Origin of the sequence: Kitasatospora sp. NBC_01250, from assembly GCF_036226465.1 — a bacterium.
Lineage (GTDB): Bacteria > Actinomycetota > Actinomycetes > Streptomycetales > Streptomycetaceae > Kitasatospora.
The window spans coordinates 4,627,748-4,742,549 of the sequence record NZ_CP108476.1 but is presented as its reverse complement, the minus strand read 5'-3'; the positions used below and the strand labels follow the sequence as shown (position 1 = coordinate 4,742,549).

Genomic DNA, 114,802 nt, shown 5'->3' with positions numbered 1-114,802 from the left:
GCGGAGGCCAAGGAGCTGATCGCGGGCTACTGGGTGATCCAGGTCAAGTCGCGCGAGGAGGCCGTGCAGTGGGCCAGCCGGGTGCCGTTCGGCGAGGGCGGGGTGCTGGAGCTGCGGCAGATCTTCGAGCCCACCGACTTCCCCGCCGAGGTGCTGCCGCCGGACGCGGTGGAGCGGGAGAAGGCGCTGCGCGAGGAGGTGGAGCGGCAGGCGGCCGAGCGGTAGCGGACCGGGCGGGGGCATCGCGGGCCGGGGCGTCGCGGGCCGGGTTTGCGGCGCCCCGGCCGCCGCTGCTCTGATGGGGAGCCGTGACGAGTACCCAGGTACGGCACCCCGAGGACGACCCGGCGCACCGCACGGTGGCCGCCGTGTGGCGGATGGAGTCGCCGCGGCTGATCGCGGGGCTCACCCGGATCGTCCGTGACCTGGACCTGGCCGAGGAGCTGGCCCAGGACGCGCTGGTGGCCGCGCTGGAGCAGTGGCCCGCCGAGGGCGTGCCGCGCAACCCCGGTGCCTGGCTGATGACCACCGCGCGGCGGCGGGCGATCGACCTGGTGCGCCGCGAGCAGCGGCTGGCCGGCAAACTCGACCGGTTCGGCCCCGAGCTGGCCGGCCGGCCGGCCCCGGGGCCCGAGCAGCTCGCCGAGCAGGCCGAGGAGATCGAGGACGACCTGCTGCGGCTGGTCTTCACCGCCTGCCACCCGGTGCTCGCCACCGAGGCGCGGGTGGCGCTGACCCTGCGGCTGCTGGGCGGCCTGACCACGGACGAGATCGCGCGGGCGTTCCTGGTCCCGGAGGCCACCCTCGCGCAGCGGATCGTGCGGGCCAAGCGGACACTGGCCCGGGCCGAGGTGCCGTTCGAGGTGCCGAGCGGTGCGGAGCTGGCCGGGCGGCTGGACTCGGTCCTGGAGGTCATCTACCTGATCTTCAACGAGGGGTATGCGGCGACGGCCGGGGACGACTGGATGCGGCCCGGTCTCTGCGAGGACGCGCTGCGGCTGGGCCGGGTGCTGGCCGCGCTGATGCCCGCCGAGCCCGAGGTGCACGGACTGGTCGCGCTGATGGAGATCCAGGCCTCCCGCTCGGCGGCGCGCAGCGGACCGGACGGTGCGCCGGTGCTGCTGCTCGACCAGGACCGGGGCCGCTGGGACCAGCTGCTGATCCACCGCGGTCTGACGGCGCTGGGGCGGGCCGAGGAGCTGGCCGCGGGCCGGCCGGGGCCGTACGCGCTGCAGGCCGCGATCGCCGCCTGCCACGCGCGGGCGGCCACCGCCGAGCAGACCGACTGGGTCCGGATCGCGGCGCTGTACGAGGCGCTGGCCCACCGGGCGCCGTCCCCGGTGGTGGAGCTGAACCGCGCGGTGGCGCTTGGCATGGCGTTCGGTCCGGCCACCGGCCTGGCGCTGCTCGACCAGCTGACCGATGAGCCGACGCTGCGCGGCTACCACCTGCTGCCCGCCGTCCGCGGCGACCTGCTGGCCAAGCTCGGCCGCCCGGCCGAGGCCCGCGCCGAGTTCGAGCGGGCGGCGGCGCTCACCCGCAACGAGCGCGAACGGGCGGTGCTGCTGGGCCGGGCGGCGGCCTGCGCGCAGGCCGCCGGCTGAAGCGGCAGGCGGCGCTCACCGGGTGCCGTGGACCAGGACCAGGCGCGGCCCGCTGCCGGACACCCGGCGGGGGATCCGGGCGTCGGCGACGGTGATCTCGAAGGCGGTCTGCCGGGTGCTCGGCGGGGTGCTCATGGGGGTGCCCTACCTTTCTTGGTGTTCGCGCTGGTGGGAAGAAGCCTGTCAGCGGCCGGGGCCGCTGAGGAGCGGAGTGCTGTGGCTAGGATCGGCAGTTCTTGGCTGCGGTCCGCAGCCCGGACGCAACGCCGGTGACGGGGGATCAGATGGGTGCGGGAATGGACCGTGAGCAACTTGAGCCCGTCGATGAACTCCCCGTCGAGCTGGTCATCTTCGACTGTGACGGCGTCCTGGTGGACAGCGAGCCGATCGCCGTCCGGGCGCAGGTCGCCGTCGGCGCCGAGCTGGGCTGGGCGCTGACCGAGGCGGAGGTGATCGACCGGTTCGTCGGCCGTTCCACCGCCTCGATCGGCGAACAGGTGGCCGAGCGCCTGGGCGAGCCGGTGGCCGCCGAGTGGCAGCGCCGCTTCGAGGAGCGGCACCGGATCGCGGTGGACGAGGGGCTGACCGCGGTCGACGGCATCGAGCAGGCGCTGGCCGCGCTGCGCCTGCCGACCTGTGTCGCCTCCAGCGGCGGCCACCAGAAGATGCGTCACACGCTGGGGCACACCGGCCTGTACGACTACTTCGACGGTCGGATCTTCAGCGCCACCGAGGTCGCCCAGGGCAAGCCGGCCCCGGACCTGTTCCTGCACGCGGCTGCCCGGATGGGCGTGCGCCCCCAGGCCTGCGTGGTGGTCGAGGACAGCACGGCCGGGGTGCGGGCGGCCCGCGCGGCCGGGATGCGGGTGCTCGGCTACGCCGGCGGGCTGACCCCGGCCGAGCGGCTGGCGGCGGAGGGCGCCCGGGACTTCCACGACATGCGCGAGCTGCCGGGGCTGCTGGCCGCCTGGGAGCCGGCCGGTGGGGCGGGTGCCGCGGGCACCGCCGGCTACACCGAGGCGGCTGCGGCGCTGGCCGACCAGTACGAGGAGGTCGGCTTCGAGCAGGTGCACCGCGGGATGCTGCACCTGCTGCCGGCCACGCCGTCCCGGGTGCTGGACGTGGGCGCCGGGACCGGCCGGGACGCCGCCGCGCTGGCCCGCCTGGGGCACACGGTCACCGCCGTGGAGCCGACCGCCGCGCTGCGCGCGCACGCCGGGCGGCAGCACGCCGGCAGCACGGTGCGCTGGGTGGACGACGCGCTGCCGGAGCTGCCCCGGCTCGGGGCGGCGGGCGAGCGCTACGACCTGATCATGCTCACCGCGGTCTGGATGCACCTCGCCCCGCGCGAGCGGGCCGCGGCGATGCGCACCGTGGCCGGGCTGCTCGCGCCCGGCGGCACGCTGCTGATGACGGTGCGGCAGGGGCCGGTGCCGGCCGGGCGGCGGATGTTCGCGGTGCCGACGGCGGAGGTCCTGGCCCAGGCGGCCGAACTCGGACTGCGCCCGGTGCACCAGGACGAGCGCGCGGACCTGCACGGGCGGGGCGGCGTGCGCTGGACCGAGCTGGGCTTCGTCCGGCAGCCGTGAAGGCCGTCCGCGGACGGCTCGTACTGTGGCAGGTCCGCGCCGTACTGCGTCGGGTTCAGCAGGGCGGCGGGGTCTCGGGCAGGTGGGTGGCGGCCCAGTTGCGCAGCTCGTCGAGGGCCGGGCGCAGCGCCCGGCCCGCCTCGGTGAGCTCGTAGCGCACCCGCAGCGGCGGGCCCTCGTCCACCTGCCGGAGCACCAGCTTGGCCTCGGCCAGCTCGGTCAGCCGGTCGGAGAGCATCCGTTCGCTGATCCCCGGGATCGCCCGGCGCAGCTCGGAGAAGTACGCGGGCTGGTAGCTGAGGACCGCGACCACCAGCCCTGACCAGCGCTTTCCCAGCAGCGTGAAGACCCGGGTGAGCGCCTCGTCGGCGCCGCTGCACGGGCCGGCCGCCGATACCGCCGCCGCGGCGCACAGCTCCACCGCGGACGGCACCTCGGTGTTCTGCTCCACCTGCGTCATGTCCGCCTCCGGCCGCGTCCTGGCTCACCCATGCCTCCAGACTACGACCATCCGATAGTGACTGCAGAAAAGTAAGCTGCTACGTTATTACCAGCTGCCGATGAAACGGCAGTGACTATCGCAAGGTATGGAGGGACTGCCATGTCCACGCTGCTGCACATCGACTCGTCGGCCATGACCCAGGGCTCGGTCTCGCGTGAGGTCGCGGCGACCTTCCGCCAGGAGTGGCAGGCGGCTCACCCGGACGGCACGGTGGTCCACCGCGACCTCGCCGTCAGCCAGGTGCCGCACCTGAGCGCCGCCGCCATCACCGCCCAGTACAGCGCTCCCGAGGGGTACACCGAGGAGCAGCGGGCCGCCGTGGCGCTGCGCGAGGAGCTGATCACCGAGCTGGAGCAGGCCGACGCCGTGCTGATCAGCGCGCCGATGTACAACTTCGGCATCCCGTCCTCGCTCAAGGCCTGGCTGGACCAGGTGGTGCAGTTCGGCCGCACCGGTGGCGAGGGCGGCACGGTCGCCGGCAAGCCGATCACCGTGGTCGTCTCGCGCGGCGGAGCGTACGGGCCCGGCACCCCGCGCGAGCCCTTCGAGTTCGCCACCAGCTACCTGGAGAAGGCGCTGACCGGGCTGCTCGGCGCGGAGGTCGACCTGGTGGTCGCCGAGCTGACGCTGGCCCGGGTCAACCCGGCGATGGCCGAGTTCATCGAGCTGGCGGACGCCTCCAAGACGCAGGCCCTCGAGCAGGCGGCGGCCAAGGGCCGGGCGCTGGCCGAGCGGCTGGCGCAGCCGGTCGCCGTCTGACGGCCCGTCGACCGCCGCCGCCCGGCGGGCGGCTGACGGCCCGTCGCGCGGGGGGCGACGGACCGTGCCGGCGCCGGGCGCGTGCTCACCCGCCCGGGCGCGCCTGCCGGGCGGTGCGGGGGGTCCGCTTCCATGCTGGTGCCGACAGCGCCCCCGCCCGGTGGGGCGCGGGGGCCGTCGGACCAGGGAGAGCCAGTGACGTCGTCGCCACCGCCGCAGGAGCACGCCGAGGGGAGCGGCAACGGCGTCGCCCCGGTGGGCGCCGAGGCGGCCGGGCGCCCCGGGCCACCGCTGGCGATCGAGGTCTTCACCGGCCCCGAGTCGGCCTTCTTCGCCACCTCCAGCCTGGTCATCGGGGCCCGGGACGCGATCCTGGTCGACGCCCAGCTGACCCGCAGCGCCGGTCGCGAACTGGCCGAGTGGATCGCCGGCAAGGGCCGCAACCTGCTGGCCGTGGTGATCACCCACCCGCACCCCGACCACTACTTCGGGGTCGAGGAGGTGCTGCGGCTCTTCCCGCAGGCGCACGTGCTGGCGGCCCCGCAGGTGGTGGCCGCCATCGCCGCCACGGCCGCCGCCAAGGTCCGGCAGTGGCGCCCGGTGTACGGGGACGACATCCCCGAGAACCCGGTGCTGCCCCGCCCGCTGCGTCCGCAGCCGCTGATGATCGACCGCCAGCTGATCCGGGTGCTCTACCTGGGCCAGGGCGACTGCGACACCTCGACCGTGGTGCACGTGCCCGGTTCGCGCACGGTGATCGCCGGCGACCTGGTCTTCAACGGCACCCACGTCTGGACCGCCGACACCAGCACCGAGCAGCGCACCGCCTGGATCCGCAACCTGGGCCGGCTCGCCGAGCTGGACGTGACCCGGGTGATCGCCGGCCACCGGGCGCCGGACCAGGACGACGACGCGGGCCGGGTGCTCGCCTTCACCGGGGAGTACCTGCAGGACTACGACCGGCTGCTGGCCGCGCACCCGGGGGACCCCGAGGGCCTGATCGCGGCGGTCGGCGAGCGGTACGGCGAGCTGACCCTGCCGCCGGTGCTGGCGGCGGCGGCGTCGGCGCACACCGCGCGGGTGGCGGCGGGCGAGGGCGATGCGGCGGGGGCGGCCAGCGGGGAGGACTCGGCCGGGGCCGTCGGGGAGGACGAGGCGGCGGCCGAGGGCTGAGCCGCCGCAAGGCCCGATACTGGCCCCATGACCAGTGGCCCCACGCCCACGCCCTTCGACGCGATCGTGCTGGCCGGCGGTGCCGCCCGCCGGCTCGGCGGCGTCGACAAGCCGCGGCTGACGGTCGGCGGGCGCAGCCTGCTGGACCGGGTGCTGGGTGCCTGCGCGGCGGCGGACACCACGGTGGTGGTCGGGCCCCGGGGCACGCACCCGGAGACGACCGGCGCACCGCGCTGGACCAGGGAGGACCCGCCCGGCGGCGGCCCGGTGGCCGCCGTCGCGGCCGCTCTGGCCGAGCCCGCGCTGGGTGCGCCGGTGGTGCTGCTGCTCGCCGCCGACCTGCCCTTCCTGGACGCGCGCACGGTGCGGGTGCTGGCCGCCGCGGTCGCCGCGGACGGCGCCGCGCACCCGCAGGCCGCGGTGCTGGTGGACGCCGAGGGCCGGGACCAGCCGCTGGCCGCCGCCTACCGGGCCGCGCCGCTGCGCGCGGCGCTGGCGGCGCTGGGCGACCCGGCAGGGCGGCCGCTGCGCCGGCTGGTCGGCGGCCTGCGCACGGTGCGGCTGGCCGATCCTGACGGGGTGTCGCAGGACTGCGACACCTGGGAGGACCTCGCGCGCGCCCGCCGCCGGGCCGAGGAGCGCGGGGCACAGCGGACGCCGGGGCGGGCGGTGGAGGGGTGAGTCCATCGCGCTCCGCACACCCCGGTGAGCGAAACATCTCCCCCGCGCAACACCACGGCGGGGCCTGGCGCCGCCGTGTGCGGCAGCATGGTTCACCATGGAACGCACGCTGAACGACTGGATGACCGAGGCGGCGGCCGAGCTGGGCATCGACCCGGAGGCCGACCTGCGGGAGCTGCTCGACCTCGCGAGGGTGGTCGCGCACGGGGTGGAGCGCCCGGCCGCACCGCTGACCACCTTCCTGGTCGGCTACGCCGCGGCCGCCCGCGGCGGTGGCCCCGGCGCGGTCACCGAGGCCGTGCGGCAGGTCACCGCGCTGGCCGAGCGGTGGGTGGCACGGTCGGCGGCCGACGCGACGGCGGCCGACCAGCCGTGAACGCCTCCGCCCCGCCGATCGGCGCCGCCGGGACGGCCACCCCCACCCCGGTCGCCCCGTGGCCGCAGGCCCGCGCGATCGCCCGGCGGGCCGCCGCCCGGCTGCCGCGGCCGGTCCTGGAGCTGGACCTCGCCGCGGCGCTCGGCCACACCCTGGCCGGGCCGCTCGCCGCGCTCACCGACCTGCCCGCCTTCGACACCTCGGCGATGGACGGCTGGGCGGTGGCCGGCCCCGGCCCGTGGCGGCTGGCCGGGCGCGTGCTGGCGGGCCGGACCCCGCCGCCGCTGGCCGACGGCTGGGCCACCGAGATCGCCACCGGCGCGCAACTGCCGCCCGGCGCCACCGCGGTGCTGCGCCGGGAGCACGGCCGGGTGGCGCACCCGACCCGGGGCGCCGGGACGCTGCACCCCACCGGCCCCGGCCCGCTGGCCCCCGGGCAGGACGTGCGGCCCCGGGCCCAGGAGTGCCGGCGCGGTGAGGACCTGCTGCCCGCCGGGACACCGGTCACCGCGGCCGTCCTCGGCCTGGCCGCCGCCTGCGGCTACGACCGGCTGACGGTGGGCCGCCCGCCGACCGTGGAGCTGCTGGTGCTCGGCGACGAGGTGGTGGCGGCCGGTCTGCCGGGCCCCGGCCTGGTCCGGGACGCGCTCGGACCGATGCTGCAGCCGTGGCTGCGGGCCTCGGGCGCCGAGCTGATCGGCCAGTGCGCGGTGCGCGACGACTTCGCGCTGCTGCGGGACGCGGTGCGCCGCTCGCCGGCCGAGCTGATCATCACCACCGGCGGCACGGCCGCGGGCCCGGCCGACTTCCTGCACACGGCGCTGGCCGAGGCCGGCGCCCGGCTGCTGGTGGACGGCGTCGCGGTCCGGCCCGGGCACCCGATGCTGCTCGCGGAGCTGCCGCCGGCCGGCCCGGACGGGCGGGTCCGCCACCTGGTCGGGCTGCCCGGCAACCCGCTGGCCGCCGTGGCGGGCACCGTCACGCTGGCGCTGCCGCTGCTGCACGCCGGCAGCGGGCGCGAGGTGCAGCCGGGCCGCTGGGTCAAGGCGGTGCGGGGGCTGGCGGGGCACCCCGGCGACACCCGGCTGCTGCCGGTGCGCCTGACCGAGGACGGTCCGGTGCCGCTGGCCTTCGACGGCCCGGCGATGCTGCGCGGGCTGGCGCTCGCCGAGGCGCTGGCGGTCGTCCCGCCGGGCGGGGTGGCGGCGGGGGAGCGGGTGGAGCTGCTGGGCGTACCGGGCTGACCGGCACGACACACGCCCGCGGCCTCCCGGGCGCCCGCCGCCGGGCCCCGCATGCTGGTCGGATGACCAACGGTGACCAGCGCCCGCGCGGGCCTCGTCGCGCTGCCGGGCGTGCCCAGGACACCGACGGCGAGACGGGCAGCCGGATCGAGCTGCCGGCCCGGGGCAGCGCGCCGCCGCTGCGGCAGGTCGCGCTGCGGGTCGCGATCGCGCTCGCGGTGCTGTTCGCCACCGCGTTGATCGTCCGGCTGGACCGGGACGGCTACCACGACAACGCCCACGCCAGGCTGAGCTTCCTGGACGCCGCCTACTACGCGACCGTCACCCTCTCCACCACCGGCTACGGCGACATCACCCCGGTCAGCGACGGCGCGCGGCTGGCCAACATCCTGGTGATCACCCCGCTGCGGGTGGTCTTCCTGATCATCTTGGTCGGCACCACCCTGGAGGTGCTGGCCGAACGGACCCGCCGGCAGTGGCGGATCGGACGCTGGAGGTCCCAGGTGCACGACCACGCCGTGATCGTCGGTTACGGGACCAAGGGGCGCAGCGCGGTCCAGACCCTGCTCGGCCAGGGGATGGCCAAGGAGGCGGTCGTGGTGGTGGACCCGCAGCGCCGGGTCATCGAACAGGCCACCCTGGACGGCCTGGTGGGCGTGGTGGGCGACGCCACCAGGACGGAGACGCTGCTGCGCGCCGAGGTGCCGAGGGCCGCCCAGGTGGTGGTGGCCACCGAGCGCGACGACACGGCGGTGCTGGTCACCCTGACGGCCCGCCAGTTGAACAAGTCGGCCACCGTGGTCGCCGCCGTCCGGGAGGACGAGAACGCCCCGCTGCTGCGGCAGAGCGGGGCCGACGTCGTGGTGACCAGCTCCAGTTCGGCCGGGCGGCTGCTGGGCATGTCGATGCTCAGCCCGAACGCGGGCGCGGTGATGGAGGACCTGCTGACCTACGGCCGGGGCCTGGACGTGGTCGAGCGCCCGGTCACCCGGGCCGAGGCCGGGCAGAGCCCGCGGGCCTGCCCGGACCTGGTGGTCGCGGTGGTGCGCGGCCGGCGGGTGCTCGACTTCGCCGACCCGGAGGCCGCCACGCTCCAGCTCACCGACCGGGTGATCACCATCGCGCGCTCGGCCTCGGCGTCCTGAGGGACGGCTCTCAGCCGGCCCGGTCGGCGGCCAGCACCGTGTGCCGCAGCAGCAGTGCGGTGGTCACCGGTCCCACCCCGCCGGGCACCGGGGTCAGCGCGCCCGCCCGCTCGGCCGCCCCGGGGGCCACGTCGCCGACCAGCCCGCCCTCGGGCGTGGGGTTGGTCCCGACGTCGATCACCACCGCGCCGGGGCGCACGTGGTCGGCCGTGATCAGTCCGGGCCGGCCCACCGCGGCCACCAGTACCTCGGCGGTGCCGGTCACCGCGGCCAGGTCGGCGGTGCGCGAGTGGCAGACCGTCACCGTGGCGTCGCGGTCCAGCAGCAGGTGCGCGGCGGGCTTGCCGACCACGGTGGAGCGGCCCACCACCACGGCCTGACGGCCGCTCAGCGGCACCTTGTAGTGGTCGAGCAGGGCGACCACGGCCTCGGCGGTGGCCGGGGCGAAGGCCGGCAGACCGCTGGCCAGGCGGCCCAGCGAGAGCGGGTTGGCGCCGTCGACGTCCTTCTCGAAGGCGATCGCCGAGGCCAGCTCCTCCAGGGTGGTGCCGGCCGGCAGCGGGGTCTGCAGCATCAGGCCGTGCACCAGCGGATCGGCGCTGAGCCCGGTCAACCGCTCGCGGATCGCCTGCGGTGCGGCGTCCGCACCCAGGTCGTGGACGGTGCACTCCAGGCCGGTCTTCAGCGCCGCGCGCTGGATCGAGCGCACGTACCAGGCGCTCGACCCGTCGTCGGTGGCGGTGACCACGGCGAGGTGCGGCCGGCGCCCCGCGGCGGCCAGCTCCCCGGCGCGGGCGGCGGCCTCGGCCCGGATCGAGGCGGCCAGTGCGGTGCCGGAGAGAACGGTGGCGCTCACTTGGCGAGCTCCGCCCGGACCGCAGCGGTGACCTGCTCGGCGCGGGCGGCGATCTCGTCCACCCGGGCGGTGTCGGCCAGCAGCGCCTCGCGGGTGCGCTCCTCGCGGATGCCGCCGAGGTTGACCTCCACGTTGACCCGGGCGGTGGTGGCCGCGGCGCGGGCCGCCTCGGCGGCGGCGGCGATGTCGGTGATCACATTGGGGTTGCCGATCGGCAGCAGCGTCTCGGCCAGCTCCACGGCGTCCAGCGCGGCGGTGATCACCTCGGCGGGCGGGCGGGCGGCGCCGACCAGCGCCCGGCCGATGGCGGCCGAGCGGGCGGCCCTGGCGGCCTCGTCGTCCTTGGGCAGCCGGTAGGCGTCGGTCACCGCGCCGAACGCGGCGGCGTCCTGCTCGGCCAGGGTGAGGGCGCGCTCGCGCAGTGCGTCGCTCTCCCGGATGATCCGCTCCACCACGGCCTCGTGCGCCGCGTACTTCTCGCCGGTGCTGTAGCGGGCCACCATGGCCAGCAGCGCCGCCGCCTGCGCGGCCTGCAGGGCGGCTGACGCGCCGCCTCCGGGTGCGGGGATCCGGTCGGCCAGTCGGCCCAGGAAATCGCTGATCGTCTCGTCGCGCACGGCGGCTCTTCCTCACAGTGGGTCGGTTCCGGCATTCTGGCATATCTGACTGTCCGTCAGATTGCGAGACGACCGCGTGCGCGGGCGGCTGCGGTGGGCGGCCGGTGAAGTGATCCGGAACCCTTGACTGCCTTATAGGTCTAGTCCATTGTCGGGACCGTACGCTTCGCAGCACCCCGCCGCCCCCCACCGGAGGACTCCGTGCGCAAGCCCAACTCCCTTGTCGCCATGCTTGGTTCGGCAGCACTCTTAGCGGGCGGCACGCTCGCGCTGAGCAGTCCGGCGCAGGCCGATGCCACCAATCTGGTCGTCAACTCCGGCTTCGAGAGCGGAGATCTGACCGGCTGGAGCTGTGACCCGGGCACCGCGAGCGTGGTCGGCTCGCCGGTGCACGCGGGCAGTCACGCCCTGGCCGGTGCGGCCAGTGCCAGTGACGACGCCCAGTGCACCCAGACCGTCGCCGTGCAGCCCGACTCGACCTACACGCTCTCCGCCTACGTCCAGGGCTCCTACGTCTACCTCGGGGCGAACGGCCAGAGTTCGACCTGGACGCCGGGCACCAACGGCTGGCAGCAGCTGACCACCAGCTTCACCACCGACGCCTCGACCACCTCGGTCACCCTCTACCTGCACGGCTGGTACGGCGAGGGCACCTACGACGCCGACGACGTCTCGCTGACCGGACCGGGCGGCGGCCCCGCCCAGTCGCCGGCCACCCCCACCGGCCTCGCGGTCTCGGCGACCACGCCCGCCAGCATCGCACTGACCTGGAGCGAGCCGGCCACCGGCTCGGCCGCCGTCTCCTACCGGGTCTACGAGGGCTCGGCGGTGGTGGCGACCAGCAGCACCACCGCGGCCACCGTCACCGGCCTGGCCGCGGGCAGCAGCCACAGCTACACGGTCACCGCGCTGGACGCGGCCGGCCACGAGTCCGCGCCCAGCGCTCCGGTCACCGCCAGTACGCCGAGCGGCGGCGGGCCGGTCGGCTCCTCCTGGCACCCGTCCTACCTGGCGATCGGCAGCGTCTACACGCCGGGCGGCAGCGTCGACAGCTTCTTCAACGGCCTGGCCTCGCACGGGAAGCTGCCGGACTACGGCTACGAGTACCTGGTCGGCAACGACTTCCCGAACTGGGCGGCGACCACCACCACGATGGTCCAGCACTCCGCCCGGCTGGGCATGACCCCGGTCATGGTCGAGTACGGGATGAACGGCAACATCGACGGCACCAGCGTCGACTACACCAACATGCAGAGCAGCAGCTGGCTGACCACGTACTTCCAGGCGCTGAAGAACGCGGCGAGCGCGGCGAACGCCGCGGCGCCCGGCAAGCCGGTGGGCTGGGTGGTCGAGCCGGACATGCTCGGCTACCTGCAGCAGAACTACGCCGCCCAGTACGGCGGGGACGCGAGCCGGATGCCCGCCGCCACCAGCGCCGCCTACGCGGCCGGGGTGCTGGCCGGCGGCTCGGACCCGGCCTTCGGCGACAACCTCAAGGGCCTGGTCGAGGCGATCGACTACACCATCAAGAAGTACGACCCGTCGGCCTTCGTCGGGTGGCAGGTCAACACCTGGGGCGTGCGCGACGCGTTGAAGGACACCGACACGATGGGCTGGAGCGCCGGCCGCCAGTCGGTGACCGCCACCGGCGACCAGGTCGCCGCGTTCCTGCAGAGCGCCGACATCGGCTACCGCGCGGACTTCGTCGCCTTCGACCAGTGGGGCCAGGACTTCGGGATCCTGCACGACCCGAACCCCGCCGCCGACGTGCGCTACCTCAACGCCGCGCACTGGAGCAACTACCTGCTCTACGTCCAGACGATCCGTCAGTCGCTGGGCCTGCCGGCGGTGCTGTGGCAGATCGCGGTCGGCCACCTCAACTCCACGCTCACGCCCAGCCCCACGTACTTCAACGCCTCCGGCCGCTTCCCCGACCTGGACAACACCACCGCGGAGGAGAACGAGGACTCGGCCTCGACCTTCTTCTACGGCGACTCCTTCACCAGCAGCGGCAACGACCTGGCCTTCTACGGCGCCAACCCGGGCGGTGACCCGAAGGTGTCGGTGAACGGATCCACCGTCAGCTGGGGCTCCCACCTGCCGGAGGCGGCCACGGCCGGGGTGGTGGCGGTGCTGTTCGGCGCGGGCACCGGGAGCAGCACCTACGGGGTGCCGGAGACCTCGGGCACCGACCAGAGCGGGCCGGGCGACTTCGGCTACTGGGTGACCCGGACCCAGTCCTACCTGGCGGCGCCCACCCCGCTCCCGTAGCGACCGCCCCAGGGCCCGCAGGAGGAACTCCGCCCCGGCGCGGGTGGCGAAGGCCCGCGCGCCGGGGCGGCCGGGTAGCGTCGGACGCATGTACGCAATCACGATTCCCGAGCCCGGCGGTCCCGAAGCGCTCGTCTGGGCCGAGGTGGAGGACCCGGTCCCCGGCGAGGGCGAGGTCCTGGTCGAGGTCGCCGCCACCGCCGTCAACCGCGCGGACACCCTCCAGCGCCAGGGCAGCTACAACCCGCCGCCCGGCGCCTCGCCCTATCCGGGCCTGGAGTGCTCGGGCAAGATCGCGGCGCTCGGCCCCGGGGTCTCCGGCTGGGCGGTCGGCGACGAGGTCTGCGCGCTGCTGGCCGGCGGCGGCTACGCCCAGAAGGTCGCTGTCCCGGTGGGCCAACTCCTGCCGGTGCCCCGGGGCCTGGGCCTGGTGGCCGCCGCCGCGCTGCCCGAGGTGGCCGCCACCGTCTGGTCCAACGTCTTCATGGTCGCCCACCTGCGCCCGGGCGAGACCGTGCTGCTGCACGGCGGCGCGAGCGGGATCGGGTCGCTGGCGATCCAGCTGGCGAAGGCGGTCGGCGCCAAGGTGATCGTGACCGCGGGCAGCGCCAAGAAGCTGGCGCGCTGCAAGGAGCTGGGCGCGGACGTGGGGATCAACTACCGCGAGCAGGACTTCGTGGCGGCGGTCGGCGAGGCCACCGGCGGCCACGGGGTGGACGTGATCCTGGACATCATGGGCGCCAAGTACCTGCAGCGGAACGTGGACGCGCTGGCGATGGCGGGGCGACTGGTGATCATCGGTCTGCAGGGCGGCCGCACCGGTGAGTTGGACCTGGGCAAGCTGCTGGCCAAGCGCGGCGCGGTGGTGGCCACCTCGCTGCGCCCGCGTCCGCTGGCGGAGAAGGCGGCGATCGTGGCGGCGGTGCGCGAGCACGTGTGGCCGCTGGTGGAGTCGGGCGTGGTGAAGCCGGTGATCGACCGGGTGCTGCCGCTGACCGATGCCGGCGAGGCGCACCGGGCGCTGGAGGCGGGGGAGCAGGTGGGGAAGATCGTCCTGCAGGTGTGACGGATCCACCCGTCCGCGATCGACGCTGTCCCGCACCCGCTCCGGGGTGCGGGACAGCTTCATGAGAGGACGGTGTTCGGCTGTGCATCACATGTAACCGGGTTCACTGGACGATGAGTTAGTGGAACCCGAGTTCGCCGTTCCGCCACGATCTTGCTCAGATCGCCTCTAAGCTCGCCCCCAGGCGGTTTTCCGCCAACTCTCATGCAATCCCATACGAGTTCGGGCATCGGCTCCCTTCTGAACGATGAGAGCAGGGGATGACAACTACGAACGAAGATTCGAACAGCAGTGCGCGCGGGCCGGGTCGGCGCCGCCCGGGGGCTCCCGGTCGCCGCACCGTGGGCAGTGTCGCGGCGCTGCTGCTGGGGATCGGCAGCTGCTCGCTGGCGGCGGCACCGACGGCGTCCTCGCAGACTGGGGACGGGTCGGTGACGGTCCGGGTGATCCGGGCCGTCGACACCAGCGGGGTGTGGACCCCCGCACTGGAGCCGGGTATCGCGGGCGTCAAGGTGACCCTCACCGACGACGCCGGGACGGACGTCGAAGGGGTCACCGCGGCCGACGGCACGGTCACGCTGGCCCCGGGCGCGAGCAAGGCCACCGGCGGCACGTACCGCGTGCAGGTGGTGAATCCGCAACCGGGCGTGCTCTTCCCGGCCTTCGCCTCGCGCCAGGGGCTGGACGGCGCGCCCACACAGCTGAGCAGCAACGAGGAGTTCGTCGACCTCTCCGGCGGCAAGAACGTCGCGTACACCACCGGGCTGTGGAACCCGGGCGACTACTGCCAGAAGAACGCTCCGCTGGTGGCGACCTGCCAGCCCGCCAACACCGAGGGCGGTGCCGAGCGCACGCTGGTCTCCTTCCCGTACAGCGCGCGCGGCCAGGAGGGCCCCGGCGGCGACGGCACCACCGCGACGACCCTGGCCACCAACGCCGACACCGGCACGGTGTACGGCCTGGCCTGGGACAAGGCCGACCAGCGGCTCTTCTCCTCGGCGGTGGCCAAGCGCGGCACCGCCTACGGCCCCGGCGGCGCGGGCGCGCTCTACGTCACCGACCCCGCGCGGAAGAGGACGACGCTCTTCGCCACCGTGCCGGACGCGGGCAGCACCGTGCACGGGCCGGGGACGGACGACGCCTTCCTCAACGTGCCCGGCAAGGAGAGCCTGGGCGGGATCAAGATCACCGATGACGGCAAGGACCTCTTCGTCGTCAACCTCAACGACCGCAAGCTGTACCGCTACGACGCCACCGGGGCGACGGCCTCGGCGCCGAAGGCCGTCTACCCGATCCCGGACCCGGGCTGCCCGGCGGACGGGGACTGGCGGCCGTTCGGTCTCGGTCTGCAGGACGGGACCGGCTACCTCGGCGGCGTCTGCTCCGGCCAGTCCACGGACAGGCTCACGGACGTGCGCGCCGTGGTCATGCCGTTCGACCTCACCACCGGGGCGTTCGGCAAGCCGGTGCTGGACCAGCCGCTGGACTACCCGCGCGCCTCGACGGTCGGTTCGGGTCCGTGCGACGGGGCGGGATGGTTCCCGTGGACCAGCACATACCCGACCACGCAGAACGGCAAGGCGTGCGGCACCGCCACCATGGCCAACCCCGAACCGGAGTTGGGCGAGATCCTCTTCGAGACCGACGGCTCGATGCTGCTCGCCTTCCGCGACCGCTTCGCCGACCGCGAGCCGGGAGCCCCCGCACCGGGCTCCGTCTTCAACGTCATGTCCGGCGGTGACCTGGACAAGGCCTGCCTGGCGAACGGCACGTACGTGATGGACACCGACAAGGGCTGCGGCGAGACCGTGCGCGGTGCCCGGTTCTTCGACACCGCCTGGGCCGCGGTGGGTCACCACAACACGGCGTTCGCCGGCATGGCGCTCTCCAAGGTCGAGAGCACCATCGCGGTCTCCTCCTTCGACCCCGACCACACCCCGGTCGGCTACGGCACCTCGTTCCTGGAGCGCGCGGACGGCTCGCAGGACCCGAAGTTCGGCCTGCGGCTGACCCCGAAGGGGACCAGCGCCCCGTTCGGCAAGGGCGCCTCGATGGGCGACCTCGAGGTGCTCTGCGACCAGGCGCCGCTGCAGATCGGCAACCGGGTCTGGTACGACCCCGAGCGCTCGGGCCTCCAGGAACCGGGCCAGCGCCCGGTGGTGGGCGTGACCGTCCACCTGTACGACGGGTCGGGGAAGCTGGTCGGGACCACGACGACGACCTCGCGCGGTGAGTACTACTTCGACGACTCGGACGTCACCGGCGGCCTCAAGCCGAGGACCGACTACACCATCCGCCTCGACAACCCGGCCGACTACGCCAAGGGCGGCCCGCTCTACCAGTGGGTGCCCACCGCCGCGGACGTCGGGGACAACCACTTCATCGACTCCAAGGGCATCGTGCCGGCCGGCGCGAAGTTCCCGCAGACCTCGCTGACCACCGGCGGGCCGGGCGAGAACAACCACACCTACGACTTCGGCTTCCGGCAGCAGGAGGGCGTGCTGCGGGTGCTCAAGCACGACCAGGACGGCAAGCCGCTGGCCGGGGCGCAGTTCCAGCTGTGGGAGGAGACGAACGGCTCCGGCGGCCTGCAGACCACCGGGGCGAAACCGGACACCAAGGTCGGCGGGAGCTGCACCACCGGGGCCGACGGCGTCTGCCAGGGCAGCGGGTTGCCGGGGACGTACTACTGGCAGGAGGTCGGTCCGCCGCCCGGGTACGCCGTGCCGGACGTGACGGTGTTCGGGCCGTTGGTGCTGACCTCCGACAACCTCGACGCCGGGGTCTCGGTGACGGCCGTCAACCAGCTGCTGCCCACCCCGACGCCGAGCCCGACGCCGACGCCGACGCCGACGCCGACGCCGACGCCGACGCCGACGCCGAGCCCGTCGCCGTCGCCGAGCCCGTCGCCCGCGCCGTCGAGCCCGTCGCCGACGCCGGCACCGGTGGTGCCGGTGCCGAGCACACCGGCCGCAGCACCGCCGGCGGGCTCCCCGCCCGGCTCGCGCCTGGCGTTCACCGGCATGAGCGGGCTGGTGCCGATGGCGCTGGCCGGCGGTGCCGTGCTCACCGTCGTCGGCGCGGCGATGCTCGTGCTGCTGCGCAGGCGAAGGACACAGCACCAGTAGGTCCGGGGCCGGTACAGCGCTGCCCCTGGGCGGGCCCGTGGACCACTGGTCCGCGGGCCCGCCCGACCGTTGGACCAACCGACCAGGGAGGGCGACCGCATGGCGCGCAAGACGAAGAGCGACGGGCGGACGGCTGCGCCGCGTCGTAGGCACTGGCTCAGAGCACTGATCGCGGTCGCGGTGTGCGGCACCGTGGCGGGCGGCCTGGTCGGCTACCGGGCCCTGTCCGGGGAGGCCACCGCGCGCCCGGTGACCATGGACGAGGCGTCCCAGCTGGCGCTGTCGCGGCTGAACCTCTACCAGGCCAGCCCGGTCGCGGTGACCCTCACCGCCGACGAGGGCGGCACGGTGGTGGTCCGCGTGAGCGGGGTGGTGGACTACCGCAGCCACCGGGCGGCTGGCAGCTACGAGACCACCGGGACCGGCGCAGCCTCCGCAGCCGGAGCCGGAGCGCTCGACCACGGCCTGATCGTCTGGGACGACGACGGCCTGGGGCTGGCTCCCGTCCCGCCGGGCGACCCCGGGCCGCCCTGGCAGCAGGCCGAGCACATCCCGCGCTCGGGCTGGTCCCCGCGCCCCTACACGGCCGATCCGCTGGACGCCGGGCTCCAGTTGCTGATGGGGCTGGGTGCGGACCGGCCCGACAACCCGCTGCTGCTCGCCCAGTCCGGAGCCCGCTGGCTGGGCCGCGACCGGATCGACGGCCGCAGCTACGACCGGTTCGCCGGGCCGCGCGCCCAGGGCAGCACGCCCGGGACGGGGTCCGACGGCGGCCGGTCGCCGCTCACCTACTGGGTCGACGCCAACGGCGGCCTGGGGCGGGTGACGATGCGGATGCCGGGCCTGGGGACCCCCACCACCGTGGAGTTCGCCGGACACGACGCCGGTGCGAAGCTCCCCGAGGCGCCCTGGGACACCGACTGACCGTCGAGGCGACCAGCCTGACGGTCCGTCAGTGCCCGCCGGGCACGGCGGTGGCGTCCGTCGGGAGCGGGTAGGCGTCCGGATCGACGGCCCCCGGCAGGCCGGTGGCCGGGGCCGCCGCGGCCGTCGGGTCGGGCATGGTCGGCTGGGCGGGCGGGGCCGGCACCTGGCTGAACGGAACGCCCGGCGGCGCCTGCACCGGCGTCGTCCGCCCGGCGGGCAGCGCGCCCCGCGCGCCGGCGCCGCAGCCGGCGAGGCCCTCCAGGCCGTCCGGGCTCTGGGTGGCGGGCTGGTTGCCGCTGAAGCAGTTGTCGGGGGCGGCCGCGGCCAGGGCGAGGTCCGTGCCGTTGCCGGTGACGTGGTTGTCCTCGATGCTGTTGCCGCTCGCCGGGTGCCCCGGCGGGTCGGTGACGACCACGCCGACCGCCTGGTTGCCCTGGACCAGGTTGCGCTGCACGCGGTTCCCGGTGCCGCCGCCGATGCCGATCCCGATGCCGAAGGCGCCGTCCGCCTGCTCGGGGGTGTCGGCGGCGTTGTTGTCGGCGACCACGTTGCCCGCGATCACCGCGCCGTGCTGCGGGGCCAGGGCCTCCAGGTCGTTGGAGTTGACGGTGACGCCGACCCGGTTGCCGGCGACCCGGTTGCCCAGCACCGACAAGCCCTCCGAGGCGTTGGTCAGTTCGATGCCGACCGCGTTGCGCTCCATGGTGTTGCCGCGCACCAGGGTGTCGCAGGGCCGGCACTGGCCGACGTAGATGCCGGAGTCGGCCTGCCCGGAGGCGTAGGAGTCCTCGATCACGCCGCCGTGTGCGTCGAAGGCGTAGATGCCGTAGAGGCCGTTGTCGTAGGCCGTCACCCGGGTCGCCCGGAAGCCCTGGACCGCCGGGAAGCGGGCGGTGTCCAGCGGGTTGTACGCCGAACCGCCGGCGCCGCGCTGCTGCAGCTGCTGGTCGGTGACGCCGGTGAAGAGCACGCCGTTGGCGAGGTAGCCGTGCACGGTGACGTTCTCCACCACCGAGCCGGCACCGGTCACGGTGATGCCGTTGACCAGGCGCACGCCGCCGTCGAACACCACCGTGTTGCGGTCCGTTCCGCGCAGCACCACGCGGGGCCTGGTGACGTGCACGCTCTCCCGGTACACACCGGGGCCGATCAGCACCGTGTCGCCCTCGCGAGCGACGTCCACCGCCTGCTGCACCGTGTGGAAGTCCTGCGGCACCCGCAGCACGGTGCCGGCCGGATGCCGCGGCCCCGCCGAGGAGCACCCGGTGGCCGTCAGCGCGACCGAGACGGCCAGCACCGGCAGCCACCGCAGCGCCGCCGCCCGCACCGTCGAACAGCTCAACGGACGCTTCGCAGACAGGGTTTGCATGACAGGAGTTCTATCGTCTCCAATAGCCGCATGCCCACCGAATCGGGAAATGCGCAGGATCCGGCCGCACCCGCCGCGACCGGGCCGGTACGACGCCGGGCGCTGCTCGCCGCCGGAGCCCTGCTCGCCGCCGGGCTCGGTGCGGCAGGCGACGAACTGGCCCGCGACGAACGGAGATCCGGGCGCCCCGGCGCCCTGCCGGCCGAGGCCGCGATCGCGTTCCACGGCGCCCGGCAGGCGGGGGTGACGGCTCCCGCGCAGCCGGCCACCCAGCTGCTCGCGCTCGACCTCCCGCAGACCTCCCCGGCCGCCGACCGGCAGACCCTGCGCGCCGTGCTCGGCGCGCTGACAAGCACCCTGTCCGACACGGCCGGTGACGCACCGTCGGACCCACGGCTGCAGGGCGGCGGCGCGAGCCGGCTCACCTCGCTGGTCGGCGTCGGTCCGGCTCTCGCCACCCGGCTCGGCCTCAACGTCCCTGCCGCACTGGCCGAGTTGCCGCCCTTCCCCGGTGATCGCCTCGACCCGGCCCGCGGCGGCGGCGACCTCCTCGTCCAGCTCTGCGCGGCCGACCGGTGGACCCTGACCGTCGTCGCCGAACTCGTGGGCACGGCCGCACACGCCGCCGGCGCCGTGCCCCGCTGGACGCAGTCCGGCTTCCTGCCGGTCACGGCCCCGGGCACCACTGCGCGCAACCTGTTCGGCTTCAAGGACGGCACCGCCAATCCGGACGCCGCGGCGGACGAGAGCTGGGTCTGGGGCCCGCCCGGGGTCCACCTGAACGGCACCGTCCTGGTCTACCGCAGGATCCGGATGGACGTCGCCGGCTTCGCGGCCCTGCCCGGGAACCAGCGCGACCTGGTGATCGGCCGCCGTGCCCGCGACGGCGTCCCGCTGACCGGCACCGCCGAGCACGACGACCCGGACATCTACGCCAAGAACCCCGACGGCTCCTACGTCATCCCCGCCACCGCCCACGTCCGCCTGACCAGCCCGCGGCTCGACGGCGGCGCCCGGATGCTCCGCCGCAGCTACAGCTACGACGACGGCCCGGCCGACCGCGGCCTGCTCTTCTGCGCCTTCATGCGCGACCCCGCCCAGTTCAGCCGGGTCCAGAACCGGCTGGCCGGCCGCGACGCCCTCACCCCCTTCCTGGAGCACCAGGCCTCGGCCGTCGCCTACGTCCTGCCCGGCGCCGCACCGGGCGGGAGCCTGGGCGACCAGCTCTGGACGTGAGGTCCGCGCGAGGGCGGAGCCGGCCCGCGCTCGGGGCCGGTCCGGGGGCGCTGCGGCGCTCCCGGGTCGCGGTACGAGGCGGTACGGTCACCCCGCGCCGACCGGCGAATAACGATTCCCTCGGAGCTGCGGCCGAGGTCTGTCTGGGACTGCGCGCGCGCCCTAGGCTGCGCCAATGTCGATCCTTCGAAGATTTCGGAGTTCCGGGCCGCGCATGCTGCCGGAACTCGATGACGTCAAGCTCGGCCAGGTGCGCCGACAGCTGGACTCGCCCCCGATGCCGGGCCAGAGCGAGATCCAGATCGACCAGGTGGAGCGGGTCCTCAAGGAGGCCGGAGCCGACTGGGACCGGCGGGCCCACCGGTGCGCCGTGCTCGCCGAGGCCGCCGCGCACTCCGGGCTGGCCCGCTCCTGGCGGCAGCGGCAGCCGCGCAGCGCGGACGCGCTGGTCTTCGACGCCTGGGTCGAGCTGGTGCGCGGCCGCCGCCGGGGCACGATGGAGGACGCCCGGGCCACCGCCGACCACTGCCACCGGGCGGCTGCCGCCAAGCCGAACGACCCGACCCCCTGGGTGGTCCTGCTCGCGATGCTGCGGCTGCTGCGCGCCGACTCGCGGGACGTCTTCGAGGTCTGGCACGAGGTGACCGCCCGCGACGCCTGGCACCGCGAGGCGCACCTGCAGATGCTGCACTACCTCTCGCCGGAGGAGTGCGGATCGCGCAGCCACCAGCTGGACTTCGTGGACGCGGTCCGCTCCGGGATCCCCGCGACGGCGCCGGCGGTGGGGGTGGAACTGACCTCGCTGGTCGAGGAGTACGAGCGCATCACCGCCAAGGGCGGGGTGGAGGCGCTGCTGGCCCGCCGCCAGTGGTCGCACGCCCGCGCGAACGCGGCCCTGGAGCGCGCCCTGACCGACTGGACCGGCCCCGACCGGCTGCAGCACGCGGGCGCCCTGGCCGATCTCAACCTGCTGGCCTACGCCCTGGTCCAGGCCGGCCGGGTCCGCGAGGCGACCCGGACCTTCGAGCTGATCGGCGAGACGGTGACGCCCTGGCCGTGGCAGCTGGACGGCGAACCGCTGGACCAGTTCGGCTACTGGCGTTCGAAGGCGATGCGCTGACGCCGTGCCCGGCGGCCGCACGGAATCGACGCAGGGTCAGGAGCCTTGCGACAGGCGAAAGGTGTTGATGGGTCAGGGGAGTGGGGCAAGGTTCTCGTCCAGGGGGAGAGTCGTCATGCGGATCAGGCTGCACCGGCCGGCGGTGGCCGTGTCCACGCTGTTCCTCGCTGTCCCGGCCATCGCGGGCTGCAACAACGTCGACAACGCGCGCGACTGCGGCAAGACGGCCATCAGCGTCACCGGCGACGTCCAGGACCTGAAGGACTCCGCCCTCAACGTCGGGCAGTTGACCGAAGCGAGCCGCCGCCGGCACACCGCCGACGCGCTGCACAAGCTGCAGGACGACGTGAAGAAGATCGGCGGCAAGGGTGCCCACGCCGACCTGAACAGCGCGGTCGACAAGCTGACCGAGGCGATCCGCAACGCCCAGGACGGTCTCGCCCACGACCGGCAGCCCGACCTGTCGCCGGTCACGGACGCGGCGGGGGAGCTGGGCAAGGCCTGCGTGTCCGGCTGAGCCGGCCTGCGGCCGGAAAACCCCTGGGGCCCGGCCCCGCGCGCGGGTACTGTCCGGCGCTATGACCTGGCTGCCCGCGGAGTTCGTCCACCCTGTCCACGTGCCCGTCCTCGACGGCTACCACCTGCGCCCGATCAAGGCGGCCGACACCGAGATCGACTACCCGGCGGTGATGGGTTCGCGCGAGCGCCTCTGGTCCGTCTACGGGCCGGCCTGGGGCTGGCCGGCGGCCACCATGACCTACGAGGCGGACCGGGCCGACCTGGCCCGGCACGAGGCCGAGATCGCGGCCCACCAGTCCTTCAACTACGCGCTGCTGGACACCGCGGAGACCGCGCTGCTGGGCTGCGTCTACATCGATCCGCCCGAGAAGCCGGGCTCCGACGCCGAGATCTCCTGGTGGGTGGTGGACGAGCTGGTCGGCGGCGAGATCGAGGCGGCGCTGGACGCCCTCGTCCCGTCCTGGATCGGCGCCGACTGGCCGTTCGCGCAGCCGCGCTGCCTGGGGCGCGACATCTCCTGGGCGGACTGGCTGGCGCTGCCCGGCCACGACTGAGGCTGCCGCCGGCCCGCGGGAGCGGTGCCACGGACGGCCGACATGCCCGGCTCGGCGGTCTGTGTGACGCTGGTCCGGAGCTGTCCCGCCGCCGGAGCCCCCGGGCACCGGCCGTCGGAAGGACCGTCGTCCGTGGCCAAGCCCTCGCTCTCGTCGTCCCCGCTCTCGCGTTACGCCGCCGCACGCACCCGCCGGGTCTGCCGCGCGACCCGCTCCGGTCTCCTCTCCCGTACCGTCCGCTGCCGATCGGCCCTCTGCCGAAGCCGCGGGGCCGTGCGGCGCACCGCCAGGCTCGCCGCAGGCGCGGGGCTGACGGCGCCGGTGCTGCTCTCCCTCGTGCTGCCGTCGGCCACCGCGCAGGCGGCGGCCAGCGGCGCGGTCGCGCAGCCGGCCGCCGTCACCGCCGGCCTGGCGTCCGAGCAGCCGCGACCGGCACCCGAGTCGGCACCGGCCGCGGCTGGGACGGCCGCGGCGCCCGACCCGGACGGCGACCGGAGCCCGGCCGCGAGCCCGACCCGCGGCGATCCGGACGGCGCGACGGGCGAGGCCCGGCCGGTCGGCGCGCAGCCGCCGACCGCGACCCGGCCGGCCACCTCGGCGCCGCCCCCGTCGCCGAGCAGGGCGCAGTCCTGGGGGCCGGCCGCGAGCCCGCCCCGGACCGCCACGCCCACCGCTGCGGCGAGCACCGGCGCCCGGCCGACGCCGCGGCCCACCGCGTCCCCGTCCCCGGGCGGGCCCACCACCGGTACCGGGACGACGTCCCCCACCGCCGATGCGGCGACCTGCCGCCCCACCGGCGCCGCGGTGCTCCCCGCGGCCGCGCCGCCCGCCGACCCGCCGACGGGCGCTGCCCAGGACGACCCGGGCGACGTCCGGGCCGACGACCCGGGTGCCGCTCCCAGCGAGGCCGGGGCCGGTTCCGCCACCGGCACCCCCGCCGATCTCCCCGCCGACGCCCCTGCCGATGCCTCCGCCGATGCCCCTGCCGATGTCCCCGCCGACCTGCCGGGCGCCCCGGACGCGCCCGCCCTGGTGCCGGCGACGCCGCCCGGCACCGTGACGGACCCGCTGGCGCCCGCGGACACCCCGGCTCCCGTCGCCGCCACCACGCCAGCCCAGCAGGCCGCCACGGTCGCCACCGTCATGGTGACCCTGCGGGACCCGGCCACGCTGGTGCTCGTCCTCGGTACCGGGCTGGTGCTGATCGGCCTCGGGCTGGGGATGGTGGGGCTGCGGCTGCGCCGCGGCTGACCGGCGGCGGCCGGGGCCCGGGGGCGGGGCCACGGCCGCCGGGACCAAGGTCGGTTGACCCCCTCACCGGCCGGAGCATATGAAAGAGCTATGACGAAGCCGAACGAACGGCCCGAGCACGAGCCGTACCAGGGATCGACGGGACCGACCGGGCCGTCGGACGACCACCTGCAGCAGGTACTGATCGTGGGCCCGGACGGCATGGCGATCGGCGGCGCGCCCGGCGCCCAGGGCCGGGTCTTCGGCCGCACCGGCGAGGACGGGGAGCACCGCGAGCTGCCGGTGACCGAGATGGTCGAGCAGCCCGCCAAGGTGATGCGGATCGGCAGCATGATCAAGCAGCTGCTGGAGGAGGTCCGCGCGGCTCCCCTCGACGAGGCCAGCCGGGCCCGCTTGAAGGACATCCACGCCAGCTCGATCAAGGAGCTGGAACTCGGGCTGGCGCCGGAGCTGGTGGAGGAGCTGGAGCGGCTCTCGCTGCCGTTCACCGAGGACACCATCCCCACCGAGGCCGAGCTGCGGATCGCCCAGGCCCAGCTCGTCGGCTGGCTGGAGGGGCTCTTCCACGGGATCCAGACCGCGCTCTTCGCCCAGCAGATGGCCGCCCGGGCCCAGCTGGAGCAGATGCGCCGCGCGCTGCCGCCGGGCAGCGTGCCGCCGGACCAGGAGTTCGAGGACCCGGGCGAGGGGCGCGGCATGCGCTCGGGCCCCTACCTGTAGCCGCCGGCCCCGTGACCGTGCGGGTTCCCGGGCGCGGCGACCGGCCGTGCCCGGGCCGTTCGGACACCGTCGGCGCACCCCGGTGGTGCACCTGGGCGCGGTGACGGTGCGCGACGGCGCAGCCGATACCCTGACCCCTGTCGCAGGCCCGCCGAGGGGGAAGCAGAGGACCATGAGCGAGGACGGCAGCACCGGAGTGGACCAGTCGCAGGGGCAGCTCACCTCGCTGGGCCACGGGCGGTATGTCCTGCAGCGGCTGCTGGGCGAGGGCGGTATGGCCTCGGTCCACCTGGCCTACGACAACGTGCTCGGCCGCAACGTCGCAGTGAAGACGCTGCACACCGAGCTGGGCCGGGAGCAGTCCTTCCGCGAGCGCTTCCGGCGCGAGGCGCAGGCCGTCGCCCGCCTCCAGCACCCCAACATCGTCGCGGTCCACGACACCGGCGAGGAGGTGGCACCGGACGGTGCCACCACCCCCTACATCGTCATGGAGTACGTCGAGGGCCACTCGCTGCGCGACGTGCTCAACCAGGCGATCGCCGAGCACGGCGCGATGCCCGCCGACCAGGCGCTGAAGATCACCAGCGCGGTGCTGGCCGCCCTGGACACCTCGCACGACCAGGGCCTGGTGCACCGCGACATCAAGCCCGGCAACGTCATGGTGAACACCAAGGGCGAGGTCAAGGTGATGGACTTCGGCATCGCCCGGGCCATGCAGTCGGGGGTGACCTCGATGACCCAGACCGGCATGGTGGTCGGCACCCCGCAGTACCTCTCGCCCGAGCAGGCGCTGGGCAAGAGCGTGGACGCCCGCTCCGACCTCTACTCGGTCGGCTGCATGCTCTTCGAACTGCTCACCGGCCAGCTCCCGTTCGACGGGGACTCGCCGTTCTCCATCGCCTACAAGCACGTGCAGGAGCAGCCGCCGGCCCCCTCCAGCCTGAACCGCGCGGTGACCCCGGCGGTGGACGCGCTGGTGGCCCGTTCGCTGCGCAAGGACCCCGCGCACCGCTTCCCCACCGCGCAGACCATGCGCGACGAGGTGGAGCGGGTGGCGAGCGGGGAGAAGAGCGGCGGCGCCTCGCTGGCCGCCTCCCCGCTGGTGATCAGCGAGGGGCCGCGGGCCACCCACGCCTCCAGCTCGCTGACCAACTTCCCGCCGGTCGGCGGGGACATCAACACCCCCGGCCCGCAGGTGCACCAGCCCTACCAGCCGCAGCCGGTGGCCGGCCCGTACGGGCCGCAGACCCCGCCGCCGGCCTATGGGCCCGGGCCGAGCACCCCGGCCCCGCAGCCCTACCAGCAGCCGTACCAGACCCCGGCGCCGCAGGCCTACCGGACGCCGCCGGCCTTCCCGCAGCAGGCGCCCACGCCCGCGCCGATGCCGCAGGCCGTCCCGTACGCGCCGCCGCAGCCGGTGCGGGCCAACAACAACGGCTGCTCGACGGCGCTGGTGGTGATCGGCGTGATCATCGGCGTGATCGTTCTGATGGTCATCATCATCGCGATCGTGGCCAAGAGCAGCACCGACACCAGTGGCCAGCCGGCGGTGCCCGCCCAGGTCAGCCACCTCGACCGGGCCGCCGGGCCGTCGCAGGACCTGGCGTAACGGCGCGGACACGCACCGGGCTGCCCGCTCTCCGGCAGCCGGACGCATTCGGGGTGCGGGCGCCATTGGCGGTAGCGTTCTCGGGGAGCGAATCGAAAGGGCGACCGCGACCAGAGCGTCGGCCCGGGGCGAGGGAGTAATGGCACAGACGCACGAGCCGGGCGACGGCGAGGGTGAGTTCACCCCTGCCCCCGGCGCCGGTCCCGGTCCCGAGCACGAGCGCGACTACCCCTACGAGCGGGGCGCGTCGGACGAGAAGCCGTCCGACTACGACCCCGAGCAGACCACGGTCGGCCGCCCCCAGAGCCAGCCGTACGGCGGTCCGAGCACCCCGGGCCGCGGCATCGCCGCCGCGCTCGGCACCCTCGGCGACGGCCGCTACCGGCTGACCCACCGGCTGGGCCGCGGCGGCATGGCCGAGGTGCTGGCCGCCCAGGACGTGCGGCTGGGCCGCCAGGTCGCGGTCAAGCTGCTCCGTCCCGAGCTGGCCCAGGACGAGGTGTCCCGGCTGCGGTTCACCCGTGAGGCGCACTCGGTGGCCTCGCTCAACCACCACTCGATCGTCGCGGTCTACGACACCGGCGAGGAGCTGGTGGGCGGGGAGTCCACCCCGTACATCGTGATGGAGCTGGTGGAGGGCAAGACCGTCCGCGAGCTGCTGGTGGACGAGGAGGCGCCGCCGGTCGACCAGGCGCTGATCATCATCGCCGGGGTGCTGGAGGCGCTGGACTACAGCCACCGCCACGGCATCGTGCACCGGGACATCAAGCCCGCGAACGTGATCATCACGACCGCCGGCGCGGTCAAGGTGATGGACTTCGGCATCGCCCGCGCGCTCGACGGCGCGGCCAGCACCATGACCCAGACCGGCATGGTGATGGGCACCCCGCAGTACCTCTCGCCCGAGCAGGCGCTGGGCAAGCCGGTGGACCACCGCTCCGACCTGTACGCGGCCGGCTGCATGCTCTACGAGCTGCTGACGCTGCGCCCGCCGTTCACCGGCGACACCCCGCTCTCGGTGGTCTACCAGCACGTCCAGGACGCGCCGGTGCCGCCCTCGCAGGCCAACAACCGGGTGCCGTGGCAGCTGGACGAGCTGGTGCTGCGCTCGCTGGCGAAGAACCCGGACGAGCGGTTCCAGAGCGCGGACGAGTTCCGCGCCCACGTCCAGCACGCGCTGCGCGAGATGCACGGCGCGGGCGGCTACCCCACCGCGCAGCTCGGCGGCTTCGGGCAGTCGGGCTACGACGGCACGCCGGGCCAGGGGACCGCCGTCACGGCGGTCTTCGGGGCCGCCGGCGCCGGCCGGCCCGCCGACCAGACCGCCGTGCTGCCCTACGGCGCCACGGCGGGCGGCTACCAGACCCCGGCCACGCCGTACGGCGGCGCGGGCGGTGGCGGCAACGGCGGCAGTGGTGACGGCTACGGCGGCGGCTACGAGGAGCAGCCGCGTCCCGGCGGCCGGCGCAAGGCGCTGGCCTGGGTGGCCGGTGTGGTGCTGGTGCTGGCGGCCGGGGTCGGCATCGCGGTGGCGTCCACCGGCGGCGGTGGCGGTGGCGGCGGGGGCAGCGTCGTGAACCCGGTGGCGCCCAGCAACGCGGCCTCGCCGTCCGACTCGCCGTCCGACTCGCCGAGCACGCTCAGCCCGAGCCCCACGCCGAGCCTGAGCCCGAGCCGCTCCCGCACGCCGTACCAGCCGCCCACCGAGCCGTCGCAGCCGAGCTACCAGCCGAGCTACCGGCCGCCGCGCTCGAGCGCGCCGGTCACCGGGCAGCCGTCCGGGGGCAGCACGGTCACCGGGCAGCCGTCCGGGGGCAGCACGGTCACCGGGCAGCCGTCCGGCGGGAGCACGGTCACCGGTCAGCCGTCCGGCGGGAGCACGGGCACCGGGCAGCCGACCGGCAGCACCGGTGGTGGCACGGGTGGGGGTACCGGCGGTGGCACGGGCGGCGGCACCGGCGGTGGTACCGGTGGCAGTGGCAGCACGCCGGTCTCGCCGCCGGCGGGTGTCATCGGCGGCAGCACCGGCGGGCACGCGAGCGCGCCGGCCTCCCCGAACTGACGCCCGTCAGTTCACGAACGCGTCGAGGACCTGCTCGTACTCCTGGCACCACCAGACCGTCTGTCCGGCGGCTGCCGGGAAGAGCGGGTCGGCGCGCGGGTCGGCGCGCTGGTAGCGCCACTGGAGCATCCAGAAGTCGTTGAGCCGCTCCCACCAGACCCGGTGCACGGCCAGCGCCAGCTCCGCGCGGTCGGCGCCGCAGGCGGCCCGGTAGCCGCGCGCGTACTGGCGCACCCGGGCCAGGTCCAGCTCGCCGGTGACCGGGTCGTTGAAGATCAGCGTGGCGGCCCGCACCGCCTCCTCGGCGCGCGGGCGCACCCGCAGCCGGTCCCAGTCGAGCACGCCCGCGACCCGGCCGCCGCGGTACAGCAGGTTGAGGCCGTGGAAGTCGCCGTGCACCCAGCCGCAGCGGCCGAACTCCGCTGGTGCGGGCCGACGGTGGCGGTGGGCGGCCAGCAACTCGGCGCGCTCGGCCAGCCGTTCTTCGGCGAGGTGCTCGAACGGGCCGTACGGGCGGTGCCCGGCGGCCAGCGTGCGCAGCTGCCCGATCAGTTCGGCGGTCTCCTCGGGCTCGGCGCTGGGCAGTTCGGCCGGCTGGGTGACCAGGGCGCAGATCTCCTCGAGTGCGCCGTGCAGTTCGGCGAGGAGCGTGCCGAGTGCGGCGGACTGCGACAGGTCCAGCTCGGCCCCGGTGCGGTGCCGCCCCGCCACCCAGGGGTAGAGCGCGAAGTGGCGGCCCTCGTGGTCGGTGACGGTGTGGCCGTCCCGGTCGGCCAGCGGGGCCGGCACCGGCAGGCCGCGCTCGGCCAGTGCGGTGGTGGCCAGGTGCTGGGCCGCGATCGCGGCGCGGGTGGCGGTGGCCTGGTCCACGTAGCACTTGAGGAAGTAGCACCCGCGGTGGGTGGTGACCCGGTAGCCGCGGTTGAGCAGGCCCTCGGCCACCGGCTCGGCCGCGAGCAGCCGGCCGGCGGCGTAGCCGCGCAGCACCCGGGCCAGCACCTCGTGCGGGACCGGCGGGCTGAGGGTGCCCACCGGCGGCGCGGCGGCGTCCGGACCGTCCGGAGCGTGGACGAGGATGTCCGGATCATGGTCAACCGGCTTGCCGGTAAGGATGGTTGGCGCGGAGAGGAGTTGACGGTCAATCACGCTCCGTCATCGTAGCCGGGCGGGCCGGGCGAGGCGCCGATGGCGGAAATTGCCCGGTTGTGAGCACCGTGCCGATGGTCATGATCGCTGACGGTGCGTTAACCAACCGCTGGTGGGACGGTTAGTGATGCTGCTGGTCCGCGCCGAGCCGGGCCACGTAGGCGGCGGCCTGGGTGCGTCGGGCCATACCCATTTTGGCCAGCAGGCTGGAGACGTAGTTCTTGACCGTCTTCTCCGCCAGGTGCAGCTCGCCGCCGATCTGACGGTTCGTCATGCCCTCGCCGATCAGCTCCAGGATCCGCCGCTCCTGCCTGGTCAGTTGGGCGAGCTTCTCGTCCTCCTTCTCGCCGCCCTCGCGCAGCCGCTGCAGCACCCGGCTGGTGGCCACCGGGTCGAGCAGCGACTTGCCGGCGGCCACGTCGCGCACGGCCGAGAGCAGGTCGGTGCCGCGGATCGCCTTGAGCACGTAGCCCGAGGCCCCGGCCATGATCGAGTCGAACAGGGCCTCGTCGTCGGAGAACGAGGTGAGCATCAGGCAGCGGATCGCGGGCTGCTGCGAGCGGACCTCGCGGCAGACCTCCACGCCGTTGCCGTCCGGCAGGCGGACGTCGAGGACGGCGACGTCGGGGGCGACGGCGGGGATCCGGGCCAGCGCCTCGGCCGCGGTGCCGGCCTCGCCGACCACCTCGATGTCCGTCTCACCGGACAGCAGCTCGTGCACCCCACGGCGGACCACCTCGTGGTCGTCGAGCAGGAAAACCCTGATTCGCCCGTTTTCGTTCATCGCCAAATACTCCCATAACGCCACAGAGAAGACCTATCGCCCGCACCAGCCGCCACACAAATCTGTCCGATCAACCCCCTTACGCGAAACGCGCTGCCCGGATAGCGTGCGCAGGTGTCCTGACGGCACCCGCCGGCGCGAGCTGTGAGCCCGGTCCGATCCCACCCAGGTCGGAACAAGTAGGACGTCCTAGCGCAGGCGCGCCAAGAGCGCCCGCTGGGTAACGTTCTCGTGAGGACGCCGTCGGAAAAGGATCACCACCTGCCGCGTATTCGGTGCGCCCACCCCGCGCACTGTGCGAGGAGGTGACCGGACCGGTCACCGGCGACCCCGGGCGGCCGGACAGACCGAGGAGTGAACGTGACCGTCAAAAGCACGGCGAGGGCGCGCAAGAAGGCCGCCCCCGGCGTCCCCGAGAACGTCCCCGCGGGGAAGGACGCCCCGGCCGAGCTCATCCAGCTGCTGACCCCGGAAGGCGAGCGGGTCGAGCACCCGGACTACCCGCTGACCGTCACCCCCGAGGAGCTGCGCTCCCTCTACCGCGACCTGGTGCTGGTGCGGCGCTTCGACGCCGAGGCCACCGCGCTGCAGCGCCAGGGCGAGCTGGGCCTGTGGGCCTCGCTGCTCGGCCAGGAGGCGGCGCAGGTCGGCAGCGGCCGTGCGATGCGCGAGCACGACTACGCCTTCCCCACCTACCGTGAGCACGGCGTCGCCTGGTGTCGCGGGGTGGACCCGCTCAACCTGCTCGGGATGTTCCGCGGTGTGAACCACGGCGGCTGGGACCCGAACGAGAAGAACTTCCACCTGTACACGATCGTGATCGGCTCGCAGACGCTGCACGCGACCGGCTACGCGATGGGCATCACCAAGGACGGCGCGGACGACGCGGTGATCGCCTACTTCGGCGACGGCGCCTCCAGCCAGGGAGACGTCAACGAGGCCTTCACCTTCGCCTCGGTCTACAACTCCCCGGTGGTCTTCTTCTGCCAGAACAACCAGTGGGCGATCTCCGAGCCGACCACCACCCAGACCCGGATCCCGCTCTACCGCCGCGCCTCCGGCTTCGGCTTCCCCGGCGTGCGGGTGGACGGCAACGACGTGCTGGCCTGCCTGGCGGTCACCCGCTGGGCGCTGGACCACGCCCGCAGCGGCAGCGGTCCGGTGCTGGTCGAGGCGTTCACCTACCGGATGGGTGCGCACACCACCTCCGACGACCCGACCCGCTACCGGGCCACCGAGGAGACCGAGGCCTGGAAGGCCAAGGACCCGATCTCCCGGCTGAAGGCGCACCTGGAGCACGAGAAGCTGGCCGACGAGGAGTTCTTCGCGTCGGTGGAGGCGGAGAGCGAGGCGCTGGGCCTGCGGGTGCGCGAGGGCGTGCGCTCGATGCCCGACCCCGACCCGACGCTGATCTTCGACCATGTCTACGCCGAGCCGCACGCCCTGGTGGCCGAGGAGCGGGCCGAGTATGTCGCGTATGCGGAGTCGTTCGAGGGCGGGGAGTAATCGATCATGTCCAAGCTCAGCATGTCGAAGGCCATCAACGAGGGCCTTCGCCTCTGCCTGGAGAACGACCCGAAGACCCTGGTGATGGGTGAGGACGTCGGCAAGCTCGGCGGCGTCTTCCGGGTCACCGACGGCCTGCAGAAGGACTTCGGCGAGGACCGGGTGATCGACACCCCGCTCGCCGAGTCCGGCATCGTCGGCACCGCGATCGGCCTGGCGCTGCGCGGCTACCGCCCGATCGTGGAGATCCAGTTCGACGGCTTCGTCTACCCGGCCTTCGACCAGATCGTCACCCAGCTGGCCAAGATGCACGCCCGCGCGCTCGGGCACGTCAAGATGCCGGTCACCATCCGGATCCCGTACGCCGGCGGCATCGGCGCGGTCGAGCACCACAGCGAGTCGCACGAGGCGTACTTCGCGCATACGGCGGGCCTGCGGGTGGTCACCCCGTCCAACCCGGACGACGCGTACTGGATGCTGCGGCAGTCGGTGGAGTCCGACGACCCGGTGATCTTCCTGGAGCCCAAGGCCCGCTACTGGGACAAGGCCGAGATCAGCTCCGCGCCCGTGCTGGACCTGCACGCCGCCAAGGTCGTGCGCCCCGGCACCGACCTGACGCTGCTGGCCTACGGCCCGATGGTGAAGGTCTGCCTGGAGGCGGCGGCAGCCGCCGAGCAGGACGGGCGCAACCTGGAGGTGGTCGACCTGCGCTCGCTCTCGCCGGTCGACTTCGCCACCCTGCAGGCCTCGGTGCAGCGCACCGGCCGGGCCGTGGTGGTGCACGAGGCACCGGTCTTCCTCGGCATGGGCGCCGAGCTGGCCGCCCGGCTCACCGAGAAGTGCTTCTACCACCTGGAGGCGCCGATCCTGCGGGTCGGCGGCTACTACGCGCCGTACCCGCCGTCCCGGGTCGAGGAGCAGTTCCTGCCCGACCTGGACCGGGTGCTGGACGCCGTCGACCGCGCCCTGGCGTTCTGAGAACGGAGTGACAACGATGACCACAGATGTCGGCTCACTCCGTGAGTTCAAGATGCCCGACGTGGGCGAGGGCCTGACCGAGGCCGAGATCCTCAAGTGGTACGTGCAGCCCGGCGACACCGTCACCGACGGCCAGATCGTCTGCGAGGTGGAGACCGCCAAGGCCGCGGTGGAGCTGCCGATCCCGTTCAACGGGACGGTGCAGGCGCTGCACTTCCCCGAGGGCGCCACGGTCGACGTCGGCACCTCGATCATCGCGGTCGCGGTGGCCGGTGCGGCGCCCGCCGCCGCCCCTGCCCCGGCGGCCGCGCCCGCCCCGGCGCCGGCCGAGGCCGAGCCCGCCGAGCCGGCCCGCCGTGAGGTGCTGGTCGGCTACGGCCCGCGCACCGGCGGCACCCAGCGCCGGGCCCGGCGCACGACCGTGACGGTCACCGCCACGGCGGTGGCCGCCCCGGCGCCGGTGCCCGCTGCCGCCCCGGCGGCCGCGCCGGTCGTCCCGGCGCAGCAGTCGGTCTCCGGCGAGCGGCCGTTGGCCAAGCCGCCGGTCCGCAAGCTCGCCAAGGACCTCGGGATCGACCTGCGCACCGTGGTGCCGACCGGCCGGGACGGGATCATCACCCGCGAGGACGTGCACGCCGCCGCGGCGCCCGCGCCGGTCGCCGAGCCCGCGGCGCCGGTCGCGGTCGAGGCCGCCCCGGCGGCCCCGGTGGCTGCCGCCGGCACCGATGTGCGACTGCCGATCAAGGGTGTCCGCAAGGCCACCGCGGCGGCGATGGTCGCCTCCGCCTTCACCGCGCCGCACGTCACCGAGTTCGTCCAGGTCGACGTCACCCGCACGATGAAGCTGGTGCGCACGCTCAAGGAGAGCGGCGAGCTTGGCCAGGGGGTGCGGGTCAGCCCGCTGCTGCTGGTGGCCAAGGCGCTGCTCACCGCGATCAGGCGCAACCCCGAGGTCAACGCCAGCTGGGACGAGGCCGCCCAGGAGATCGTGCTGCGCGGCCAGGTCAACCTCGGCATCGCCGCCGCCACGCCGCGCGGTCTGATCGTGCCGAACATCAAGAACGCCGGTGCGCTCACCCTGTCCGGTCTGGCGACCGAGCTGGGCTCGCTGATCGACACCGCCCGCCAGGGCAGGACGTCGCCGGCGGACATGGCCGGCGGCACCGTCACCATCACCAACGTCGGCGTCTTCGGCGTCGACACCGGCACCCCGATCCTCAACCCCGGCGAGGCCGCCATCCTGGCCTTCGGCGCGGTCCGGGAGCTGCCGTGGGTCCACAAGGGCAAGGTGGTGCCCCGCCAGGTCACCACGCTGGCGCTCTCCTTCGACCACCGGATGGTCGACGGTGAGCTGGGCTCCAAGGTGCTGGCCGACGTCGCCGCCATCCTTGAGCGCCCCAAGCGGCTGATCACCTGGGCCTGACGGTCCGTCAACACAGCTGAGGGCCCCGCACCGTCGACCGGTGCGGGGCCCGACTGCGTTCGGATCAGCGGTGGTCGGCCCGGCGGCGCCGGGTGACGACGAGCGCACCCGCGCCCAGCAGCACCAGCGCGCCGCCCGCGCCGGCCAGCGGGAGCGCGGAGCTGCCGCCGCCGGTGTAGGCCAGGCGCGGGGTGGCCGTGGCGGAGCTGCTGCCGGTCGGCTCGGCGCTGGGGGCGGTGGTGGCCGGTGCCGCGGCGGCCGGCTGCGTCGGCGCGGTGCCGGTGGTGGCGCTCGGCGCGGCGCTGGTGGCGGCGGCCGGGGCGGCCGGCGCGGGGTTCTGCCGGGCCGGGGCCGCGGACGGCTTGGCGGAGGCCGACGGCGCGGTGACGGCGGGCAGCACGGTGAGGTCGCGGACGTCACTGTCCGAGGCCGTGCCGTCGTCCGCCACGGCAAAGACCCGGGCCTGCAGCTTCGTGGTGCTCCGCACGGCGCCCGGCTTCAGGGCCAGCCGGTAGGTGAAGTGCACCGCACGGCCGTTGACCATGGGGCTGCCCTTGATCCCGGACAGGTCGGCGATCAGGGTGGAGGGGCCGGTCGAGTGGACCGGCACCGGCTGCCAGCCGTCCGTGACGTGCACCTGGAGGACCACGTCGCGCTGGGTCACGAAGCGCTGCGGGTCGTCCGTGGACAGCACCAGCTCCGGTCGGACGTCCTGGTAGGGCGTGCCGCTCTCCTTGAGGGACTCGACGCCGATCTCCAGCGGCTCACCGCCCGGGGTGATCGTCAGGGGCCCGTTGGCCATCATGAAGAAGCCGGTCTGGAAGCCGTTCCCCTTGGCCGGGTTGGCCGGCGCCGGGCTGTCGGAGGCCGCGGGGGCCGGGGCGGGCTCGGGCGCGCCGTTGCGCACCACCTTGAGGACGTGGGAGGAGGTCTCGCCCTGGGCGTCCGGCCCCGTGTACAGCGTGATGTTCTGCTGGTCGGCCGGGGCGTCGGCCGACAGGCTGATCCGGAAGAGGAGGCGGGCGGCGTGACCGTCGTCCAGCCGCTGCGCGAGGGAGGAGGTGTCGACGTTGAGGGTCGGGTCGCAGCTGTGCCGCACCGGCAGCGTCCGCCACGCGCCGTTGACCATCACCTCGACCGTGAAGTCCTGCGGGCGCAGGAGGTGCCCGCCGCCCTGGTGGCTGCTGGCCGCGGTGTTGTCGAAGGACAGGACGGGGGCGACGGAGGCGGCGGCGCCGGTGGAGTTGCCGATCTCCACGCCGACCTCGGCCGCGGGGCCGCCGGCGGTGATGCTGTCGGGCAGCTCCGGGATGAAGCTGCCCGACCAGTGCACCGGAGCCGCGGCGGGAGCGCTCGCCGTGGCCGCGCCGGTCGGCTCGTCACCGCAGGCCCAGGCCGGGGCCGCGCCGCCGAGCAGCGGCAGCGCGGCGCCCAGGGCGAGGGTGGCGACGCCGGTGGCGAGGGTGCGACGCGAGACGACAATGGCGGCAATACGGGAGAAAGCGGGCATGCGCATGGCGCGCTCCTTCAAGGACCTGGTTCTGACGGTGTGTGGGTGAAGGAGTCCGGCGTCGCGTCCCCCCGGCTGCGCCGGTCCCGCTCTCCGTGCCTTCATCCGTATAGACGCACATCCCCGCCGGGGGTTGCAGGTGACGTCGAAGAATTTTTCCGCCTGTCCCGGGCCGCTCCTGAATACTGCTCGGATGGCCGAACAACGCACCCTGGACGCCCCCGTCGACCCGCTCGCCGGACCGTCACCAGCCGCCGCCTCGCTGCGCCGCGACGTCTCCTTCTCGGCCCTGCTGGCCGGTCTGGTCGCCGTGGTGGTCTGCTACTCCGGGCCGCTGGTGGTGGTGCTGGCGGCGGCGCGGGCCGGGCACCTGGACCAGGCGCACACCGCCTCGTGGATCTGGGCGATATCGATCGGCAGCGGGGTGACCTCGCTGCTGCTCAGCTGGCGGACCAGGCTGCCGGTGATCACCGCCTGGTCGACGCCGGGGACCGCGCTGCTGGTCAGCAGCCTGGGCGCGTACTCCTACCGGGAGGCGATCGGCGCCTACCTGGTCAGCGGGGTGGCGGTGACGGTGCTCGGGGTCACCGGGCTGTTCGGGCGGCTGGTGCGGGCGATCCCCGGCAGCGTGGTGAACGCGATGCTGGCGGGCATCCTGTTCAGCTTCGGAACGGAGATCTTCAGCTCGCTGCACACCGCGCCCGCCGTGGTGCTCGGCGCACTCGCGGCCTATCTGACGGCCAAGCGGCTGCTGCCCAGGTACGCGGTGCCGGCCGCGCTGCTGGTCGGGGCGGTGGTGGCCGCGTGCACCGTGGGCCTGCCGCTCGAACCGGGCCACGGCGGTCTGACCCGGCCGGTGCTGACCGTGCCCGCGTTCGGCGGGGCGGCGCTGGTGGGTCTGGCGCTGCCGCTCACCCTGGTCGCGCTGACCTCGCAGAACGCGCCGGGGCTCGGTGTGCTGCGCGGCTTCGGCTACCGGCCCGACGACCGGCTGCTGGTCGGCGCGACCGGGGTGGTCTCGGTCCTGCTGGCGCCGTTCGGCGGCCCCGGGGTCAACATCGCCGCCATCACCGCTGCGATCTGCGCCGGCCCCGAGAGCCACCCCGAGCCGCGCCGCCGCTACCCGGCCGGCATGTCGATCGGGGTGCTCTACCTGCTGGTGGGCTGCTTCGGCGGGGTGCTGGTCAGCCTCTTCTCGGCGCTGCCCGCGGCGCTGGTCGCGGTGGTCGGCGGCGTGGCGCTGCTGGGCGCCTTCCAGGGCAGTCTGGCGGGTGCGCTGGCCGAGGAGAACGGCAGGGAGGCCGCGGCGGTGACCTTCCTCGCCACCACCTCGGGGATGACGCTGTTCGGCGTCGGCGCGGCCTTCTGGGGCCTGCTGTTCGGGGTCGGCACCCAGCTGATCCTCGGCGCCCGCACCGACCGGCAGCGGCCGGCGGACGGTCACCGGGCCGCAGCCGAGGGGACGCGCAAGCCGGGCTGAGCCTACGGGTGGCAGTGGTGGGCCTGGCGGGTGAGAAGCGCGTGTCGGGGGCGGTGGCTCCGGACCGGACGGGTACGGCTGTGCGACCCCCACCCGCGCGCCCGCCGGGTGACCGGAGCACCGAGGACCGTCGGTATGGCGCCTGGCAACCCTGGCCGTCTCATCCGGAGTCTGGCCGCACTCGTTCTGCTCGCGGCGGCTGTGCTGCCCGCCGCCCTGGAGCTCGCCGGTCCGGCGCCGTTCGCGCCGGCCTGGTCGACCGGAGCCGTCGGCGGCTCGGCCACCGACCGGGCTGCGCCGCCCAGAGGCGGGGCGGGCGTCGCGCCCGCCCGGCTGCGGGCCGGCGCGCCGACCGTGGACATACGCCGCACCGGTGATCCGGCGAACCGGATCACCCTGGTGCTGCTCGGCGACGGCTACACGGCCGGCCAGCAGGACGTCTTCCGCCAGCAGGCCGACAACGCCTGGCGGGCGCTGATGGACATCGAGCCGTTCCGCACCTACCAGGGCTTCTTCAACATACGGCGGGTCGAGGTGATCTCCCCGACCACCGGGATCGTCGAGGGGCAGGTCAAGGGGCGCCGGCCCAGCACCCCGCTGGGGATGCACTTCTGGTGCGAGGGCACCGCGCGGCTGCTGTGCGCCGACGAGAACGCCACCGCCCAGTACGCCGGCCAGGGGCCCGGACCGCAGTACCTGATCGCGCTGGCCAACTCCACCGAGTACGGCGGGGCCGGCGGCACCGGGGTGACCACGCTGTCGGGCGGCAGCCCGGACGCGGGGCGGATCATCCAGCACGAGATAGGGCACACCGTCGGCGACCTCGGCGACGAGTACGACAGCGCCCCGAAGGACGCCGGCTACCCCAACCTCTCCACCCAGGGCGCCGATGCCATGCGCCGCGACCACCTCAAGTGGTGGCGCTGGCTGGGGACCGACTCGCCGGACGGCGGCGGCCCGGTGGGCGCCTACCGCAGCGCCAACGGCGTCTACCGCCCCACCGCCGACTCGGTGATGCGCACCCTGGGCGGCAGCTACAACCTCCCCTCGCGGGAGGCGATCATCGAGCAGCTCTACCGCCGGGTCAGCCCGCTGGACGGCGTCTCGCCGGCGGCGGGCCGGGTGGCGGGGCGGCCCCGGCTGACGGTGCGGCCACTGGCCCTGACGGGCGGTCGGCAGCTCCAGGTGGAGTGGAAGGTGGACGGCAAGGTGGTCCCGTCCCCGGCCCCCGACCACACCTGGTTCGACCCCGCGGCGCTGGCGCTCTCCCCCGGCCAGCGGGTGACGGTGACCGCGACGGTGCGCGACACCACCGACTGGGTCCGCGACGAGGCGTTCCGCGACCAGCACATGACGCGCAGTGCCAACTGGGTCCTGACGGGGTGAGAGGGATCACCGTCCGGCCGGACGCCATCCAATGATGGGATGACTAATCTGGGTCCACTATGACCGTGGACCCAGCCGTCACCCGCCCTTCCGCCGTCCCTGGTCCCCGGCTCCGCACCGACCCGCCGCCCGCCGAACCGCCGCCCGCCGCACCGGCGCTCGATCCGCCGGGCGGGCGGGCCGCCTGGCTGGCCTGGGGCATCGGGGTCAGCTGTTACGTGCTCGCGGTGATCCACCGCACCAGCCTCGGGGTCGCCGGTCTGGACGCCGCGCACCGGTTCGGGGTGGACGCCTCCACCCTCGCCACCTTCTCCATCCTGCAGGTGCTGGTCTATGCCGCGATGCAGGTCCCGGTCGGCCTGCTGATCGACCGCTTCGGGCCGCGCCGGGTGCTGCTGCTGGGCACCGTGCTGCTCAGCGCGGGCCAGCTGGCCTTCGCGCTCAGCAGCGCGTTCGGGCCCGCGCTGGTCTCCCGGGCGGTGATCGGCTGCGGGGACGCGATGACCTTCATCAGCGTGCTGCGGGTCGCCGCCCGCTGGTTCCCGGCGGCGAAGAACCCGCTGGTCGTGCAGCTCACCGGGCTGGCCGGGATGGGCGGCAACCTGGTCAGCACGGTGGTGCTCGCGCAGACGCTGCACACCGAGGGCTGGACGGTGAGCTTCACCGCGGTCTCGCTGCTGGGGGTGCTGGTCTTCGCGCTGGTGGCGCTGCTGCTCAAGGAGGCACCGCCGGGCGCCGTGAACGCGTCCGCGCCGCCGGGCGTCGCCGTGGCGGCCGACCCGCCGCCGGGCGTCGCCGTGGCGGCCGACCCGCCGGCCGTTCCGCTCGGGCGGGCGCCGATCCGTGCGCAGATCCGCGACTCCTGGCGGCAGCCCGGCACCCGGCTGGGCCTGTGGGTGCACTTCACCACCCAGTTCCCCTCCAACGTCTTCGCGCTGCTCTGGGGGATGCCGTACCTGGTCGAGGGTCAGGGGATGAGCCGGGGCCAGGCCGGCGGGCTGCTGACCCTGCTGGTCCTGTCGAACATGTTCTTCGGCCTGCTCTTCGGGCGGCTGCTCTCCCGCGGCCCCGGGCTGCGGATGCCGCTGGTCTTCACCGTGCTCGCCGCCACCGCCGGGTGCTGGACCCTGGTGCTGGCCTGGCCCGGCGGCCGCCCGCCGCTCTGGTTGCTGGTGCTGCTGCTCCTGGTGATGGGCAGCAACGGCTCCGCCTCGCTGGTCGGCCTCGACTACGCCCGCGCGCACAACCCGGCGCACCGCCTGGGGACGGCTTCGGGCATCGTGAACATGGGGGGCTTCATCGCCACCATGATCAGCCTGCTGGGGATCGGGGTCCTGCTGGACCTGCTCTCCCCGGCCGGGGCCGGCGCCTACTCGGCCCAGGCGTACCGGGGGGCGTTCTGCTGGCTGGCCGTGCCGCTGGTGCTCGGCACGGTGATGATCGTGCGGCTGCGGGCGAAGGCCGAGGCCGAGGCCGAGGGGCGCGGCGCGGGCGACTGAGCCGCCGCTGCCCGCTGCCGCCCGCGCGGGCGGCAGCGGACGGGGCGTCAGTGCGTCTGGGCGAAGTGCTCCAGGATCCGGGCCGCCAGCTCGTCGTCCCCGTCGATGCGCAGCGCGTCGGCCGGCAGGGCCTCGGGGCGCACCCGGCCGCAGGCCAGCCGCAGGAAGGTCTCCCAGCCGAGGGTGAACTGGACGTCGGGGCCCAGGCTGATCTGCCCGTCGATCGTGCCGCGGCCGCTCTCGTCGACCCGCACGGTGCGCAGGAACTCCAGCGGACCGGTGACGTCGAAGACGACCACCGCGCCGGCGGGGGCGCCGGCCTGCTTGGCGATGGTCTTCGGCAGGCCCAGGAGCAGCAGGTCGCGGGTGACCTGGGCGGCCGCGGAGTCCAGGTTGCCGGGCAGCTGCAGGGCCCGGCGCAGGTCCTGCTCGTGCACCCAGACGTCGAGCACCCGCATCTGGAGCAGCCGCTGGTAGGGCAGCTCGAAGGAGTACGGTCCGGCCGGGAAGCGCACCACGTCCGCGGCGCCCGTGGTGGCACCCCGCAGCGCGCGGGCGCGGCGGATGATCACGTACTCCAGCTCCGAGGTCATCTCGGGCGCGGTGTGGCAGCGGCGCTTGTCCACCGGCAGTTCGAGGTAGCGGGAGACCTCGTCCTTGATGTGCCGCAGGTCGCTGGGGAGCGAGTGGATCGGCCGCGGGTCGCCGAGCAGCTCGGACTCGACGGCGATCACGTGCGAGACCACGTCGCGCACCGACCAGCCGGGGCATTCGGTGGGCCGGTTCCAGGAGTCGCCGGGCAGGGCGGCCAGGAGCTCCGCTATGGACTCGATGGTCTGGGTCCAGGCGTCCGCGAGGGACTGTACGGCCTGATTGTCGGTCACAGCTGTTCTTCTCCGGCCATCCGTCGGCTTTACGCGCTAACCGCACGTTACGCTGCCGGGAGAGAGCAGGCAGCGCTTTCGGGTGACGATCGTAGGTCTCTTGTCGTGGACGGTGGTAGTGTGCGCGCCTCATTGATCCAACTCTCCGTGTCCGACGCCGAACCGGCGGCCGAACGGCGGGCCCGTGCCGCGGCCCTCGTACGGGCGCAGCAGGGCGCCGACCTGGTGGTCCTGCCGGAGCTCTGGCCGCTCGGCGGGTTCGCCTATGACGCCTGGTCAGACGGGGCGGAGCCGCTGGACGGCCCGACGGCCGAGGCGATGTCGGCGGCGGCGAAGGCCAGCGGAGCCTGGCTGCACGCCGGTTCGATCGTCGAGCGCGATCCGGACGGCCCGGTCTACAACACCTCGCTGCTCTTCTCGCCCGGCGGCGACCTGGTGCACACCTACCGCAAGATCCACCGCTTCGGCTTCGACAGCGGCGAGGCGGTGGTGATGGGAGCCGGGCAGGAGATCGTCACGGCGGGCACCGACTTCGGCACGCTGGGCCTGGCCACCTGCTACGACCTGCGCTTCCCCGAGCTGTTCCGGGCGCTGCTGGACGCCGGGGCGCAGTTGCTGGTGGTCCCGGCCGCCTGGCCCGAGCGGCGGCGCGAGCACTGGACCCTGCTGGCCCGGGCCCGTGCGGTGGAGGAGCAGGCGTACGTGCTGGCCTGCAACACGGCGGGCACCCACGGCGGGGTCGAGCAGGCCGGGCACAGCCTGGTGGTGGACCCGTGGGGCAAGGTGCTGGCCGAGGCGGGGGCGGGCGAGGAGGTGCTGACCGTCGAGTTCGACCCGGCGGAGGTGGCCCGGGCGCGCGCCGACTTCCCGGTGCTGCGGGACCGCTTGCTGGGGATCCCGGCACCGGTGCAGCGCTGAGCCGCGCCGGTGCAGCGCTGGGCCGCGCCGACCGGCGCGGCCGCGGCGCCGGTGGGGCTGTGGAGCAGCGGTGTGGCCGTTGCGCGGCTTTTGAGAGGATGACCCCCGGCAACGGGCCCGCCGGGGGCGCCGGCCATGGATCGAAGGAGGTGCGCTCGTGGTCGTCAGCGGTCTGGGGCGTCTCCCGATCCAGCGCAACAGCCTGCGGGAGCAGATCTCCGGGGCGCTGCGCGAGGAGCTGATGGCCGGCCGGCTGGCGGCGGGCAGCAACTTCACCGTCAAGGAGATCGCCGAGCTCTACGGCGTCTCCGCCACCCCGGCCCGGGAGGCGCTGGTCGACCTGGCGGCGCAGGGGCTGCTGCGGACCGAGCACCATCGCGGCTTCACCGTGCCCGAGCTCACCTGGGCCGACTTCCTGGAGATCTTCGAGGCCAGGGTGATGCTCACCGAGAGCGTGCTGCGCCGGCTGAGCGTGGCGGACAGCGCGTACGACTGGTCGCGGCTGGGGTCGCTGCGGCGCCGGGCGGAGGCGGCGGCGCGGGCGGCCCGGGCCGGGCAGCTGGACGTCATGGTGGGCTGCGACCGGCGGTTCTGGCAGGAGATGTCCGGGTTCCTGGAGAACCGGCGGCTGGCCGACTACCTGGACTGGCTGCGGGTGCAGTCCTGGATGTTCGCGGCCCGGTTCCTGCGGGCCCGCACCGAGCTGGCCGGGGTCTGCTGGGACAAGCACGGCGACCTGGTCGAGCTGATCGCGGCCCGGGACCTGCCCGGCGCCCACCGGATGATCAACGACTACAACCTGTTCACCATCCGGCTGCTGGCCCAGCTGGCGGGGGAGTCGCCGGCCAGCACCTCGGTGCTCGCGCTGCTCACCGCCGAACCGGTGTTCCCGGCTCCCGGCCCCGTGCCCGGCGCTGGCCCGGTAGGGTAGTTCGGGCGTCGAGGAGTTCGACCGGCGCTCCGTGGGCCTCCCCGGGACCAGTGTCCGAGGAGCCGAAAGCCCGTGGACCCAAGCCGGCGAGAGGAAGAGCGGCCGTGGCCTGTGACCTCTGGCTCGTACCGCTCGTGGACGTACTGAGTCACAACCCCGAGAACCCGTTCCGCGACGACCTCGCGGTCTACAACGCGGCGCTGACCGCCCGTGGACTGCCCGAGGTGCCGGTCTACGCGTTCGCCCCCGGGGTCACCGGCGGCGTCGAGCCGATAGCGGCCTTCGACTACGACTCGCTGCACTTCCTGCGCCGCGCCTACCTGCTGCAGCGCACCGGCTTCCAGCTCACCCCGGTGGACGCGCTCGGCGGCGACTACGAGCAGCTGCTGGAGATGTTCGAGGCGACGGCCGAGCAGTCCCACCTGGTCTGGCACTTCGACCACGCCGGTGCGTACGTCCCGATCGAGTTCGAGGTCCCGCTGGTGGACCAGGAGCTGCTGGCCTCCGGCGGGCCGCTGGGCTCCTCCTACGGGCTGCTGCGCGAGCTGCAGGCGATCGCCCCCGCGCTCGGCATCGACCCGCTGAACCCGCCGGTCCCCACCCGGCCGCTGGGGCCCACCGGGCTGGAGCAGCCGTTCGCCCCGCCGCTGGACGACGTGCACCCCTACGCGCGCGAGCGGCACGCCTGGGCGGGGCTCTACGCGGCGGCGACCCGCAGCCTGACCCAGGGCTCGATGGTGGTCTTCGCCTGAGCCGGCCGGCGGCACCGGCCCGCGCCGGTGCGACCTGGTGCGTGCCGCCGCGGCGTTCCCCGGGGCCGGACAGAACACCTAGCGCAGCGGGCCCTCCGGCGGGCGCTGGCGCGGCATCGTGGGCCTGGTCCCGGGCGGCGGCAGCACCCGCACCGGTGCCGGGGTGCCGCTCTCGGTCCGCCCGCCCCAGCTGCCGGGCGCCTGGGTGGGGAGCTGGGTCATCCGGGCCCGGAACTCCAGCATCCACTCGGAGGTCTCGCCGCGGACCAGCTCCGAGACGTCCTCGCAGAACCGCCGCAGCACGCCCAGGCAGCGCTCGGCCGCCTCGCCCGCGGTGCCCTCGGTGGGGCCGAGCACCTCGCGCACGCACTCCGAGGCCCAGTCGAACTGGAACGCCTCCAGCCGCCGCTGCAGCGCCTGCGCCGTGGAGACGTCGCGCATCCAGCCGGAGCTCAGCCCGAAGGCCCGGTCGGCGGCCAGGCAGCCGCCGGCCAGCGCGAGGCACACGTACCCCCAGGCACTGGCGTGCGCGAAGCGCCCGGTCAGCTGCACCAGCGGCAGGGTCACCCCCGCGATCCCGAGCACGGCCGCGCACAGCCGCAGCAGCCGGGCCCAGCGGCGCTTCCAGAGCCGGTCGCGGCGGTACCAGTCGATCGCCTCCACCGCGCGCTCCTCGGACCAGCGGTAGAGCTCCTCCAGCCGTTCGGCCGGCTCGCCCCAGTCTCCGAGCGGGAACTGGCGGGCGCTCAGATCGGCGCGGCGGCGGGTGGCGGCGCGGTCCCGGCCGGCCCCGGCCGTCGTGCTGGGCTGGTCCTCCTCGCCGACGTCCTTGCCCCAGGGACTCTCCTCGGGCTGCATTTCGGGCTGGCTCACCTGTGGGGCTCCCTTGACGGGCCGACTGCTCTGACAGACCTGACTGCGGCGTGCCATGGCACTGCTGGGTATCCAACAGCACTTCTTACCGCCAAATGGCTGACCATGCGGCCCCTCTCCTGTGATCGTTACCCGAAAAGGCGTCAGGAACCCGTGGTGACGGGGTTGCGGAAGTCGGCACGATTTCACTCTTCCGAGCGAGTGCGGCGGGTGCCGTGAACCTGACCTGGTCCACCGCTTGGCGGAACCCACAAGCGCGGCCCCCGCTCGGCGCATGATCGCTGGAGCTTCCGACAGCCCCGTCGTGAGGGGCGAACCCGCCAGCGACTACCCTTGCCAAGCGTGAAGGTCCTCGTCATCGGCGGCGGCGCCCGCGAACACGCCCTGTGCCGCTCTCTGTCCCAAGATCCCGCTGTCACCGAGCTGCACTGCGCCCCGGGCAACGCCGGGATCGCGCAGGTGGCGACGGTCCACCCGGTCGACCAGCTGGACGGCGCCGCGGTGCTGGCGCTGGCCCGCGAGCTGGCCGCCGAGCTCGTGGTGGTCGGCCCGGAGGCCCCGCTGGTGGCCGGCGTCGCCGATCCGCTGCGCGCGGCCGGCATCCCGGTCTTCGGCCCGTCCGCCGAAGCCGCCCAGCTCGAGGGCTCCAAGGCCTTCGCCAAGGACGTGATGGCCGGCGCCGCCGTGCCCACCGCCCGCTCCTACCTGTGCACCACGGCCGAGGAGGCCGCCGAGGCGCTGGACGCCTTCGGCGCCCCGTACGTGGTCAAGGACGACGGCCTGGCGGCCGGCAAGGGCGTGGTGGTCACCGCCGACCGCACCGCCGCGCTGGCCCACGCCGCGGCCTGCATGACGGTCACCGCGGAGCGCCCCGGCGGCGGCAGCGTGGTGATCGAGGAGTACCTGGACGGCCCCGAGGTCTCGCTCTTCGCGATCACCGACGGCACCACCGTGCTGCCGCTGCAGCCCGCCCAGGACTTCAAGCGGGCGCTGGACGGCGACGCCGGCCCGAACACCGGCGGCATGGGCGCCTACTCGCCGCTGCCCTGGGCCCCCGAGGGCCTGGTCGACGAGGTGCTCGACACCGTGCTCCAGCCGACCGTGGACGAGCTGCGCCGCCGCGGCACCCCGTTCTCCGGGCTGCTCTACGCGGGCCTGGCGCTCACCTCGCGCGGCACCCGGGTGATCGAGTTCAACGCGCGCTTCGGCGACCCGGAGACCCAGGTGGTGCTGGCCCGGCTGCGCACCCCGCTGGCCGGGCTGCTGCTGGCCGCCGCGAACGGCACGCTGGCCGCCCTGGAGCCGCTGCGCTGGGACGAGGGCGCCGCGGTGACCGTGGTGGTCGCGGCCCAGGGCTACCCGGCCGCGCCCCGCTCGGGCGACGTGATCGAGGGCCTGGAGAAGGCCGAGACCGCGGACGGCACGGTGTACGTGCTGCACGCCGGTACCCGGGAGCAGGACGGGCTGGTGCTGAGCGCCGGTGGCCGGGTGCTCTCGGTCACCGCGACCGGCGCCGACCTGGCGCAGGCCAGGGAGCGGGCCTACGCGGGCGTGGCCGAGATCCGGCTGGAGGGTTCGCAGCACCGCACCGACATCGCGCTGCGGGCGGCCCAGGAGGCTGCCGCCTCCTGAGTCTCTCCCGGTGCCCGACCGGCAGCCGCCGACGGCGGCCGGTCCGCACACGTCGCAGGCCTGCCAGGGGCGCTGCGCCCGGTCATCCCACCGGGCGCAGCGCCCCTGGCGTTCGCCCGGGCGAACGCCAGGGGCGCCAACGGTTGCGAACGGTGGGGCGATTCCAGCCCTTCGAGTGAATGACGCGTCATCGGGCTGACGTACGGTCGCCAGGGGCCGTATGGTGCGCTGGACCGCGGTGCCGCCGGGGGTGCGTCGGTGCCCGTCACCGGGTGCGCGAGCCTGCGCGGGGGGAAGCTGCAAGGACCGGGCCGCCGTCACTGGGACGAGTGGAAACCGGGGCGAACCGGAACGCCCGCCAGGTCGTGTGCGTCAGAACTGGCAGCGGGACCGGGCCCAGCGGTACGTCCCCGGGGCGTTGAACCACCTGACCCGAGCCGTGCGGTGCACCGGTGGCCGCACCACGGCGGGACGACACGAACACGCGGGACAGAGCAACGGGACCCAACCAGTCCCGAACGTCCGACTCCGAAGGGGGTGCAGCACCGGATGGCCGTTCTCGACGCCGCACGCGCACGGGCGCAGGCCGTGCTGCGGATCCGCGCGCTGGCCCGGGCCGCGGCCGTGCTGCCGGCCGCCATCGAGGTGGTCCTGCTGGCCGGCCGGTGGACCGGCCGGATCGGCGCGCCCGGGGCGCCCGACGCCACCGGCTGGGACGCGGCGCGCTGGGTGGTCGGCGCGCTGGCCGTGCTGACCGTCGCGCTGGCGCTGGCCGCCGTGCACCGGCACGCGAGCGCGGTGCCGCCGAGCACCCCGGCCGTCGCCGTGCTGCCCGAGCAGGCGCCCGAGCTGTACCGGACGATCCAGGAGCTGGCCGACCGGCTCGGCGTGCCGGTGCCCGCCGCGATCGCGCTGACCCCGGACTGCGACAGCTGGTTGGAGGACGAGCCGGCCCCGCCGCCGTCGTTCGCCCGCACCCTGCGCACCCTGGGCAGTTCACCGCTGACCCCGCACCCGCCGGCGGCGCAGCTGCTGGTGATCGGCTCGCCGTTCCTGTGGTGGATGCGGGCCGACGAGCTGCGCGCCCTGCTGGCCCCCGTGGTGGCCGGCACGGCGGCCGCCGCCGACCCCGAGATCGCCGCCGCCCGCAGGTTCGTGCGCGGTCTGGACGCCGCGCTGGGCCAGGGCCGGCGCACCCCGCAGGCCCGGCTGCTGGACCGGATCACCCGCCTGCTGCTCAAGGCCTGCCGCGAGCACGTCGCCGAGCTGGAGCGGGCGGCTGCCGCGGCGGCCTCCGAGCGGGCGAAGGCGGTCGACTACGGGCTGCGGATCGCGGCCCAGGGCCAGGTGGGCCTGGCGTACGCGGGCTGGGACCGGCTGCTCACCCGGGTGGCGCTGCCGGCCTGGCGGCTGGGCCGCTGCCCGGCCCAGCTGAACGCCGGTGTGGTCGCCGCGCTGACCGAGCTGTCCCGCCGCGACCGGCTGGCCGAGGGCTACGAGAGCCGGCTCGGCGACCGGCCCGCCTGCGACCTGCTGGAGGAGCCGGGCGACATGGACACGGCGGTCTCGCTGCTGGCCGCCGAGCTGTTCCACGGCCCGGTCCCGGGCGGGCAGGCCGACCTGCCCTGGGACGACTACCCCGAGCAGGTGGTGGACCGGGGCTGGCGGCTGCGGGCGATCGCCTTGCAGGAGGCGCTGGACACCGTCGCCCCGCCCGGCAGCGGGCCGGTGCCGGGCCGGGCGCCGGGGCGGGCCGGGGCGCCGACGCTGGACCGGCTGCTGGAGCGGCTGGCGGCCGGCGGCGGGGAGGAGCTGGCCCGGGCGCTGGCGGCCCAGGACGGGGCAGCCGCGCTGCTCTGCGGGGGCGGCGAGCGCGGCGGCCGGGAGCTGCTGGCCGACTGCGTGACGGCGATGGTCTGCTGCGCCGCGGTGGACAGCGCCGGTGCGCACCCCGGCCTGGACTGGCTGGACGGTCCGGTGCTGCTGCTCGGCGGGGTGCGCCGCGGCGACCTGGCCGACCCGGTGGTCGAGGCGGTCGAGCAGGGGCGCACGGCCCCGCTGCGCAACTGGCTGCAGACGGCCGGGGTGCACCTGGAGAAGCCCGTACGCCTGGGGTGACGGACAGTCAACAGCCGCTCGAACGAGGGTCGTTGCGGATGAGATGCTGACTTGGGGTGACGCATCACCAGCACTCTGTGGTCTGCTGGACCACACGCACATTTCCGCGGCACATGCCACGGAGCAGCGCATCGTGGGAGGGGCGACGTGGACAAGGAGTCGTCAGGTCGCAGATGGGAGTCCGGGACGCTCGCGCACGGCGTCTCGGATCCGTTCGGGCAGGGCCCGTTGCCCTGGCTGCGCAGCCCTGACCAGTACCTGGCGGGCACCGAGGGCGCCGTCCCCTGGTACGTGAGCACCGACGCCCCGGGCCAGCAGCCGGTGCCCGCGGCCCAGGGCGGCTCCCGGGCGCCCGGCCGGGCGATGGTCGGCATCCCGCGCAACTCCGACGACGTGGTCCAGCAGATCAAGGGCTTCGCCTCGGCCGGCGCGGTCTACCCGGGCGGTTCGGTGGACCTGCGGGTCACCGTGAACCCGCCGCGCGAGTTCATCGTCGAGGTCTACCGGATCGGCCACTACGCGGGGGCCGGCGCCCAGCACATGACCGCCAGCCCGCTGATCGCCGGGCTCCAGCAGCCCGCGCCGCTGGTGGTCGGACGCACCGTCAGCTGCCACCACTGGTGGCACTCCTGGCGCCAGCAGATCCCGGCGCACTGGCGCCCCGGCGCCTATGTCGCGGTGCTCACCACCGCCGACCAGCGCCACCGCAGCCACATCCCGTTCACCGTGCGCGCCCCGCAGGCCGGCGGCCCGGTCGGCAGCGGACCGTCCGGCGCCGGACCGGCCGCGGACCTGCTGCTGGTGCTGCCGGACATCACCTGGCAGGCGTACAACCTGTTCCCGGAGGACGGGCACACCGGCGCCAGCCTCTACCACGCCTGGGACGAGAAGGGGCGGCTGCTGGGCGAGGGGGCGGCGGCCGTCACCGTCTCCTTCGACCGCCCGCACGCCGGCGCCGGGCTGCCGCTGCACGTCGGGCACGCCTACGACTTCATCCGCTGGGCCGAGCGGTACGGCTACGACCTGGCCTACGCCACCGCCTCCGATCTGCACGCGGGCCTGGTCGACCCGGCCCGGCACCGGGCGCTGATCTTCCCCGGCCACGACGAGTACTGGTCGGAGTCGATGCGCCGCACCGTGGAGCGGGCCAGGGACGGCGGCACCTCGCTGGTCTTCCTGTCCGCCAACACGATGTACTGGCGGGTCGACCTGACCGCGGGCGCCTCCGGCGAGCCGGGCCGGCTGCTCAACTGCCGCAAGCGCCAGCGGGTGCACCCCGAGGCGCCGGCGGCCGGCCCCGGCGGCGCGGCCAGCGCGCTGTGGCGGGACGCGGGCGAGCCCGAACAGCACCTGCTGGGCGTGCAGTACGCGGGACGGGTGGCCCAGCCGGTGCCGCTGCGGGCCGGCAACACCTGGCACTGGCTCTGGGCGGGCACCGGCCTGCGGGAGGGCGAGGAGGTGGCCAACCTGGTGGCGGGCGAGGCCGACCGGTACTTCCCCAAGGTGGCGCTGCCCGCGCACACCGAGCGGACCCTGCTCGCCCACTCGCCCTACCAGGACGAGCTGGGCCGGGCCCGCTACCAGGAGACCTCGCTCTACCGGGCGCCCAGCGGTGCCTACGTCTTCGCCGCCGGGACCTTCGCCTGGTCACCGGCCCTGGACCGCCCCGGGCACACCGACGAGCGGATCCAGCGGGCCACCGCCAACCTGCTGGACCGGGTCTGCAAGGACGGCTGAGCGTGGCGCCGGGCCGGGCCGGTGGGGCCGCATGCGGGCGTACGGCCGCATGAAAGACTTCAACGGTCCGAGCTGCGACCCCCACTCCTGAGGACTGAACGACCTTGAGCGGATTTGTCACCAAGCCCGAGCCGGTCCAGGTACCCGGCCTGGTCCACCTGCACACCGGCAAGGTGCGCGACCTCTACCGCGATCAGGCCGGCCGGCTGGTCATGGTGGCCAGCGACCGCACCTCGGCCTTCGACTGGGTGCTGCCCAACGACATCCCCGACAAGGGCCGGATCCTCACGCAGCTGTCGCTCTGGTGGTTCGGGCAGATCAGCGACCTGGTGCCGAACCACGTGATCTCCACCGAGCTGCCCGAGGGCGCGCCCGCCGAGTGGGCCGGGCGCACGATGGTCTGCGACAGCCTGGAGATGTTCCCGGTGGAGTGCGTGGCCCGCGGCTACCTGACCGGTTCGGGCCTGCTGGAGTACCAGGAGAGCCGCACGGTCTGCGGGATCGCGCTGCCGGACGGCCTGGTGGACGGCTCCGAGCTGCCCGCGCCGATCTACACCCCGGCGCTCAAGGCCGAGGTCGGCGAGCACGACGAGAACGTGCCCTACGAGGAGACGGCCCGCCGGATCGGCGCCGACTGGGCCGCCACGCTGCGCCAGACCACGCTGGCCGTCTACACCCGGGCCGGCGAGATCGCCCGCAAGCGTGGTCTGATCCTGGCCGACACCAAGTTCGAGTTCGGCCTGCGCGGCGGCGAGCTGGTGATCGGCGACGAGGTGCTGACCCCGGACTCCTCGCGGTTCTGGCCGGCCGACGAGTGGCAGCCGGGCCGGGCGCAGCAGAGCTACGACAAGCAGATCATCCGCAACTGGCTCGCCTCGCCGGCCTCCGGCTGGGACCGCAACGGCGAGCAGCCGCCGCCGCCGCTGCCCGAGGAGGTCGCCGAGCGGACCCGGGCCCGGTACGTCGAGGCGTACGAGCGGCTGACCGAGAGCACCTGGGTCTGAGGGACTCCCGGCCCGGCGTCAGATCCAGCCGTGCTCGCGGGCCAGCCGGACCGCGGCGTGCCGGTTCTCGGCGCCCAGCTTGCCGGCCGCCGAGGAGAGGTAGTTGCGCACCGTGCCGGGCGAGAGCCCGGCCCGGGCGGCGATCTCGGTGACCGTGGTGCCGTCGGCGGCCAGCTCCAGCACGTCGGTCTCGCGCGGGGTCAGCGGGCTGTCGCCGGCGCTGATCGCCTCGGCCGCCAGCTCCGGGTCCACGTACCGGCCGCCGGCCCGCACCGTGCGGATGATCCCGGCCAGGTCGGCGGCCGAGACGGTCTTGGGCAGGAAGCCGCGCACCCCCACCTCCAGTGCCCGCTTGAGGTAGCCGGGGCGGCCGTGCCCGGTGACGATCATGGTGCGGCACTCCGGCAGCAGCAGGCGCAGCTGGGCGGCCACCTCCAGGCCGTCCATGCCGGGCATCTGCAGGTCGAGCACCGCCACCTCGGGCCGGTGGGCCTTGGCCATCGCGAGCGCCTCGGGCCCGGAGGCGGCCTGGGCCACCACGGTCAGGTCCTCCTCCAGCGCGAGCAGCGCGGCCAGCGCGCCGCGGATCAGGTGTTCGTCGTCGGCGAGCAGCAGGCGGACGGGTGCGGTCATGCGGCCAACTCCTGGTCGGGGGCGGTGCTGGGCAGGGGCAGGGTGGCGCGCAGCGTGAAGCGCTCCGGGGAGCGGGTGCAGGTCAGCTCGCCGCCGTGGGCCGCGAGCCGCTCGCGCAGGCCCGCCAGGCCGCTGCCGCCCTCGGAGGCGACCGGTGGGCGCACCCCGTCGTTGGACAGTTCGAGCACGGCCTGCTCCTGGTGCGTCCAGAGCCGGACGGTGACCTGCTCGGCCTCGCTGTGCCGCAGCACGTTGGTGGCGGCCTCGCGGACCACCCAGCCGAGCACCGACTGGGCCAGCGCGGGCAGGGCCGAGGGGTCGGGCCCCAGGTCGATCCGGCACTCGATGCCGGCGGCCCGCAGCACCGAACGGGCGCCGGTCACCTCGGCGGCCAGGTCGGCGGTCCGGTAGCCGCGCACCACCTCGCGCACCTCGCGCTGCGACTCCTGGGCGATCCGCTGCACCTCGACCATCTGGTCGGCCGCCTCCGGGCGCCCGCGCCGGGCCAGCTGCACGGCCAGCTCGGCCTTGAGCGCCATGGTGGTCAGGTTGCGGCCCAGCACGTCGTGCAGGTCACGGGAGAACCGCAGCCGCTCCTCGGCCACCGCGAGGCGGGCCTGGGTCTCGCGGGCGCTGTCCAGGTCCCAGGCCACCTTGACCATCCAGGCCGAGCAGCGGCAGCTCGCCGCGCAGACCGCCAGGCCGAAGGTCAGGCCGACCAACTGGCCGACGGCGAACCCGAGGTCGCGGCAGGCGATCCAGATCGGTGGCAGCGCCAGCACCAGCATCGCCAGCGCCCAGGGCGCCAGGACCCGGGGCCGCAGCACGATCGCGGGGGCGACCACCCACAGGTTCAGCAGGACCCCGCCGGTCAGCAGCAGGGCGGTGGGCTGGACGGCGCGGTGCACCGCGGCCAGCAGCGGCAGCCAGACGGCGGCCTGGATGACGGCGGCGTGCGCCAGCAGCAGGCGCAGCGGGAGCGCGCCGCCGCGCACGTGGTAGTTGAGCGCGGCCCGGGTCAGCGGCACGGAGAGCCCGCTGCTCAGCAGTACCAGGCCGCAGAGCAGCGCGACCGCGGGGGTGGCGGACTGCCGGACCACGTTCTGGCCCGCGAAGGGCAGCAGCGTCAGCGGCAGGAGGACCGTCATCGCGTAGAAGGTCCAGCGGATGTAGATCTCGATCCGCTTCGGTTTGCCGTACTCGCGCCAAGCCCCGATGCCCATGGCCGTCCCCTCTTCCGTGCCAGCGCCCTTCCTACCAGATCCCCTGCTCAGCGCCTGCTTCTAGCGGCGCGGCTCCCAGCGGAACCAGCGGTGGGCGGCCCAGCAGCCGATCGCGATCCAGACCAGCGCGCTCAGCAGGTAGGGCAGCGCGGGCTGCCAGGTGCCGGCCAGTGAGGTGGCGGGGGCGGAGCCGTCGCCGCCGAGCCAGCCGATCCGCAGCAGCTCCAGCGCCGGGGTGGCGGGCAGCCGGCGGCCGAGGTCGGCGAGCCAGCCCGGGAAGACGCTGAACGGTACGAGCAGCCCGGAGCCGGCCATGGTGATCAGCACCACCGGCAGGGTGGTGAACCCGCTGGTCTCCACGGTCCGGGTGACGGCGCTGGTCAGCGCGGCGAGCGGGACCAGCACGCCGAGCGCCAGCAGCAGGCCGAGCAGCACGAGCACCGGGTTGACCGGGGCGGGCAGGCCGGCCAGCGCCGCGATGCCGACCGCCATCAGCACGATCTGCAGCCCGGACAGCAGCACCGAGGGCACCGCCGTGCCGCCCAGGATCTCGGCGTCGGTCAGCTCGCCGGTGCGCAGCCGCTTGAGCACCAGCTCGCCGCGGCGGGCCACGTAGGCGGCGGTCAGGTTGTAGTAGACGCCGAAGACCAGCGAGACCACGGTGAGGTTGAGCAGCAGGGCGGCGCTCATGCTGACCCCGGCCAGGTGCCCGCGCTGGGCCGTGAGGATCGAGTGCAGGGCGCCGACCAGCGCGATCGGCATGAACACCGCCGTCAGGAGCGCGGTGCGGTTGCGGCGCAGCAGCAGGAGTTCGGTGCGGGCCAGGGCCAGCAGCAGCCGCCCGGACACGCGCGGTACGGCGAACGAAGGTGCGAGGTTCATCGGTTGGCTCCGATCAGGCTGCGGCGGCGGGCGGGGGCGGTGGGCTCGTCGGCCGGCTGCGGCGGACCCGCCTCGGCGGCGATGGCCAGGAAGGCCTCCTCCAGCGTGGCGCTGCGGGCGTCCAGCCCGTGCAGCGTGACGCCCTCGGCGGCGGCCCAGCCGAGCAGTTCGGTGAGGGTGCGCTGGAGTTCGGTGGTGCGCACGCTGACCTTGCGGCCGGTGAAGCCGACCTCGGCGCCGGGCAGCGGCAGCAGGGAGGGGGAGGGCTGCTCGGGCAGCTCGAAGCTGATCCGGGCGGGCCGGTCGGCGATCACCTCGGCGACCGTGCCGGTGGTCACCACCCGGCCCTGGTGCATGATCGCCAGGCGGTCGGCCAGCTGCTCGGCCTCCTCCAGGTAGTGCGTGGTCAGCAGGATCGTGGTGCCCTCGGCGCGCAGCTCGCGCACCAGTTCCCAGACGGCCGCCCGGGCCTGCGGGTCCAGTCCGGTGCTCGGCTCGTCCAGGAAGAGCACCTCGGGGCGCCCGATCAGGGCCACCGCGAGGTCGAGCCGGCGCTTCTCGCCGCCGGACAGCTGCTTGACCCGGACCGCGGCCCGCCCGCCCAGGCCCACCAGGTCCAGCGCCTGCGCCACCGGGCGCGGGGTACTGGAGAGCGCCGCCCAGCCGGTGACCGTCTCGGCCACGGTCAGGTCGCCGGGGAAGCCGCCCTCCTGGAGCATGATCCCGATCCGCGGCCGCAGCGCGGCCCGCTCCTGGAACGGGTCGTGGCCCAGCACCGTGACGGTGCCGGCCGTGGGCCTGGCCAGCCCCTCGATCAGTTCCATGGTGGAGGTCTTGCCGGCCCCGTTGGTGCCGAGCAGGGCGAACAGCTCGCCGCGCCGCACCGTGAGGTCCAGCCCGCGCACGGCCGTGAAGCCGCTCGCCTGGGCGCTGCCGTAGCGCCGCCGCAGGCCCTTGGCCTCGACGGCGGGAGAAGTGCTGGTCATGGCTGCAACGATGCCGCCGCCCGGGCGGCGCGGGCAGTGCCGTCGCGCACCGGTTCGGCGTGCGAATCCACGGGTGGGCGGTGACAAATGTCATCGCCCGGCGGCGGAGCCTTGCCGGGGTGTTAAGGGGCCCATCGGCGGGGAAACGCGAAATGGGCCCCCCGAAGGGGACCCATTTCCACTGAGCGGACGACGAGATTCGAACTCGCGACCCTCACCTTGGCAAGGTGATGCTCTACCAACTGAGCCACGTCCGCACGATCTTCACTTGTACTGCAGTACCACTGGTTCTGCGAGCGGACGACGAGATTCGAACTCGCGACCCTCACCTTGGCAAGGTGATGCTCTACCAACTGAGCCACGTCCGCACGGTGCTTGGAGGCACCGGCCGCTGCTCCCGGCCCTTGTTGGCTCCGGTTGCGGCGACGAGAAATACTCTACCCCATCGTCGGGACTGGTCACGCACCCCTTCCGCCGCGACCCGGGTGGGCGGGCGGCGGAAGGGCGCCGACAGGGCGGCGGGCAGGCTCAGTTGGCCTCGGCGAACGCTTCGTAAACGTGCTTCGGGATGCGGCCACGGGCCGGCAGCTCCATCCCCCGGGACTGGGCCCAGGCGCGCACGGCGGCCGGGTCCGGGGCGAGCGCGGTGCGGCGGAACGACTTTCCGGTGCGGCTCTGGCGGCGGCCGGCCGCGACGAAGGGCGCGAGTGCCTCCCGCAGCTTTTCCGCGTTGTCCAGGGACAGGTCGATCTCGTACGACTTCCCGTCGACACCGAAGTGGACGGTTTCGGCGGCAGCCCCGCCGTCCAGGTCGTCGGAGAGCGTGACGACTACACGCTGAGCCATGGGTGTCAATCCTCTCGGCAATTCGGCCGACCGGGCGCGGTGTGCCGCGGCGGCCCTGTGCTACGGCGTTCCAGGGGCACAAGGGTGGACCGGAAGGTCGCACCGCCCGCGCAGCTCCTGCCACCGCCGGTGGCCCTATTCTGCACCCCGCACCCGGGGAAATCGATGGGCCTTGCATTCTTTTTCCGGATATTCACCTCGCTTCGCCTCCGTACCGTTACTTCGGCCCGGATACCGCCGCTCACCCGAGGCCGATCTGTCCGGTGTGCCGGTATTTGACGGGCGCCGCGAGCGGGCTTGGCCGAACCTGGGAAGTTCTTTAAAGGGGGAGGAAACGGGCGCTGGGGAAGGGCGGAACCCTTGCGGCGTAAGGGGTGCGGGTCTACGCGCGTCGCCTATCCCGACGTGCATCCGGGCCGTCGAACGCCCGCTGAACCCCGGTAGTCTGAAGGTCCCCCGCCTTCACGCACCACACCTTTGGGAGTGCCAGTGGCACGCGTCGTAGTCGACGTCATGCTCAAGCCGGAGATCCTCGACCCCCAGGGACAGGCGGTGCAGCGCGCACTGCCCCGTCTCGGATTCGCCGGGATCGCCGATGTCCGCCAGGGCAAGCGTTTCGAGCTGGAACTGGAGGGCCCGGTGGACGACGCCGCGCTCGCCCGGATCCGCGAAGCCGCCGAGACCTTTCTGGCCAACACCGTGATCGAGGACTTCACCGTCCGCGTCGAGGAGACTTCGTGACCTCCCGGATCGGCGTCGTCACGTTCCCCGGTTCGCTCGACGACCGGGACGCGCAGCGGGCGATCCGGCTGGCCGGCGCCGAGCCGGTGGCGCTGTGGCACCGTGACAAGGATCTCCACCAGGTCGACGCCGTGGTCCTGCCCGGTGGATTCAGCTACGGCGACTATCTGCGGGCCGGCGCGATCTCGCGCTTCTCGCCGGTGATGGACAGCATCGTCGAGCAGGCCAGGCTCGGAATGCCGGTGCTCGGTATCTGCAACGGCTTCCAGGTGCTCACCGAGTCGCACCTGCTGCCCGGTGCGATGCTGCGCAACAACCACCTCCACTTCATCTGCCGCGACCAGAAGCTGCGGGTGGAGAATGCGGGCACGGCCTGGACCACGGATTACCAGGCGGGCCAGGAGATTTCCGTCCCGCTGAAGAACATGGACGGCCGCTACACCGCCGACGCGCGCACGATCGACGAGCTGGAGTCCGAGGGGCGGGTGGTATTCCGTTACCTCGCCGGTCATCCGAACGAGGTGGCTAACCCCAACGGCTCGATCAACGATATTGCCGGGATCACCAACGCGGCCGGCAACGTGGTGGGTCTGATGCCGCACCCGGAGCACGCCGTCGAACCGCTGATCGGCACGGGTAAGACCGACGGTCTGGGCTTCTTCACGTCCGTCCTCAAGCAGTTGGTGAGTTCCTGAGATGACTCTCGACACCGTAAAGAACGCCGAGCAGACTCCGGACGCCGCCCAGCCCTGGGCCGAACTCGGCCTGAAGCAGGACGAGTACGCGCGGATCCGGGAGATCCTGGACCGCCGCCCCACCGGCGCCGAGCTCGCGATGTACTCGGTGATGTGGTCGGAGCACTGCTCGTACAAGAGCTCCAAGGTGCACCTGAAGCAGTTCGGTGAGAAGGCCCCGCAGTCGGACGCGATGCTGGTCGGCATCGGCGAGAACGCCGGCGTGGTCGACGTCGGCCAGGGTTACGCGGTCACCTTCAAGGTGGAGTCGCACAACCACCCGTCCTACATCGAGCCCTACCAGGGCGCGGCCACCGGCATCGGCGGCATCGTGCGCGACATCCTGGCGATGGGCGCCCGCCCGGTGGCCGTGATGGACCCGCTGCGCTTCGGTGCGGCCGACCACCCGGACACCCGCCGGGTGCTGCCCGGGATCGTCGCGGGCATCGGCGGCTACGGCAACTGCCTGGGCCTGCCGAACATCGGTGGCGAGGTCGTCTTCGACCCCTGCTACCAGGGCAACCCGCTGGTCAACGCGCTCTGCGTGGGCGTGATGAAGCACGAGGACATCCACCTGGCCCAGGCCAGCGGCGCCGGCAACAAGGTCATCCTGTACGGGGCCCGGACCGGTGGCGACGGCATCGGCGGCGTCTCGGTGCTGGCCTCGGAGACCTTCGACGACTCCAAGCCGGCCAAGCGCCCGGCCGTCCAGGTCGGCGACCCGTTCCAGGAGAAGCTGCTCATCGAGTGCACCCTGGAGGTGTTCCGGGAGAAGCTGGTGCTCGGCATCCAGGACCTCGGCGGCGCCGGACTCTCCTGCGCCACCTCGGAGTTGGCCTCGGCCGGCTCCGGCGGCATGCGGATCGAGCTGGACACCGTGCCGCTGCGCGACGCCACGCTCTCGCCGGAGGAGATCCTCATGAGCGAGTCGCAGGAGCGCATGTGCGCCATCGTCGAGCCCGACAAGGTGGCGCGGTTCCTGGAGATCTGCGAGAAGTGGGACGTCATCGCCACCGTGATCGGTGAGGTGACCGACGGCGAGCGGCTGGAGATCTTCTGGCACGGCGAGCAGGTGGTGGACGTGCCGCCGCGCACCGTGGCGCACGACGGCCCGGTCTACCAGCGCCCGTTCGCCCGCCCCGCCTGGCAGGACGCGCTGCAGGCCGACGCGCCGACCGCCGAGCGGCTCCAGCGCCCGGGGACCGGCGAGGAGTTGAAGGCCGCGCTGCTCACGGTCGCGGGCTCGCCGAACCAGGCGTCGAAGTCCTGGATCACCGACCAGTACGACCGGTTCGTGATCGGCAACACCGTGCTGGCCACGCCCGAGGACTCCGGCATGATCCGGATCGACGAGGAGACCAACCTCGGCGTCTCGGTGGCCACCGACGGCAACGGCCGGTTCGCCAAGCTGGACCCGTACACCGGTGCCCAGCTGGCGCTGGCCGAGGCCTACCGCAACGTGGCGGCCGGCGGCGCCAAGCCGCTCGCGGTCTCCGACTGCCTCAACTTCGGCTCCCCCGAGGACCCGGACGTGATGTGGCAGTTCGCCGAGGCCACCCGCGGCCTGGCCGACGCGTGCCAGATCCTGGGCACCCCGGTGACCGGCGGCAACGTCTCGCTCTACAACCAGACCGGCGAGGTCGCCATCCACCCGACCCCGGTGGTCGCGGTGCTCGGCGTGATCGACGACGTCACCCGCCGCACCCCGATCGGCTTCGCCGAGGAGGGCCAGCACCTCTACCTGCTCGGCGACACCGCCGACGAGCTGGGCGGCTCCGCCTGGTCGCAGGTGGCCCACAACCACCTCGGCGGCCTGCCGCCCAAGGTGGACCTGGAGCGCGAGCGGCTGCTCGGCGAGATCCTGATCGCCGCCTCGCGCGACGGCATGATCGACGCGGCGCACGACCTCTCGGACGGCGGGCTGGCCCAGGCGCTGGTGGAGAGCTGCCTGCGCGGCGGCCACGGCGCCCGGGTGATCGTGCCCGCCGAGCTGGACCCGTTCGTCTTCCTGTTCTCCGAGTCCGCGGGTCGCGCGGTGGTCGCCGTGCCGCGCAGCGAGGAGCTGCGGTTCACCGACATGTGCGGTGCGCGGGGCCTGCCGGCCACCCGGATCGGCGTGGTGGACGGGGAGGTGCTGGAGGTCCAGGGCCAGTTCAGCGTTTCGCTGGCGGAGCTGACCGAGGCGCACACCGGTGTGATCGAGGCGCTGCTCGGCTGAGCGGACCCGCTGAGTCCGAGCGCGTCAGGACGGCTCGCCCCGCTGGTCGGGGCGGGCCGTTCGTCGTTGCCGGCCGGTAGGTTGGCGCCATGGCGAGGACGGTGACCAGGAAGACCCGCGGCTACGACCCGGCGAAGGTGCGGGCCGCGCTCGGCGCGCAGACCGAGGCGCTGCGGACGGCGGTGCACCGGCTCTGCGCCGACCCCGAGGCCGAGCGGCTGCTGGCGGCGCCGACCCGGCTCGGCGAGTGGCGGGTCCGGGAGCTGCTTGCGCACCTCGCGGTGCAGCTGGCCTGGCTGCCCGGCCGGCTGGCGGCGCCGCAGCAGGGCCTGGCACCGCTCGGGCTGACCGACTGGGTGGCCCAGGTGGGCACCCTGGCCGAGCAGGTGGACGCCCAGGCGCGGGAGCGGTCGGCGGCCGGGTTCGCGGGGGCGCCGGCCGAGCTGGCCGCGGCCTTCGACGAGGCCGCCGACGCGCTGCTCGGGATGCTGGGCGGGCCCGAAGTCCTGGATCCGGCCCGCCGGTTGGAGATCCGGCTGGGCTCGATGGCGCTGGCCGACCTGCTGGTCACCCGGTTGGTGGAGACGGTGGTGCACGCCGACGACCTGGCGGCGGCGCTGGGCGGGGCGCCGTTCCCGCACGACCGGTTCGCGCTGGCCTCGGTCTGCCGGCTGCTGGCGGATGCGCTGGCCGATCAAGTGCCGGGCGGGGCGGTCGAGTTGCGGGTGCCGCCGGTGGCGGTGGTGCAGGCCGTCCCGGGGCCGAGGCACACCCGGGGGACGCCGCCGAACGTGGTGGAGATGGACCAGCTCACCTGGCTGCGGCTGGCCACCGGGCGCCAGGAGTGGGCCGAAGCGGTCGAGGCCGCCCAGGTCGGCGCGAGCGGTGAGCGCAGCGACCTGAGCGGCTTCCTGCCCGTCCTTCGGTGAGGGACCGTCACCGGAAGCCGCTCTGAGCCGGTTGCCCGTGCTGGGGCTGCTGACGGCGCCGGCAGCGCTGCTGTGGCGGTACCGGGGCGGTGGCTGCCCTGATACGGCCGAGGGCGGTGGCTGCCTTGATACGGCCGAGGGCGGTGCCCGGCCCGACGGATCGTCGGTCGGACACCGCCCACAGGGGTGGGCCGCCGTGCTGGCGGCCGCTTCGGCTACTGCTTCAGCGCGGTGTAGGCCTCGGGGCTGCTGTCCCGCAGGAACTCCCAGCAGCGACCGGCCTCTTCGGTCTCCTTGATGGAATCGGCGGCCCGGGCGAGTGCGGCCAGGCAGCGCAGGAATCCGCGGTTGGCCCGGTGCTCCCACGGGATCGGACCGTGGCCCTTCCAGCCCGCCCGGCGCAGCGCGTCCAGGCCGCGGTGGTAGCCGGTGCGGGCGTAGGCGTAGGACTCGACGACCCGGCCCTCGGTGAAGGCGTCGTCGGCCAGCATCGCCCAGGCCAGGGAGAACCACGGGTAGTCCGCCGCGAGCTGGGTGGGCGACGCGGACTCCTCGGCGAGCCGGCGGTAGGGCTCGGGCTCCTCGGACAGCAGCGTCGGGCCCGGGCCCGAGAGCAAGTTCTTCCGTTCAGTCATGGTTCCCAGTCTGCCAGCTGGCCCCGAGCGAACGGGAGCGCCCGTGGGCGGTGACCCACGGGCGCTCGTGCCGTGCGGTGACGGCCTGGTCGGTCAGCGGCTGCAGAGGTACAGCAGCTGGGCGCCGGCGTTGCTCACCGATTGACCGTAGTCACCGGGAGCCACCGGGGCGCAGGTGCTGCGGACCCAGGTGGTGATGGCCGTGGTCGGACCGGAGCTGCCGCCCCGGCCGCCGAAGCCGCCGGTCGAGCCGAGCAGGACGTACCGCAGCTGACCGCTGCTGACCAGCTGCTGGAACTGGGCCAGGGACGGCGAGGGCACCTGTCCGGTGAAGCCGCCCATCGGCATCACCTCCTTGCCGGTGGCCAGGATGTACGGCGAGGAGGCGCTCCAGCTGGTGGTGGCGAACAGGTAGCGGGCACCGTCGGCGTGGGCCTCGGTGTAGTCGAGGATCTGCTGCTGAGCCTTGGTCAGGCTGGTGCCGCCACCGCCGAACTGGCCCATGCCGCCGCCCATGCCGCCGCCCGCCATGCCGGGGAACTGGCCCGCGGCGCCGCCCGCCTGGGTGCCACGCCCGCCGCCGGACCGCCCGGTGGCCGCGCCGCCGCCCCAGGCGCCGGCCGTGCCGCCGCCGCCCCAGGCGCCCGCCGTGCCCGCGCCGCCGCCCTGGCCGCCGCGGCCCGGGGTGCGGCCCTTGGCGCCGCCCGCCGCGCCGCCGCCGAAGCCGCCGTGGGCCGCCTGCGGCCCGACCGTGCCCATGCCGGAGTTGCCGTACTTGGAGTCCAGTACCGAGGCCGCCCAGGCACCCGGCGCGAGCAGCATCGCGAAGAGCGAGGCGATCAGGCCCACCGTGGCGATCCGCAGCCGGCCCAGCCGGCGCTCGCCGAACCGGGTGCTGCGGGCCAGGCCCAGCAGCGCCAGCGCGAGCACGCCGAGCGCGAGGGTCGCGGGGGTCAGCCAGGGCAGGAAGGTGGGGTAGAGGTGCGCCAGGTAGGCGGCCCAGCCCGCGGTGGCCGCGACCGCGACCGGCAGCGCCCAGGCCCTGCGCCCGCCGGCCTTGAAGGCCTGCCAGAGCAGCACGATGCCGGCGCCGCTGAGCGCGGCCAGCGGGGTGGCGATCACGCCCATGTAGTAGCTGTGGCCGCCGACGCTGCCCGCGCTGAAGACCAGGAAGAAGGTCGCCAGCCAGGTGCCCCACATCACGTAGCCGGCCCGCAGCGTGTCACCGCGGGGTTCGCGGCGGCGCCAGGCGAGTGCGCAGAGCAGGGCGATCGCGGCCAGCGGGTAGAGCCAGCCGGTCTGCGGGGCGAACTGGGAGCCGAACATCTTGGTCCAGCCGCCGTCGCTGCCGCCCGGACCGCCGCCGCCCTTGTGGCCGCCGCCACCGGGACCCTGCTGGCCCGCGGCAGGAGCCTGTCCGGCCGCTGCGTTCTGTCCGGCCGCGGTGCCCTGTCCGGCCGCGGCGTTCTGCGCGGTCGAGGCGCCCTGGGCGGCCGTTGCGCCCTGGCCGGTACCGGCGTTCTGCTGGCCGGCGCCGGAGGCCGCACCGGCGCCCGTCGCCGCGCCGCCCGAGCGGGTGGAGCCCGCCTTGTGGGTGCCGCCGGCGGCCGGATCCGTCGTGTCGGCGGTCGTGTTGCCGCCCCACATGATGCCGCCCTGCCCGGAGGTCACGCTGCCGGTCTCGCCCGCGTTGAGGCCCACCGAGGTGAACCGGTTCAGGAAGTTGTAGCCGACCACCATGCTGAACGCCGAGTTGTTGGTGGTCCCGTCGATGTAGGGCCGGTCCTGCGCCGGCGTCACGGTGGCCAGCAGCACCCAGGAGGCCGAGACCACCAGCGTGACCAGGCCGGCCAGTCCGATGTGGGCCAGCCGGCGGCGCAGCCTGGTCGGCGCGGCGATCAGGTAGACGGCGGCCAGCGCGGGCAGCACCGCCCACGACTCCAGCATCTTGGCCTGGAAGGAGAGCCCGACCCAGACCCCGGCCAGCAGCAGGGTGCGCAACCGCGCGGTGGCCGCGGCGCGCTGCGCGGCGTCGGCCGCCAGCAGCAGCAACAGGGTGAACAGCGGGTCCTCGACGGCGGTGCGGAACAGGCCGGCCAGCACCGGGGTCAGGGCGAAGGCCGCCGCCGCGAGCAGCGCGGCGTTGGCGCCGGCCCAGCGCCGCACGGCGCGGTACAGGACCAGGACCGACAGCACCCCCTCGATGGCCTGCGGCAGGGTCAGCGCCCACGGGTGGAAGCCGAAGATCCGGGCGGAGACCGCCTGCGGCCACAGGAAGCCGGGCAGCTTGTCGAGGGTGATCGTGTTGGCGGGGTCGTAGGAGCCGAAGACGAAGGCCTTCCAGCTCTCGGTCATGCTCCGCACGGCGTCGGCGTAGAAGGAGTGGTAGGTGCTCTGCCCGATTCCCCAGAAGTAGAGGAGTCCGGCCACGGCCGCGATGCCGAGCAGGGCGGGTCTGGCGTAGGCCGGCTGTCCCTCGGGCGAACGCCACGGGGCTCTGCGGATCGGCCAGTTGCTGGAGGTGTTCAGCTCGGGGGCGATCGGTAGCACGCTGGTAGCCATGCGTGACAGCCTTCGGCGCATCTATGAGAAGAACCTGACAGACCACGCATTTCGGCGAAATCCTGACCGGGAGCTGAGCAAGATTTTGCCGTCCGGCCTCTTGGCTTTCAGGAACGAGGGCGCTTCTCCCAGCGAAGTCTCATCATGCGTGAGCCCCGGTCGGCGGGTGCCGGACCGGGGCTCACGGGGTGCCGGTGCGGGCCGTCGGTCCCTCAGGACGGGCGGACGGCCGCGGGCGGGGTCACTTCAGGCGGGTGCCGGCCGAGCGCAGCGCCTTGGTGGCCTCGACCACGCGGGCGGCCATGCCGGCCTCGGCCAGCTTGCCCCAGGTGCGCGGGTCGTAGGTGTTCTTCTTGCCGACCTCGCCGTCGACCTTCAGGACGCCGTCGTAGTTGCGGAACATGTGGTCCACGACCGGGCGGGTGAAGGCGTACTGGGTGTCGGTGTCCAGGTTCATCTTGACCACGCCGTTCTCCAGCGCGGTGGCGATCTCCTCGTCCGAGGAGCCCGAGCCGCCGTGGAAGACGAAGTCGAACGGGTCCTTCTTGCCGTACTGCGCGCCGATCGCGTCCTGCAGCTCGCGCAGCAGCTCGGGGCGGAGCACGACGTTGCCCGGCTTGTACACGCCGTGCACGTTGCCGAAGGAGGCGGCCAGCAGGTAGCGGCCCTTCTCGCCCAGGCCGAGCGCCTCGGCGGTGCGCACCACGTCGTTGACCGAGGTGTAGAGGTTGTCGTTGATCTCGTGCGAGACGCCGTCCTCCTCGCCACCGGTCGGGGTGATCTCGACCTCGAGGATGATCTTGGCGGCGCGGGCCTGGGCCAGCAGCTCCTCGGCGATGGCCAGGTTGTCGGCCAGGGTTTCGGCCGAGCCGTCCCACATGTGCGACTGGAAGAGCGGGTTCAGGCCCTTGGCGACGCGCTCGGCGGAGACCGCCAGCAGCGGGCGGACGTAGCCGTCCAGCTTGTCCTTGGGGCAGTGGTCGGTGTGCAGCGCGATGGTGACGTCGTACTTCGCGGCCACGATGTGGGCGAACTCGGCCAGCGCGACGGCGCCGGTCACCATGTCCTTGCTGTGCTGGCCACCGAGGAACTCGGCACCGCCGGTGGAGATCTGGATGATGCCGTCACTCTCCGCCTCGGCGAAACCGCGCAGCGCCGCGTGCAGGGTCTGCGACGAGGTGACGTTGATGGCCGGGTAGGCGAACTTGCCCGCCTTGGCCCGGTCGAGCATCTCGTTGTAGGCCTCGGGAGTTGCGATAGGCATGCGAATCCGCTCCTGTCGGGGGGTGTTTTGTGCGCCACGGCCCGGACGCGCCCGGACGCCTGTGCCATCCTCCCAGACTCGTCGGGCGGCTTCATCTCCGTGCTCGCCAGTCGGGACAGAAGCCGTGGCGTTTGCGGACGAAAGGTATGGTCCGGGCAGGTCACGGGCGGTATCCGGGGATTTCGACGGCCTCCCGGGCGCCCCGCCGCGCCCGCTCGGGCCCGGTCGCCGGGGCCGGGCATTCAAGCTTGTGGCCACCCGGCCGCGCTATCCTGCGCCGGTGACTACCACCACCGACCTAGCGGTCAATCTCCTTGATGCCAAGTCGCTGATCAGCTCGGTCGGGACGGTTGGCCTGCTGGCGATCATCTTCGCCGAGACCGGTCTGCTGATCGGCTTCTTCCTGCCGGGCGACTCGCTGCTGATCCTGGCCGGCGTGGCCGCCTCCTCGGCCGCCGCCAAGGCCTTCGGGCCGGGCGTGCAGATGCCGATCGCCGTGCTGCTGATCGGCGCGCCGCTCTGTGCGATCGCGGGGGCGCAGCTGGGCCACCTGATCGGCGCGCGGGTGGGCGGCAGGCTCTTCGACCGGCCGGATTCCAAGATCTTCAAGCGCGAGTACGTGCAGAAGGCCGAGGAGTACTTCACCAAGTTCGGGCCGGAGAAGGCCGTGGTGATGGCCCGCTTCATCCCGATCGTGCGGACCTTCCTCAACCCGGTGGCCGGCACGCTGGAGATGCCCGCGCGCACGTTCTTCATCTGGAACGCGGTCGGCGGCGTGCTGTGGACCGAGGCGATGCTCAGCATCGGCTACTTCTTCGGGGACTCGATGGCCCCGGTGATCGACAAGTACCTGATCCCGGCGATGGCGCTGATCATCCTGCTGTCGATCTCGCCGATCCTGCTCGAGGTGGTGCGCGACCGGAAGAAGCGCAAGGCGGGCGGCGCGGCCTACGCGGCCGAGTCCGAGTCCGAGGCTGAGGCCGAGGCGCTGCAGAGCGGCGGCCGGCACCGGCGCGGCTGAGCACCCGACGCCCGTCCGTACGACGGCGCCCCCGGCCCTGGCGAAGGGACGGGGGCGCCGTCGTGTGCCGGGGATGTTTCACGTGAAACATCCCCGGGGCCGGCTCAGGCCAGGTCGAGGTCCTGGGCGGTGAAGACGGTGTAGTACGGCAGGCCGGCGGCCTCGATCGCGGGGGCGGCGCCGCGCTCGACGATCACCGCGACGCCCACCACCTCGGCGCCGGCCTCGCGCAGCGCCTCGACGGCGGTCAGCACCGAGCCGCCGGTGGTGGAGGTGTCCTCCACGGCCAGCACTCGGCGGCCCTTGACGTCCGGGCCCTCGATCCGGCGCTGCAGGCCGTGCGCCTTGCCGGCCTTGCGGACCACGAAGGCGTCCAGCTCACGGCCGCGCGCGGCGGCGGCGTGCAGCATGGCGGCGGCCACCGGGTCGGCGCCCAGGGTCAGGCCGCCGACCGCCTCGTAGTCCAGCTCCGCGGTGGCGTCCAGCAGGACCCGGCCGACCAGCGGTGCGGCCTGCGCGTCCAGGGTGATCCGTCGCAGGTCCACGTAGTAGTCGGCCTCGCGGCCGGAGGAGAGGATGACCTTGCCGTGCACCACGGCCTTGGTCTTGATCTGCGCCAGCAGGGCGTCGCGGTCGTTGCTCGGGGCGGTGGTCGGCTCGTTGCTCATGGACAGCCAGTCTAGGGCCCGCCCCGGGTGTCAGCCGGTCAGCGCCCTGGGGGTGGCAGCCGGTCAGCGCCTGCGCAGGGCGCGGGCCACGATGACCGCGCCGCCGAGCAGGGCGACCCCGCCGCCGATCATCCACGGCGTGCTGAGCCGGCCGGCGGCGCGGGCCGCCACCGGGGCGGCGGCGTGCTGGTCGCCGTACCAGCGGCTGGCGGCGCGGGCCCGGGCGCTGCGGGCGGGCAGCGTCGGGGCGTAGCGGCCGCGCGGCGGGGCGTGGTCCACCTCCTCGGCCGAGCGGCCGACGATGCTGCGGCGGACCGGGCCGGCCAGCAGGTCGTCCGAGCCGAGCGGGTCCTCGACCGCGCGCGGGTAGCCGTAGGGGACCTCCAGCCGGGCGGCCGGATCGAGCGGCTCGGCGGCGGTGTCGGGGTCGGCCGGCTCGCCTTCGGCGGGCTCGGAGGCCTCCTCGGAGCCCGCGGCACCGGCCTCCAGGGGCTCGTCCGCGTCGGGGGAGCTGAAGGCGATCAGGCCGGAGAGGTCGTCGGCGAAGAGGTCGTCGGGCAGCTCGTCCGGGATGTCGTGCGACCCGGAGCCGGGGGTGGCGGCCGGGGGCTCGTCCGAGGCGGCGCCGCTGTCCGCGTCGTCGGCCGCGGCGGGCGCCTGGTCCGATTCGTCGCCCTCCTCGTCGGGCACGACGGTGAGGATGGGGGCGTGGGCGCCGCCCAGCTCGACGGCGAGCGCGGCGGCGAAACGGTCGAGCAGGCGCTGCCCGGTGGTCGCGAGGGTCTCGTCGTCGATCTCGGCGAGCCGCCCGCCCGGAGTGAGGTCGCCGCTGAAGCGCAGCAGCGCGCCGTCGGCGCCGTCCGGCTCGACCCGCAGCCGCACGGTGGCCAGCACCTCGCCGTCACCGCGCGCCTCCTGGCCCTCCAGGAAGGCGGTGAGCAGGCCCGAGCCGCCGCTGCGGATCAGCGAGACGACGCCGCGGTAGGTGATGGTGGAGCCGCCGATCCGCAGCCGCAGCCGGCCGTTGATCTCCTCGGGGCCGCCGGTGGCGGAGCGCTTGGCGCCGGTGCGCCGCTCGGGCGCGTCGGAGGCATCGGTGCTCAGGCCGGGGACGCACCGCGCGAGCAGCGCGGGGTCGGCCAGGGCGGGCTGGACGAGTTCGGCCGGCAGCTGGATGACAACCTCATGCTCCATGCCTGTGAGCCTACTGTCGTCGCGCACCCGTGGGGGCTCCGGCCCGGTGCCGACACCGAGCGGGTCCGCCGGGAGGGGGCCGATGCCCTCCCGGCGGCCCCGACCGGCGCAACGTCCCCGCAGGCCCGCCGACCGGATCGTCGACCGGATCGCCGACCGTCCCCGCGGCCGGGCAGTGGTCAGCGGTGGTCAGCGCGGGTGCAGCAGGGTGCTCGGCGGGGGCAGCGGCCGGGGCCGGTCGGCGGTGAGCGCGGCGGCGGCTGCGGTGAGCTGCCCGACGGTCAGCGAGCGCGGTGGCGGTGCGTCCGGGGCCAGCGCGAGGACCGGCCGCTGCTCGTGCGCGGCCAGCAGCACCGCCGCGAGGTCGCCGCTGCCGGCCGGGTCGCAGGCCGGTCCGCGGCCCGGCACCGGGAACGGCACGCTCCACAGTCCCGCCGCCCGCAGCCCGGCCGCCACCGTCCACAGGCCGGGGCCGGCGGGGGCCGGCACCGCCAGGCGACCGCCGGGGGCCAGCCGGGCGGCGGCCAGCTGGTAGAACTCGCTGGCGTGGTACTCGCTGCGGGCCGCCCGTTCGGGCGCCGGCAGGTCGGCGAGCACGGCGTCGAAGCGCGTGGCGCCGCCGTCCTGGCGCAGCCAGGCCAGCGGATCGGCGGTCACCACCCGCACCCGGGGGTCGGCGAACGCGTGCCCGCTGAGCGCGGCGAGCGCCGGATCGGTGCGGGCCAGGGCGGGCAGCGCCGGATCGGCGGTGACCACCAGGACGGTGCGCACCCCGCGGTGCCGCAGCACCTCGCGCAGCGCCAGCCCGTCGCCGCCGCCCAGCAGCAGCACCCGGCCGTCCCCGGCGCCCGCCAGCGCGGGGTGCACCAGGGCCTCGTGGTAGCGGTACTCGTCCTGGCCGCAGGCCGCGAGCCGGCCCGCGAGGTAGAGCCGCAGCGGTGGCGCCCCGGCCTGCGCGGTCTGGGTGGCCTGCTCGGTCGGTGCGGTCGGTGCGGTCGGTGCGGTCTGCGGGTTGCGCGGGGCCGCCGGCGTCAGGGCGGTCGCCGGGTCGAGGCGCGGCGGGCCGCCGGTCAGCACCAGCTCCCCGTAGCGGCTCTGCACGGCCTGCCGCAGCGGGCCGCCGTAGAGCGCGTGCCGGGCGGCGCGCTCGATCGCGCCGCTGCACGCCGCGGCCAGCGCCAGGGCGGCCAGCACGGCCCCGCAGCCGGTCCAGAGCAGCCCCTTGGAGCGGGGGCCCGGCTCCTCGCGGAAGAGCCAGAGCACCACCGCCGCGCCCGCCAGCGCGTTGACCGCCCCGGTCAGCAGGGCCCCGGCGGCCTGCCCGAGCAGCGGCAGCAGCACGAACGGGAAGGCGAGCCCGCCGACCAGGGCGCCCACGTAGTCGGCGGCGAACAGGTCGGCGGCGGCCCGCCCGGCCTCCTCCCGGCGGATCCGCTGCAGCAGGGTCATCAGCAGCGGGATCTCGGCGCCGATCAGCATCCCGATCAGGCAGGTCAGCACGACCAGGGCGAGCTGGTCGCGGCCGAGCCAGGCCCAGCAGCTGTAGAGGGCGAGCACCGAGAGCCCGCCGAACAGTGCCAGCGCGCACTCCACCAGCGCGAACGAGGTGGCGGGGCGGTGGGTGAGGCGCTTGGCGGCCAGCGAGCCGAGGCCCATCGCGAAGACCATCACGGAGAGCACCACGGAGGTCTGGGTGACCGGGTCGCCGAGCAGGTAGCCGCCGAGCGCGACCAGTTCCAGCTCGTACACCAGCCCGCAGGCGGCGCAGACGAAGGCGGCCAGCAGGACCAGCAGCCGGGTCAGCCGGGCCCGGCGGGCGCACAGCGGACCGGGGGCCCGGGGCCCGGGGGAGCCCCAGGCGTGATCGTCCGTTCGGCCGCGTGCGGACGGGGGGCCGGCGGTGGGGCGGCCGGCGGCCTCCCGGGGGCCGCGGTCGCCGCGCGGGCGCAGGTGGACCCGGGGGCCGGGGTGCCGCGCCGGGCCCGGCTGGGTCTCGGACCGGCGGTCGGCGCCGGTCCCGCGGTCGGGTCGGTCCCGGCGCGCGGGCAGGGACCGGCGCGCGGGCAGGGACCGGCGTGCGGGTTCGGGCTGGGCGCGGAGCTCGGTCGGGTCGCGGCCTTCGGACCGGGTGCGGGCCCGGGCGAAGCGGCCGTTGACGGGGCCGCGGGCGCGGGACCTGACCCGGACGGTGCGTGGCCGGACCCAGCCTCTGGCCGTGGCGCCCCCGAGGACCGGGGGAGGCCCGTCGACCGGGGAAGGTCCGTCACGGTCGAGGCCGCGCTGGGAGGGCGGGTCCGCCGGCTGGTTGATCACGAAGAAACGCTAGGCGACGCATGCCGCGCATAGGTGTACTCGTCCGAGGGATAGCGCTCCGGTTTAAGTTGACGGATCGTCACGGTGTTCGGGGATTTCGAGGGGCTTTGGTGCCGCTTCGATGCTTCGCTCGGTCACGGAACGGTGGGACGGGCCATGGCGCAGCGCCCGCCGGCGCGCGGGGCGGTGGCCGTCAGCTGGCCGCGCACCACCAGCGAGGATCGGGTGCAGACCAGTCGGCCCTCCTGCGGATAGGCGTGCCAGGTGCGCCAGAGCACCCGCTCGGCGCTGCCCTGGGCGACCAGGGCGGTGAACGCGCTCGGGTCGCCCGGGAAGACCCCGGCCAGGCCGCGCGGGTGCTCGTCCACCAGGGCGAGGATCTCCTGCGCCCGGGCGGCGAACACGTGCGGCGGCAGCGACTCGATCCGGGCCGCGAACTCGTACTCCCAGCCAGCGACTTGCTCGGCCACCCGGGCCGGCAGCGGGGTCCGCCGGCCCGGCATGCAGGCCACCGTCTCCAGGCACTCGCCGGGGCCGGCCGTGATCACCACCTGGTGCGAGGCGCCCAGCAGGCGCAACTGCAGGGTGCCCGCGGCGTTGCCGCCCGCGCTCGTGGTCCGGGTGCTGCCGCCGTTGCCGGCGGAGCCGATCGCGGTGGCCGCGCTGCCGAGGGTGCCGCGGGCGGCCGTGCCGTAGCGGCTCGTGCCGTCGGTCAGGCCGTCCGGCCCCGGCAGCGTCAGGTCGCGCACCGCCAGGGCGGGCAGCGGTGCGCCGCCGAGACACCAGGCCAGGTCACCGGCGCGGGTGTCGGTATAGGAGGTCTGCAGTGTGGTGAGCATGCTGGCTCCGCATTTCAGCTCCGTACGCGCCCTGCGCCGTGCAGCGTCCGACTCGGCCGAAGGCGAGGAGGTTCGTGGCTGTGCGGTCCGAGACGCGGCCGACCGTGGAAGGAAGGATTCCGGCTGGAGATTCAGCAGCAGAGAAGCACGAATTCTCCGGGTCCGTCAGGGATTTACCCATTCTTGTTGCACATTCACCGTTCTGGGCGTAGTGCCTGGTCAGGTCTGACCGGACCGGTGAACGAGATTGCTCGCCACGCGCCGTCCGGGTCGGGGCGCGCGCCCCTCGGGCCGGTTGCGCGCCGGTGCCTCGGCCGGCGGCTCTGCGATGGTGCGAGGACGGGGGAGGGAGGGGCCCGTGCGCCTCTGTACGAGGGTACGTGCGTCTGTACGAGCCCGCGCGCGTCAGTGCGACCGGTGCCAGGAACCAGGTGTCCGGGACCGGTCCTGTCGTCCCGGCGCGCCACGCAGGAATCGCTTGGATAAATCGGTTTGGCGAATTGGCGGACCGTGGTTCCATGAGGACGCATGACAGAGCCATCTCGTCCTTGGGACGTGCCGCAGCAGCCCTCGCTCACAGGGCTCGAAGAAAAGTGGGCGCGACGCTGGGACGAGGCGGGGGTATTCCGTTTCGACCGGACCAGGACCCGCGCCGAGGTCTTCTCGATCGACACCCCGCCGCCCACCGCCAGCGGTGAGCTGCACGTCGGCCACGTCTTCTCGTACACCCACACCGATGTCATAGCGCGCTACCAGCGGATGCGCAGGCGTGAGGTCTTCTACCCGATGGGCTGGGACGACAACGGCCTGCCGACCGAGCGCCGGGTCCAGAACCACTACGGCGTGGCCTGTGACCCGACCCTGCCGTACGATCCGGACCTCACCCTGCCCGAGCACCCCGGAAAGCGCCAACTCCCCATCTCCCGGCAGAACTTCATCGAGCTATGCGAGCGTCTGACGCAGCTCGACGAGCGGGCGTTCGAGGAGGTGTGGCAGCGACTGGGCCTCTCGGTCGACTGGACGATGACCTACCGGACGATCGGCGAGGCGGCCCGGGCCGCCTCGCAGCGGGCGTTCCTGCGCGACCTGGCCCGCGGTGAGGCCTACCTCGCCCAGGCGCCGACCCTGTGGGACGTGAGCTTCCGCACCGCGGTCGCCCAGGCCGAGCTGGTCGACCGTGAACGCCCGGGCGCTTTCCACCAGTTGCGCTTCACCGGGCCGGACGGGCGGCCGATCGAGGTCGCCACCACCCGGCCCGAGCTGCTGCCCGCCTGCGTGGCGCTGGTCGCCCACCCGGACGACCCCCGGTACCGGGAGTTGTTCGGCAGCGTCGCCACGACCCCGCTCTTCGGGGTCGAAGTCCCGGTGCTGGCGCACCGGTTGGCCGATCCCGAGAAGGGCGCCGGGATCGCCATGGTGTGCACCTTCGGTGACACCACCGACGTCATCTGGTGGCGCGAACTGCGGCTGGACACCCGGCCGGTGATCGGCCGCGACGGACGGTTCGCCGCCGAGCCGCCGGCCGGCCTGGAGTCGCCGCGGGCCGGTGCGGCGTACGCGCAGCTGGCCGGCGCCACCGTGCACACCGGGCGCGAGCGGATCGTCGCCGCGCTGCGGGAGAGCGGCGAACTGGTGGGCGAACCGCGGCAGATCAACCACAGCGTCAAGTTCTTCGAGCGCGGGGACAAGCCGCTGGAGATCGTCACCACCCGGCAGTGGTACCTGCGCAACGGTGGCCGCGACGACCGCCTGCGCGAGGAACTGCTCGCCCGGGGAGCCGAGTTGACCTGGCACCCGGCCCACATGCGGGTCCGCTACGAGGCCTGGGTGAGCGGTCTGAACGGCGACTGGCTGATCAGCCGGCAGCGGTTCTTCGGCGTCCCGTTCCCCGTCTGGTACCCGCTCGACGCCGACGGCGAGCCCTGCTACGACCGTCCGATCACCCCACCGGAGTCCGCGCTGCCGGTCGACCCGAGCAGCCGGACGCCGGACGGCTACCGGCCCGAACAGCGCGACCAGCCGGGCGGGTTCACCGCTGACCCGGACGTGATGGACACCTGGGCCACCTCCTCGCTCACCCCGCAGATCGCGGCCGGGGAGCGCGATCCCGACCTGTTCGCCCGGGTCTTCCCGATGGACCTGCGCCCGCAGGCCCACGAGATCATCCGGACCTGGCTCTTCTCCTCGGTGGTGCGCGCCCACGGCGAGCAGCACGAGCTGCCCTGGCGGCACGCCGCCATCTCCGGCTGGATCCTGGACCCGGACCGCAAGAAGATGTCCAAGTCGGTGGGCAACGTCGTCACGCCGGCCGGACTGCTGATCGAGCACGGCTCGGACGCCGTCCGCTACTGGGCCGCCAGCGGCCGTCCCGGCACCGACACCGCCTTCGACACCGGTCAGATGAAGGTCGGGCGCCGACTGGCCGTCAAGCTGCTCAACGCGGGCCGCTTCGCGCTCGGCTTCGGCACGCCCGGCGCCACCGCCCGGATCACCGAGCCGCTCGACGCGGCGCTGCTGGCCGAGCTCGCCGCGCTGGTCGAGCGGGCCACCGCGGCGCTCGACGCCTTCGACTACACCCAGGCGCTGGAGCAGACCGAGCGCTTCTTCTGGACCTTCTGCGACGACTACCTGGAGCTGGTCAAGGCCCGCGCCTACGGGGACGCCTACGGGGACGGGGACGGGGGCGAGGCCGGTGCGGCGGGCGCCGAGTCGGCCAGGGTCGCGCTCACCACCGCGCTCTCGGTGCTGCTGCGGCTCTTCGCGCCGTTCCTGCCGTTCGCCACCGAGGAGGTCTGGTCCTGGTGGCAGCCCGGCTCGGTGCACCGCGCCGCCTGGCCGACCGCGGCCGAACTGCGCACCGCGGCCGGCCCCGGCGACCTCGATGCGCCGCCCGGTGAGCTGCTGGCCGTGGCGGGCCAGGTGATCGCCGGCGTCCGCAGGGCCAAGTCCGAGGCCCACCGCTCGATGCGCACCGAGGTGTCCCACGCCGTCGTCCACGGGCCGGCCGAGGCACTGGCGGTGCTGACGCTGGTCGTGGACGACCTCCGCTCGGCGGGCCGGATCGCCCGCCTGGAGACTGTGGAGGCCGTCGATGCCGGCGAGTTGGCGGTGACGGTGACCTTCTGAGCCCGGCCGGGCCAGGGAGCCTGTTGCCGACGGGGCGCATCGAATAGCGGGAAGGCGACCGGCCCCGCACCCCGCCCGGGGTGCGGGGCCGACTGCTACCAGGTGGACCAGGCCATGCTCCAGCCGCTCAGGCCGTTGTCCGGCTTGACCTGCTGGCCCACCGAGTGCTTGACGATCACCACGTCGCCGATCATCGAGTCCGCGAAGAACTTGCCGGCCACCGAGTTGTCGTCGCCCTGATCGGTGTCCGGCAGCCCGATGCAGCCGTGGCTGATGTTGGAGTTGCCCGCGGCGGCGACGGCGGCGGGGTTGCCGTGCACGTAGGAGCCGCTGTCGGTGATCTTCAGGCCGTGCGGCTCGTAGACGTCGTAGGCCGCGCCCTTGATGTTCGTGGTGCTGGAGTCCATGTGGACCATCCGGTCCTTCTCGAAGACCACCATGGTGCCGTTCCACGAGGGGTTCTCGTCCGAGCCGGCGGTCACCTTGATGGTCTGCGTCGGCACGCCGTCCTCCTGGACGGTCATCGTGTGCGCGGCGGCGTCCGCCGTGCTGATCTTCGAGCGGCCGATGGTGAAGGACTCGTCGCGGTCACCGGCGCCGTAGACGCCGGGGGCCAGCTCCACGTTCGAGGTGCGGTAGTGCACCGTCACCTTGGTGCCGGTCTTCCAGAAGGTCTGCGGGCGCAGGTCCAGCCGGTTGTTGCCGAACCAGTGCCCCTTGACCTCGCTGCCGTCGGAGGCCTCCACGGTGATCGCCTTCTCGGCGGCGGCCGTGTTGGTGACGGCCTTCGGGAAGGTGACGCTGATGATCATGCCGACGCCGTACGTGGGGTTGTTGTCGGCGAGGTTGTCGGTCGGACGGTCCGTCTTGCTCGGGGTGAGCGTGCTGAAGGAACTGGTCGTGGTGGTCGGCACGCCGTTCGCGTCGACCGCCTTGGCGCTCACCTGGTACGCCGTGCCCACCGCAAGGGCGGCCGAGGGGATCCAGCTCGTACCGTCGGTGGCGAGCGTGCCGTCCACCGGCTTGCCGTTCGGGCCGGTCACCGCCACGTCGGTCAGCTTGCCGCTGGCGACCGAGACCTTCAGCGCGCCGTTCGGCGCCGCGTCCTTGGTGCCGTCCTTGGGCTCCACGTCCACCACCGCCGCCGAGGGCTTGGCGGTGGGGCTGCTCTGCGCCGCCGCGGTGCCGCCGCCGTTCGGCGCGGCGTTCGACTTGCCGCCGCCCGAGCTGTCGGGCCCGCAGGCCGCTGTGAGCACCAGGACGCCGCCCAGCAGCAGCGCCGCTCCGGCCCGCCGGCCCGCCCGGCCGGTGCGCCGCCAGGACGCCTCGCCGGTCGTCCGCCCACCCCTGGACCCCGCCCACATCGACCGCATCGCTCTTCTCCCCTGTCCGTCCGGTGACTGTCCGGCTCGGTCTATCTGACGCTCTGCAGGGGTGAAAGTGTTGTGCAGGAAATAGGACTGTCACAGAATCAGGACATTAACCGGGCAACGGAGGAGCAGCCCGGTGGGTGCGCGGCGCGGCGGCGGTGGCGAACCGGTCCTGCCAGAGGCGCCCGAGTCGGCCTCGGCGAGGCCGGTGGCGAGCGGCATGCGTACCGCACGGTTAACGCTGCGGTGTACGAACACTGCACAGCGTATTATCCACCGAGATAGGCCCGGGGGGGCTGGGCCCAGGACGGTGCGGACGGGACCCGGCCAACCAGAACTTCGGCGGCCACGAGATCCCGACAGACTCGGGCGTCGGCCACTCCGACTACTGGAACAAGGGGCAGTCCCTGGACGCCATGGGTCAAATCATCTCCGGGCGGTGGTGAGCATGAGCAGGATGCGGATTGTTGCTTCCGCAGCCGTGGTGATGGCGGCGCTGACCTCGTGCTCGCTCAGTGACCAGCAGTTGAAGCCGACCATCACCAAGGACCAGGCGGCCCAGCAGGTCAGGTCGTACGACGCACAGGTCCGGACCGCCCTGCTGGGCAAGCCTCAGACATCGACCCGGGAGCCGTTCAGCAGCGAATGCGAGACGGACGACGTCACGGGACCGAAGGGACGGGTCCAGCTCAGCCTGGACACGGTGGTTGCGGCGAACCATCCCGAAGGCAACCCTGCGAGGAGAGCGGAGACGCCAGCCGGACGCTCACGCTCTCCGTCGCCTCGCCGTGCGTCTGGCCCCACGGCACCTCGGGGCCCGAGATGCCGCCGTCGTAAGCGGGCCACGGCTGCGTGCCGCTGGTCAGAGGCGCCCGAGCCGGTTCACCGCCTCCTGGAGCACTTCGTCCTTCTTGCAGAAGGTGAAGCGGACCAGGGGGCGGCCGGCGTCGGCGTTGTCGTAGAAGACCACGTTGGGGATGGCGACGACGCCGCAGCGCTCGGGCAGGGTGCGGCAGAACTCGATGCCGTCCTTCTCGCCGAGCGGGGTGATGTCGGTGGTGATGAAGTAGGTGCCGGCCGGCTCGAAGACGCGGAAGCCGGCCGCGGACAGGCCCTCGGCGAGCAGGTCGCGCTTGCGGCGCAGGTCGGCACGGAGCTCGGTGAAGTAGCTGTCGGGCAGGCGCAGCGCCTCGGCGACGGCGTACTGGAAGGGGCCCGCGCTGACGTACGTCAGGTACTGCTTGGCGGTGCGGACGGCGGCGACCAGGGCCGGGGCTGCGGTGACCCAGCCGACCTTCCAGCCGGTGAAGGAGAAGGTCTTGCCGGCCGAGGAGATGGTGACGGTGCGCTCGCGCATGCCGGGCAGGGCGGAGATGGGGTGGTGGGCGCCGGTCAGCACCAGGTGCTCGTAGACCTCGTCGGTGATGACCAACAGGTCGTGCTCGACGGCGAGTTCGGCGATGGCGGCGAGTTCGGCGGGGTCGAGGACGAGCCCGGTGGGGTTGTGCGGGGTGTTGATCAGGAGCAGCCGGGTGCGCGGGGTGATCAGCGCGCGCAGCTCGTCCAGGTCGGGGCGGAAGTCGGGCTGGCGCAGCGTCAGCGGCACGCGCACCGCGCCGGCCATCGCGATGCAGGCGGCGTAGGAGTCGTAGAACGGCTCGAAGGCGATCACCTCGTCGCCGGGTTCGAGCAGGGCCAGCAGCGCGGCGGCGATGGCCTCGGTGGCGCCGGCGGTGACCAACACCTCGGTGTCGGGGTCGTGGGTCAGGCCGTAGAAGCGCTGCTGGTGCTCGGCGATCGCGGTGCGCAGCTCGGGGATGCCGGGGCCGGGCGGGTACTGGTTGCCGCGCCCGTTCAGCACCGCGTCGGCGGCGGCCCGGGCGATGGCGGCGGGCCCGTCGGTGTCGGGGAACCCCTGGCCGAGGTTGATCGACCCGGTCGCGGTGGCCAGCGCGGACATCTCCGCGAAGATCGTCGTGCCCATGCCCGCCAGTCGGCGGTTCAGCAGCGGCCTCGTGCCCATTGCGGCTCCTCACAGCTCGTCGTCGGACCCATCCTCTGCCGGAGGTCGGGCACCGGACAAGCACCGGCGGAGCCGGGAACGGGCGCAGCCGGCCCGCCACGGGGGCGGACCGGCTGCGTCGGGTGAGGCTCTGGGCTCAGTCCTCGGTGTCGGGGGCGTCCTCGCCCTCCTCGCCGTCGATCTCCTGCTGCAGGCCGAGGCGCTCGACCATCCACTGCTCGAAGCCCACGGCGGCCTGGGTCCAGTTGGCGGTGGTGGTGACGAAGTAGTCCAGGTTGACCCCGGTGCCCACGATCATCTGGGACTCGCCGATCAGGCGGACCACGCCGTCCTCGTGCGTGTGGGTGTAGACCTTGGGCCAGAGGGTCTCACGGTTCCACTCGTCGATCAGGTCCTGGATCTCGCCCTTGCGCTCCAGCGGGTAGGAGCGGTCGTAGAAGGAGCGGACCGCGAAGAGCTCCTTCTGCTCGCCACGGAACATGTAGTAGACCCGGAAGCCGTCCCAGGGGGCGGTCAGGTCGCCCTCCTCGTCCACGACGTGCTTGAGCTGCATCCGGTCGAGCAGCTGGGTCACCAGGGCCTGGTCCGGAACCACGATCGGCGGCGGCCCGGCCGGCTGGTCGCCACCGGGCTGGGGCTGCGGCGCGCCGAAGAACGGGATCGACGACGGGTCAACGCTCACGGGAGGTCCCTTCACAGTGCACGAGGGTGGCTGGTGATCTGGGGCCGCCCTTCCATGTCTCCATCCTGCCTCATCCGGCGCCGCGGGCACAGGCCGTCCAGGGCCCGGAAGGGGCCGCGGTGGCACCCGGTGCCCTTCGGGGCACGGGTGGTGCCCGGCCCGGCCGCCGGGCGCCCGGTTCCGGCTGCCCGGCGGCCCTCCGGGGTCAGCCGGCGGCGACGGTGAGCCGGTCGTTGGCCTCGTCGCGGTCGACCACCACGGTGTCCCCGTCGCGCACCTGGCCGGAGAGAATCGCCCTGGCCAGCTGGTCGCCGATCGCCGACTGCACCAGGCGGCGCAGCGGCCGGGCGCCGTAGGCCGGGTCGTAGCCGGTGAGCGAGAGCCAGTCGCGGGCGGCGGGGGTGACGTCCAGGGTGAGCCGGCGCTCGTGCAGCCGTCCGGCCAGCCTGGCCACCTGGAGGTCGACGATCCGGCTCAGCTCGGCGGAGCCCAGCGGGTCGAAGACCACGATGTCGTCCAGCCGGTTGAGGAACTCCGGCTTGAAGGCGGAGCGGACGCTGTCCAGCACCAGCTCCTTCTTCGCGGCCTCCGGCACGGTGGGGTCCACCAGGTACTGGGAGCCGAGGTTGGAGGTGAGGATCAGGATCACGTTGCGGAAGTCGACGGTGCGCCCCTGGCCGTCGGTGAGCCGGCCGTCGTCCAGCACCTGGAGCAGCACGTCGAAGACCTCGGGATGGGCCTTCTCCACCTCGTCCAGCAGCACCACGCTGTACGGGCGCCGCCGCACCGCCTCGGTGAGCTGGCCGCCCTCCTCGTAGCCGACGTACCCGGGCGGGGCGCCGACCAGTCGGGAGACCGAGTGCTTCTCGCCGTACTCGCTCATGTCGATCCGCACCATCGCGTGCTCGTCGTCGAAGAGGAAGTCGGCGAGCGCCTTGGCGAGTTCGGTCTTGCCGACGCCGGTGGGGCCGAGGAAGAGGAACGAGCCGGTGGGGCGGTCCGGGTCGGCGATGCCCGCGCGGGTGCGGCGCACCGCGTCGGAGACGGCCTGCACGGCGGTCTGCTGGCCGATCAGGCGCCGGCCCAGCTCCTCCTCCATCCGCAGCAGCTTGGCGCTCTCGCCCTCGAGCAGCCGGCCGGCCGGAATGCCCGTCCAGGAGCCGACCACGTCGGCGACGTCGTCGGGGCCGACCTCCTCCTTGACCATCGTGGCGCTGGCGTGCTCGTCCTCGGCGCGCTCCTGGGCCTCGGCCAGCTCGGCCTCGGCGGCCGGGATCTCGGCGTACTTCAGCTTGGAGGCCTGCTCGAAGTCGCCGTCGCGCTGGGCGCGTTCGAGGCTGCCCTGCAGACCGTCGAGGCGCTCCTTGAGCTCGCCGACCCGGTTGAGGCTCTTCTTCTCCTGCTCCCAGCGGACCGTGAGACCGGCCAACTGCTCCTGCTTGTCGGCCAGATCGCGGCGCAGCCGGGCCAGGCGCTCCACCGAGGCGGGGTCGGTGGCCTTGTCCAGGGCCAGCTCCTCCATCCGCAACCGGTCCACCGCGCGCTGGAGTTCGTCGATCTCGACGGGGGAGGAGTCGATCTCCATCCGCAGCCGGGAGGCCGCCTCGTCGATCAGGTCGATCGCCTTGTCGGGCAGGAAGCGGGCGGTGATGTAGCGGTCGGAGAGGGTGGCGGCGGCCACCAGCGCGGCGTCCGAGATCTGCACCTTGTGGTGCGCCTCGTAGCGGCCCTTGAGGCCGCGCAGGATCGCGATGGTGTCCTCCACCGTGGGCTCGCCGACCAGCACCTGCTGGAAGCGGCGCTCCAGGGCCGGGTCCTTCTCGATCCGCTCGCGGTACTCGTCCAGCGTGGTGGCGCCGACCATCCGCAGCTCGCCGCGGGCCAGCATCGGCTTGAGCATGTTGCCCGCGTCCATCGCCGAGTCGCCGCCGGCGCCCGCGCCGACCATGGTGTGCAGCTCGTCGATGAAGGTGACGACCTGGCCGTCGCTCTGCTTGATGTCGTTCAGGACGGCCTTCAGCCGCTCCTCGAACTCGCCGCGGAACTTGGCGCCGGCCACCATCGCGCTCAGGTCGAGCGAGACCAGCCGCTTGCCGCGCAGCGACTCGGGGACGTCGCCGGCCACGATCCGCTGGGCCAGGCCCTCGACCACGGCCGTCTTGCCGACGCCGGGCTCGCCGATCAGCACCGGGTTGTTCTTGGTGCGCCGGGAGAGCACCTGGACCACCCGGCGGATCTCCTGGTCGCGGCCGATCACCGGGTCGAGCTTGCCGTCCCGGGCGGCCTGGGTGAGGTCGGTGCCGTACTTCTCCAGCGCCTTGTAGGTGCCCTCGGGGTCCGGCGAGGTGACCCGGGCGCTGCCGCGCACCTCGGTGAAGGCGTCCAGTAGCGCCTTGGGCGTGGCGCCCTGGCGGCCGAGCAGCTCGGCGACCTGGCCGCCCTCGGCGGCCAGGCCCACCAGCAGGTGCTCGGTGGAGACGTAGGCGTCGTCCAGCGCCTCGGCCCGGCGCCCGGCGTCCTCCAGGACGGCGAGCGTGTCGCGGCCCAGCTGCGGGGCGGCGACGGTGGAGCCCTGGGCGCTGGGCAGCGCCCGGAACTGCTGGCGGGCGCCGGCCATCAGCTGGGCGGCGTCCGCGCCGACCGCGTCGAGCAGCGGACGGGCGATGCCCTCGGGCTGCTCCAGCAGGGCGAGCAGGATGTGCACCGGCCTGACGTCCGGGTTTCCCGCGCCGCCGGCCTGCCGGATCGCGGCGGACAGGGCTTCCTGCGTCTTGGTGGTGAACTTGCTCGCGTCCATGGCCACTGGTCCTTGCTCCTCCTGCTGTGCAGCTGCTCGGTCGGTTCCAGGCTGCTAGCCATCACGGCTGTCAGCTAAGTTGAGTCTAACGCGCTCAGGTTTTCTTGGTAAAGCCCAACAGGTCGCGCGCCGGCCCGGCGGGACGCCGTCCGGTGGGCCAGACGGCACGCAGCGGGCGGCGCAGGTCCAGGCCGCTCAACGGCACCTCGACCAGCCGGCGGGTGGCCAGCTCGTCGGCCACCGCCAGCTCGCTCAGGCAGACCGGTCCGGCGCCGGTCATCGCGGCGGCCTTCAGCGCCGTGCTGGAGTCCAGTTCGAGCAGCGCGCTCGCCCGCGCCCCGCACCCGGCCAGCGCCCGGTCCAGCACCTCGCGGGTGCCGGAGCCCGGCTCGCGCAGCACCAGCGGGGTGGCGGCCAGCTCGGCGCCGGTGACCGGGGTGCGGCGCCGGGCCCAGGGGTGGCCGGGGGAGACGACCACCACAAGCCGGTCGGTGGCCACCACCGTGCCGGTCAGCCCGGCCGGCGTGCGCGGACCCTCGACGAAGCCGAGGTCCGCCTCGCCCGCCAGCAGCCGCTCGGCCACCGCGGCGGAGTTGGCGGTGCGCAGGGTGACCACGGTCTGCGGACGGGCGGCGGCCAGCGCGAGCAGCCAGCCGGGCATCAGGTACTCGGCCACGGTGAGGCTGGCCACCACCCGCAGCCGGGCGTCGCGGTCCTCGCGCAGCGCCGAGATCCCGGCGTCCAGCGCCTCGGCGGCCTCCACCACCTGGCGCGCCCACCCGATCACCAGCTGCCCGGCGGGGGTGGGCCGCGAGCCGCGCGGCGAACGCTCCAGCAGCGGGACGCCGAGCTGACGCTCGACGCCCTGGATCCGCGCGCTGGCGGCGGGCTGGCTGATGCCCAGCTCGGCCGCCGCCCGGCCCAGGCTGCCGTGCCGGGCCACCGCGAGCAGCAGCTCCAGCGCGCCGAGCTCGGGGACCCGGCTCGAGAGAGTCATAGGTCCAGGTTATGTCCACATAGGGCGCGGGCGGCTACCGGCCCGCGGCGGGGCGGCACAGGGTGGGGGCATGGCTACCGTCACCGTCGCACCCGACCAGACCGAGACCGCCGCCGACCGGGCCACCACCGGCCGACCGCGCTGGGATCTGGGCCAGCTCGGCCCCAACTGGTACGCCGCGGTGATGGGCACCGCGATCGTGGCCAACGGCGCCGTGGCGCTGCCCTACCGGCTGCCGGGCCGGCTCGTCCTCGCCGAGGCCGTCTGGGCGCTGGCCGTGCTGGCGCTGCTCGCCCTGGTCGCGGCCCGGCTGGTGCACCTGACCCGGCACCGGGCGGCGGCCCGCGAGCAGCTGGTGGTGAACCCGGCCACCGCCGTCTTCTACGGCTGCCCGCCGATGGCGCTGCTCGCGGTCGGCTACGGGACCCTGGCGGTCGGCGGCCACCTGATCGGCACCGGCCCGGCGGCGGCGCTCGACCTGGTGCTGTGGAGCCTCGGCACCCTCTACGCGGTGCTGGTGGCGGCCGGCATCCCCTACCTGATGGTCACCCGGCACGAGCTCTCCGCACTGCGCGCCAACCCGACCTGGCTGCTGCCGGTGGTCGCCCCGATGGTGTCGGCCGCGCTCGGCCCGGCGCTGCTGCCGCACCTGCCCACCGTGCTGCGCCCCGGGCTCTTCTACGGGTGCTACGCGCTCTTCGGGGCGAGCCTGCTGGCCATCCTGGTGCTGCTGCCGGTGGTCTTCGCCGGCCTGGTGCACAGCAAGCTGCCGCTGCTGCTGACCCCCTCGCTCTTCCTGGTGCTGGGCCCGCTGGGCCAGTCCACCACCGCCGCCGGCAACCTGGCCGATGCCGCCCACGCGGTGGCGCCGCGCCTGGCCGGGGCCGCCTTCGGCCTCGCGGTGCTCTACGGGGTAGCGGTGACCGGCTTCGCGCTGCTCTGGCTGCTGATCGCCGGCGGTGCCAACCTGCGGGCGCTGCGCGGTGCGCGGATGCCGTTCGCGATGACCTGGTGGGCCTTCACCTTCCCGGTCGGGACCTGCGTGACCGGCGCCGCGGGCCTGGCCCGGCACACCGGCCTGGCCGGCTTCGGCTGGCTGAGCGCGGCGCTGTACGGGCTGCTGCTGGTGCTGTGGGCGGTGGTCGGCGTGCGCACGGTGCTGGCGCTGGTGGGCGGCCGGCTGCTGCGCGCGGCGTGAGCCGTCAGCGGCCCGGAGCCGGCCGGAGCGGCCGCTCGGCGCAGCAGCCCGGCCACCCTCGCGCCCGCCGGAGGCGACTGGCAGTATGGCAGCGGACAGTCAAAGGCCGGTGACGCGCTGGCACCGTGACGGGTGGTGGCGGCAGGGGGAGTGGTGCGGATGTCGCGGGCGGAGGCAGGTGTCCTGCCGGCGGATCTCGAACTCGACCCCACTGCCCGGGCCCTCTACCTGGAGGTGGTCGCCCAGGGCGGCTGGGTGAAGTCCGCCGAGGTGCGCCCGGTCGACCGGCCCGCGCTGGTCCGGTTGCTGGAACTCGGCCTGGTGCGCGGCCTGCCCGGCGGCACCTTCTACTCCGCGGTCAGCCCGCGCGCCTACCTGGGCCGGGCGACCTGGACGCTGCGCCACCGGGCGGCCGGGCTGCTCGAGCGGGCCGAGGAGCTGCCGGCGGTGCTGGACGAGCTGGCCCAGGCCTACGACGCCGCGCCGCGCTGGATCGACCGCACCGGCACGGTGGAGACGGTCCAGGACCGGGACAGCATCCGGCACCGGATCGCCCAGCTGGTCGCCGACGCCGAGACCGAGATCCTCACCGCGCAGCCCGGCGGCGACCGTCCGCCGGACCACCTGGCCTGGGCGATGGCCCAGGACGTCCCGTTCCTGCGGGCCGGTGGCGCGATGCGCACGCTGTACCAGCCGGTGGCCCGCACCGATCCCGCGACCAGTGCCTACGCCGCCGCCGTCACCCCGTACGGGGCGCGGATCCGGGTGCTGGACGAGGACTTCCAGCGGATGCTGATCTTCGACCGGCTGGTGGCGGTGATCCCCGCTTCCGCGGACATGGGCAGTGCGGCCTTCGTCTGCGACCCCACCGCCGTCGAGCTGCTGGTGGAGCTCTTCGAGCGGGACTGGCAGCGGGCCGAGCGGGTGGCCTGGGGCGCGCCGCACGCCGTCCCGGACAGCAGCACGGTCACCCACCGGATCGCCCGGCTGCTCGCGGGCGGGCTGAGCCGGCGCGGCATCGCCGGCCGGCTGGGCCTGAGCGAGCGCACCGTGGCCGGGCACCTGGCCCGGCTGCGCGAGGAGTACGACGCGGAGACGCTGTTCCAGCTGGGCTGGCTGATGCGCGGCGCCGGCGAGCGCGGCGGGCCGGGCGGCGGGCGGGACGACGTCGAGGCGGGGTGACCCCGGGGCGGGGTGACATCGGGGCGTGTATCCGGGCGCGCGGGCGGTCCGCACGCTGCACGATCACGCAGCTGCTGGAATGCGCACTGCCGGGCGCCTTGCCGTGTGCTCGTCCAGGAGCCAGCCTGATAGTCGGACCATAGTCGGTGGCGTGAGCCGTCGATGCGTCTGATGGGCAGTCAGACAGTCTGCCGGGGAGGCACATCGGGGGCTTCGCGCGCACGCGCGGTGCTGGCCTCCCCGCAGGCAGGACGGGGAGGAGTACGCGATGGGCAGACGCTCGCATGTGCTGGTGGAGAGTCAGGCGGTCTTCGGCAAACCGGGGGCGGACCGCTTCCTGCGCGAGGCCGTGACGCTGGCCGAGACCGGCGACCGGGTGATCCTCTACCTGGTCGAGGACGGCGTCTTCGCCGCCGTCTCGGACGGTGTGCCCGAATTGGCCCGGCTGGTCGAGCTCGGCTCGGAGGTCTGGGCGGACGACCACTCGCTCACCCACCGTGCACTGGCGGCCACCCGACTGTCACCGTACGTGCGGGTGAAGGGGGTCGAGGCGCTGGACGGCGCGGTGCGCGGCTCGGACGGGCGGGTCACGCTGCACTGAAGCCAACGCTGAGTCGGCAGTGGGCCGGATGTGCTCCGAACTGCATCGAACCGACCGGAAACGAACAGCTGGGCGCGTCGCGGAACATCCGTGGCGCGCCCTGCGGCGTCCTTCCGGTCGACGCCCGTAGACCGAACGTTCTCTCATTCTCCCAGCTCATGTGGTGTGCGAAGGGATCCGTGCGGGCCGATTCTGCAAGTTCGTGCAGTTGCGGGAACTTGAAGCTGAAACAACCTTGTCCCGGAGCCCACGCACTGTGAGGCTGTGGGTACGCCAAGCCGCCCGGGCAACCGCAGCCCGTCGGTGGTGACTCGTCCGTCCTCCTCGCGCAGGGGCAGAGGTATCTGTGCGAAGAACCGACGGGCGCCGGGTGGTCCGCCATTTGTGGTGATGGTGACCGGGCCCGGTACCAGCGAGGCGTTGCTGCTCCGCCTCGCTGGAAGCACCTCGGATTTGGCGTCGATGAGGTGGATCCGCCCGGAGCGCAGGAGACCGCGAGTCCCTGGCTCCGGGACGGATCTGCTGCCGCGAAGCGCCGGACTGCCCCGTACGGGGGCGGGCAGTCCGGATTCGCGGCCTTTCCCGTGCCCGGCGTCGAGACCGCCGTCGCGTCCGGCCCGGTGCCCGGCACCGTCCCCTGTCGTTCGACCCGGGCGGGCTGTCGCCCGACTCCTGATGAGATGATGCGACGCGTGCGGTCGATCGACCGCTGCCGTGCGGCACGCAGGGGGGACGGGGTGGCCGAGGCAGTCGGCTCAGCGGCGGACACCGGAGCGGGAGCCGGCCGGGGGGCGGCCCCGGAGGGTCTGCCGGCGGCTCCAGGACCCCTCGCACTGCCCGGCGAGGCCGTGCGTGCGCTGTACCTCGCGATCCTGGCCGAGGGCGGGCGGCTGCCGATGAGCGAGGTGGGTACCGCCGAGCAGGCCCACGTGGCGGAGCTGCTCGATCTCGGCCTGCTGACCGCCGTCCCCGAACTCGCCTGCTACACCGCGGTCAACCCGCGCGCGGTCGGCAGCCGGCTCAGCGAGGACCTGCGGGCGGCCGGCACCCGGCTGCTGGTCCAGGCCCAGGAGATGCCCGCGCTGCTGGAGGACCTCACCCGGGCCTACGACCTGACGCCCCGCAAGGTCGACCGCTCCGGCGAAGTGCGCCACCTGCACGGCGCCGAGGAGATCGCGCGGCTGCTCGACCGGCTCAGCGCCGGGTCGCACGACGAGATCCTCTCGGCCCAGCCGGGCGGCCCGCTCTCCGTCCGGGTGACCGAGGGCGCCTATGCCCGGGTCAGCTGGTGCCTCGCGAACGGCGGCGCGGTCCGCTCGCTCTTCGACCCCGCCGCCCGCTCCGACCCGCCGACCGCCGCCTACGTGCTGTCCGCCACCGAACTCGGCGTCCGGTTCCGGGTGCTGGGCGAACCGTTCAAGCGGATGCTGATCTTCGACCGCAGCACCGTGGTGATCCCCGACGGCCCCGACTACCGCGGCGCCGCCCTGGTCGAGGACCCGGCCGTGGTGGCCTTCCTGGTCGGGATGTTCGAACGCGACTGGCAGCGCGCCGAGCCGGCCCAGTGGAACGGGGCCGCGCCCGACACCATCGGCCTGCCGATCCACGCCCAGGTCGGCCGCCTGCTCGCGCAGGGACTGACGCAGCGCATGATCGCCGGCCGGCTGGGCCTGAGCGAGCGCACCGTGGCCGGCCACATCTCACGGCTGCGCGAGCTCTACGACGCCCAGACGCTCTACCAGCTGGGCTGGCTGATGCGGGCCGCAGCAGGCGACGCGAAGGGCGAGCCGGGACGGTGACGGCGGTGCCCGGGGACGCGGGGGACGCAGGCGGCGCGGGGGACGCCGTGGTGTCCGTACCGGATGCCGAGGCGCGGGAGCTGTACCTGGCGCTGCTCGCGAAGGGCGGGCTGTTTCCGATCGGCGAGGTCGCGCAGGACCTGCTCCCGGCGTTCGAGCGGTTGGTGTCCGCCGGCCTCGCGGCCATGAAGCCCGGCGGCGTGTGCTGGCTGGTGAACCCCCGAGCGGCCGCCGTCCGGCTCAGCAGTGAGCTGCGCACCGCCGGTGTCGCTCTGCTGGCCCAGGCGGACGAGGCGCCGAGCGTGCTCGCCGATCTGGCGAGGGCCTACGACGAGGCGCTGCGGTCCGCAACTGACAGCAAGGTCATCCGACACGTGAGCGATCATGCGCGCATCCAACAGTGGCTGGAGGATCTCGCCGCGGAGTGCGAACGGGAGATGCTGATGATGCAGCCCGGTGGTGCGCGGCCGGCGGAGATCCTGCCGTACGCCCATACCTCGGCCCGCGAGTGGCGCGAGCGCGGCATCGAGATGCGGACGATCTACCAGCCGGGTGCGCGCACCGATCCGGGTACCGCCGCCTACGCGGCCTATGCCACGGGGCTGGGCGCTCGGATCCGGGTGCTGGACGAACCGTTCCTGCGGACGCTGATCCTCGACCGGACCGTTGCGGTGATCGACGGCGCCGGGGACTTCCGCTCGGCCTCGTTCATCGAGGACCCGGTGCTGGTGGACCTGATGGTGTCCGGCTTCGAGCGGGACTGGGCCCGCGCCGAGCGGGTCCGGTGGGAGCCGCCCACCGGCACCGAGGGACCCTTGGCCGCTTTGCTCGCACAGGGCCTGACGCAGGGCGCGATCGCGAAGCGGCTGGGCCTGAGCGAGCGCACGGTGGCGGCGCAGATCGCCGCGCTGCGCGAGGAGTACGACGCCGGGACCCTCTTCCAGCTGGGCTGGCTGATGGGAGCCGCGGCGGGCGGCGCGACGGGTGAGCCGGGGAGGTGACGCCGGTGTTCGAGGGTGCGGAGGAGGGCGCCCGGCTGCCGGACGGCCCGGCACGGGCGCTGTACCTGCGGCTGCTGGAGGGCGGTGGGCTCTTCCAACTCGCCGACGTGCCACCGAACGACCTCGCGGCGCTGGTCCGGCTGCGGGAAGCCGGCTTGGTGAAGGAGCAGCCGGGCCGGTTGGGCTCCGCCTTCTGGACCGTGGTCAGCCCCCGTACGGCGGGGAGCCAGCTGAGCATCGAGCTGCGGGGCGCCGGGATCGAGTTGCTGGCCCGTGCGGACGAACTGTTGAGGAGGCTCGACGAACTGACGTGGGCCTATGACCGGGCCACCCGGCCTGCGGCTGCCCGCAGCGTGACACGGCACCTGGACGTGAACGAGCAGATCCAGCAGCGACTGGAGCAGTTGGCGTTGGAGTGCACCTGGGAAATGCTGATGATGCAGCCCGGCGGTGCTCGGCCCGCTCACGTGCTGCCCGCCGCGCTCGCCGCGGCGCGTGACCTGTCGCAGCGCGGCATCGCCCAGCGCGTCATCTACCAGCCCGGCAGTCGTCGGGACCGGGCCACGGCGAACTACGCGGCAAGGGTCACCGAGCTGGGCGGCCGGGTCCGGGTGCTGGACGAGCCGTTCCGACGGGTGGTGGTCTTCGACCGCGAGGTGGCCGTGATCGCCGGTTACCAGGGGGACCAGGAGGCCTCGTTCATCGAGGATCCGGTGCTGGTGGACGTGGTGGTGTCCGGCTTCGAGCGGGACTGGGCCCGCGCCGAGCGGGTCCGCTGGGAGGCGCCCACCGAGGAGGCCGAGGAGCCGCTGGCGGCGCTGCTGGCGCGGGGCCTGACGCAGGGCGCGATCGCCAAGCGGGTGGGGTTGAGCGAGCGCACGGTGGCGGCGCAGATCGCCGCGTTGCGCGAGAAGTACGACGCCGGGACCCTATTCCAGCTGGGCTGGGTGATGCGGGCCGACGCGCAGTCGGACAACCAGGGCTGACCGCAGTCCGCCGCCGCCGTCGGCGGACCGTGTGGACCCTGGGCGGTCAGCCGGTGGCCGCGCCGCTGCTCGGCCAGGCGCCGTACTGGTCGGCGTGCGACAGGCGCGGCGCGGTGGTCGGCTTGAACTGCTCGCCGGGTGCGGTCCAGAAGCCCTCGCGCAGCGAGAGCGCCATGCCGGCCCAGTCGAGGGCGGTCTCCACGATGTGCCGCAGGCTCTCCTGCGACCAGGTGTCGTCGAAGACCAGCGGAAGGACCGGGGCGACCTGCTCGATGGTGGCGATCAGCGGGTTGTGCGTGATCGCCTCGTCCACCAGCAGCACGATCGGCTTGCGCAGCGCGGAGCCCCAGCCGAGCTCCAGCGAGACCCCGGCCGACAGCGGCGAGCCGACGTAGGCGAAGACCAGGTCGGCGGTCTGCATGGCGCGGAAGTCCGAGGGCACGCGGGGCTCCGGTGACCGGCCTTCCACTGTCCAGGCGTCACTGTGGTGCGCGCTGAAGACAGCGGCACCGCTGTGCAGCAGGGAGCTGCGCAGTGCGGTCAGCCGGGTCCGGCTGGCCAGCGTCACGACGCTGTCGGCCGGCCCGGTCAGCCGCATGAGCGGCGCGGCGAGGAAGACACGGGCCCGACGGCCTTCGGGGGCCTGGGCTGCGTGCTGGCGCATGTAGGGCTCACTCATGGCGATGGCTCCGGGGGAGGTTGGACGATCCGGCTGAGTGTGGTGTCTCAGTACCGATGCGGTGCGCGGGTGCAGCGTGCCGACGACGGACGGTGCTCGCCGGTCGGCCGAGCAGGTCGGCCGCCCGGACTGATTTCGCTGAACCGGGTGAGAACCGTGATCCGTTGGTGGATGCTGCGTATTGATCGTCTCTGCCGAAGCGGTGCATCGTCCACAGCATTGGTATGTCATCTAGCTGTCTGGCGTTTGGATGACACCCGCCGGAGCGCTACCGGGAGGGGGGACGACACGCCTGCCGGGAGCTGTCATCTTTCTGCCAGGCAGCACGATGCCAGGCGCTGTGTGGCGCCTGGCCTTGCGCCGGCTACGGCGTATGGCTTTGATAAAGCATTGTCCGCGCCTACAGATGAAATGACTGGGCGGCGCAGGCAAACGATGCCCGTTATATATATCAGGTCCATGACAAGGAGGCCCGCATGCGCCGTGCGCCCCGATCCATGATTCGCGCGTTTGTGGTTGCTGCGGTGGCAGGCGTGGGCCTTGCAGCTACGGGGATCGCCAGCGCCGCCGTGTTCGGTGGGCCTGTCGCGCACGTTGTTGCCGGTCCGGGGGATCTGTGGTGGAACAAGGCTGGTGCCGCTGTGGCCAGCCCGGCCGACCTTGGATGGACCCACAACCCCTTGGCCCTCTCGGTCAAGCCGGCCGACCGGGCCTGGACGACCGCGGTGCCGAACTGCACCGGCTCTGTGAGCCCGGCCGATCTTGGGTGGACCCACAACGCGTTGGGCCTCTCCACCAAGCCGGCCGATCTAGGCTGGACGACGGCCGCCCGGAGCGCTGGGAGGGTGGTCCCGGTCGACCTGGGCTGGACCCACGCGGCGCGGATTTCCACGGTCGCTCCGGCCGACCTGGGATGGACGACGGCTCGACCGGTGTCGCAGCCGGCTGGTTCGTGCTCGAGCCAGGGGGACCAGGTGGCTGAAGCATCGAGCCTGATGGTCTGAGAGGGGAGCCGGGTGCGGCTGGCTACTGCGGCGGTGCGGCAGGTGCTCCGTCATCGCCTGTGAAGAGGGCTTCCGGCGCGTTGAGCGCCATGCGCCAGCCGAGCTGGAAGAGCGTCTCCGAACGGTACTCCTCCCGGAAGTCGGCGATGTACCTGGCCAGGGTCCGTTCGCTGATGCCGAGGTTGCGCGCGATGACCCGGTGGCCGATGCCCTGGGTCATCATCCGCAGGATGTTGCTCCGCATCCGGGAGATCACTTCCGGAGGTACCTCAGTGGCACCCAGGAACGGGCTCGACCGCTCCCACATCCGCTCGTACGTGTCCAACAGGTAGGCGACGATCGCCTCGTCACGGATGAAGGCGGCCTTGGCCGTGTCTCCCTGGACGGGTATCAGCGCTATGCGCCGGTCGAAGATGAAGAGCCGGGTGAACGGCTCCTCCAGGGTGCGTACTTCGGCACCCGCCCCGGTGATCTGCTCCACGTACTCGCGGGCGGGTGCGGAGTAGCGCGTGCTGGGGTGGTAGATGATCCGCCGCGCGACTCCCCGCCCCAGCAGTGCCAGGTCCTGTTCGAGGATGGGGCCGGCCTGTGCCTTGGCCAGGGTCTGGCGCGCGCTGCCGCCCGGCTGGGCGGTCAGCACCTCGTATTCGGCACCGTCGGCCTGCATCTGGATCCGCTGCCGGATCTCGACGACCCCGTGCACGTGCTCCACCGGCCCACCTGGGTGGAAGCGGCGATCCAGGGATTGGTAGGCGTGCCCGAGTTCTTGCATCGCGGCAGGAACCGCCACCGCCTGGGTCAGCAATGCGAGCGCCTGCTTCTGCCAGGCGGAAGTCAGCCGGCCGGCCAGCCGATCAGGGTCGGTGACGGTTACGGTCCGTGGATTTCCTTGACCGGGAACCAGTAGACCGAGTTCGACCAGCTCGCTTTCGGCTCCGGCCAGGAGCGGGTCGTCGATCTCCATGGTTCCGCCGGCTTCCACCACACGGAGATAGAGGGACTTGGCCGCAGCGGAGATGAGATCAGGGTGTTCTTTGTCCGTCTCGGACCTGGCCCCGCCATGCGAACTCATCCCCATCTTCCCCCTTCCGGGAATACGAACGCTCATCTATCGGGCAGCAACTCTACGCATCCCGCTGATGAGTTGGCACCCCACCGGATGGTGGGGCGCCAACGCCTCCCGGTCCGACCGTCTGCGGCCCTACCGCCGGGGCCGCCAGACCACCAGCGCGCTGGACTGCTGCGCCGGCTGGTAGGGCACCAGGTCCCGCCGGTACGAGGCGTGCACCGCGGCCTCGCGGGCCTGGAGGGCAGCACCGGCACCCTCCACGGCGGTGGCCAGTTCGGCGACCCGCGACTGCAGGGCGGCGACCTGGTTCTCCAGTTCGATGATCCGCTTGATCCCGGCCAGGTTGATGCCCTCGTCCTGGGAGAGCCGCTGCACCTCGCGCAGCTGCTGGATGTCCCGGGCCGAGTAGCGCCGGCCGCCGCCGCCGGTCCGGTCGGGGCAGACCAGGCCGAGCCGGTCGTACTGCCGCAGGGTCTGCGGGTGCAGGCCGGACAGCTCCGCGGCCACCGAGATCACGTAGACCGGGGTCTCCTCGGTGAGCACGTACTGCGCACCGGGCGGGGCGGCCCGGCGCGGGCGGGGGCCGGGGCCGCCGGGGAGGCCCTCGCCCAGGCCCACGCCGATGGCATCGGCTCTCTTGTCGGAATCACGCATGTCAGGTCACGCTCCCTCCGCCGCCTTGAAGAGGGCGGCACGCGGGTCCTCGGATGCGGTGGCGTCGCGGTACTGCTCCAGAGCGTTCAGGGCCTCGCCGCTGGTTTCCTGAGGAACGGTCACCTCGACGGTGACCAGCAGGTCGCCCCGGGTGCCGTCCTTGCGGGTGGCACCCTTGCCGCGGGCCCGCAGGGTCAGGCCGTTGGCACTGCCGGCCGGCAGCCGCAGCTTCACGGCCGGGCCGTTCAGGGTCGGTACGTCGATGGTGCCGCCGAGCGCGGCCTCGGGGAAGGAGACGGGCACCGTCACGGTCAGGTTGTCGGCCTTGCGCCCGAACACCGGGTGGGAGCTGACGTGCACGGTGACGAAGAGGTCGCCGGGCTGGCCGCCGCGCTCGCCCTGGGCGCCCTTGCCCTTGAGCCGGATCTTCTGGGCGTCCTGCACCCCGGCGGGGATGCGCACCTGCATGGTGCGGGCCGAGCTGGCCCGGCCGCTGCCGTGGCACTCCGTGCAGGGGTCGTCGACGATCATGCCGCGGCCCTTGCAGTCGCGGCACGGGTCGGAGAGCGCGAAGGCGCCCTGGCCACGGCTGACGGTGCCGGCGCCGACACAGGTCGGGCAGACCCGGGGGGTGGTGCCGGCCTTGGCGCCGGTGCCGGAGCAGCCCCGGCAGGCGGCCTGGCTGGTCATCCGCAGCGGAACGGTGGCGCCGTCCACCGCCTCCTCGAAGCTGAGCGTGACCTCGGTCTCGACGTCCGCGCCGCGGCGCGGCTGGGCCTGGCGGCCGCCGCGGTTGAACAGGCCGCCGAAGACGTCGCCGATGCCGCCGCTGCCGCCGGACTGCGCGCCGGTGAACAGGTCGCCGAAGTCGAAGCTGTAGCCGTTGCCGCCGGGGCCGCCCGAGCGCATCCCGCCGGCGCCGAAGAGGCTGCGGGCCTCGTCGTACTCCTTGCGGCGCTTCTCGTCGGAGAGCACGTCGTAGGCCTCGGAGATGTCCTTGAAGCGGTCCTCGGCCTTGGCGTCGCCCTTGTTGGCGTCCGGGTGGAACTCGCGGGCGAGCTTGCGGTAGGTCTTCTTGATCTCCGCGGTGGTGGCGTCCTTGGGCACACCGAGGACCTTGTAGTAGTCCTTCTCCACGTAGTCCTTCGTGCTCATGGCTGCTGCCACCTCCCGGGGTGGGTCGATACGGTGCCGGTCGCTATGGCGCTGCCGGCCGGAGCGGTGCCGTGGGCCGGAACGGCGCTGCGGGTCGATACGGCGCTGCGGAGCCGCCCGTCACCAGAGGTGACGGGAGACCCCGCAGCGCACAGCGTGTCAGTTGTCGCCCGCACCGTCAGCCTCGGGGGCTGTGTCCGAGCCGGTGGCGGAGCTGCCGCCACCGGACGGAGCGCCCGGCTGCGGCTCGGCGACGGCCACCATCGCCGGGCGGATGATCCGCTCGCCGATCCGGTAGCCGGGCTGCAGGACCTGGACACAGGTGTCCTCGGTGACGTCCGAGGAGTAGCTGTGCATCAGTGCCTCGTGCAGGTTCGGGTCGAAGGGCTCGCCCTCCTTGCCGAACTGCTGCAGGCCCAGCTTGGCGACGACGGTCTCCAGGTTGTCGGAGACCGACTTGAAGCCACCGGTCACCTCACCGTGCTCACGGGCCCGGCCGATGTCGTCCAGCACCGGGATCAGGGTCTCCAGGATGTTGGAGACCGCGATCTCGCGGACCGTCAGCCGGTCGCGCTCGACCCGCTTGCGGTAGTTCTGGTACTCGGCCTGCAGCCGCTGGAGGTCAGCGGTGCGCTCGGCCAGCTCGCGCTTGGCGGTGGCCAGCCCGTCCGAGGCCTCGGCGTCGGCCGGCGCCTCCTCGGTGGTCGGCAGGTCGGCCTGGTCGGCGCTGGAGTCGTCGCCGGGCTCCACGCCCTGCGCCTTCTCCGTCATGCGGCACCACCCTTGGGCTTCTCGTCGTCGATGATCTCGGCGTCGACCACGTCGTCCTCGGGCTTGGCACCGGCGTCGGCGCCGCCCGCGGCACCGGCCGCACCGGCAGCGTCGGCGTTGGCGTAGAGCGCCTGGCCGAGCTTCTGGGCGGTGGTGGAGACCTTCTCGGTGGCCTCGCGGATGGCCGCGATGTCCTCGCCCTTCAGGGCCTCCTTGAGCTCGCCGATCGCCGTCTCGACCTCGGTCTTGACGTCGGCCGGGAGCTTGTCGGTGTTGTCCGCGATGAACTTCTCGGTCGAGTAGACGAGCTGCTCGCCCTGGTTGCGGGTCTCCACCGACTCGCGGCGCTTGTGGTCCTCCTCCGCGTACTGCTCGGCCTCGCGCATCATGCGCTCGATGTCGTCCTTCGGCAGCGCCGAGCCGCCGGTGACGGTCATCCGCTGCTCCTTGCCGGTGCCGAGGTCCTTGGCACCGACGTGCATGATGCCGTTGGCGTCGATGTCGAAGGTGACCTCGATCTGCGGCAGGCCGCGCGGGGCCGGCGGCAGGCCGGTCAGCTCGAACATGCCGAGCTTCTTGTTGTACGCCGCGATCTCGCGCTCGCCCTGGTAGACCTGGATCTGCACGGAGGGCTGGTTGTCCTCGGCGGTGGTGAAGATCTCCGAGCGCTTGGTCGGGATCGTGGTGTTGCGCTCGATCAGCTTGGTCATGATGCCGCCCTTGGTCTCGATACCAAGCGACAGCGGGGTGACGTCGAGCAGCAGGACGTCCTTGACCTCGCCCTTCAGCACACCGGCCTGCAGCGCGGCACCGATGGCCACGACCTCGTCCGGGTTGACGCCCTTGTTGGCGTCCTTGCCGCCGGTCAGCTCCTTGACCAGCTCGGCGACGGCCGGCATACGGGTCGAGCCACCGACCAGGACGACGTGGTCGATCTCGGACAGGTTGATGCCCGCGTCCTTGATCACGTTGTGGAACGGGACCTTGCAGCGCTCCAGCAGGTCCGCGGTCAGCTGCTGGAACTGGGCCCGGGTGAGCTTCTCGTCCAGGTGCAGCGGACCCTCGGCGGAGGCCGTGATGTAGGGGAGGTTGATCGAGGTCTCGGAGGACGAGGACAGCTCGATCTTGGCCTTCTCGGCCGCCTCGCGCAGGCGCTGCAGCGCCATCTTGTCCTTGGAGAGGTCCACGCCGTGGCCGGCCTGGAAGGTCTTCACCAGGTGGTCGACGACCTTCTGGTCCCAGTCGTCACCACCGAGGTGGTTGTCACCGTTGGTGGCCTTGACCTCGACGACGCCGTCGCCGATCTCCAGCAGCGAGACGTCGAAGGTGCCGCCACCGAGGTCGAAGACGAGGATGGTCTGGTCGTCCTTGTCCAGGCCGTAGGCCAGGGCGGCCGCGGTGGGCTCGTTGACGATGCGCAGGACGTTCAGACCCGCGATCTCACCGGCCTCCTTGGTGGCCTGGCGCTCCGAGTCGGAGAAGTAGGCCGGGACGGTGATGACGGCGTCGGTGACCGTCTCGCCCAGGTACGCCTCGGCGTCCCGCTTCAGCTTCTGCAGGATGAAGGCGCTGATCTGCTGGGGGTTGAAGTCCTTGCCGTCCAGGTTGATCTTCCACCCGGTGCCCATGTGGCGCTTGACCGAGCGGATGGTGCGGTCGACGTTGGTGACCGCCTGGCGCTTGGCGACCTCGCCGACCAGCACCTCGCCGTTCTTGGCGAAGGCGACGACGGACGGCGTGGTCCGGGCGCCCTCGGCGTTGGTGATGACGGTGGGCTCACCGCCTTCGAGAACACTGACGACCGAGTTCGTCGTGCCGAGGTCGATACCGACCGCGCGTGCCATCGTAGATACCTCCAGGAAGAAGTTGAGCTGTACGCACTCAAGCATGCCCGACGGTTTCGGGGGCGTCAACAGCCATGAGCTGACCTGACTCAACTTTATTGCGCGCTTATCTCCCGCTCGCGGTGAGCAGGGGCCGCGCCGTCGCCCGGAGGGGTGAGCATCGCCCGGCGTGATCGCCGCCATACCTTGCGCATCTTCTGAACCAGCGTTAACGCGCGGTAGTGTCCGCCCCGATCCCTGGATTAAGTTACCGGCGAGTACACTGCCGGGTGGGGAGAGCCGTACCCCCTTGCCCCTTTTCGACATCGCCCCTCGCACCCGCAGGAGACGGAGAGCCGATGCAGCTAGCAGCGATCGTCATCTCGCTGATCACCACTGTGATCGGCATCGCGCTCGCCACCCGTGCGGGCATGCAGATCTACCACGTCGTCAAGACCGGCCAGCCGGACGACACCCGCACCGGGCAGCCGGTCCAGCGGGCCAAGACGGTGGGCGTGGAGTTCCTCGGCCACACCCGGATGAACCGCTGGGGCGTGGTCGGCGTCGCGCACTGGTTCGTCGCGGTCGGCTTCCTGACCCTGGGCCTGACCCTGCTCACCGCGCTCTGCCAGGTCTTCGACGCCGAGTTCGTGCTGCCGGTGCTCGGCGGCTGGCTGCCGTACGAGCTCTTCACCGAGCTGGTCGGCACCTTCACCACGCTCGGGATCCTGGTCCTGATCGTGATCCGGTTGCTGAGCCTGCCCTCGCGGGCCGGGCGCAAGTCGCGGTTCGCCGGCTCGATCGCCTGGCAGGCGTTCTTCGTCGAGTACGTGATCCTCGGCATCGGCATCTGCATCCTGACGCTGCGCGGCCTCGAGGGCGCGATGGCGGGCGTCGGCTCGTACGAGGTGCGCTACCTGGTCTCGTACCCGCTGGTCGCCGCCTTCCACGGCCTGTCGCACGGCACCCTGGTCAACCTGATCTACCTCTTCGCCACGCTGAAGATCTGCATCTCCTTCGGCTGGGCGGCCACCATCGGCCTCAACCCCTCGATGGGTGTGGCCTGGCACCGCTTCCTGGCGTTCTTCAACATCTTCTTCAAGCGCGAGGCGGACGGCGGGGTCGCGCTCGGCGCGCTGCGCCCGATGACCAGCGGCGGCGCCCCGATCGACTTCGAGGACCCGGCCGAGGACGCCGTCTTCGGCGTCTCGCAGGTCGAGCACTTCTCCTGGAAGGGCATCCTCGACTTCTCCACCTGCACCGAGTGCGGCCGCTGCCAGTCGCAGTGCCCGGCCTGGAACACCGGCAAGCCGCTGTCGCCGAAGCTGCTGATCATGAGCCTGCGCGAGCACACCTACGCCAAGGCGCCGTACCTGCTGGCCGGCGGCGGCAAGGATGCCGAGGGCAACGAGAAGGCGACCGCGGAGCAGTTGAAGGACGTGCCGGCGGCGGCGCTGGCCGAGGCGGAGCGTCCGCTGATCGGCACCGCCGAGGAGAACGGGGTGATCGACCCCGACGTGCTGTGGTCCTGCACCACCTGCGGTGCCTGTGTCGAGCAGTGCCCGGTGGACATCGAGCACATCGACCACATCGTCGACATGCGCCGCTACCAGGTGATGATCGAGTCCTCGTTCCCGACCGAGGCCGGGACGATGCTCAAGAACCTGGAGAACAAGGGCAACCCGTGGGGCATGGCCACCAAGGCGCGCCTGGACTGGGTCAAGGAGCTGAAGAAGGAGACCGGCATCGAGGTGCCGGTGATCGGCCAGGACATCGAGCCGGCCGAGGTGGAGTACCTCTACTGGGTCGGTTGCGCCGGTGCGTTGGAGGACCGGGCGAAGAAGACCACCAAGGCCTTCGCCGAACTGCTGCACACCGCCGGGGTCCGGTTCGCCATCCTGGGCAAGGAGGAGTCCTGCACCGGCGACTCGGCCCGCCGCCTGGGCAACGAGTTCCTGTTCCAGATGCTCGGCGCGCAGAACGTCGAGACGCTCAACGCCGCGCTGGAGGACGCCCCGAAGAAGCGGATCGTGGCCACCTGCCCGCACTGCTTCAACACCATCGCGAACGAATACCCGCAGCTCGGCGGCCACTTCGAGGTCATCCACCACACCCAGCTGCTGCAGCACCTGATCGACGAGGGCAAGCTGGTCCCGGTCAACCCGGTGGAGGGCCTGATCACGTATCACGACCCCTGCTACCTGGGTCGGCACAACAAGGTCTACAGCCCGCCGCGCGAGATCATGGACAAGGTCCCGGGGCTGCGCCAGCAGGAGATGCACCGTCACAAGGAACGCGGCTTCTGCTGCGGCGCCGGTGGCGCGCGGATGTGGATGGAGGAGCGGATCGGCAAGCGGATCAACACCGAGCGGGTGGACGAGGCGCTGTCGCTCAACCCCGACATCGTCTCCACCGCCTGCCCGTTCTGCCTGGTGATGCTCTCCGACTCGGTGAACGGCAAGAAGAACGAAGGCGCGGCCAAGGAGCACCTGAAGGTGGTCGACGTCGCGCAGCTGCTGCTGGACTCCGTGAAGGCGGCCCCGCCGGTCGTGGAGGAGCCCGCCCAGGTCTAGCGGGCCGGGGCAGCCGCCCAGGTCAACGGCGTGTGAAGGGGATCGGCGTCCGGAACTCCGGGCGCCGATTCGCCGGTTCTCCGGCCATTTCACGGCGACCGGATTCGGTGGATCCGGTCGTACGGAGGCCGTTTTGATCGTGTGCGAGTTCGACCGCTGCGCGAATGTGCTTGTGGCGCACCGCCTCACATATGATGCCTGCCCCGGGTGGTATCCACCCGGGGCAAGCTGCTACTCACACACAGGGCTTATTCTCAACGGAACCGGGGACGTGGCGCGGGGGTCGCGACCGTCTGGTTCGGCCGCCGCCACCTGGATGTCGGCCCGATGAGCACCAAGCACCCAAGCGACGGTCCTGGCACCATCACCGCCAGGTCGCTGACCGGAACCAAGGGGAGAAACGCACAGATGACCCAGGCGATCATGCTGGTCGGCGGCCAGGGGACCCGGCTGCGCCCGCTCACCACGCACACCCCGAAGCCGATGCTTCCGGTCGCGGGCGTGCCGTTCATCGCGCACCAGCTCGCCCGCGCCGCGGCTGCCGGTGTCACCCGTGTCGTGCTGGCCACCTCGTACCTGGCCGAGGTGTTCGAGGAGCACTTCGCCGACGGCTCCCCGTACGGGCTGGAGCTGGTCTACCTGACGGAGCGTGAGCCGCTCGGGACCGGCGGCGCGATCCGCAACGCCGCCGAGGGCCTGACCTGCGGCGCCGACGAGCCGGTGCTCATCTTCAACGGCGACATCCTCTCCGGCCTGGACATCGCCGCGCTGCGGGACGGCCACGTGGCCGCCGGCGCCGACGTCACCCTGCACCTGACCCGCGTCGAGGACCCGCGCGCCTTCGGCCTGGTGCCCACCGACGCCGACGGCCGGGTGCTGGAGTTCCTGGAGAAGCCGGAGACCCCGGAGCAGATCGTCACCGACCAGATCAACGCCGGCTGCTACGTCTTCACCCGCTCGGTGATCGACCGCATCCCGGCCGGCCGGGTCGTCTCCGTCGAGCGCGAGACCTTCCCCGAGCTGCTGGAGAGCGGCGCCCTGGTGCGCGGCGTCGTCGACACCTCGTACTGGCTGGACCTGGGCACCCCCGCCGCCTTCGTGCGCGGCTCCGCGGACCTGGTGCTCGGCCGCGTCGACTCGCCCGCCGTCCCCGGCCCCACCGGTGACGCGCTGCTGCTGGACGGTGCCACCGTGGACCCGGCGGCCGTGCTCAGCGGCGGCACCGTGGTCGCGGCCGGCTCGGTGGTCGCGGCCGGTGCGATCGTCGAGGGCAGCGTCGTGCTGCCCGGCGCGGTGATCAGCGCCGACGCGTACGTGAAGGACTCCATCGTGGGTGCCTACGCCACCATCGGCGAGCGCACCGCACTGGACGGCGCGGTGATCGGCGACGGCGCCGTGGTCGAGTCCGACAACGAGCTGCCGAACGGCATCCGGATCGCCTGCGGCACCCGGCTCCCGGTCGGCGCGGTGCGCACCAGTGCGGGCCCCGGCGGCTGCCCGGCGGGCGAGAGCTCGGCGGCGGCCGTGCACGGTTCGGTGCTGCAGAAGTAGTCCTGCAGTGGTCCGGCCGTCGTAGCGGTGGACCAGGGCGGTGCGCCGGGCTTGCAGGGGGGCGGTGCGGCGGTTGCGGCGGGGCGGTGCGTCACAGCCCTGCTGCAATGCCGTGGATCCGCTGGGCGGTCCGGCTGCCGTCCCCCTTTCCGGGTACCTTCGGAGGGTGGCAGGCAACGGAATTCCCAACGGGTGGGGCGGCGGCGAGCGCAACCAGGCCGCGCCGCCGGCCCGTACGCATGAGCCGTACGGTTCCTACGGCTCGCAGGGCTCACAGGGCCCGCAGGGTCCCTACGGCGCGCAGGGCTCGTACGGGGACGACCCGTACCGCGGCGACCCGGATCGCGACGATCCGTACCGCGCGGACCGGCCCGGGAACACCCGCGCCTTCCCGGTCGGCGGCCAGGGCTACGGCGCTGACCAGGGCTACGGCCCTGACCGGGGTTACGGCGCCGACCGGGGCTACGGCGGCGGGCAGGGCCATGCCGGTGCCCAGGGCTACGCCGGTGGCGAGGATTACGCCGGTGGCCAGGGCTACGGGGCCCACGGTGGCGCGGAACAGGGGTGGGAGCGCCCGGGCGCCCGGCCCCAGGCAGGGGACCGGCCGGACCACGTCGCCACCTACCGGGCCGGCGGTCGCACGGCCCCCAGGACGGGCGGTCCGCGGCTGCGCTGGCGGGAGTTGCTGATCGGCATCTACCGCGCCCCCGCCCGCACCTTCGACCAGATGCGCGACCACCAGATGTGGCTCACCGCCGTCACGGTCTCGCTGATCTACGCGGTGGTCGCCGTGCTCGGCTTCGGCGACACCCATGACGAGGTGGTCAACTCCACCTTCGCGACCGCCGCTTGGTCGCTGGCCGGTGCCGCGGTCGCCTTCGCGGTGGCCGGCCTGATGCTCGGCTCGGTGACCTACGCGCTCTCCCGGCAGCTCGGTGGCGACGGGCCGTGGGCGTCCACCGTCGGCCTCGCCGTGCTGATCGGCTGGACCAGCGACGTGCCGCGGCTGCTGCTCGCGCTCTTCCTGCCCTCGGACAACCTGCTGGTGCAGGCGGCGGGCTGGCTGACCTGGCTGTTCTGCGCCGTACTGATGACCACGATGATCCGCCGGGTGCACGACCTGCCCTGGGGCAAGGCGGCCGGCGCGGCCTCGATCCAGTTGCTGGCGCTGCTGGTGCTGATCAAGCTGCCGACCCTGGGCTGACGTCCGCCTCTCCCGGCTTCATCCCCCTTCCTCTTTTTGTCGTCTCCTCTTTTTGTCGTCCTCTCCCTTCCCCCTCTCGCACGGAGCCACCGAATGACCCTCCCCACCACCCGCGTCAGCTTTCCCGGCGGCGCGGTGACCGGTGAGTCCACCGTCCTGGCCGTCCACCCGCTCGGCGACGGGCGGTTCGGTGTCGTCACCGCCGACACCCCGTTCCACCCGCTCGACCACACCTGGCCCGACCAGCCCGCCGACACCGGCACGCTGACCGTGGCCGGGAGCGATTTCGCGGTGGTCGACTGCCTGACCGCCGCCGTGGGGCCGGAGGCCGAGGACCTGCTGGTGGGTGCCGACATCCCGGTGCGGCGCGGCGACGAGGCGTGGTCCTGGCTGGTGCTGCACGTGCTCGGCGAGGAGCCGCAGGCCGAGCTGCTCGGCCGTCCCGTGGCGCTGAGCGTGGACGAGGAGCGGCGCGCTGCCCTGTGCGCCTCGCACACCGGCTGTCACCTGCTGGCGCTGGCGCTCAACGCCGCGCTCGCCCCGCGCTGGCGCAAGGACCCGGGGCGCGCGGACGCGTTCGGCAACCCCGACTTCGACAGTCTGGCGATGGCCTCCTCGGTGATGGACACCGAGGCGAGCACCGACGTCTACCGGCTGGGCAAGTCGCTGCGCAAGAAGGGCTTCACCGCCGAGGCCACCAGCACCGAGGCAGGCGAGGAACTCCCGGCGCTGGCCGAGGCGTTGCCGGCGATCACCGCCGAGGTCAACAGGCTGCTGGCCGGCTGGGTCGCGGCCGACGCGCCGGTGCGGATCGAGGTCCCCGGCCCCGAGCTGACCGCCCGCCGCCAGTGGCACTGCGAACTTCCGGCCGGTCCCGCCGAGATCGCCTGCGGCGGCACCCACCTCCACCGGCTGGGCCAGCTCTCCGCGCTGGAGACCGAGTTGACCCTGTCGGCGGACGGTTCCGAACTGACCGCGGTGACCCGCCCGAAGCGGGTCTGAGCCCGGTCGACGGGTCTGGACCCGGTCAGCGGGGCTGACCCCGGTCCTGGCTACACGTCGGTGCGGTGGAAGTTCAGGAACGATCGCGAGGGCGTCGGCCCGCGCTGCCCCTGGTAGCGTGAGCCGTACCGCTCCGAGCCGTACGGGTGCTCGGAGGGCGAGGAGAGCCGGAACAGGCAGAGCTGCCCGATCTTCATCCCCGGGTAGAGCTTGATCGGCAGCGTCGCGACGTTCGACAGTTCCAGCGTCACGTGCCCGCTGAACCCCGGGTCGATGAAGCCGGCCGTCGAGTGCGTCAGCAGCCCCAGCCGCCCCAGGCTCGACTTGCCCTCCAGCCGGGAGGCGACGTCGTCCGGCAGCGTGATCACCTCGTAGGTGGACGCCAGCACGAACTCGCCCGGGTGCAGGATGAACGCGTCATCGCCGTCCGGCTCGACCAGCCGGGTCAGGTCCGGCTGCTCCTCGGACGGGTCGATGTGCGGGTACCGGTGGTTCTCGAACACCCGGAAGAACCGGTCCAGCCGGACGTCGATACTGGACGGCTGGACCATGGCCGGATCGAACGGGTCGATGACGACTCGGCCGTTGTCGATCTCGCTACGGATGTCTTTGTCGGAGAGCAGCACGCCTTGAGGTTACGTGCTGGCCCACGCGTACTCCCAATCCACACGCGAACCGCCCACAGTACGGTCATACGACAAGCGGCCACCCACGATGGATGACCGCCCGCCGCCACACACACCCGCCGCTGCTCAGGCCAGGAACGGCGCGGCCTCCAGCCGCAGCGCCCGCGCCAGCTCCGGCGCCGTCAGCCCACTCACATCGGCCGGCACCGAGTTGCGCATCCGCCCGCACTGCGGACACCGGATCAGCCGCCCCGGCCCCAGCCGGCCCACCCCGAGGTTCTGCATCGGGAACGTACTGGTGCTGAACAGGTGCCCCTCTGCACAACGAACAACGGTCCGCTGCTCCATTGATCCCCTTCCCAAGCCCGTCGGCCGCATCACGACAGCGTCACATTAGGGGATCTTCCGGACATCCCCACCCACGGCTCGCCGCCGAACCCCCCTCTCCACCGTACCGAGAACCGGTGTGTGGGAGTGGGCGCGGGATGGGGTAGCATGGTGCAAGATCGAGCGGTCACTGACGGCTCGTCAGGCGGGCGTAGTTTAATGGTAGAACATGAGCTTCCCAAGCTTATAGCGCGAGTTCGATTCTCGTCGCCCGCTCCGAAGGAAAGCCCCAGGTCAGCGGCCTGGGGCTTTCCTGTTGTCTAGACCAATTCCGGGCTCGCGCACCACTTGCGCACCGCTGTGTACCCGAATCTGGATGACGGGGCGTCAGATATGGACACTTTCGAACCTTTGATCGATGACTGTCTCGAATTGCGAGACACACTTTCTGTGATCTGAGTCACGCTGATTCGGGTTCCAGTGTGATGCCGGTCACCAGCTCTCGAGAAGTCGAAACGGCACACACCCGCAGGTCAGAGGCTCATCCGTGCTCGCGCACGTGCCGTGTGCGCCGGTCAGCAGGGGTCGCCGGGGGTCAGCGAAGGGCATTCGCTGACCCCCGACGTGACGTCAGATCGCGCGCCGGATGGGGCGCACCACTGGCGCACCACTAGGTACCCCGGCAGGGGGTGTGGGCGGTGCCGACGGGGTACGGCCGGTGTCCCTGCGGACGCGGCTGTCGAGCTTGGCGGCGAGCTCGCGCTGGCGGCTGGTGGTCGAGTGCTGATAGATGATCGCGGCACGGGTCGAGGACTGCCCCATGCGGACCATGAGGTCCTTGAGGCTGGCGCCCTCCTCGGCGAGCAGGGTGTTGCCGGTGTGCCGCAGGTCGTAGAACGTGAAGTTCTGCGGCAGGTCGATGACCCTGGCGCGGGCCTTGCCGAACTTCCGGCCGAAGGTGGTGCGCCGGAAAGGGGCGCCCTTCTCGCCCACGAACAGCAGGCCGGCGGGCTCCTTCTCGGCGTACCAGGCCATGTGCTGGCGCAGTGGCTGGTCGAGGAACGTGGGGAGGTGGATGGTGCGCTTGCCCGCCGCCGACTTGGTGGGGCCGGTGGCGCGTTTGCCGGTGTTCAGCTCGGGCGACGCCTCGGTAATCCGCAGCGTCCGCTTGTCCATGTCGACGTCCTCGCGGCGGAGTTCGGCGAGTTCCTCCGGCCGCAGGGTGGCGAATGCGCCGAGAAAGACCATGAACCGCCAGCGGGGGCCCATGAGTTCGGCGAGCTCGAAGACCTGCTCGACGGTGGCGACGGGCCGCTCGTCAGCCTCCTCCTTTCCAGCTCCCTTGATGCGGCAGGGGTTGCGGCCGAGCACGTCGTCGTCCACCGCTGTCTGCAGGATGGCCTTCAGCAGGCGGTACGACTTGGCGACGGTGGTGGCGCCGGTCGCCTGCTTGCGCTCGGCGTGCCAGGTGCGGACGCGGGCGGCGGTGATCTCGTTGAGGGTGAGCGCGGCGAAGGTCGGCAGGAGGTGCAGGCGCAGCAGGCGCCGGTACAGCTCGTCGGTGGTCGGCATCAGCCCGCGCTCGTCGGTCCAGCGCAGGGCATAGGTCTGGAAGTCGACGTTCCCGGCGTCGGGGTCGATCCAGTTGCCGCGGGTGAGGTCGGCCTCGGTGACGGTGAGCCAGACCTCGGCGTCGGTCTTGGTCTCGAAGGTCTCCGGAGCGCGGTGCTCCTTGCCGGAAGCGTCGCGGTAGCTGGCGGTCCAGCGGCCGGAGCGGTACTGGCGGACGGCGCCGAAGCGGCGGCGGGTGGGCGCAGTCTTCTTGCGCGGCATCAGGCGTTACCCCCTCGGCGGTCGCGGCGGGAGGGGACGGCGGGGACGGTGCCGGAGGCGAGGTAGGAGTTGAGGGTGCTCTCGGCGATGCGGACGTGGGTGCCCATTTTGACGAAGGCGATTCGGCGCTCGGCGATCAGCCGGCGGGGGAAGCGCTCGCTGGTGCCCAGGCGTTCGGCGACCTGGGCGACGGTGAGGTACTGCTCGGGCATGCACGTCCTTCTGCACGGCGCGGACTGTGGTCGGCGTCGTGGGTGTCGGTGGAATGGTGGATTGCCCTTGAGACGGGGCTTCAGAGCGGAGGGCCAGGCCGGCATCAGGCGGGCACCGGCCGGGGAGGCTGCGGATAACCGGGTGTCGGCGAAGGCGGCGCTGCAGCTGGAGGCTCTGCTCGGCGCTACGCGTTGGGCCCTTCGGATCCTGCTTGCGAGAGCGGGAGTTCACGCTCTCGTGGCCCTGGGGGCGGTAGGATCAGAGTCTGTTCGGCCATCACGGACCGCAGCAGGGTGGCCAGGTTGTCAGGCGGGCTGCGGGTAGGCCGTCGCGTCGGGCCGCTCGGAGTGCCCGGTGCCCGGGAGCCCGTCTGTGAGGCCCATCAGGTCAAGAACCCGGCCGATGGCCATGGGCTCGTCCAGGCCGGACCGATGCCTGGCCCGCCGCGGCTCAGCCGACCAACCTGGCTGACGGGTGGCAGAACAGTCGGCGGCTGCGGGCCGCCAGATGATCTCGCCCGTGCTCCAGCTGCGAGGCCGACGTGCGGAGTGCGTCCGCGAGGCCGCGGCGTGGCTCGTGGCCGTGAGAAGAGTGGAGTCTGCGGCGGAGCCTATGCCCGACAGCTCGGTGGCGCGTGCGTCGGCGAAGTGCTCGATGATATGGCTCCTCGGGTGACGGATAGGGTAATGGGGCCAGTGGGTGGAGGTCACTGGTTATGTGGGCGATCGGCCCTCGGCTGTTGCCGTACCACAGACACTAGCTGGTGCCTATATCCCCAGGTCAAGGAATTCGAGAGAATCCATATGCTCTCGCGGCTCCAGGTGCGAGCCTGAAGCCGATTTCGCTCCTGCCCCTTGGTTTGGTCTTTTGCTGGTGGCGGCCTCCGGTCATTCCCGTGGACTGTGAGTGGGCCCCTGGGGGCGCGGGTGCGGGCGCGGACCAGCGCCGGTGGTGCCTGCCACCGGCACTGGAGCTGGTGCGAGGGAGGTCTGGAGGTGGCCAATCTCTGAACGGACTTGTTCAGCGAGCGGAGGTGTGGCTGTTCCCTCGGTGAGCGGTCTTACTGGCTAACCGCGCAGGCCATCGCCGATCCGAGTTCATTGTGAAGGTGAGAACTCAGCCGGGTGTGGGAATCCTGAGCCCTGGCTGAGCAGCTCGTCAGCCACCTGCCATGGCCGGCTTAAGCGCCGAGGTACGAGCCTCGAAAAAGTCCATCGAAGCCGAGGCTGCGGTACATCTGCTCGAAGCTTTCCCATTCCGTTTCGGGGCCGCTGTGGGAGCCGTCGAAGTCGACGGCTTCGAGGTCGTGCTCCTGCCACTCGTGGGTGCAGCGGCAGCGGACGAAGACGAGGGTGCGGACCTGGATCAGCAGCCAGTCGCGGGAGGCGCCGCAGACGGCGCAGGTGATGACGATGCCGCGAGGGTTGAGCTGGTCGGGGTGCGGGACGGCGCGGGTGACGGGGCCGTGGTGGGGGTCGTCGTCGGTGCCGGTGGGGTTCGTCATGCGGGATCCTTCGTGTCGGTGACGGTCGCACGCACCACAAGACGTCCGGTAGCCGGATGGTTCCCGGTCATCGGAGAAGGACATCAGATCGACACCATGAAGGAACCGCAGGCCAGTTGAGGTCCGCCTCTCGGCTTCCGCAGGTTCGAGGAAAGGCTGTCTGGGTGTCGGCCTCGTCCGTGCACGAGGCTCGGCTGGTGATCCGGGAGGCTGGGGCGCACGGAGCGGCGCCCCAGCAGGGGATGGGCAGTTGAGCGGTCAGCGGTGCGGCCGCGGTGTACGGAGCGACGGAGGTGTGGTGAGGCTGCTGGCCGCCGCAGTAATCGCGCGGGAGGCGCCGGCCGTCCTGGTGAGGGCGGCTGCGGTGCGGCGTTCCTCGGGTGTGGCTGTCGGCGCGGGGGTGGGGAGGTTGGCGTCGCGGCGGATGCGCCAGGTGAGGACGGCGGCGGGCGAGTCGGCGGTGGCGAGTTCGCGGCGGCCTGCGGCGTGTGCGAGTAGGACGGTGGGGTCGTGGCCGGCGGCTTCGGCTTCGGCGAGGGTGGCGGCGAGCGCGTCCCAGCCGCCGTCGCTCAGGATCCGAGTGCTCTGGTCGGTGGGCAGTGTCTGTCGGACGGCGTGTGCCTGACGGTCGCTGACTGGTGGGGGCAGGTTGCGGCCTCGGTGGTCGAGGTGGGCGATCGGCTTGCCGGCGTGGCGCGCGTAGGCGGCTCGGAGGTGGGTGGCGGCGTCGCGGGCGTGGCCGGCCTGGTGCTGGTGGCCCTGGGCGGCGTGCCACTTGGCGATGAGGACGGCGAGCAGGACGAGGCTGGAGAGGATGGTCGCGGCGGCGGTGCCGTCCTCGCCCCGGTTGCCGGTGGGTCCGGCGGTCAGGATGGCGTGGGCGGCGGAGCGCATGGCGCGCCGGTCCGCTCCGGCGGCGTGGCTGTGTGCGAAGGCCGCGTATTCGAGGGCGCGGGCGGCGTGGTTGATCTCCTTGCGGGTGAGGACGGGGCTGGTGAGGGCGAGGGCGTCGAGGATCTCGATGCCGTCGCCGATCGCGGCGGCGGCCCGGTCGGTGTCCTGGTCGTGGTCGAGGGCGGGCAGGGCGTGGTCGATGACGGTGCTGGCCCGGTGGCGGCCGGTGGCCGGCCAGGTGCGCTGGTCGGGGTCCGGGTAGGCGGGCTGGTCGATGCCGGCCGTGAAGCGGGCGTGGATCTTGGGCTGGGTGAGGTCGGCGGCGAGCTTGCTGCCGGAGAACCAGAGCGGCTCCCCGCCCTCGGCGTTTGGGAGGGCGAAGGTGTAGCCGGTCACGTCGCCAGAGGGGGCTCGGCGCACGCCGAGCAGCACGCCGTGGTCGGCGAGCCGGGCGGTGAACTCCTCCTCGTCGGCGGCTCCGGCCAGCGCGCGGCGCACGGCGGTGCGCAGGCTCTGGCGCTGGGTCTCCTCCAGACCGAGGCGCTTGGCCTTGTGCAGTTCGGAGCCCTTGGCGCGCTTGGGGATGGCCGCTCGGTACTCCTTCGTGCGGGTCTCGGCGAGGTCGAGTAGTCCGTACTGGCGCTCGATGCTGGTGAGTTCGTCCTCGACGCGGTACTGGTCGCCGTGCAGGCGGGCCTGGGTGAGGTCGGCGCGCACGGTGGTGGCGAGGATGTGGATGTGGTCGTCGGCGTGGCGTACGGCGATCCAGCGGCAGCCGTCCGGGTCGCCGTCGGGGGTGATGCCGGCGGCGGCCAAGATGCGGCGGGCGATGGTGCCCCACTCCTCGTCGCTCAGGATCCGGTCGCTCACGTCGGCGCGTACGGGCCGGTGGTAGACGTGCTTGGTGATCTTCCTTCCGTACTGGAGGACGTGCAGGTCCAGGGCATCGGCCAGGCGGGCGAGCGTGGCGGTGCGCTCGCCCTGGGGCACGCGTCCAGGGTCCGGCGTGAAGCCGTCCCAGGACGCGACGATGTGCGGGTCGGTGTGCTCGTTGGCCTTGCCGGGACCGAACAGGTACTTGAGCGCCCCGTGGGTGTCGGCACCGTGGATGGGCTTACTGATCAACGGCGCCTCGCCTTCGCCAGGCGCGTCGTCGCGTCGTCGATCGCGCTGATCACCCGGAGGGCCTGGTCGAACGCGCGGTGGAGGGCGTTCGCGGCATCACGCACCTCGGCGGGTTCGAGGCCGATGCCGGAGTTGTGGTCGCGGCCGAGCTGGTTGAGGTTGTTGGCCGCGCCGGCGTACTGGCGTCGCAGCGCGCGAAGCTCGTCGATCGCCTCGTCCAGGCCCGCGTCGCGGTCGCCGATGCCGGCCCCGCCGTCGTCGGACAGCACCTTGAGGGAGAGGTAGTGCGCCACAGTGAGATGCTCGGCGGCCGCGCGCCGCTCGATCTCTGCTTTCGCTTCGGGGCTCACGCGGAAGGAGAGCTTAGTGTGCTTGGGGTTCGCGTCGTCGCGGCGGCGTCGCTTGGGCGCACGGTGGGCATCGGCTCGATCGGCACGGCGCGCAGCGGCGGAGCGTGCGCTGCGGACAGACACGTCGGCAGCGAGCATCGGCGCGCGGTCGGCTTTCGCGGAGAGGGAGTTGGCGTGCTTCTCCTCCAGTGCCGCGCCCTCGCGGTGCTGGTCCGGTGTTGCCGAGTGCGCCCTCGCGCTCGGCAACACCGGCTCGTCCACGCCCTCCTGGGCGTGGACGTCCGCGTCCGGGCCCCGATAAGGGGTCCGGACGCACTTGCTTGCTCCCGCCGAGGTCGAAGGGCGGTCAACTCCCGTTGGGTCCAAGGAGCTTACACCGGTGGCGGTGGCGATGTCGGCGGTGAGGAGCGGGTGCTGGCTCAGGAAGGGCTCTCCTTCGGATGTCGATGACGGCATGGCTGACCGGCGCGGACCTGCGTGGAGGCAGGCAGCGGTGGCCGGGCGCCGGCGTGGATGGGGGATGTGAAAGCTATAGACGCTCGCTGCGTTTCAGCTGTTCCCGCAGCTGGATCACGAGATCATCACGGACTTGGGGTGGATCCGCCAGTCCGCTGATTCGGTCCGCTGGTGCGGGCGGACGGTTGGGTGTCGCTGGTGCGGTCCGCTGGCGTGGGCGGACGGTCCGCAGGTTCGGTCCGCCGTGATGGGCGGATGGTTGAACGGTCCGCTGTCGTGGACAGTCGGTCCGCGGGTTCGGTCTGCTGGTGCGGGCGGACGGTTGGGTGTCGCTGGTGCGGTCCGCTGGCGTGGGCGGACGGTCCGCAGGTTCGGTCCGCCGTGATGGGCGGATGGTTGAACGGTCCGCTGTCGTGGACAGTCGGTCCGCGGGTTCGGTCTGCTGGTGCGGGCGGACGGTTGGGTGTCGCTGGTGCGGTCCGCTGGCGTGGGCGGACGGTCCGCTGATTCGGTCCGCTGGTGCGGACGGACCGCTGGGCGTCGCCGGTCCGCAGGTCCGTCCGCCGTCCGGCCTATCGGCTGGCCGGGACGAGCACGCCGATACTGAGCCCGGCCCTGGTGGCGCGCATCGCTTCCCGGGCGCGGGCGGCACCACCGCGAGTCGCGGCGACACCGCCGCCGACCGCGACCTGTCGTTCGCTGAGGCCGGAGCAGGCTCGGCAGGTGCCTGGCTGTGGCACCGGGTCGTGGCACTTCGCGCACTCGGCATACCGAGCTGTCGGCCGCTGCCTGGGGATTTGGGCAGGTGGCATCTTGCGCCGCAGGCGGTCGCGGAGCATCGCTGCGGGGGAGTGCACGGTCGCGGGTAGGCCGGGCAGCAGGGCCTGGGCCAGTTCGCCGGGCGTGCTGCCGCGTTCCAGCCACTGCGCCACCAGCGGCGCCAGAGCCATCGCCTCGGCCTCGCCCAGCCGCAGGCGGGGCTCGGCCTTGATCACCCGGAACAGCGTCACCGCAGCCGAGCGGGCGCGCTCGTCCGGCACGGCCGGAGCGTCGCGGATCGTGTCGTGGTCTTCCTCCCGCCCTCCCGGTTCGTGGGCGACCTCGGCGTCGGTCGACGGCTCGTCGGCAGCTGCGGCGGGGAGGGAGGGTTCTTTGACCAGGTTCTTTACAACAGGGACGCCAGTATGGCCGGTTGCCGCTTCACCGGAGACCGGACGGGGGACACCCGGCAGGTCCGGCCGCTGCGGCGTATCGAAGACGTGGGCCTCGCTGCGGATCGTCCCGTCCGGCAGCCGCAGCTTCACGACCTGGTAGTACCCGGCGTCCGTCAGTTCCTTCAGGGCCTTGCGGATCGCCCCGCGCCCCTGCTGGCTGCTGTCCGCCATCGCGCGTCCGTCCTCGCGCCAGCCGTCCGGGCGGGAGAGGAGGTCGGCGAGCAGGCCGCGGGCGGTGTAGGTGAGCCTGCGGTCCTGCAGCAGGCTGTTGGGCAGCACCGTGAAGTTACGCACGTGGGCGTTACGATGTACGCGCATTGGGAGTTAGAGCTCCTGTTGCCGGACCCCGGGGTGTTAGAGCACCGCCGGGGTCACCTGTGTTCGGTTGGACTACGGAACGTAGTACACACACTGTCGCACGGGCGAGGGTTCTCTGAGCGACCTCGATCACATTCACGCCTGGCCAGGACGCGCGGTCGCCGCCGAGCACGGCGTGCGAAACGGCCTCTTCGTCGCCCCGGTTCCGCTAGCCTGCCTGGGGTGACCTCAGCGACCCAGGACTCTGCACGCGGTGCCCGATTCGGCGAGATCGTTGACGATCTGAGGGTCATCAGCGAGTCGTTTGGACTTGGCGAGGTCCGGGAGTGCAGCTTCCTGGCGGCCGGCCTGATGAACGGGAACTGGCGGCTGGACACGGCCGAGGGCTCGTTCGCGCTGAAGCGGATCGTTGATGTCCCACTGCCGCTGGCGCGCCGGAATCTCGGCGTCGTGGCTGCTCTCGCAGACAGTGGCCTGCCGGTGGGCAGGGCACGGCTCGCGTCGAGCGGTGACAGCGTGGTGGAGATCGACGGTCGCGGCTACTGCTTGCTCCCGTGGACGGAGGGCAGTCACCTGTCGGGCACCGACCTCACCCTCGACCAGGCTGCCGAGCTGGGAGTGCAGCTCGGCAGCATCCACCGTGGCCTGAACAGCGGGACGGTCTCCGCCGCATTGCCGGAGGCACCGCAGCGGCTGGCAGCCTCGGTGACCACGCCAGAGGCAGCCGTCCAGGAGGCGGATCGTCTGCTCGCGCTCATCGACGGCAGGGAGAGCCGGACGCCGTTCGACGACGAGGCGGCGGTCGAACTGGGCCGCCGAAAGATGCTCCTGAGCAAGTACGGTCACCAGCGCCCGGCCACCGAGGTGGCGACCGGGCCGATCGGCTGGACACACGGCGATGTCCAGCACCGCAACGTGCTGTGGCGCGGCGGCAAGATCGCCGGGGTGATCGACTGGGACCGCATCCGGGTCCGCCCGTTCGGCGAGGAGGTCGCCCGCACTGCCACGGTGCAGTTCGGCGGTGAGGACGGCTTCCTCGACCTGGAGCGGACGTCCGCCTTCGTGGCCGGCTACCGGTCGGTGGTGCCGATCTCGGCGGAGGCGTTGGCGGACGCGGTGGAACGGCTGTGGTGGAAGCGGATGTCCGACTACTGGCAGCTGGTGTTCCACTACGACCGGGACGACCACTCCTGCGATCACCTGTTCCTGCCCGCCGAACGCTTCCTGGCCTGGTGGACCGAGCGGCGCGAGGCGGTCCAGCAGGCGTTCGCGGCTACGCCGTGAGCACCGTGCGGGCCAGTACGGCGGCGAGGGTCTGTGCGACCTGCTGCATGTAGTCCTCGGCTGGGATCTGCGGCACCTTCAGGACGATCATCTGCCGCAGGGCCTTGTAGTAGTTCGGCAGGGACTCACTGGTCGGCGGCCGGTAGGGGCTCTCGGCGACGTGGGGCCAGTAGCGGGCGGCGAGGTCCGGCCGTTGCAGGAGCGGAGTCTGGGTCCAGTCCTCGTACAGGGAGCGGACGGGGATGCCCGCGGCCTTGCACTGCTCGTGCAGCTTCCTCGGGTCTGGCACGCGGACGCTGATCGTCAGCGGGGTGCCGTACCAGCCTCGAACGGAGAGTTCGCCGAGCGCGGGCCAGGCGACCGGCGCGTCGAACTCCTCCAGTGCTGTCCGCAGCACGGCCAGGTTGTGCTCGGCGGCCAGCATCCGGTCCGGCAGTGAGCGCAGTTGCTCGCGGGCGATGACAGCGGACAGGGCGGGCATCCGGTACTTGTAGGCGGCTCCCGTGTCGGCGAGCGGCCGGAGTTCGGGGAGGGTGAGTTCGGTGGCCAGCCGGGCAGGGTGGTGTCCGAGGGTGAGGGCGCGCTCGTAGACCTCGCGGTCGGAAGTGGTCAGGATGCCGCCTTCGCCGCCCGAGACGGCCTTGGACTCCTGCAGACTGAAGCAGCCGGCGGCGCCCCACGAACCGACGCTCCTGCCTTGGTAGATGGCCCCGTGAGCGTGCGAGCAGTCCTCGACGGTCGGCAGGTCGGTCGCCTCGGTGAGCCGGTCCATGCGGGCAGGGATGCCCCAGGTGTGCGTGGCGAGGACTGCGGAGCACGCGTCGGCCACTCCGGCGACGCTGGTGGCGGCGATGTTCGGGCTGTCCGGCTCGATGTCGCAGAAGACGGGGTAACTTCCGGCCTGGAAGATCGCGGTGATGGCGGAGATCCAGGTCATGGGCGACACGGCGACGCCGGCCTGGGGGTTGGCGCCCACCGCGTGGATTGCGGCGTGGAGGGAAGCCGTGCCCGAGTTGAACGACAGCGCGTGGCGGGTGCCGGTCAGGCGGACGAAGGCGGCTTCGAGTGCGTTGGTCGCCGGGCCGCGGTTGATCTCGGAGAGTTGGCCGCTGTCGAGGAGCTTGAGGACGGCGGTCTTCTCGGCCGGTCCGTACTTGGGGGTTCGGGGGAACGGGAGTGTGACCCTGGTGTCGGTCATGGTGTCCTTCCAGGTGAGGCAGGCGCGTGGGTCACGGTCGTCGCCGCTCGGGCGAGTGGCCGTCGGGAGTGACGCGTGGAACGGCGTGGGGATCGCCTTGGTCGAGGTCGTCGAGGTCTGCCTGGATCTGGGCGGCCCGCAGGCGGATCATGCTCTGGTCGTCGCAGGACGCGTGGTGGTGGAGGAGCGAGACAGCGATGCGAAGCCGGAACAGGGACAGCGGCAGCAGGCTCCGGTCCGGAGCCGGGCCGTCGAAGTACCCGGCGAGCAACGCCTCGGTCAGGACGGCCGGTTCTCGCAGGGACCACCCGGCGAGCTCGGCCAGCGGGTCTCCGCCCCGCACGCTCTCCAAGTCGACGACTCCCGTGATCCGGTAGCTGTCGGCGAAGACGTGGCGTCCGACCCAATCACCGTGCAGGAGACGGGGCGTGGCCGACGGGAGATGCTTGGACCCTGTCTGCAGAGCCTGCTGGGCCCGGTGCAGGAGGCTCTGCAGGTCGAGGTCAGGCAGGTTGGGGCTGCTTCGGGACGGCAGGTTGAGGAACCAGCCCTGGATGGTGGCGTGCTGGCCCATTCCGTGGCTGTCGAGCTGGCCGAAGCTGCCGACCTCGATGGCGTGGATCCGGCGGAGCACGTCACCGGCGCGGGCTGCGGCGTCGAGGTCCTCCGGCCGTGGCGGCTCCGCCTCCAACGGCCTTCCCGTGCAACGGGTTTCGACGCACGCCTCGCGGCTGTGCCAGAGGACGTGCGGGGCGGGGACGCCAGCGTCTCTTAGCCGTGTCGACGCCCAGGCGGCGGTCGCATACCGGGAGCGGCTGCCAGCTCGGCGGACCTTGACGACCAGGTCCTGGCCGTCGCGGGTGGTGACGGCGAAGGGCAGGCTGTCCGTCCCCGGCCTCAGCGGCGTGAACTCGGCTTCGGAGGCGTCGAGTCCGGCCGAGGCGAGTGCCTCCAGCAGCAGCGGGTGCGGGCGGATGATGCCGGTGTCAGGGACGGACATCTGGCACCTCGGGTACGGAGACGGGGCGCCGCTCGGTGGCTGAGGACAGCACGGCGTCCAGCAGCGCGATGGATCCGAGGTTGTTTGCGGCGATCACCGGCCCGTCGGCGGCACGGTGGAGGGCGTCCACCATGGTGGTGATGCACTGCTGGTAGGCCGGTGGCCCGGCGCTGCGGCCCGTGGGCTCGGGCGTCCAGCGGGCGGCGAAGCCTTGGCCTTCGACGCGCCAGTCGCCGTTGGCGTCGGTGCGCAGGGACGGATCGGCGATGAACCCGCCTCGGTAGGTGAACAGGGAGCCGTCGGCGAACCGGATGGTGATCACGGCGATCGAGCTGTGAGGCGCGAGGAAGACGACCGGTGTCTCGGTGCAGGTCACCTCCGTCGGCGCTGCCGTGATGAGGGCGCGGATCTGGTCGAAGGCGTGAACGGCGAGGTCGGCGGTGACCAGTAGGGACTGGCTGGTGCGGAACCCTGCAGCAGGGAGCGTGACGAGGGTGTCGGCCGTGACCACGAACGGCGGCGTGCCACTGGCGTGCACGGCGTCGCGGAAGGCCAGGAACCCGGGATCGGCACCACGGTTCTGCAT

Annotated in this window: 94 protein-coding genes, 3 tRNA genes and 3 pseudogenes (2 of these 100 cut by a window edge); 54 read left to right on the top strand and 46 right to left on the bottom strand. The window is 73.2% G+C overall.

The genetic code is table 11. From position 1 onward, the window contains the following. From OG500_RS19735 to OG500_RS19720, 4 genes and pseudogenes are all read left to right on the top strand, one after another. Positions 1–225, top strand: partial view of a YciI family protein gene (locus OG500_RS19735; RefSeq protein ID WP_327067972.1) — the 3' portion only. Its footprint begins 207 nt before the window's first position; the window shows 225 of its 432 coding nt (coding positions 208–432); its start codon lies beyond the left edge, outside the window; it ends in the stop codon at positions 223–225. A 152-nt stretch (positions 226–377) separates the two neighbouring features. Beyond that, complete coding sequence (locus OG500_RS19730; RefSeq protein ID WP_327071609.1) at positions 378–1,604, top strand: RNA polymerase sigma factor; 1,227 nt, start codon at positions 378–380, stop codon at positions 1,602–1,604. A gap of 296 nt (positions 1,605–1,900) precedes the next feature. Next, positions 1,901–2,569: pseudogene (locus OG500_RS19725) on the top strand (HAD family hydrolase); the annotation flags it as partial. Next, a complete protein-coding gene (locus OG500_RS19720) occupies positions 2,543–3,193 on the top strand; it encodes a class I SAM-dependent methyltransferase (RefSeq protein ID WP_329587641.1) in 651 nt (216 codons plus the stop codon). The pseudogene OG500_RS19725 and the gene OG500_RS19720, both read left to right, overlap by 27 nt. A 55-nt stretch (positions 3,194–3,248) precedes the next feature. Here OG500_RS19720 and OG500_RS19715 read toward each other — a convergent pair whose 3' ends face one another. Then, complete coding sequence (locus OG500_RS19715) at positions 3,249–3,653, bottom strand: winged helix-turn-helix transcriptional regulator (RefSeq protein WP_327067971.1); 405 nt, start codon at positions 3,651–3,653, stop codon at positions 3,249–3,251. Between the two features lie 141 nt (positions 3,654–3,794). Between OG500_RS19715 and OG500_RS19710 the strand changes: the two genes are divergently transcribed. From OG500_RS19710 to OG500_RS19685, 6 genes and pseudogenes are all read left to right on the top strand, one after another. Beyond that, complete coding sequence (locus OG500_RS19710) at positions 3,795–4,454, top strand: FMN-dependent NADH-azoreductase (RefSeq protein ID WP_329582084.1); 660 nt, start codon at positions 3,795–3,797, stop codon at positions 4,452–4,454. A gap of 195 nt (positions 4,455–4,649) precedes the next feature. Next, complete coding sequence (locus OG500_RS19705) at positions 4,650–5,627, top strand: MBL fold metallo-hydrolase (protein ID WP_329582081.1); 978 nt, start codon at positions 4,650–4,652, stop codon at positions 5,625–5,627. 27 nt (positions 5,628–5,654) lie between these two features. Continuing rightward, positions 5,655–6,272 (top strand): annotated as a pseudogene (gene mobA, locus OG500_RS19700) (molybdenum cofactor guanylyltransferase); the annotation flags it as partial. Positions 6,273–6,405: 133 nt separating this feature from the next. Continuing rightward, complete coding sequence (locus tag OG500_RS19695; protein ID WP_442789186.1) at positions 6,406–6,684, top strand: DUF6457 domain-containing protein; 279 nt, start codon at positions 6,406–6,408, stop codon at positions 6,682–6,684. After that, positions 6,681–7,928: a molybdopterin molybdotransferase MoeA gene (locus tag OG500_RS19690; protein WP_442907044.1), complete on the top strand. Its 1,248-nt coding sequence runs from the start codon at positions 6,681–6,683 to the stop codon at positions 7,926–7,928. Before OG500_RS19695 ends, OG500_RS19690 begins: the two co-directional genes overlap by 4 nt. Before the next feature lie 62 nt (positions 7,929–7,990). Next, entirely contained in the window at positions 7,991–9,073 is a 1,083-nt protein-coding gene (locus OG500_RS19685) for a potassium channel family protein (RefSeq protein ID WP_327067968.1), read from the top strand. A gap of 10 nt (positions 9,074–9,083) precedes the next feature. Here OG500_RS19685 and OG500_RS19680 read toward each other — a convergent pair whose 3' ends face one another. Together OG500_RS19680 and OG500_RS19675 are read right to left on the bottom strand one after the other, a co-directional pair. Beyond that, positions 9,084–9,929, bottom strand: coding sequence for a bifunctional 5,10-methylenetetrahydrofolate dehydrogenase/5,10-methenyltetrahydrofolate cyclohydrolase (locus OG500_RS19680; protein WP_327067967.1), 846 nt, complete (start codon positions 9,927–9,929; stop codon positions 9,084–9,086). After that, the gene (locus OG500_RS19675) at positions 9,926–10,546 is read right to left on the bottom strand and encodes a cyclodeaminase/cyclohydrolase family protein (RefSeq protein ID WP_329582077.1); all 621 of its coding nucleotides are present in this window, start codon (positions 10,544–10,546) and stop codon (positions 9,926–9,928) included. Before OG500_RS19675 ends, OG500_RS19680 begins: the two co-directional genes overlap by 4 nt. A gap of 228 nt (positions 10,547–10,774) precedes the next feature. Here OG500_RS19675 and OG500_RS19670 point away from each other — a divergent pair, with 228 nt between their 5' ends. The 4 genes from OG500_RS19670 to OG500_RS19655 all read left to right on the top strand — a co-directional run bounded on the left by OG500_RS19670 (position 10,775) and on the right by OG500_RS19655 (position 17,935). After that, positions 10,775–12,817, top strand: coding sequence for a carbohydrate binding domain-containing protein (locus OG500_RS19670; protein ID WP_329582074.1), 2,043 nt, complete (start codon positions 10,775–10,777; stop codon positions 12,815–12,817). Between the two features lie 88 nt (positions 12,818–12,905). Then, complete coding sequence (locus OG500_RS19665; RefSeq protein WP_329582070.1) at positions 12,906–13,883, top strand: NAD(P)H-quinone oxidoreductase; 978 nt, start codon at positions 12,906–12,908, stop codon at positions 13,881–13,883. A gap of 341 nt (positions 13,884–14,224) precedes the next feature. Beyond that, a complete protein-coding gene (locus OG500_RS19660; protein WP_329582067.1) occupies positions 14,225–17,011 on the top strand; it encodes an SdrD B-like domain-containing protein in 2,787 nt (928 codons plus the stop codon). 99 nt (positions 17,012–17,110) lie between these two features. Next, positions 17,111–17,935, top strand: a complete 825-nt coding sequence (locus OG500_RS19655) for a hypothetical protein (protein WP_329582065.1) — start codon at positions 17,111–17,113, stop codon at positions 17,933–17,935. Between the two features lie 28 nt (positions 17,936–17,963). Here the strand turns inward: OG500_RS19655 and OG500_RS19650 are convergent, their stop codons facing one another. Further along, on the bottom strand, positions 17,964–19,307 hold the full coding sequence (locus tag OG500_RS19650) for a right-handed parallel beta-helix repeat-containing protein (protein WP_329582062.1): 1,344 nt from the start codon (positions 19,305–19,307) through the stop codon (positions 17,964–17,966). 30 nt (positions 19,308–19,337) lie between these two features. On the opposite strand from OG500_RS19650, the gene OG500_RS19645 reads away from it, so the two are divergent. From OG500_RS19645 to OG500_RS19610, 8 genes are all read left to right on the top strand, one after another. After that, a complete protein-coding gene (locus OG500_RS19645; RefSeq protein ID WP_329582059.1) occupies positions 19,338–20,543 on the top strand; it encodes a Dyp-type peroxidase in 1,206 nt (401 codons plus the stop codon). Between the two features lie 214 nt (positions 20,544–20,757). Further along, a complete protein-coding gene (locus OG500_RS19640; protein WP_327067959.1) occupies positions 20,758–21,663 on the top strand; it encodes a hypothetical protein in 906 nt (301 codons plus the stop codon). Between the two features lie 115 nt (positions 21,664–21,778). Next, the gene (locus OG500_RS19635; protein WP_329582054.1) at positions 21,779–22,180 is read left to right on the top strand and encodes a hypothetical protein; all 402 of its coding nucleotides are present in this window, start codon (positions 21,779–21,781) and stop codon (positions 22,178–22,180) included. A gap of 61 nt (positions 22,181–22,241) precedes the next feature. Continuing rightward, entirely contained in the window at positions 22,242–22,736 is a 495-nt protein-coding gene (locus OG500_RS19630) for an N-acetyltransferase (protein ID WP_327067957.1), read from the top strand. Positions 22,737–22,868: 132 nt separating this feature from the next. Further along, positions 22,869–23,987 (top strand): hypothetical protein, encoded by a 1,119-nt coding sequence (locus OG500_RS19625; RefSeq protein WP_329582051.1) that lies wholly within the window; start codon positions 22,869–22,871, stop codon positions 23,985–23,987. A 201-nt stretch (positions 23,988–24,188) separates the two neighbouring features. Further along, positions 24,189–24,707, top strand: coding sequence for a bacterial proteasome activator family protein (locus tag OG500_RS19620; protein WP_327071606.1), 519 nt, complete (start codon positions 24,189–24,191; stop codon positions 24,705–24,707). 172 nt (positions 24,708–24,879) lie between these two features. Next, the gene (locus OG500_RS19615) at positions 24,880–26,316 is read left to right on the top strand and encodes a protein kinase domain-containing protein (protein WP_327067955.1); all 1,437 of its coding nucleotides are present in this window, start codon (positions 24,880–24,882) and stop codon (positions 26,314–26,316) included. Between the two features lie 139 nt (positions 26,317–26,455). Continuing rightward, complete coding sequence (locus OG500_RS19610) at positions 26,456–28,378, top strand: protein kinase domain-containing protein (protein ID WP_327067954.1); 1,923 nt, start codon at positions 26,456–26,458, stop codon at positions 28,376–28,378. A gap of 6 nt (positions 28,379–28,384) precedes the next feature. On the opposite strand, the gene OG500_RS19605 is transcribed toward OG500_RS19610, so the two are convergent. Next, a complete protein-coding gene (locus OG500_RS19605; RefSeq protein ID WP_442789350.1) occupies positions 28,385–29,410 on the bottom strand; it encodes a phosphotransferase in 1,026 nt (341 codons plus the stop codon). A 235-nt stretch (positions 29,411–29,645) separates the two neighbouring features. After that, positions 29,646–30,308, bottom strand: coding sequence for a response regulator transcription factor (locus OG500_RS19600; RefSeq protein ID WP_327067952.1), 663 nt, complete (start codon positions 30,306–30,308; stop codon positions 29,646–29,648). Positions 30,309–30,668: 360 nt separating this feature from the next. Between OG500_RS19600 and pdhA the strand changes: the two genes are divergently transcribed. The 3 genes from pdhA to OG500_RS19585 are packed head-to-tail and all read left to right on the top strand — an operon-like array spanning position 30,669 to position 34,215. Continuing rightward, positions 30,669–31,814, top strand: coding sequence for a pyruvate dehydrogenase (acetyl-transferring) E1 component subunit alpha (pdhA, locus tag OG500_RS19595; RefSeq protein WP_442789184.1), 1,146 nt, complete (start codon positions 30,669–30,671; stop codon positions 31,812–31,814). Between the two features lie 6 nt (positions 31,815–31,820). Further along, entirely contained in the window at positions 31,821–32,792 is a 972-nt protein-coding gene (locus tag OG500_RS19590) for an alpha-ketoacid dehydrogenase subunit beta (RefSeq protein WP_327067950.1), read from the top strand. A gap of 16 nt (positions 32,793–32,808) precedes the next feature. After that, positions 32,809–34,215: a dihydrolipoamide acetyltransferase family protein gene (locus OG500_RS19585; RefSeq protein ID WP_327067949.1), complete on the top strand. Its 1,407-nt coding sequence runs from the start codon at positions 32,809–32,811 to the stop codon at positions 34,213–34,215. A 64-nt stretch (positions 34,216–34,279) separates the two neighbouring features. Here the strand turns inward: OG500_RS19585 and OG500_RS19580 are convergent, their stop codons facing one another. Next, positions 34,280–35,731, bottom strand: coding sequence for a hypothetical protein (locus tag OG500_RS19580; RefSeq protein WP_327067948.1), 1,452 nt, complete (start codon positions 35,729–35,731; stop codon positions 34,280–34,282). Positions 35,732–35,918: 187 nt separating this feature from the next. Here OG500_RS19580 and OG500_RS19575 point away from each other — a divergent pair, with 187 nt between their 5' ends. The 3 genes from OG500_RS19575 to OG500_RS19565 all read left to right on the top strand — a co-directional run bounded on the left by OG500_RS19575 (position 35,919) and on the right by OG500_RS19565 (position 40,090). Next, complete coding sequence (locus OG500_RS19575) at positions 35,919–37,205, top strand: benzoate/H(+) symporter BenE family transporter (RefSeq protein WP_327067947.1); 1,287 nt, start codon at positions 35,919–35,921, stop codon at positions 37,203–37,205. A 135-nt stretch (positions 37,206–37,340) separates the two neighbouring features. Continuing rightward, positions 37,341–38,591 carry a M64 family metallopeptidase gene (locus OG500_RS19570; RefSeq protein ID WP_327067946.1) on the top strand — a complete coding sequence of 417 codons (1,251 nt, stop codon included), beginning with the start codon at positions 37,341–37,343 and terminating at the stop codon, positions 38,589–38,591. A gap of 59 nt (positions 38,592–38,650) precedes the next feature. Further along, positions 38,651–40,090, top strand: a complete 1,440-nt coding sequence (locus OG500_RS19565) for an MFS transporter (protein ID WP_329582042.1) — start codon at positions 38,651–38,653, stop codon at positions 40,088–40,090. A gap of 47 nt (positions 40,091–40,137) precedes the next feature. Here the strand turns inward: OG500_RS19565 and OG500_RS19560 are convergent, their stop codons facing one another. Next, positions 40,138–40,974, bottom strand: a complete 837-nt coding sequence (locus OG500_RS19560; RefSeq protein ID WP_329582040.1) for a maleylpyruvate isomerase family mycothiol-dependent enzyme — start codon at positions 40,972–40,974, stop codon at positions 40,138–40,140. A 120-nt stretch (positions 40,975–41,094) separates the two neighbouring features. Between OG500_RS19560 and OG500_RS19555 the strand changes: the two genes are divergently transcribed. The 3 genes from OG500_RS19555 to OG500_RS19545 all read left to right on the top strand — a co-directional run bounded on the left by OG500_RS19555 (position 41,095) and on the right by OG500_RS19545 (position 43,575). Continuing rightward, entirely contained in the window at positions 41,095–41,892 is a 798-nt protein-coding gene (locus OG500_RS19555; RefSeq protein WP_327067943.1) for a carbon-nitrogen family hydrolase, read from the top strand. Positions 41,893–42,049: 157 nt separating this feature from the next. Further along, positions 42,050–42,823, top strand: coding sequence for a GntR family transcriptional regulator (locus OG500_RS19550; RefSeq protein WP_327067942.1), 774 nt, complete (start codon positions 42,050–42,052; stop codon positions 42,821–42,823). Between the two features lie 104 nt (positions 42,824–42,927). Beyond that, on the top strand, positions 42,928–43,575 hold the full coding sequence (locus tag OG500_RS19545; protein WP_327067941.1) for a hypothetical protein: 648 nt from the start codon (positions 42,928–42,930) through the stop codon (positions 43,573–43,575). 78 nt (positions 43,576–43,653) lie between these two features. On the opposite strand, the gene OG500_RS19540 is transcribed toward OG500_RS19545, so the two are convergent. Beyond that, positions 43,654–44,448, bottom strand: a complete 795-nt coding sequence (locus OG500_RS19540; protein ID WP_442789182.1) for an SLATT domain-containing protein — start codon at positions 44,446–44,448, stop codon at positions 43,654–43,656. Positions 44,449–44,790: 342 nt separating this feature from the next. On the opposite strand from OG500_RS19540, the gene purD reads away from it, so the two are divergent. From purD to OG500_RS19520, 4 genes are all read left to right on the top strand, one after another. Further along, complete coding sequence (purD, locus tag OG500_RS19535) at positions 44,791–46,080, top strand: phosphoribosylamine--glycine ligase (RefSeq protein WP_329582036.1); 1,290 nt, start codon at positions 44,791–44,793, stop codon at positions 46,078–46,080. Positions 46,081–46,629: 549 nt separating this feature from the next. Beyond that, positions 46,630–48,198: a hypothetical protein gene (locus OG500_RS19530; protein ID WP_327067939.1), complete on the top strand. Its 1,569-nt coding sequence runs from the start codon at positions 46,630–46,632 to the stop codon at positions 48,196–48,198. Positions 48,199–48,345: 147 nt separating this feature from the next. Next, a complete protein-coding gene (locus OG500_RS19525) occupies positions 48,346–49,935 on the top strand; it encodes a N,N-dimethylformamidase beta subunit family domain-containing protein (protein WP_327067938.1) in 1,590 nt (529 codons plus the stop codon). Positions 49,936–50,039: 104 nt separating this feature from the next. Continuing rightward, complete coding sequence (locus OG500_RS19520; protein ID WP_327067937.1) at positions 50,040–50,939, top strand: phosphoribosylaminoimidazolesuccinocarboxamide synthase; 900 nt, start codon at positions 50,040–50,042, stop codon at positions 50,937–50,939. 18 nt (positions 50,940–50,957) lie between these two features. On the opposite strand, the gene OG500_RS19515 is transcribed toward OG500_RS19520, so the two are convergent. The 7 genes from OG500_RS19515 to OG500_RS19485 all read right to left on the bottom strand — a co-directional run bounded on the left by OG500_RS19515 (position 50,958) and on the right by OG500_RS19485 (position 55,509). Further along, positions 50,958–51,572 carry a response regulator transcription factor gene (locus OG500_RS19515; RefSeq protein WP_327067936.1) on the bottom strand — a complete coding sequence of 205 codons (615 nt, stop codon included), beginning with the start codon at positions 51,570–51,572 and terminating at the stop codon, positions 50,958–50,960. Then, positions 51,569–52,795, bottom strand: a complete 1,227-nt coding sequence (locus OG500_RS19510) for a sensor histidine kinase (protein ID WP_327067935.1) — start codon at positions 52,793–52,795, stop codon at positions 51,569–51,571. The genes OG500_RS19515 and OG500_RS19510 overlap by 4 nt, the downstream gene beginning before the upstream one ends. 60 nt (positions 52,796–52,855) lie before the next feature. After that, a complete protein-coding gene (locus OG500_RS19505) occupies positions 52,856–53,677 on the bottom strand; it encodes an ABC transporter permease (protein ID WP_327067934.1) in 822 nt (273 codons plus the stop codon). Beyond that, positions 53,674–54,663: an ABC transporter ATP-binding protein gene (locus tag OG500_RS19500; RefSeq protein WP_327067933.1), complete on the bottom strand. Its 990-nt coding sequence runs from the start codon at positions 54,661–54,663 to the stop codon at positions 53,674–53,676. The genes OG500_RS19505 and OG500_RS19500 overlap by 4 nt, the downstream gene beginning before the upstream one ends. 184 nt (positions 54,664–54,847) lie before the next feature. After that, a tRNA-Gly gene (locus tag OG500_RS19495) sits at positions 54,848–54,920 on the bottom strand. 38 nt (positions 54,921–54,958) lie between these two features. Then, positions 54,959–55,031 (bottom strand) — tRNA-Gly (locus tag OG500_RS19490). Positions 55,032–55,191: 160 nt separating this feature from the next. Continuing rightward, positions 55,192–55,509 (bottom strand): histone-like nucleoid-structuring protein Lsr2, encoded by a 318-nt coding sequence (locus OG500_RS19485; protein WP_184936468.1) that lies wholly within the window; start codon positions 55,507–55,509, stop codon positions 55,192–55,194. Positions 55,510–55,998: 489 nt separating this feature from the next. Between OG500_RS19485 and purS the strand changes: the two genes are divergently transcribed. From purS to OG500_RS19465, 4 genes are all read left to right on the top strand, one after another. Further along, positions 55,999–56,250, top strand: a complete 252-nt coding sequence (gene purS, locus OG500_RS19480) for a phosphoribosylformylglycinamidine synthase subunit PurS (RefSeq protein ID WP_184936469.1) — start codon at positions 55,999–56,001, stop codon at positions 56,248–56,250. Next, the gene (gene purQ, locus OG500_RS19475; protein ID WP_327067932.1) at positions 56,247–56,945 is read left to right on the top strand and encodes a phosphoribosylformylglycinamidine synthase subunit PurQ; all 699 of its coding nucleotides are present in this window, start codon (positions 56,247–56,249) and stop codon (positions 56,943–56,945) included. Before purS ends, purQ begins: the two co-directional genes overlap by 4 nt. 1 nt (position 56,946) lies before the next feature. Then, entirely contained in the window at positions 56,947–59,202 is a 2,256-nt protein-coding gene (gene purL, locus OG500_RS19470) for a phosphoribosylformylglycinamidine synthase subunit PurL (RefSeq protein ID WP_329582026.1), read from the top strand. Between the two features lie 89 nt (positions 59,203–59,291). Continuing rightward, positions 59,292–60,131 (top strand): sterol carrier family protein, encoded by an 840-nt coding sequence (locus OG500_RS19465; RefSeq protein WP_327067930.1) that lies wholly within the window; start codon positions 59,292–59,294, stop codon positions 60,129–60,131. Positions 60,132–60,346: 215 nt separating this feature from the next. On the opposite strand, the gene OG500_RS19460 is transcribed toward OG500_RS19465, so the two are convergent. From OG500_RS19460 to fbaA, 3 genes are all read right to left on the bottom strand, one after another. Continuing rightward, positions 60,347–60,766 (bottom strand): DUF3151 domain-containing protein, encoded by a 420-nt coding sequence (locus OG500_RS19460; protein ID WP_327067929.1) that lies wholly within the window; start codon positions 60,764–60,766, stop codon positions 60,347–60,349. Positions 60,767–60,859: 93 nt separating this feature from the next. Then, complete coding sequence (locus OG500_RS19455) at positions 60,860–63,328, bottom strand: ArnT family glycosyltransferase (RefSeq protein WP_329582021.1); 2,469 nt, start codon at positions 63,326–63,328, stop codon at positions 60,860–60,862. 241 nt (positions 63,329–63,569) lie between these two features. Then, positions 63,570–64,592 carry a class II fructose-bisphosphate aldolase gene (fbaA, locus tag OG500_RS19450; RefSeq protein ID WP_327067927.1) on the bottom strand — a complete coding sequence of 341 codons (1,023 nt, stop codon included), beginning with the start codon at positions 64,590–64,592 and terminating at the stop codon, positions 63,570–63,572. Between the two features lie 280 nt (positions 64,593–64,872). Here fbaA and OG500_RS19445 point away from each other — a divergent pair, with 280 nt between their 5' ends. Next, positions 64,873–65,613 (top strand): DedA family protein, encoded by a 741-nt coding sequence (locus OG500_RS19445; protein ID WP_329582018.1) that lies wholly within the window; start codon positions 64,873–64,875, stop codon positions 65,611–65,613. A 104-nt stretch (positions 65,614–65,717) separates the two neighbouring features. Here the strand turns inward: OG500_RS19445 and pyrE are convergent, their stop codons facing one another. The 4 genes from pyrE to OG500_RS19425 all read right to left on the bottom strand — a co-directional run bounded on the left by pyrE (position 65,718) and on the right by OG500_RS19425 (position 70,627). After that, a complete protein-coding gene (gene pyrE, locus OG500_RS19440; protein ID WP_327067925.1) occupies positions 65,718–66,281 on the bottom strand; it encodes an orotate phosphoribosyltransferase in 564 nt (187 codons plus the stop codon). A gap of 63 nt (positions 66,282–66,344) precedes the next feature. Continuing rightward, a complete protein-coding gene (locus OG500_RS19435; RefSeq protein ID WP_327067924.1) occupies positions 66,345–67,475 on the bottom strand; it encodes a hypothetical protein in 1,131 nt (376 codons plus the stop codon). Positions 67,476–67,664: 189 nt separating this feature from the next. Continuing rightward, on the bottom strand, positions 67,665–69,299 hold the full coding sequence (locus OG500_RS19430; protein WP_329587634.1) for a spermidine synthase: 1,635 nt from the start codon (positions 69,297–69,299) through the stop codon (positions 67,665–67,667). 623 nt (positions 69,300–69,922) lie between these two features. Then, positions 69,923–70,627 carry a DUF2617 family protein gene (locus tag OG500_RS19425; RefSeq protein WP_327067923.1) on the bottom strand — a complete coding sequence of 235 codons (705 nt, stop codon included), beginning with the start codon at positions 70,625–70,627 and terminating at the stop codon, positions 69,923–69,925. Between the two features lie 528 nt (positions 70,628–71,155). On the opposite strand from OG500_RS19425, the gene valS reads away from it, so the two are divergent. Next, positions 71,156–73,753, top strand: a complete 2,598-nt coding sequence (gene valS, locus OG500_RS19420) for a valine--tRNA ligase (protein ID WP_329582013.1) — start codon at positions 71,156–71,158, stop codon at positions 73,751–73,753. 95 nt (positions 73,754–73,848) lie between these two features. Here the strand turns inward: valS and OG500_RS19415 are convergent, their stop codons facing one another. The 6 genes from OG500_RS19415 to OG500_RS19390 all read right to left on the bottom strand — a co-directional run bounded on the left by OG500_RS19415 (position 73,849) and on the right by OG500_RS19390 (position 81,622). After that, positions 73,849–75,126 (bottom strand): L,D-transpeptidase, encoded by a 1,278-nt coding sequence (locus tag OG500_RS19415; RefSeq protein WP_329582011.1) that lies wholly within the window; start codon positions 75,124–75,126, stop codon positions 73,849–73,851. A 423-nt stretch (positions 75,127–75,549) separates the two neighbouring features. Continuing rightward, entirely contained in the window at positions 75,550–75,732 is a 183-nt protein-coding gene (locus OG500_RS19410) for a hypothetical protein (RefSeq protein ID WP_327067920.1), read from the bottom strand. Between the two features lie 253 nt (positions 75,733–75,985). Beyond that, positions 75,986–77,146, bottom strand: coding sequence for a pyridoxal phosphate-dependent aminotransferase (locus tag OG500_RS19405; protein ID WP_329582006.1), 1,161 nt, complete (start codon positions 77,144–77,146; stop codon positions 75,986–75,988). Positions 77,147–77,282: 136 nt separating this feature from the next. Then, the gene (locus tag OG500_RS19400; RefSeq protein WP_327067918.1) at positions 77,283–77,828 is read right to left on the bottom strand and encodes a YbjN domain-containing protein; all 546 of its coding nucleotides are present in this window, start codon (positions 77,826–77,828) and stop codon (positions 77,283–77,285) included. A 205-nt stretch (positions 77,829–78,033) separates the two neighbouring features. Then, positions 78,034–80,625 carry an ATP-dependent chaperone ClpB gene (gene clpB / locus OG500_RS19395; RefSeq protein ID WP_327067917.1) on the bottom strand — a complete coding sequence of 864 codons (2,592 nt, stop codon included), beginning with the start codon at positions 80,623–80,625 and terminating at the stop codon, positions 78,034–78,036. 94 nt (positions 80,626–80,719) lie between these two features. Then, positions 80,720–81,622, bottom strand: a complete 903-nt coding sequence (locus tag OG500_RS19390; RefSeq protein WP_327067916.1) for a LysR family transcriptional regulator — start codon at positions 81,620–81,622, stop codon at positions 80,720–80,722. A gap of 70 nt (positions 81,623–81,692) precedes the next feature. Between OG500_RS19390 and OG500_RS19385 the strand changes: the two genes are divergently transcribed. The 6 genes from OG500_RS19385 to OG500_RS19360 all read left to right on the top strand — a co-directional run bounded on the left by OG500_RS19385 (position 81,693) and on the right by OG500_RS19360 (position 88,389). Next, positions 81,693–82,820 (top strand): TDT family transporter, encoded by a 1,128-nt coding sequence (locus OG500_RS19385; RefSeq protein ID WP_329582003.1) that lies wholly within the window; start codon positions 81,693–81,695, stop codon positions 82,818–82,820. Positions 82,821–82,979: 159 nt separating this feature from the next. Further along, positions 82,980–84,002, top strand: a complete 1,023-nt coding sequence (locus tag OG500_RS19380; protein ID WP_329582000.1) for a LuxR family transcriptional regulator — start codon at positions 82,980–82,982, stop codon at positions 84,000–84,002. A gap of 268 nt (positions 84,003–84,270) precedes the next feature. After that, positions 84,271–84,603, top strand: coding sequence for a hypothetical protein (locus OG500_RS19375; protein ID WP_327067913.1), 333 nt, complete (start codon positions 84,271–84,273; stop codon positions 84,601–84,603). Positions 84,604–85,451: 848 nt separating this feature from the next. Beyond that, positions 85,452–86,402, top strand: coding sequence for a LuxR C-terminal-related transcriptional regulator (locus tag OG500_RS19370; RefSeq protein ID WP_327067912.1), 951 nt, complete (start codon positions 85,452–85,454; stop codon positions 86,400–86,402). 50 nt (positions 86,403–86,452) lie between these two features. Then, entirely contained in the window at positions 86,453–87,403 is a 951-nt protein-coding gene (locus OG500_RS19365; protein WP_327067911.1) for a LuxR family transcriptional regulator, read from the top strand. Between the two features lie 5 nt (positions 87,404–87,408). Beyond that, positions 87,409–88,389 carry a LuxR family transcriptional regulator gene (locus OG500_RS19360; protein ID WP_329581996.1) on the top strand — a complete coding sequence of 327 codons (981 nt, stop codon included), beginning with the start codon at positions 87,409–87,411 and terminating at the stop codon, positions 88,387–88,389. 46 nt (positions 88,390–88,435) lie between these two features. Here the strand turns inward: OG500_RS19360 and OG500_RS19355 are convergent, their stop codons facing one another. Then, positions 88,436–89,068 carry a hypothetical protein gene (locus OG500_RS19355; RefSeq protein ID WP_327067909.1) on the bottom strand — a complete coding sequence of 211 codons (633 nt, stop codon included), beginning with the start codon at positions 89,066–89,068 and terminating at the stop codon, positions 88,436–88,438. A gap of 476 nt (positions 89,069–89,544) precedes the next feature. Here OG500_RS19355 and OG500_RS19350 point away from each other — a divergent pair, with 476 nt between their 5' ends. Next, positions 89,545–90,072 (top strand): hypothetical protein, encoded by a 528-nt coding sequence (locus OG500_RS19350; RefSeq protein ID WP_329581993.1) that lies wholly within the window; start codon positions 89,545–89,547, stop codon positions 90,070–90,072. Positions 90,073–90,094: 22 nt separating this feature from the next. Here the strand turns inward: OG500_RS19350 and OG500_RS19345 are convergent, their stop codons facing one another. The 5 genes from OG500_RS19345 to dnaK form a co-directional block, all read right to left on the bottom strand. Beyond that, positions 90,095–91,036 carry a TrmB family transcriptional regulator gene (locus OG500_RS19345; RefSeq protein ID WP_329581990.1) on the bottom strand — a complete coding sequence of 314 codons (942 nt, stop codon included), beginning with the start codon at positions 91,034–91,036 and terminating at the stop codon, positions 90,095–90,097. Positions 91,037–91,273: 237 nt separating this feature from the next. After that, entirely contained in the window at positions 91,274–91,795 is a 522-nt protein-coding gene (locus OG500_RS19340) for a heat shock protein transcriptional repressor HspR (protein WP_327067907.1), read from the bottom strand. A gap of 6 nt (positions 91,796–91,801) precedes the next feature. Further along, on the bottom strand, positions 91,802–92,950 hold the full coding sequence (gene dnaJ, locus OG500_RS19335; protein ID WP_329581986.1) for a molecular chaperone DnaJ: 1,149 nt from the start codon (positions 92,948–92,950) through the stop codon (positions 91,802–91,804). 159 nt (positions 92,951–93,109) lie between these two features. Next, entirely contained in the window at positions 93,110–93,721 is a 612-nt protein-coding gene (gene grpE, locus OG500_RS19330) for a nucleotide exchange factor GrpE (RefSeq protein WP_327067905.1), read from the bottom strand. Next, positions 93,718–95,565, bottom strand: a complete 1,848-nt coding sequence (gene dnaK / locus OG500_RS19325) for a molecular chaperone DnaK (protein WP_327071602.1) — start codon at positions 95,563–95,565, stop codon at positions 93,718–93,720. The genes grpE and dnaK overlap by 4 nt, the downstream gene beginning before the upstream one ends. A 338-nt stretch (positions 95,566–95,903) precedes the next feature. On the opposite strand from dnaK, the gene OG500_RS19320 reads away from it, so the two are divergent. The 4 genes and pseudogenes from OG500_RS19320 (at position 95,904) to OG500_RS19305 (ending at position 101,874) form a co-directional block, all read left to right on the top strand. Further along, on the top strand, positions 95,904–98,117 hold the full coding sequence (locus OG500_RS19320) for a (Fe-S)-binding protein (protein ID WP_327067904.1): 2,214 nt from the start codon (positions 95,904–95,906) through the stop codon (positions 98,115–98,117). 408 nt (positions 98,118–98,525) lie between these two features. Beyond that, a pseudogene (locus OG500_RS19315) lies at positions 98,526–99,599 on the top strand (sugar phosphate nucleotidyltransferase); the annotation flags it as partial. Positions 99,600–99,834: 235 nt separating this feature from the next. Then, positions 99,835–100,872 carry a Yip1 family protein gene (locus OG500_RS19310; protein ID WP_329581982.1) on the top strand — a complete coding sequence of 346 codons (1,038 nt, stop codon included), beginning with the start codon at positions 99,835–99,837 and terminating at the stop codon, positions 100,870–100,872. 93 nt (positions 100,873–100,965) lie between these two features. Then, positions 100,966–101,874, top strand: a complete 909-nt coding sequence (locus OG500_RS19305; RefSeq protein WP_329581979.1) for a metal-dependent hydrolase — start codon at positions 100,966–100,968, stop codon at positions 101,872–101,874. Between the two features lie 50 nt (positions 101,875–101,924). Here the strand turns inward: OG500_RS19305 and dcd are convergent, their stop codons facing one another. Together dcd and OG500_RS19295 are read right to left on the bottom strand one after the other, a co-directional pair. Beyond that, on the bottom strand, positions 101,925–102,500 hold the full coding sequence (dcd, locus tag OG500_RS19300; protein WP_327067901.1) for a dCTP deaminase: 576 nt from the start codon (positions 102,498–102,500) through the stop codon (positions 101,925–101,927). Between the two features lie 126 nt (positions 102,501–102,626). Continuing rightward, positions 102,627–102,848 carry a hypothetical protein gene (locus OG500_RS19295; protein WP_442789181.1) on the bottom strand — a complete coding sequence of 74 codons (222 nt, stop codon included), beginning with the start codon at positions 102,846–102,848 and terminating at the stop codon, positions 102,627–102,629. A gap of 184 nt (positions 102,849–103,032) precedes the next feature. Between OG500_RS19295 and OG500_RS19290 the strand changes: the two genes are divergently transcribed. Beyond that, positions 103,033–103,103: transfer RNA gene (locus tag OG500_RS19290), tRNA-Gly, on the top strand. Positions 103,104–103,457: 354 nt separating this feature from the next. Here OG500_RS19290 and OG500_RS19285 read toward each other — a convergent pair. The 6 genes from OG500_RS19285 to OG500_RS19260 form a co-directional block, all read right to left on the bottom strand. Next, the gene (locus tag OG500_RS19285) at positions 103,458–104,660 is read right to left on the bottom strand and encodes a tyrosine-type recombinase/integrase (RefSeq protein WP_329581976.1); all 1,203 of its coding nucleotides are present in this window, start codon (positions 104,658–104,660) and stop codon (positions 103,458–103,460) included. Then, positions 104,660–104,872: an excisionase family DNA-binding protein gene (locus OG500_RS19280; RefSeq protein WP_329581974.1), complete on the bottom strand. Its 213-nt coding sequence runs from the start codon at positions 104,870–104,872 to the stop codon at positions 104,660–104,662. The genes OG500_RS19285 and OG500_RS19280 overlap by 1 nt, the downstream gene beginning before the upstream one ends. Positions 104,873–106,053: 1,181 nt before the next feature. Next, positions 106,054–106,377, bottom strand: coding sequence for a hypothetical protein (locus OG500_RS19275; protein WP_329581971.1), 324 nt, complete (start codon positions 106,375–106,377; stop codon positions 106,054–106,056). 258 nt (positions 106,378–106,635) lie between these two features. Further along, positions 106,636–108,396 carry a relaxase/mobilization nuclease domain-containing protein gene (locus OG500_RS19270; protein WP_329581969.1) on the bottom strand — a complete coding sequence of 587 codons (1,761 nt, stop codon included), beginning with the start codon at positions 108,394–108,396 and terminating at the stop codon, positions 106,636–106,638. Further along, positions 108,393–109,007 (bottom strand): plasmid mobilization protein, encoded by a 615-nt coding sequence (locus tag OG500_RS19265; protein WP_329581966.1) that lies wholly within the window; start codon positions 109,005–109,007, stop codon positions 108,393–108,395. The genes OG500_RS19270 and OG500_RS19265 overlap by 4 nt, the downstream gene beginning before the upstream one ends. A 767-nt stretch (positions 109,008–109,774) precedes the next feature. Continuing rightward, positions 109,775–110,734, bottom strand: a complete 960-nt coding sequence (locus tag OG500_RS19260) for a hypothetical protein (RefSeq protein ID WP_329581963.1) — start codon at positions 110,732–110,734, stop codon at positions 109,775–109,777. A 222-nt stretch (positions 110,735–110,956) separates the two neighbouring features. Between OG500_RS19260 and OG500_RS19255 the strand changes: the two genes are divergently transcribed. Then, positions 110,957–112,018 (top strand): phosphotransferase, encoded by a 1,062-nt coding sequence (locus tag OG500_RS19255; RefSeq protein WP_329581960.1) that lies wholly within the window; start codon positions 110,957–110,959, stop codon positions 112,016–112,018. Here OG500_RS19255 and OG500_RS19250 read toward each other — a convergent pair. The 3 genes in view from OG500_RS19250 to OG500_RS19240 are tightly spaced (at most 31 nt apart) and all read right to left on the bottom strand, a layout consistent with a single transcriptional unit that may run on beyond the window. Next, positions 112,008–113,216 carry a DegT/DnrJ/EryC1/StrS family aminotransferase gene (locus tag OG500_RS19250; protein WP_329581957.1) on the bottom strand — a complete coding sequence of 403 codons (1,209 nt, stop codon included), beginning with the start codon at positions 113,214–113,216 and terminating at the stop codon, positions 112,008–112,010. The genes OG500_RS19255 and OG500_RS19250 overlap by 11 nt on opposite strands. Before the next feature lie 31 nt (positions 113,217–113,247). Next, positions 113,248–114,216: a phosphotransferase family protein gene (locus OG500_RS19245; protein WP_329581954.1), complete on the bottom strand. Its 969-nt coding sequence runs from the start codon at positions 114,214–114,216 to the stop codon at positions 113,248–113,250. After that, positions 114,203–114,802, bottom strand: the 3' portion of a protein-coding gene (locus tag OG500_RS19240) for a Gfo/Idh/MocA family protein (protein WP_329581951.1). The gene runs 357 nt beyond the window's last position; 600 of the gene's 957 nt are visible here — the last part of the coding sequence; the start codon falls outside the window, past its right edge; it ends in the stop codon at positions 114,203–114,205. The genes OG500_RS19245 and OG500_RS19240 overlap by 14 nt, the downstream gene beginning before the upstream one ends.

Excerpts from the sequence above, each read along its gene's own strand:
- OG500_RS19730 (WP_327071609.1), top strand. The coding sequence starts at position 378 with ATGGAGTCGCCGCGGCTGATCGCGGGGCTCACCCGGATCGTCCGTGAC.
- OG500_RS19720 (WP_329587641.1), top strand. The coding sequence starts at position 2,543 with ATGCGCGAGCTGCCGGGGCTGCTGGCCGCCTGGGAGCCGGCCGGTGGG.
- OG500_RS19715 (WP_327067971.1), bottom strand. The coding sequence starts at position 3,653 with ATGACGCAGGTGGAGCAGAACACCGAGGTGCCGTCCGCGGTGGAGCTG.
- OG500_RS19710 (WP_329582084.1), top strand. The coding sequence starts at position 3,795 with ATGTCCACGCTGCTGCACATCGACTCGTCGGCCATGACCCAGGGCTCG.
- OG500_RS19695 (WP_442789186.1), top strand. The coding sequence starts at position 6,406 with ATGGAACGCACGCTGAACGACTGGATGACCGAGGCGGCGGCCGAGCTG.
- OG500_RS19685 (WP_327067968.1), top strand. The coding sequence starts at position 7,991 with ATGACCAACGGTGACCAGCGCCCGCGCGGGCCTCGTCGCGCTGCCGGG.
- OG500_RS19670 (WP_329582074.1), top strand. The coding sequence starts at position 10,775 with ATGCTTGGTTCGGCAGCACTCTTAGCGGGCGGCACGCTCGCGCTGAGC.
- OG500_RS19665 (WP_329582070.1), top strand. The coding sequence starts at position 12,906 with ATGTACGCAATCACGATTCCCGAGCCCGGCGGTCCCGAAGCGCTCGTC.
- OG500_RS19655 (WP_329582065.1), top strand. The coding sequence starts at position 17,111 with ATGGCGCGCAAGACGAAGAGCGACGGGCGGACGGCTGCGCCGCGTCGT.
- OG500_RS19650 (WP_329582062.1), bottom strand. The coding sequence starts at position 19,307 with ATGCAAACCCTGTCTGCGAAGCGTCCGTTGAGCTGTTCGACGGTGCGG.
- OG500_RS19645 (WP_329582059.1), top strand. The coding sequence starts at position 19,338 with ATGCCCACCGAATCGGGAAATGCGCAGGATCCGGCCGCACCCGCCGCG.
- OG500_RS19640 (WP_327067959.1), top strand. The coding sequence starts at position 20,758 with ATGCTGCCGGAACTCGATGACGTCAAGCTCGGCCAGGTGCGCCGACAG.
- OG500_RS19635 (WP_329582054.1), top strand. The coding sequence starts at position 21,779 with ATGCGGATCAGGCTGCACCGGCCGGCGGTGGCCGTGTCCACGCTGTTC.
- OG500_RS19630 (WP_327067957.1), top strand. The coding sequence starts at position 22,242 with ATGACCTGGCTGCCCGCGGAGTTCGTCCACCCTGTCCACGTGCCCGTC.
- OG500_RS19620 (WP_327071606.1), top strand. The coding sequence starts at position 24,189 with ATGGCGATCGGCGGCGCGCCCGGCGCCCAGGGCCGGGTCTTCGGCCGC.
- OG500_RS19615 (WP_327067955.1), top strand. The coding sequence starts at position 24,880 with ATGAGCGAGGACGGCAGCACCGGAGTGGACCAGTCGCAGGGGCAGCTC.
- OG500_RS19610 (WP_327067954.1), top strand. The coding sequence starts at position 26,456 with ATGGCACAGACGCACGAGCCGGGCGACGGCGAGGGTGAGTTCACCCCT.
- OG500_RS19600 (WP_327067952.1), bottom strand. The coding sequence starts at position 30,308 with ATGAACGAAAACGGGCGAATCAGGGTTTTCCTGCTCGACGACCACGAG.
- OG500_RS19590 (WP_327067950.1), top strand. The coding sequence starts at position 31,821 with ATGTCCAAGCTCAGCATGTCGAAGGCCATCAACGAGGGCCTTCGCCTC.
- OG500_RS19585 (WP_327067949.1), top strand. The coding sequence starts at position 32,809 with ATGACCACAGATGTCGGCTCACTCCGTGAGTTCAAGATGCCCGACGTG.
- OG500_RS19580 (WP_327067948.1), bottom strand. The coding sequence starts at position 35,731 with ATGCGCATGCCCGCTTTCTCCCGTATTGCCGCCATTGTCGTCTCGCGT.
- OG500_RS19575 (WP_327067947.1), top strand. The coding sequence starts at position 35,919 with ATGGCCGAACAACGCACCCTGGACGCCCCCGTCGACCCGCTCGCCGGA.
- OG500_RS19570 (WP_327067946.1), top strand. The coding sequence starts at position 37,341 with ATGGCGCCTGGCAACCCTGGCCGTCTCATCCGGAGTCTGGCCGCACTC.
- OG500_RS19565 (WP_329582042.1), top strand. The coding sequence starts at position 38,651 with ATGACCGTGGACCCAGCCGTCACCCGCCCTTCCGCCGTCCCTGGTCCC.
- OG500_RS19530 (WP_327067939.1), top strand. The coding sequence starts at position 46,630 with ATGGCCGTTCTCGACGCCGCACGCGCACGGGCGCAGGCCGTGCTGCGG.
- OG500_RS19515 (WP_327067936.1), bottom strand. The coding sequence starts at position 51,572 with ATGACCGCACCCGTCCGCCTGCTGCTCGCCGACGACGAACACCTGATC.
- OG500_RS19510 (WP_327067935.1), bottom strand. The coding sequence starts at position 52,795 with ATGGGCATCGGGGCTTGGCGCGAGTACGGCAAACCGAAGCGGATCGAG.
- OG500_RS19505 (WP_327067934.1), bottom strand. The coding sequence starts at position 53,677 with ATGAACCTCGCACCTTCGTTCGCCGTACCGCGCGTGTCCGGGCGGCTG.
- OG500_RS19500 (WP_327067933.1), bottom strand. The coding sequence starts at position 54,663 with ATGACCAGCACTTCTCCCGCCGTCGAGGCCAAGGGCCTGCGGCGGCGC.
- OG500_RS19485 (WP_184936468.1), bottom strand. The coding sequence starts at position 55,509 with ATGGCTCAGCGTGTAGTCGTCACGCTCTCCGACGACCTGGACGGCGGG.
- purL (WP_329582026.1), top strand. The coding sequence starts at position 56,947 with ATGACTCTCGACACCGTAAAGAACGCCGAGCAGACTCCGGACGCCGCC.
- OG500_RS19465 (WP_327067930.1), top strand. The coding sequence starts at position 59,292 with ATGGCGAGGACGGTGACCAGGAAGACCCGCGGCTACGACCCGGCGAAG.
- OG500_RS19460 (WP_327067929.1), bottom strand. The coding sequence starts at position 60,766 with ATGACTGAACGGAAGAACTTGCTCTCGGGCCCGGGCCCGACGCTGCTG.
- OG500_RS19455 (WP_329582021.1), bottom strand. The coding sequence starts at position 63,328 with ATGGCTACCAGCGTGCTACCGATCGCCCCCGAGCTGAACACCTCCAGC.
- fbaA (WP_327067927.1), bottom strand. The coding sequence starts at position 64,592 with ATGCCTATCGCAACTCCCGAGGCCTACAACGAGATGCTCGACCGGGCC.
- pyrE (WP_327067925.1), bottom strand. The coding sequence starts at position 66,281 with ATGAGCAACGAGCCGACCACCGCCCCGAGCAACGACCGCGACGCCCTG.
- OG500_RS19435 (WP_327067924.1), bottom strand. The coding sequence starts at position 67,475 with ATGGAGCATGAGGTTGTCATCCAGCTGCCGGCCGAACTCGTCCAGCCC.
- OG500_RS19425 (WP_327067923.1), bottom strand. The coding sequence starts at position 70,627 with ATGCTCACCACACTGCAGACCTCCTATACCGACACCCGCGCCGGTGAC.
- valS (WP_329582013.1), top strand. The coding sequence starts at position 71,156 with ATGACAGAGCCATCTCGTCCTTGGGACGTGCCGCAGCAGCCCTCGCTC.
- OG500_RS19415 (WP_329582011.1), bottom strand. The coding sequence starts at position 75,126 with ATGCGGTCGATGTGGGCGGGGTCCAGGGGTGGGCGGACGACCGGCGAG.
- OG500_RS19405 (WP_329582006.1), bottom strand. The coding sequence starts at position 77,146 with ATGGGCACGAGGCCGCTGCTGAACCGCCGACTGGCGGGCATGGGCACG.
- clpB (WP_327067917.1), bottom strand. The coding sequence starts at position 80,625 with ATGGACGCGAGCAAGTTCACCACCAAGACGCAGGAAGCCCTGTCCGCC.
- OG500_RS19390 (WP_327067916.1), bottom strand. The coding sequence starts at position 81,622 with ATGACTCTCTCGAGCCGGGTCCCCGAGCTCGGCGCGCTGGAGCTGCTG.
- OG500_RS19385 (WP_329582003.1), top strand. The coding sequence starts at position 81,693 with ATGGCTACCGTCACCGTCGCACCCGACCAGACCGAGACCGCCGCCGAC.
- OG500_RS19380 (WP_329582000.1), top strand. The coding sequence starts at position 82,980 with ATGTCGCGGGCGGAGGCAGGTGTCCTGCCGGCGGATCTCGAACTCGAC.
- OG500_RS19375 (WP_327067913.1), top strand. The coding sequence starts at position 84,271 with ATGGGCAGACGCTCGCATGTGCTGGTGGAGAGTCAGGCGGTCTTCGGC.
- OG500_RS19355 (WP_327067909.1), bottom strand. The coding sequence starts at position 89,068 with ATGAGTGAGCCCTACATGCGCCAGCACGCAGCCCAGGCCCCCGAAGGC.
- OG500_RS19350 (WP_329581993.1), top strand. The coding sequence starts at position 89,545 with ATGCGCCGTGCGCCCCGATCCATGATTCGCGCGTTTGTGGTTGCTGCG.
- OG500_RS19345 (WP_329581990.1), bottom strand. The coding sequence starts at position 91,036 with ATGGAGATCGACGACCCGCTCCTGGCCGGAGCCGAAAGCGAGCTGGTC.
- OG500_RS19340 (WP_327067907.1), bottom strand. The coding sequence starts at position 91,795 with ATGCGTGATTCCGACAAGAGAGCCGATGCCATCGGCGTGGGCCTGGGC.
- dnaJ (WP_329581986.1), bottom strand. The coding sequence starts at position 92,950 with ATGAGCACGAAGGACTACGTGGAGAAGGACTACTACAAGGTCCTCGGT.
- grpE (WP_327067905.1), bottom strand. The coding sequence starts at position 93,721 with ATGACGGAGAAGGCGCAGGGCGTGGAGCCCGGCGACGACTCCAGCGCC.
- dnaK (WP_327071602.1), bottom strand. The coding sequence starts at position 95,565 with ATGGCACGCGCGGTCGGTATCGACCTCGGCACGACGAACTCGGTCGTC.
- OG500_RS19320 (WP_327067904.1), top strand. The coding sequence starts at position 95,904 with ATGCAGCTAGCAGCGATCGTCATCTCGCTGATCACCACTGTGATCGGC.
- OG500_RS19305 (WP_329581979.1), top strand. The coding sequence starts at position 100,966 with ATGACCCTCCCCACCACCCGCGTCAGCTTTCCCGGCGGCGCGGTGACC.
- OG500_RS19295 (WP_442789181.1), bottom strand. The coding sequence starts at position 102,848 with ATGGAGCAGCGGACCGTTGTTCGTTGTGCAGAGGGGCACCTGTTCAGC.
- OG500_RS19285 (WP_329581976.1), bottom strand. The coding sequence starts at position 104,660 with ATGCCGCGCAAGAAGACTGCGCCCACCCGCCGCCGCTTCGGCGCCGTC.
- OG500_RS19280 (WP_329581974.1), bottom strand. The coding sequence starts at position 104,872 with ATGCCCGAGCAGTACCTCACCGTCGCCCAGGTCGCCGAACGCCTGGGC.
- OG500_RS19275 (WP_329581971.1), bottom strand. The coding sequence starts at position 106,377 with ATGACGAACCCCACCGGCACCGACGACGACCCCCACCACGGCCCCGTC.
- OG500_RS19260 (WP_329581963.1), bottom strand. The coding sequence starts at position 110,734 with ATGCGCGTACATCGTAACGCCCACGTGCGTAACTTCACGGTGCTGCCC.
- OG500_RS19250 (WP_329581957.1), bottom strand. The coding sequence starts at position 113,216 with ATGACCGACACCAGGGTCACACTCCCGTTCCCCCGAACCCCCAAGTAC.
- OG500_RS19245 (WP_329581954.1), bottom strand. The coding sequence starts at position 114,216 with ATGTCCGTCCCTGACACCGGCATCATCCGCCCGCACCCGCTGCTGCTG.